Source organism: Streptomyces sp. NPDC048337 (assembly GCF_043201175.1).
Classification (GTDB): domain Bacteria; phylum Actinomycetota; class Actinomycetes; order Streptomycetales; family Streptomycetaceae; genus Streptomyces.
In genome coordinates, this window is record NZ_JBICYR010000002.1 from 54714 (window position 1) to 166616 (window position 111903).

Consider the following 111903-nt stretch of genomic DNA (forward strand, 5'->3'; position numbering starts at 1 on the left):
GTCACCCGCTACTACGGCGGTGTGAAGCTCGGCGCCGGTGGCCTGATCAGGGCCTACGGCGGGGTCGTCGGCGAGGCCCTCGACGCGCTCGGCACCGTCACCCGGCGCCGCTACCGGCTGGCCACCGTCACCGTCGACCACCAGCGGGCCGGCAAGATCCAGAACGACCTGCGCTCCACCGGCCGGACCGTGGTCGACCTGCGCTACGGGGCGCAGGTCGAGATCGAGGTCGCCCTCCCGGAGGCGGATCTGCCCGCTTTCGAGGCCTGGCTCGCCGACAGCACCGCCGGCAGCGCCGGCCTCAGCCTCGGCGGAGAGACCTACGCGCCCTGAGGGACGCGTTAGCGTAGAGGGGTTCAGGATCCATCGAGCGGGGCGACCAGGGGGAGACGGCATGTGCGGCGGGGCCGGCGAGTGAAGTTCCTGCACACCTCCGACTGGCACCTCGGCCGGGCCTTCCACCGCGTGAACCTGCTCGGCGCCCAGGCCGCCTTCGTCGACCACCTCGTCGAGACCGTCCGCGAACACGAGGTCGACGCCGTGCTCGTCGCCGGTGACATCTACGACCGGGCCGTGCCCCCGCTGCCCGCCGTCGAGCTGTACGACCGGGCCCTGCACCGGCTCGCCGAGCTCGGCGTGCCCACCGTGATGATCTCCGGCAACCACGACTCCGCCCGCCGGCTCGGGGTCGGGGCCGGGCTCATCGACCGGGCCGGCATCCACCTCAGGACCGACCCGGACGGCTGCGCCGACCCCGTGGTGCTGGCCGACGTACACGGCGACGTGGCGCTGTACGGGCTGCCGTACCTGGAACCGGCGCTGGTGAAGGACCGGTTCGGTGCCGAGAAGGTGAGCCACGAGGCGGTTCTGGGCGCGGCCATGGACCGGATCCGGGCCGATTTGGCCACCCGACCGGTCGGGACCCGGTCCGTCGTCCTCGCGCACGCCTTCGTCACCGGCGGACAGGCCAGCGACAGCGAGCGCGACATCACCGTCGGCGGGGTCGAGGCCGTGCCCGCCTCCGTCTTCGACGGGGTCGACTACGCCGCCCTCGGCCACCTCCACGGCTGCCAGACGATCAACGAACGGGTCCGCTACTCCGGTTCCCCGATCGCCTACTCCTTCTCCGAGGTCGATCAGCGCAAGAGCATGTGGCTGATCGACATGGGAGGGGAAGGAGAGATCGTCCGCGCCGAGCGGATCGACACCCCCGTGCCGCGGGCCCTCGCGCGGCTGCGCGGGAAGCTGGAGGACCTGCTGGAGGACCCGGCGCACGCGGCGCACGAGGACGCCTGGGTCGAGGCCACCCTCACCGACCCCGTCCGCCCCGAGGACCCCATGGCCCGGCTCGCCGCCCGCTTCCCGCACACCCTCAGCCTCGCCTTCGACCCCGAAGGCCGCGAGGAGGACACCGGCGCCTCCTACGCCCAGCGGCTCAAGGGCCGCACCGACCAGGAGATCGCCGAGGACTTCGTCGCCCACGTACGGGGCGGCGGCCAGCCGGACGAGGCCGAACGGGCCGTGCTCCAGGGCGCCTTCGACCACGTACGGGCCGAGGACGGCCGGCGGGAGACCGGGGAGGCCCACCGATGAGACTCCACCGGCTCGAGCTCACCGCCTTCGGTCCCTTCGCCGAACCCCAGCGGATCGACTTCGACGCCCTGTCCGGCGCCGGGATCTTCCTCCTGCACGGGCCCACCGGCGCGGGCAAGACCTCCGTCCTCGACGCCGTCTGCTACGCCCTCTACGGCTCGGTGCCCGGCGCCCGCCAGGCCCCCGGAACCAGCCTGCGCAGCGATCACGCGGCCGCCGACACCCCCACCGAGGTCACCCTCGAACTCACCGCGGGCGGCCGCCGCCTGGAGATCACCCGGCGCCCCGAACAGGACCGCCCGAAGAAGCGCGGCACGGGTACGACGAAGGACAAGGCGCAGAGTTGGCTGCGCGAGCACACCTCCGACGGCTGGCAGGCGCTCAGCCGCTCCCACCAGGAGATCGGCGAGGAGATCGAGCAGCTGCTCGGCATGAGCCGCGAGCAGTTCTGCCAGGTCGTGCTGTTGCCGCAGGGGGAGTTCGCGCGCTTCCTGCGCGCCGACGAGGCGGCCCGCGGCCGGCTGCTCGGCCGGCTCTTCGACACCCGCCGCTTCGCCGCCGTCGAGGCCCTGCTCGGCGAACGCCGCCGGGCCGCAGAGGCCAAGGTGCGCGCCGGTGACGAGAAGGTGCTCCACACCGCGCAGCGGCTCGCCCAGGCCGCCGGGGACAGCGCCGACCTGCGGGCATGGCCGCTGCCAGGGCACCAGCCCGGAGACCCCGGGCTCGCCGAGGCCGTCCGGGCCTGGGCGGCCGTCGCCCGGTGCGCCGCCCGCGAGCGGCTCACCGTCGCCGAGTACGCGCTGGCCGCCGTCGAGGGCCGCCACGCCGCCGCCCGGCGCGCCGCCGAGGACGCGCGGGAACTCGACCGCCTCCAGCGCCGCCACGCGGAGACCGCCCGCCGGGCCGACGTGCTCGCCGCGGCGGCGCCCGAGCGGGAACGCGTGCGGGAGCTGCTGGACCGGGCCCGGCGGGGCGCCCTCGTGGCCCCCGCCCTGGAGCTGCGCGGCGCGGCCTCCGCCGCACACCTGGCCGCCGCGCACGCTGAGGCCGCCGCCCGGGCCGAGCTGCCGCCCACGCTGAGGGAGGCGGGCACCGAGCAGTTGGCCGCCGTCGAGCAGCGGCTGCGCGAGGAGCTCGGAGCCCTGGGCGCCGCCCACCGCTCCGAGCAGCGAAGCGCCGAGATCGGCCGTGAGCGGGCCGACCTGGAGCGCGAGGCCCGGGCCGCCGAGGAGCAGCACCAGGAATCCGCCGACTGGCTGGAGCGCTGGGACGCCACCCGGGCCGCCCTGACCGAGCGCGTCGACGCCGCCCAGCAGGCCGCGACCCTGGCCGAGCAGCTCGCCGGCAGGCTGGAACCGGCCCGGATGCACCTGAACGCCGCCCGCCGGCGGGACGAGCTGGCCGCCACCGCGGAGCGCACCGCCGGTGAACTGCTCTCCGTCCGCGAGGAGTCGGCCGCCGCCCGCGAGCGGTGGCTGGAGCTCAAGGAGGCCCGGCTGCGCGGCATCGCCGCCGAGCTGGCCGAGGCGCTGGTGCCGGGGGAGGCCTGCACCGTCTGCGGCTCGGCGGAGCACCCCGCTCCGGCCCGGCCCGCGCCCGGCCACGTGGACCGCGCCGCCGAGGACGCCGCCCACGACGCCTTCGAGCGGGCCGAGGCGGCCCGGGCCGCCGTCGAACGCCGGCTCGCCGCCGTCGAGCAGGCCCGCACCGAGGCCGCGGCCGCCGCCGGGGACGCCACCACCGCCGAACTGCTGGAACTGACCTCGGACCTGAGCTCCCGGCACGCCGCCGCCCACGCCGCGGCCGCCGGACTCCACGCCGCCCGCGAGCACCTCGCCCGCGCCGAGCGTGAGCACGCAGCGCGCAGCGCCGACCGGCTCGCCGCCGCCGAGCGCGCCGCGGCCCGGGTCTCCCGCCGCGAGGCACTGGACCGGGAACAGGCCTCGCTGGAGGCCGAGCTCGCGGTGGTGCGGGACGGCGCGCCCACCGTCGCCGCCCGCGCCCGGACCCTGGAGGACCGGGTCCGGATGGTCTCCGGGGCCGCGAACTCGCTGCGCCGGGCCGAGTCCACCGCCGCCCGGCTCAAGGAGGCCGACGACCAGCTCGCCGACGCCGCCTTCAGGGCCGGCTTCGACACCATCGGGGCCGCCGCCGACGCGGTCCTCCCCGAGTACGAGCGCACCGCGCTCCAACACCGGTCGGACGCCTGGCAGGCGGAGGAGGCCATGCTGGGGGACCGCCTCGGCGAGACCGACACCGTCGCGGCGGCAGCCCTGCCTCCGGCCGCGCCGGAGGAGGCCGAGGCGTACGCAGCCCAGGCCGCGGCGAAGCTTCGTACGGCAGGATCGGCAGTCGACGCGGCCCGGGTCCGGTGCAAGGACCTCGACGGGCTCTCCCGGCAGGCCGAGCAGGAACTGCGCGCCCTGGGCCCGCTGCGCGAGGCCTACGAGCGGGTGGCCCGGCTGGCCGGACTCACCGCGGGCACCTCCGCCGACAACGAGCGCAAGATGCGGCTGGAGGCGTACGTGCTGGCCGCGCGCCTGGAGCAGGTCGCCGCCGCCGCGACGGTACGGCTGCTGCGCATGTCCGGCGGCCGCTACACGCTGGTCCACTCCGACGCGCGGGGGAGCGGACGGGGCCGCTCCGGCCTCGGGCTGCACGTGGTCGACGCCTGGACGGGCAGCGAGCGGGACACCGCCACGCTGTCCGGCGGCGAGACCTTCTTCGCCTCGCTCGCCCTCGCGCTGGGCCTGGCCGACGTGGTCACCGACGAGGCGGGCGGCATGCGGCTGGACACCCTCTTCATCGACGAGGGCTTCGGCAGTCTCGACGACCAGGCGCTGGACGAGGTGCTCGACGTACTGGACTCGCTGCGCGAGCGGGACCGCAGCGTCGGCATCGTCAGCCACGTCGCCGACCTGCGGACCCGGGTGCAGGCCCAGCTGGAGATCGTCAAGCAGCGCGGGGGCTCGGTGGTGCGCCACCGCACGGCCGCGCTCACGGACTGAGCGGGCGCCGCGAGAGCGGGGAGGAGTAGACGATGCTGGTGGTCACCGGACCCAGTCCCGCGATCCGGCCCGTGACCTCCTCCAGGTGGCCCATCGACCGGGCGGCCACCTTGAGGACGAAGCAGTCGTCGCCCGTGACGTGATGGGCCTCCAGGATCTCGGAGGTGGCGTCCAGGAAGTCGTGGAACGGCTTGTAGTTGCCGTGCGGATAGCGCAGCCGCACCAGCGCCAGGATGGACTTGCCCAGCTTCTCGTGGTCGACCACGGCCGTGTAGCCGGTGATGATCCCGGCCTCCTCCAGCCGGCGGACCCGCTCGGTGACGGCGCTCGCGGACATCGAAACGGTGCGGGCGAGCTCGGTGAAGCTGGCGCGGCCGTCCTGCTGGAGGGCCGCCAGGATCCGCCAATCGGTGGCGTCGGGGGAATAACCGGTCATGGCGTAGGTCTAGCAGGGGATTCCCCGGGAGAACAAGACAAAGGCCGGGGAAAACCACTTCACGGGGTGATCAACAGTTCGTAGATTTTGAGCCATGACGACGACGAACAACACGACCGCCCCCGCCACCACCGCCAACCCCGTGCTCCGCGTCCCGCCGGCCAGCCCGGCCGCGGCCGCCGCCTACTTCGGAGCCAGCCTCGCCTTCCACGCGGACGTGTCGGATGTCGCCGCCGCCTTCAAGGCCCACCGTGAGCAGGGCGCCGAGCTCGGCTTCCAGCTGATCGACTCCCGCTCCACGCCCTCCTGGGACCAGGCCCACGTGCCCGGCGCCATCCACCTGCCCACGGCCCTTATCCCCGAGCAGGCCGAGCGGCTCCTCGACAAGAACGTCCCCGTGGTGACGTACTGCTGGGGCCCCGGCTGCAACGGCGGCACCCGCTCCGCCCTCGCCCTGGCCGAACTCGGCTTCCAGGTCAAGGAGATGCTCGGCGGCATCGAGTACTGGATCCGCGAGGGCTTCGAGGTCGAGACCTGGCAGGGCAACCAGCAGCGTGCCGAGGCCGACCCGCTGACCGCCCCGACCGACTCGGACGACTGCGGCTGCTGACGCAGAGACGTCACACGGACGGGGGGGGGGGGGGCGGGGGGCGCCGGGGGCCGCGCCCGCCCGGGGGGCGGCCCCCGCCCCCCGCCGCGGGGGGCGCGCGGGCGGGGCGGCCGGAGGGCGCCCCCCCCCGCCGGGTGGCCGGGGGGGGGGGGGTGCCGCGTCCCGGCCCCCGCGGGGCGGGCGCGGGCGCCCGGGCGGCCGCCCGCGCCCCGTCCGCCGTGTGGCCGCCACCGGGCGGTCAGAGCTTCGACAGCTCGTCCACCAGGTCGTCCAGCCCCAGCGAACCCTGCGACAGGGCCGCCATGTGCCAGGCCTTCAGGTCGAAGGAGTCGCCGTGCGCGGCCCGCGCGTTGTCCCGGCCCAGCAGCCAGGCGCGCTCGCCCAGCTTGTACCCGATCGCCTGCCCCGGCATCGACAGGTAGCGGGTCAGCTCGCTGACCACGAAGTCCGCGGGACGACCGCTGTGCAGGCCGAAGAACTCCTGCGCGAGGTCCGGGGTCCAGGTCTCGCCCGGGTGGAACGGCGAGTCCGCCGGGATCTCCAGGCCCAGGTGCATGCCGATGTCCACGATGACCCGCGCCGCGCGCATCATCTGGCAGTCCAGGTAACCCAGACGCTGCTCGGCGTCCTTGAGGTAGCCCAGCTCGTCCATCAGCCGCTCCGCGTACAGCGCCCAGCCCTCGGCGTTGGCGCTGACGATGCCGACGGTGGCCTGGTAGCGCGAGAGCCGGTCCGCCACGTGCGTCCACTGCGCGAGCTGCAGGTGGTGGCCGGGAACGCCCTCGTGGTACCAGGTGGACACCAGGTCGTACACGGGGAAGCGGGTCTGGCCCATCGTGGGCAGCCAGGTGCGGCCCGGGCGGGAGAAGTCCTCCGAGGGGGAGGTGTAGTACGGCGCTGCGGCGCCGCCCGGCGGGGCGATCCGGGACTCCACCTTCCGGACCCGCTCGGCGAGTTCGAAGTGGGTGCCGTCGAGGTTCTCGATGGCCTCGTCCATCAGGCCCTGGAGCCAGGCCTGGACCTCGTCCACGCCCTCGATGTGGGTGCCGTGGTCGTCCAGGTGCCTCAGCGCCTCCCACGGACCGGCGCCCGGGAGGATCTTCTCCGCCTCGGTCTTCATCTCGGCGAGCAGCCGGTGGTATTCGGACCAGCCGTAGGCGTACGCCTCGTCCAGGTCCAGGTCCGTGCCGTTGAAGTAGCGCGACCAGCGGGCGTACCGCTCGCGGCCCACCGTGTCCGGCTTGCCCTCGACGGCCGGGGCGTAGACCGCGCTCATCCAGTCGCGCAGCGCGATGACGGCGGCGGTGGCGCCGGCGGCCGCCTCGTCCAGTTCGGCGCGCAGGGTGTCGGGGCCGGCGGAGGCGAAGTCCTGGAAGAAGGCGGGCTCGTCGTCCTCGCCGGCCCAGGTGGTGAGCTGGTCGATCATGGTGGTGGTGGCGCGCGGACCGCCGTACAGACCGCGCTCCAGGCCGAGGCCGAGGCTCTCGCGGTAGCCGTCGAACGCGGCCGGTACGGCGCGCAGCCGCTCGACGATCGCGGCCCAGTCCTCGTCGGTGTCGGCGGGGGTCAGGGTGAAGACCTCGCGGACGGAGTGCGCGGGGCTGTGGATGTTGCTGACCGCACACAGGTCCTCGTCGGCCTCGTGGACCGCGAGTTCGGCGGTGAGGCGTTCGCGGAGCAGGCGGGCGCAGCGGCGCTCGGTGTCGCTGTCGGCGCCCGGCAGCCGCTCGGCGGCGTCGAGGCGGGCGAGGGTGGTGCGGGAGAGTTCGGCGATGGCCGCGCGGCCGGCCGGTGAGAAGTCGGGGAGTTGGCCGGAGCTCGCGGCTACACCGAGGTAGGTGCCGGTGATCGGGTCGAGGGCGATGAGGTCGTCGACGTATGCGTCGGCCACCTGGCGGGGCAGCCGGGAAGCGCTGCCGGCGTGGAGGATCTCTGACATACGGCCATCTTCTTATGTGAGACGGGCTCGCGTCATTACTGTTTGGCGTCAGCCTGCTGACGTGGCAGGGATCGGCCCCTCCAAGGCCGGGCGGGCTACGGGAGCTCGTACCGGTGCTCGTACGGAACCTCGTCGGGCAGTTCGTAGGGCAGCCGGGACCTGACCGGGGTGGCGTCGAGCCGGGCCGTGATCACCAGGGTGCCCTCCTCGATCTGGTAGTCGAGGGGGAGGCCCAGGCCGCGCATGGCGGCGACCATGCCGGTGTTGGAGGCCTGCGTGACGGCGTACACGCTGTCGCAGCCGGCCTCGACGGCCATGGAGACCAGCCGGCGCAGCAGTTCGGAGCCGATGCCGCGGCGCTGCCAGTCGTCCTCGATGAGGAGCGCGACCTCGGTTTCGTCGCCGTCCCACAGCAGGTGGCCGAGGGCGACGAGCTTGCCGGAGGCGGTGGTGGCGGCGAGGGTGCGGCCGAAGCGGGGGCTCAGGAGGTGGCCGAGGTAGCGGTCGGCGTCGGCGACGGGGCCGTGGTAGCGCAGCGACAGGGTGCGCTCGGAGCAGCGGTCGTGCATCGCGCGGGCCGCGGCCTGATCGGAGCCGTCGGCCCGGCGGACGGTGATCTCGTTGCCCTCGGGCAGCGTCAGGACGTCCTGGCTGCGCGGGACGCGGGGGCCGAGCCGTGCGTCGAGCTCCACCAGCGCGCGGGCGCGGGCGAACTCGGTCGGGGTGAAGGGGAGGTAGGGCCGCTCCACGGTGATCGCGCCGCCCGAGGGGTCGCGCAGCCGCATGACGGTGGCCTCCAGGACCCCTTCGACGGGGGCGTCGGCACCGGCGTTGGGGCGGCCCGAGAGGGTGGTCGCCGGGATGGAGTGGATGGTGCAGCGGCCGAGCAGCTGGCGCAGGGCGAGGGGGAGTTCGGCGGCGTCCAGCGCGGTGCGGGTGGCCAGGCCCAGCACGCGGGTCGGGGTGTCGACGAGGTCGTGGGCGTCGGCGCGCTCGATCCAGGTGCTGCGGCCGCCGGCCCCGGCGATGGCGCGGGTGAGGTCGGCGGAGGGCAGCTCCTGCGGGGCGCGGAGCAGGAACTCGTCGACGGTGCCGCCCTCCGGGAGCGGGTGGGTCTGGAGGGTGAGGATGTCGACGCCGCTCCGGGCGAGGGCGGTGCAGAGCGCGGCCAGGGAGCCGGGCTCGTCACGCACGGTGGTGCGCATCCGCCACAGGCTGGTGGTGGCAGCGGTCGCGGTGGTGGTGGTTGGTGGCGGTGTGCCCTCCGGGGGCGGCGCATGGCTGTGGCGGCGCGCCCACCAGGTGTGGAAGGCGGCCGTGACCAGGAGTGCCACGGCCGAGGCGACCAGCAGGATCGGACCCCTCGGGCCGTGCACGACGAGATTGGCGATGCTGTCGGCGACCGCGACGGCGCAGAAGAGCGCGGCGAGTTCGACGACGTCGCGGCGCCAGTGGTGGCGGTGGGGACGCTGGGCTGAGGCATGAATACGGTCAGTCATGCACACCACTGTGGCGTAGGGGTGTTGCGTGATCACGAACGATCTGTGTCCGACTGGTTAAGTATCCATCTGGCCGATTTCACCCAGTTTTCCGTCCCATTTCCGGTGTCACTGACCCACGCGGCCGGGCTGCAGGGTCCGGGTGAAGAGGACGCCGCCGCCCTGGCGCCGCAGCCGGACCGTGAGCTCCCCGCCGTCGCCGTCGATGTCGACCTCTCCGTAGTACGGGGGGTTCTCCGAGGGTGACATGTTGGCGACCGGGGCCGACTGGACGTACGCGGTCTCCGGGCCGAAGGTGGCGTCGAGCCGCCCGGCCGGGAAGCCGCCGGCGCCGATCGGGCCGGAGACGAACTCCCAGAACGGCGCGAAATCGGTGAAGGCCGCCCGCTCGGGCGCGTAGTGGTTCGCGGCGGTGTAGTGGACGTCGGCGGTGAGCCAGAGGGTGCCGGTGATGCGCTGCCGCTTGATGTGGCGCAGGAGTTCGGCGATCTGGAGCTCGCGGCCCAGCGGGGCGCCGGGGTCGCCCTGCGCGACGGCCTCGAAGTTCGTCGCCCCGTCGGGGACGACGATGCCCAGCGGCATGTCGGAGGCGATCACCTTCCAGGTCGCGCGGGAGCGGGAGAGCTCGCGCATGAGCCAGGCCAGCTGCTCGGGGCCGAGGATGCCGATGGGGTCCTCGGTCTGCGCGTCCGGGGAGTTGGCGTTGCGGTAGGTGCGCATGTCGAGCACGAACACGTCGAGCAGCGGGCCGTAGCGCATCACGCGGTACATCCGGCCCTCGGCGCGTCCGCCGCGCAGGTCGGTGACCGGGAAGTACTCGCCGAAGGCCTGGCGGGCGCGGCGGGCGAGCGTGTCGGCGTCCCTGACGGTGTAGCGGGGGTCGTCGATCAGCTGGCCCGGGTACCAGTTGTTGCGCACTTCGTGGTCGTCCCACTGGGCCAGGACCGGGACCTGGGCGTTGAAGTCGCGCAGGTTGCGATCGAGCAGGTTGTAGCGGAAGTTCCCGCGGAACTCGGCGAGGGTCTCCGCCACCTTCGACTTCTCCTCGGTGGTGACGTTGCGCCACAGGCTGCCGTCGCGCAGGGGCACGGAGGCCCTTATCGGCCCGTCGGCGTAGATCGTGTCCCCGCTGAAGAGGAAGAAGTCGGGGTCGCGCAGCCGCATTTCGTCGAAGACGCGGTAGCCGCCGAGGTCGGGGTTGATGCCCCAGCCCTGGCCCGCCAGGTCGCCGGACCACAGGAAGCGCACGTCGCGGCGGCGGGAGACGGGCGTGGTGCGGAAGGTGCCGTGGACCGGCTCGCCCGTGCGGCGCGGGTCGTCGGGGTCGGCCAGCAGGACCCGGTAGTGAATCTGCTGTCCGGGCGGGTGGTCGCGCAGGACGGTGGTGCCGGTGAAGTCGGTGGCCGGGCCGAGCAGCGGGCCGTGGTGGCGGCGTACGGCGTAACGGAACGCCTCGCTCGGGGAGGTCTCGACGTACATCCGCGCGGGGCGGTCGGAGCGGGTCCAGACCGTGGCCGCATGGGCGGTGATCTCGCCGGTCTGGACGCCCCAGAGCGCGCACGGCTGGCCGGAGCGGGCGAAGGAGGGGGCCGCGAACGCCGGAGCGGCGAGCAGTACGGACGACAGGGCGAGGGAACCGCCGATGAGGGTCCGTCGGGTGTGCGGGTTCGATGCCATCGGTGTGTCTCCAGGGGCCGGCGAGGACGGGCCGAACAAGCGTGCCGCCGCACACCGGCCCGGCCGCGTCTCCCACGCGAACCCCGGATGAACAGCCGTCAGCAGCTCATCCCGTCGTACGGGTTGCGCTCCGGGCCGTGTCCAGGATCACCCGGGCGACGAGCGCCGGATCGTCGTTCATCGGCACGTGTCCGCAGCCTGGGAGCCGGATCAACCGGGCGCCGGGGAGGGTGTGCTTGGCGCGTACGCCCTGGCGGCGCAGCAGCAGCCGGTCGCGGGTCCCCCAGGCGATGGTGACCGGCAGGCCGGGCACGTCGTCGGTGAACCGTACGGAGCCGCCCGCCGCCAGGGTCTCCTCGAAGCCGGTGGCGTCGCGCAGCGCAAGCGTCTCGGCGACCACGGCCGCGGGCGAACGGCGCGCCGGGCGGGCGTAGATGGTGCCGGTCAGCGCCGTGCGGCCGACGGCGCTGCGGGAGAGGCGGTCCACCGCGCGGCGGGGCAGCGCCTTGGCGCCGGCGCGCATCGCGAGGAGGGTGGCGAAGGCGTAGCGGCGCTCTCCCTCCGTCCAGAACCCGGCGGGGGAGAGGGCGGTGACCGAGCGGACCAGGCCGCCGCGGCCCATTTCGAGCGCGAGCAGGCCGCCGAGGGAGTTGCCCGCGACGTGGGGGCGCCCGACGCCGAGCGCCGTGCAGAGCGCACCGAGCGCGGGGGCGACGGTGCCCAGGCCATACGGAACCCCTTCGGGCAGCGGCTCCGAGGCTCCGAAGCCGGGGAGGTCGACGGCGATCACGTCGTACTCGGCGGCCAGGATGTCGGTCACCGGGTGCCAGGCCTGGAGGTGGTGGCCGATGCCGTGCAGCAGGAGAAGCGGTTCGCCCGCGCCCTTGCGCTCGTAGGCGACGGTGGCGGTGCGCGGGCCCAGCGGCGAATCGATCGTGAAGGAGACCGTGGCGGTCATGCTGCTCCTCGTCGGGTGGACGCGTGTGAGACAGGCTGTCAGTAATGCCTACCGCCATGACTACCGCCCGGTAGCCCTTGACTACAAGGCCTCGGGGCACACGAGGTGCGCGAGAACATCCTGTGAACGGCTTGATACGTATGCCCGATCTGCCCGACAAAGGCCTGAGCATTGGTCTTGACCAAGGGGGTGCACCGTCCTATCGTCGCAGGGATAGTGCAGGAACCTTTAATAAACAAAGGCGCGGAACTGCCGCTGGGACACACGGCGAGTGCGGCGATGGCAGGAGGAGTCAGGGTGGGGACCACGCAGCTCGAAACGGTGCCGGAGCCGAAGTACTGGCACCTCAAGACCGTCCTCAGCGAAGCGCTCGACCAGGACTTCGCCGTCGGCGAGGTCCTGCCCAACGAGCGTGAGCTCGCCGCCCGTTTCGGGGTCGCCCGCGCGACCCTGCGCCAGGCACTTGAGCAGCTGGAGCTCGAAGGCCGGCTCCAGCGCCGCCGCGGAGTCGGCACCACCGTCGCCCCGCCGCGCGTGGGTGTCGCCGTCGGCAGTACGCAGCACGGCTGGCCCGGCGAAGGTGTCGACGGCTGGGAGCCGGTGGACGCGGCCGAGACCCTGCCGCCGGCCGCCGTGCGCGCGCTCCTCGGTACGGGCGGTGCCGGTGCCTTCGCCGCCGACCAGCCCGTCCACACCGTGCGCCGGACCAGGGTCACCCAGGGCCAGGCCGTCGCCGCCGAACTGCTCTACGTGCCCGCCGCCTCCGTGCCCGGGCTCACCGCCATCGAGGCCCCGGCCGGACCCGCCCGCGCCCGGGCCGTCCTGCGCGAGCTCCAGCGGCTGGTCCTCGAGGGCCAGGACCGCTCGGTCGAGCTCGGCTCCGCCCGCGCCGACGACGCCAAGGAACTGGACCGGCTGCCCGGCGCGCCGGTACTCCTGGTCACGACCCGCTACTTCACCGCCGCGGGCACGGCCGCCGTGTCGGTGGCCACGTACCGCGCCGACACCTGCCGCCTGACCTTCGGCGACTCGGGCGACGTCGAGATCACCCACGAACCGCGCGTGGCTTCCTGACCTACCCTGCCCCTGATGCCCGCCGGCGCCTGTCGGCGGGCATCGCCATGCCGGACGCCTGGCCGGGGTCGTGTCGCCTGGCCGGGGCGCGGTGGCGGTGTGTGCTCGTGCGGGGCCACGTGCCCCGGGCCGTCGGTCGGCCGGGGCGCGGTGGCGGCGCGTGGTCGTGCCGGGGTGAGTGCCCGGGCCGTCGGTCAGCGGGGCGGTCATCGCCGTGCCTGGCTCCTGCCGGGGCCGTCGCCTGGCGGCGGTGGTGAGCCGAGTCCCGGCTCCTGCCCAGGGGCGGCGATACGGTCAGCGGCGGCGGGTCGTGACCGTCTTCTCCACCGCGAAGAGCTCTTCCTCCACGTGGTCCAGCGCGAGCCGGAGCGCCCCGGTGGCCACCGCGGCCTCGCCGAGCAGGGACTGGGCCACCCGGGGCGGCCGCAGGCAGTAGCGCGCCAGCTCCTGGCGGAGGGGGTCCAGCACCCCGTCGAGCCCGGCCGCCCAGCCGCCGACGACGACCAGCTCCGGATCCATCGCCAGCACCAGCGCCGCCACGTCGTGCACCAGCCGCTGGATGAACCGCTCCACGGCGGCCACCGCCCGCTCGTCGCCCCGCTTGGCCATCGCGAAGACCTCGGCGACGGCGGCTTCGTCCAGCGGATGCAGAGGTTCACCGGTGGTCGACAGCAACCTCTCGGGAGTGGCCTCCCGGCCCAGCAGGTGCAGCGCGCCGATCTCGCCGGCCGCCCCGCCGAAGCCCCGGTGCAGCCGGCCGCCGATCAGCGAGCCCGCGCCGGGGCTGAGCCCCGCCATCACGAACACCATGTCGTCGGAGTCCTGCGCGGCGCCCTTCCAGTGCTCGGCGACCGCCGCCGCGTTCGCATCGTTCTCCACCCGCACCGGGCAGCGGAACGAGCGCCGCAGCCGCTCCCCGAGCGGCAGACCGGTCCAGCCGGGCAGCGCCGTGCCGAGGCGGACCGTGCCGTCGGCCTCCACGATCCCGGGGCTGCCGACGCCGACCGCGCGCAGCGAGTCCCGGGGCACCCCGGCCCGGCGCAGCAGATCCGCGACCGCCGCCCGTACCCGCTCGAGCCGCTCGTCGGCCGTGGCCGACTCGGCGACGTCCTTGGTACCGGCGCCGATGACCCGTCCGTCCAGCCCGGACAGCAGCACGGCGATCCGGTGCGCGCCGATCTCTATGCCCAGCAGGTGCCCCGCCTCGGCCCGGAACCGGAACCTGCGTGCGGGCCGGCCCTGCCTGCGCGCGCCCTCCTCCGCATCGGCCTCGACGACGAGCCCGGTCCCGATCAGCCCCTCCACGACACCTTCGACGGTGGGTCGGGAGAGCCCGGTCACCCGGGTCAGGTCGGTGAGGGTCGGCGATTCGGCCGCGCGCAGCGCCCGCAGCACCACGGCGGAATTGATCCGCCGGAGCAGAGAGGGGTCCCCGCCGGTCAGCTGCCCCAACGTGTGTCCTCCCAGCTAGCGAGCCTGTCAGCCGGATCGTACTGTGCCCCCGTCGAGACGGCGAGAACCAGCCCCCCATCGGCCGGAACCCGACCCTCCCCTCACGCCGGGGAGACGAACCCCGACTCCCTCACGCGGGGGAGACGAACCCCGACTCGTACGCCGTGATCACCGCCTGGGTCCGGTCCCGCGCCCCCAGCTTCGCCAGGACCGCACTGACATGGGACTTCACGGTCTCGGTGCCGATGATCAGCTCGCGGGCGATCTCGACATTGGTCAGCCCCCGTGCCATGAGCCGCAGGACGGCCTCCTCGCGGTCGGTCAGGGCCGCCCGCTCCAGCACGGCCCGGGCCTGCCGGTTGCCGTACTCCGCGGCCAGCGCCCGCACCGCGGCGGGGAAGAGCAGCGTCTCGCCCTCCGCCACCAGCCGTACCGCGTGCACGATCTCCGAAGGCCGCGCCCGCTTGAGCAGGAACCCGTCCGCGCCGGCCCGCAGTGCCTGGTAGACGTACTCGTCGTTCTCGAAGGTGGTCACCACCAGGATTTTCGGCGGGGAGTCCACACCGCGCAGGACCGCCCGGGTCGCCTCGATGCCGTCGAGCAGGGGCATCCGTACGTCCATCGCCACGACATCGGGTCGCAGTTGCCGGACGAGCGGGACGACCGAGGCCCCGTCGGCAGCCTCACCCACCACTTCGATGTCGGGCTGGGCTTCGAGGACGGCACGCAGACCCGCGCGCACCAGGGGTTCGTCGTCGACGAGCAGTACGGTGACCGGCATCCGGTCAGCGTATTCGCTCCAGCGGAAGCCGGGCGCGCACTCTCCAGCCGCCTTCGTACGGACCGGTCGTGGCCTCCCCGCCGAGCAGCGCGGCCCGTTCCCGTATGCCGCGCAGCCCGCTGCCGCCGCCGACCGTGACGGCCGGCCGCTCCGGCATCGGGTTCGTCACCTCCAGATCGAGCCCGTCACCGGTCGCCTCCACCCGCACCCGGACCGGCACGGGGCCGCAGTGCCGCAGCACGTTGGTCAGGGCCTCCTGAAGGATCCGGTACCCCTCCCGGGTGACCGGCCCCGGCAGCTTCTCCAGCGCTCCGGTGAGCCGGGCGTCCACGGCGGACCCGGAGGCCCGCGCCGACTCCAGCAGCCGGTTCGCCTCCGCCAGGGTGGGCCGTTGCGAGGGCGGCTGCGTCGATTCCCGCAGCACCAGAAGCACCCGTTCCAGATCCTCCAGCGCGGCCCTGCCCGTCTCCTCGATCGCCTTCAACGCGCGGTCGGTGAAGGCGGGATCACCCGCTGCCCGCGCCGCCCCCGCCTGTACCACCGCCACGGTGAGGGCGTGCCCGATGGAGTCGTGCAGCTCCCGCGCGATCCGGGTCCGCTCCAGCAGCTGCTCGGTGCGCGCCTCCAGCGCGGTCAGCCGCTCGGCCGCCGAAGGCCCGAGCAGCCGCTGGGCGATCTTGGTGATCACCTCGCCGAGGAACACGACGACGGCGAAGAGCAGGATCACCGGCACCGGCGCCAGCAGCGCCGCGGCCCAGCGGGGCGGGGTGAACGGCAGCATCGGATTCTCTGTCAGCGAATGTCCCAGCGTGGTCGCGATGAGCTCGACGGTCATCACCGGAAGCGCGACCGTCGCGAACCAGGCCGCGCCCGCGATGACCAGCCGTATCTCCAGCCACAGCAGCGTCCGCCACCGGTCGCTCCAACGTGCCGACGGCGCCGCGCCGATGCTGCTGTCGGCGGATCCGCGGTCGGAGGGGGTCAGCAGGAACTGGGCCTGCAGCCCCTCGGCCAGCCGCACCCAGGGCACGAAGCCGAACGGTATGACGATCAGCAAGGGAGCCCACGGCCACCGGGGGTTGATGAACATCCAGATGGCGAGCAGCAGCAGGGGAACGCACAGGTGCAGCCAGCGCGAGTACGTCACCGGCCGGAACGGAGCACGGAGCAGTCGGTACATGCGTCCATCGTGGCAGTGGCCGGGCCACGGCCGTCTCCCCCACGTGGGGGAGACGGCACCCTCGCATGGGGGAGGGAAGAGGGTGGGGCGGCGGGCGAATCTGAATCCATGAACCGCGTCGAGATCCGAGAACTGACCAAGGACTACGGCACCAACCGTGTCGTGGACCACCTCACCTTCGATGTCCTGCCCGGTCGGGTGACCGGGTTCCTGGGCCCCAACGGCGCCGGCAAGTCCACGACGATGCGGTTGCTGCTGGGTCTCGACCGTGCCACCTCGGGCACGTCCACCATCGGCGGCCGCCGCTTCACCGACCTCCAGGCCCCCTTGCGCGAGGTGGGGGCTCTGCTCGATCCGCAGGCGCCCCACGGCGGGCGGACCGCCCACGACCACCTCCTCATGCTGGCCGCGAGCAACGGCATCGCGAGGGCGCGCGTGGGGGCGGTGCTGGAGCAGACCGGCCTGACGTCGGTGGCCCGACGGCGGGTCAAGACCTTCTCGCTGGGCATGCGCCAGCGGCTCGGGATAGCCGCCGCGCTGCTGGGTGACCCGGGGGTGCTCCTGCTGGACGAGCCGACGAACGGACTCGATCCCGAGGGCATCATCTGGATCCGTGAGCTGATGCGCGCTCTCGCCGCCGAGGGGCACACGGTCCTTGTCTCCAGTCACCTGATGGCGGAGACCGCTTCCTTCGTCGACCACTTGGTGGTGCTCGGGCAGGGCCGGCTGCTCGCCGACACCTCGATGGCGGAGTTCATCGACTCCCGCAGCACCCCCAGGGTCCGGCTGCGTACGTCCGACCCGGACGTCTTGCGGGCGGCCCTGGAGCGGGAGGGGCTGCGACTGGACGCCTCAGAGGACGGGCGGTGGACCGTGGACGGCATACAGGCCGGGGCGGTCGGGGCGCTCGCCGCCCGCGAGGGAGTCCCTCTGCTGGAGCTCGCCGACGAGCGGGCTTCGCTGGAGGAGGCCTACCTGGACCTCACGGCCGACCGCGCACCGTTCTCCTCCGCAGCAGCCTGACCACCCACCCGTCCCAGACCACCCGTGACCATCCATTCGTCCCTGACCGCATTTTCCGACCGACACTGAACGGAGGCCTGCCATGAGCGCGGCCGCCCTGCCCACACTTCCCGTCCTGCACTCGGAATGGATCAAGATACGGTCCGCCCGGTCGGTCCTCGGGTCCCTCATAGCCGTCTTCGTCGCCACGGCCGGCATCACGGCCCTCACCGCGGCCGCGATCGGAACGGCCGAGGCGGGTTCCATGGGGGAGGACCGGCTGCTCGGTGCGTTCTTCGGCATCAACTTCGGCCAGGTAGCGGCCATCGCCTTCGGCGCCACCGCCCTCGCCGGTGAGTTCCGGGGCGGAGCACTGCGGGTCTCGCTGACCGCCGTGCCGAACCGGACCCGGCTGTACCTCTCGAAGGTCGCCGTGATCGCCGCACTGGCCCTCCTCGTCGGGCAGGTCACCGGGCTGGTCACCTTCGTGGCGGGGCAGGCATTCATGGGCGAGTTCGCGCTCGGCCTCGGTGATCCGGGCACGCTGCGCGCGGTCTTCGGCAGCGGTGTCTACCTCATGCTGATGGCGCTGCTCTCCGCCGGTCTGACCGCGCTGGTGCGCAGCGGCACGCTCGTGATGAGCCTGGTCATACCCTTCATCCTGATCGTGCCCTTCGTCGTCGGCCAGGTCGTGGGCGGTGCCGGGCAGTTCATGCCCGACCGGGCGGGACAGCTCGTGATGCGGATGGACCCGCAGGGATCCCTGGGGCCGTGGAGCGGGCTCGGGGTGGCGGCCCTGTGGTCGCTGGCGGCGCTGGTGGCCGGCTGGATCGCGGTGCGGCGCCGGGACGCGTGACGGCACGCCAGTTGTCAGTGGGGGTCGGGATACTGACACCATGACCACGGCAGCGCATCTCGACACGATCGAACGGCTCCGGGCACGGGAGTTCCCGGCCGAGCCGGTCTGGTCCGGCGGGCGGAGCAGCGGCCCGGGATACCACTTGGTCCAGGTCGCCCGGACCGAGGGCTTCTGGGAGGACGACGGTTCTCGGCGGATCGAGGCGATCGACCAGATCAACGCCGAATACGGGGCGCTCACCCAGGCCCTGACCGACCGGTGGGGGGAGGCGCAGGTCTTCAGCCTCGTATCGCTGCTGGAGCGGGGGCTTGATGGTGAGGAGATACCCGAGCCGTGGGACGAGATGAGCAACACCACCGACCACGTGCACCTGTGGCGGGCCGGGGAACGGTGGCTGGTGGCCTACGTGGCGCAGAGGGACTCCGAGGACCCCTACCTGCTGATGGCGGGGGTCACCGTGATCGACCCGGCCTAGGGTCCCTCGGGGGATTCGGCGGCGGCGCGGAGGCGGCCGTATTCCTGGGCCATGGATTCGGCGGTCCAATGGGCGTTGAGGCCGCTGGGGTTGGGGAGGGCCCAGATGCGGGTGGAGCCGATGGTCCGCTCCTGGGGGCCGATCCGTGCCTTTCGCTCGTCGAAGGCGGTGCGGTAGGCGGTGACGCCCACGACCGCCAGCCATTGGGGGCGCAGGAGCTCCACCTTGGCCGTCAGGATGCGGCCGCCCTCGCGGAATTCCTCGGCGTTCAGCTCGTCGGCACGGGCCGTGGCCCGGGCCACGACGTTGGTGATGCCGAGGCGGTAGGTCAGCAGCTCCTCCTGTTCGGAGGGGGCCAGCCGGCGCGGGGTGAAGCCGGAGAGGTGCAGGACGGGCCAGAAGCGGTTGCCGGGGCGGGCGAAGTGGTGGCCCGTCGCGGCGGAGAGGAGACCGGGGTTGATGCCGCAGAAGAGCACACGCAGACCGCCCGTGACCACGTCCGGGAGGACGCGGTCACGGGCGGCGTTCAGCTCGTCGGGGGTCAGAGGATCGACCCCGGCGCGTACCCGGCGGCCTCCGGGTGCTGCTTGGCGATCGCCTCGATGCGCGAGACCACGGCCGCGACCTGGTCGCCCGCCGCGCCGGTGAAGGAGAGCTTGTCGGCCATCAGGGCGTCGAGCTGGGCACGGTCCAGCGGCATCCGCTCGTCGGCGGCCAGCTTGTCGAGGAGCTCGTTGCGCTCCGCGCCCTGTTCGCGCATGGCGAGGGCCGAGGCCACCGCGTGCTCCTTGATGACCTCGTGGGCGGCCTCGCGGCCGACCCCGGCACGCACCGCGCCCATCAGGACCTTGGTGGTCGCCAGGAAGGGGAGGTAGCGGTCCAGTTCGCGGGCGACGACGGCGGGGAAGGCGCCGAACTCGTCCAGGACCGTCAGGAAGGTCTCCAGCAGGCCGTCGAAGGCGAAGAACGCGTCCGGCAGGGCCACGCGGCGGACCACGGAGCAGGAGACGTCGCCCTCGTTCCACTGGTCGCCGGCCAGCTCGCCCGTCATCGAGGCGTAGCCGCGCAGGATGACCATCAGGCCGTTCACGCGCTCGCAGGAGCGGGTGTTCATCTTGTGCGGCATCGCGGACGAGCCGACCTGACCGGGCTTGAAGCCCTCGGTCACCAGCTCGTGGCCGGCCATCAGACGGATCGTCTTGGCGATGGAGGAGGGTGCCGCGGCCAGCTGGACCAGGGCGGTGACCACGTCGTAGTCGAGCGAGCGCGGGTAGACCTGGCCGACCGAGGTGAAGGCCTGGGCGAAGCCGAGGTGGGTGGCGATCCGCTGCTCCAGGTCGGCCAGCTTGGCGGCGTCGCCACCGAGCAGGTCGAGCATGTCCTGGGCGGTGCCGACGGGGCCCTTGATGCCGCGCAGCGGGTAGCGGTCGAGGAGGTTCTCCAGGCGGTCGTAGGCGACCAGCAGCTCGTCGGCGGCGGTCGCGAAGCGCTTGCCCAGCGTGGTGGCCTGCGCGGCCACGTTGTGGGAGCGGCCTGCCATGACCAGCTCGGCGTGCTCGCCGGCCAGCTTGCCGAGGCGGGCGAGGACGGCGACCGTGCGGTCGCGGGCCAGTTCCAGGGAGAGCCGGATCTGCAGCTGCTCGACGTTCTCGGTGAGGTCGCGGGAAGTCATGCCCTTGTGGACGTGCTCGTGACCGGCGAGGGCGTTGAACTCCTCGATACGGGCCTTCACGTCGTGCCGGGTGACCTTCTCGCGCTCGGCGATGGAGGCGAGGTCGACCGTCTCCAGGACACGCTCGTAATCGGCGAGGGCCGCGTCGGGGACCTCGATGCCGAGGTCCTTCTGGGCGCGCAGCACGGCGAGCCACAGCCGCCGCTCCAGCGTCACCTTGTACTCGGGGGACCACAGGACGGCGAGCTCCGCGGAGGCGTAGCGGCCGGCCAGGACATTGGGGATGCGGGGCTTGGCAGTCACGTGGAGGGATTCTACTTGGGCATCCGCTGTGCGTTTACGCAGGTAGGGCGGCCACCGCCGATTGTGCCTTGCTACGAGAGCGGCGAGCCTTCGTACGGCAGCAGCTCCGGGCGCTTGGCGGGCCGGCCGTCCCCGGAGGAGCGGCCCGTCAGGCGGCGGCCGACCCAGGGGAGCAGGTGCTGTCGGGCGAAGCTCAGGTCCTGGGCCCGGCGGACCGGCCACCCCGGGGGCGCCGCGGGGGCCAGTTCCGCGCGCCAGTCCTGCTCGGCGGGCAGGCCCAGCGTCTGCCAGACGGCCTCCGCCACCCTCCGGTGGCCCTCGGCCGTCAGGTGCAGCCGGTCGACGTCCCACATCCGCTGGTCCCCGAGGACGGGAGCCCCGTAGAGGTCCACGACCAGGGCGCCGTGCCGTGCGGCGAGCTCCTCGATGAGGGCGAACAGCTCTTCCATCCGGGGCCGGAAGCGCTCCATCACCGGCCCGTTGCGCCCCGGGGAGCGCATCAGGACCAGGCGCTTGCAGGAGGGGGCGAGGAGTTCCACGGCCGACTCCAGGTGGGCCCGGACCCGGCCCATGTCCACCTTGGGGCGCAGGGTGTCGTTCAGCCCGCCGACCAGGGTCACCACATCGGCGCCCATGGCCGCGGCCACCGGCGCCTGGTCCTCGGCGATCTGCCCGATGAGCTTGCCGCGGACCGCGAGGTTCGCGTAGCGGAAGCCCGGCTCGCGCGCCGCGAGGCGGGCGGCCAGCAGATCGGCCCAGCCCCGGTAGGAGCCGTCCGGGAGCAGGTCGGACATTCCCTCGGTGAAGGAGTCTCCGACCGCGACGAAACTGGTGTAGGACGCATTCATCTCCATGGCGGAGTGATGCTACCGCGCGGTAGCCCGGCCCCGCAGGGCCGGGGACCGCACCGTCAGGCGGAGGCGGGCCGTCCGAACAGCTCCCGCAGCACGTCCTCCATCGTCACCAGGCCCGTCATGGCACCGTCCGCCCCGAGGACCGCCGCCAGGTGCGTACGGCTGCGCCGCATCGCGGTCAGCACGTCGTCCAGCGGGGTCTCGGCGCGCACCTGCGCGATCGCCCGCAGGGCCGACACCGGGAAGGGCTCGTCCCGTGCCTCGACGTCCGCGTCCAGGGCGTCCTTGACGTGCAGGTAGCCCAGGATCCTGCGCTGCGCGTCGATCACCGGGAAGCGGGAGTACCCGGACTCGGCCGATAGCCGCTCCAGCCCGGCCGGCGTGATGCCCTCGCGGGCCGGCACCACCCGGTCCGCCGACAGCACCACATCGGTGACCGGCCTGCGCCCCAGCTCCAGGGCGTCGTGCAGGCGCTCGCTCGCCCGGTCGTCCAGGAGCCCCGCGTTGCTGGAGTCCTTGACCATCCGGGCCAGCTCGTCGTCGGAGAAGGTCGCCGCGACCTCGTCCTTCGCGTCCACCCGCAGCAGGCGCAGCAGGGTGTTGGCGAAGGCGTTGATCGCGAAGATCACCGGCCGCAGCGCCCGCGTCAGGGTCACCAGCGGCGGCCCCAGCAGCAGCGCGGTGCGCACCGGCTCGGACAGCGCCACGTTCTTCGGCACCATCTCGCCGAACAGCATGTGCAGGTACGTCGCCAGGGCCAGCGCCACCACGAAGGAGATCGCGTGCGTCACCCCGGACGGCACCCCGACGGCGTCCAACAGCGGGGTCAGCAGGTGCGCGATGGCCGGTTCGGCGACCACGCCCAGCACCAGGGTGCACAGCGTGATGCCGAGCTGGGCCGCCGCCATCAGCGCCGACACGTGCTCCAGGCCCCACAGGACGGCGCGGGCCCGCCGGTCGCCCTGCTCCGCGTACGGCTCGATCTGGCTGCGCCGGACCGAGATCAGCGCGAACTCCGCGCCGACGAAGAAGGCGTTGACGACCAGGGTCGCCAGGCCGATCAGCAACTGGATCGCCGTCATCGGCCCTCCTCCCCGTCCTTGTCGCCGGCCGACTCGGCCGGCATGTGCAGCAGTACCCGGGCGGCGCGCCGCCCGCTCGCGTCGACGACGTCGAGCTGCCAGCCGTCCAGTTCGAGGCTGTCGCCGACGGCAGGGATGCGGCCCAGCTCGGTGGCCAGGAGACCGGCCAGGGTCTCGTACGGGCCGTCCGGCACGCGCAGTCCGATCCGCTCGAGCTGGTCGGTGCGGGCGGCGCCGTCGGCGGAGTAGAGCAGGCGCCCGGAGGCGTCCGTACCGGCCGGGGCCAGGTCCGGGGTCTCGTGCGGGTCGTGCTCGTCGCGGACCTCGCCGACGACCTCCTCCACGATGTCCTCCAGCGTGGCCACCCCGGCCGTGCCGCCGTACTCGTCGATGACCACGGCCATGGTCTGCTTGCCGGACAGCCGGTCCAGCAGCCGGTCCACGGTCAGCGACTCCGGTACGAGGAGGGGCTCGCGCAGCAGCTGCGACACCGGGTAGTAGCGGCGCGTCTTCGCGGGCAGCGCCAGCACGTCCTTGATGTGGACGGTGCCGACGACGGTGTCCAGGCTGCCGCGGTAGACGGGGAACCGGGACAGGCCGGTGGCCAGCGTCGCGTTCGCCACGTCCTCGGCGGTGGTCTGCACGTCGAGGGCGGTGACCTGGACGCGCGGGGTCATCACGTTCTCCGCGGTCAGGTCGGCCAGGTTCAGGGTCCGCACGAACAGCTCGGCGGTGTCCTTCTCCAGGGCGCCCGCCTTCGCGGAGTGCCGCGCCAGGGCGACCAGCTCCTGCGGGGTCCGCGCGGAGGCCAGCTCCTCGGCCGGCTCCATGCCGAAGCGGCGCACCATGTGGTTCGCGGTGGTGTTGAGATGGCTGATCAGGGGCTTGAAGGCCCGGCTGAACACCCGCTGGAAGGTGGCCACGCGCTTGGCGATGGCCAGCGGGGAGGAGATCGCCCAGTTCTTGGGGACCAGCTCGCCGACGACCATCAGGACGACGGTCGACAGGACGGTGCCCAGGATCAGGGCGGTGGAGGAGGCGGCGCCGGCGGACAGCCCCATGGACCGGAACGGGCCCTCGAGCAGGGCGGCGATCGACGGCTTGGAGATCATGCCGATGACCAGGCCGGTCACGGTGATGCCGAGCTGGGCGCCGGACAGCTGGAACGTCAGGGTGCGGACGGCGGCCAGTGCGCTGTCGGCCCCGCGCTCGCCGCGCTCGGCGGCTTCTTCGAGCTCGCTGCGCTCGATGGTGGTCAGCGAGAACTCGGCCGCGACGAAGACTCCGCAGGCCAGACAGAGCAGCAGCGCCACGACGAGCAGGAGGACTTCGGTCATCGGTCGATCACCTCCGTCCCAGGATCTGCCAGGAGGAGGGGTATCGCGCGGTGTCGGGCACGGAGATGTCGTGGACTGGGAGGCTCGCCCATGGGCGGACGCTCACACCTTTCGTCGGAGAGGAGAGGGACTGGTGCCTACAGGGTAAAGGACGGGCAAAGAGATCGGATCATCCTTTTGTCCAGTCTCGCAGGGTGGAAGTCGGTGGCGGGCCGTCGGCCGGGCGTGCTTGGCTCCCGATCATGAACTCGCCTGAGCCTCAGCCCCTGTTCCGGCCCCTGCTCCGGCTTCGGACCGCCGTGCCTGCCGATGCCGAGGACGTGCTCGCTTTCTGGAAGGAAGCCGCGGAGGGCACGTCGATCACGGACGACGTGGCCGGCGTGACCCGGCTCGTCACGCGCGACCCCGACGCGCTGATCCTCGCGGAGGCGGACGGGATCCTGGTCGGATCGGTGATCGCGGGCTACGACGGCTGGCGGTGCTCGCTGTACCGGCTGGCCGTACTGCCCTCCCGGCGCAGGCAGGGGATCGCCACCGCGCTGCTGGAAGCGGCCGAGCGCCGCTTCCTGGCGGCGGGCGGCCGGCGCGGCGACGCGATGGTCCTGGAGGAGAACGAGCGGGCGCACCGGGCGTGGGCCGCTGCCGGGTACCGGCGGGAGGACCACTGGCGGCGGTGGGTGAAGCCGTTCGCCTAGGCGTGGGGCAGGAGGCTCAGTCCATGCGGCGGGCCGCGCCGATGACGCAGTACGAGGTCGGGAAGGCGGGGCCGCGCTCGGGCAGCCGGAAGCTGCGCTGCGAGACGATCCGGAATCCGGCGGCCTCGATCGAGGCGAGCGGGTCGCGGGCGGTGTGGCAGCCGCCGAAGAGGCGGGGCCAGACGGTCCGGTCCAGGGCACGCTGGACGGCGGCCATACCGGGGCCGGGGGCGCGGCCGTGCTCGAAGAAGCGCAGCTCGGCGCCGGGGCGGAGCACGCGGTGCAGTTCGGCGAGGGAGCGGGGCAGGTCCCGTACGGTGCACAGCACCAGCGAGGCGACGGCGGCGTCGAAGGCCTCGCTCTTGACCGGGAGGGCTTCGGCGGCGCCGGGTACGACGTCCACGGGGACCTCGGCGCGGAGCGCGGCGGAGGCCGCGAGACGGCGGAGGGTGCGTTCCGGTTCTACGGCGACGACCTCGGAGACGGCGCGGGGGTAGTGGGCGAAGTTGAGGCCGTTGCCGGCGCCGATCTCTATGACGCGGCCGGACACGCCGTGGAGGAGCTCGGTGCGGAGGGCGGCTACGCCAGCGCGGGCGTCGGCCGCGACGCTGAAGCGGGCGTAGAAGCGGGCGAAGAGGGGGTGGTGGACGGGGTCACGGGGGTGGCGCGGCATGACGGACCTCCGGGGGCGGCGGTGGGGGCCGGTACCTCCAGCGTGCCCGGTCGGCTGCGCCTCACGCTTGGCGGGGGCCCCGGGCTGCGCCCGGGCTTGCTGGGGCTCTGCCCCAGACCCCGCGCCTCAAGCGCCGGCGGGGCTGGGTTTGGCCCCGGCCGGGTGCGCGTGTGCGGGTCAAGGATCGGGGCTCCGCCCCGGGCCCCGCGCCTCAAACGCCGGCGAGGCTGAGAGATCGCCTCAAGCGCCGGCGGGGCTGGAGATGCCACCGGAGCTGGAAGGTCCCTCAAGCGCCGGCGAAGGTGGACTGGAAGGTTTCCGGGGACCAGGTGCCCCTCAGGGTGGGGGAGAGCCACGTGGGGGACTGGGTGCGGAACTGTGGTGGGGGGAGGGTGGAGGCGGATTCCGGGATGGCGCCCAGGAGGGGGGTGTCCGAGACCTTGGGGAGGTCCGCCAGGTTGCAGCGGGAGGCCAGGTCCGGGGAGGACGGCCAGCTGCCGACCACCACGCCCAGGGGGGTCAGGGACCGCGCGCGGAGGGCTTCCGCCGTCAGGGCGGTGGAGTTGAGGGTGCCGAGGCCGGCCGGGGCGACGATCAGGACCGGGGCCCCGAGGAGGCGGGCCGCGTCCGCCAGGGTGTGGCCCGCCTCGTCGAAGCGGACCAGGAGGCCGCCCGCGCCCTCCACCAGGACCAGGTCGTGGGAGAGGGCCAGCCGGGTCGCCGCCTCGGCGATGGCGGCCGGGGAGACCGTGGGCAGGCCCGCGCGGCGGGCCGCCGTGTCCGGGGCCAACGGCTCCGGGTAGCGGGCCAGTTCCGCCGCCGTGACGGAGGGGCCCGCCAGGCGGACCACCTCCGCGGCGTCCCCCGGCTCGTCCGGGCCGACACCCGTCTGGGCGGGCTTCAGCACCGCCACCGAGCGGCCGGCCGCCACCGCGGCGGCCGCGATCGCCGAGGTGACCACCGTCTTGCCGATCTCCGTGCCCGTTCCGGACACCATCAGTACCGACATACCGACTTTTCTCAGCCTTCCTGGGCCGCCGCGACCACCGCGCGGCAGATGCGGGCCACATCGTCGTCACCGGTGACGAACGGGGGCATCGTGTAGATCAGATCGCGGAACGGGCGCAGCCAGACGCCCTCCCGGACCGCGGCCCGGGTCGCCGCCGCCATGTCGACCTCGTGGTCGAGCTGGACCACGCCGATGGCGCCCAGGACGCGGACCTCCCGTACGCCGGGCAATCCCGCGGCGGCCGCCAGGCCTTCGCGCAGGCCCGCCTCGATGCGCTTGACCTCGGTCGGCCAGTCCTGGCCCAGGAGGAGGTCGATCGAGGCCAGCGCCACCGCCGTGGCCAGCGGGTTGCCCATGAAGGTCGGGCCGTGCGCGAGCACCGGGACCGAGCCCTGCGAGATGCCGTCGGCCACCCGCTCCGTGCAGAGGGTCGCGGCGAGGGTGAGGTAACCGCCCGTCAGCGATTTGCCGAGGCACATCACGTCCGGGGTGATCCCCGCGTGGTCGGCCGCGAAGAGCGCGCCCGTACGCCCGAAGCCCGTGGCGATCTCGTCGAGGACGAGCAGGACGCCGTACTCGTCGCACAGCTCGCGCAGCACCCGCAGGTGGTCCGGGTGGTGGAAGCGCATGCCGCCCGCCCCCTGCACCACCGGTTCCACGATGACCGCGGCCAGCTCGTCCGCGTGCGCGGCGATCAGGGAGCGCAGGTGGTCGCGGTACGCCGGGTCCACGGGGGTGTCGAAGCCGCCGGGCGGCGCGTCCGCGAAGACCTGCCGCGGCAGGTGGCCCTGCCACAGCTCGTGCATGCCGCCCTCGGGGTCGCAGACGCCCATCGGCTGCCAGGTGTCCCCGTGGTAGCCGCCGCGCCAGGTCAGCAGCCGGGTCTTGCCCGTCCGGCCGAGCGAACGCCAGTACTGGAGGCACATCTTGACCGCGACCTCGACCGAGACCGAGCCCGAGTCGGAGAGGAAGACGTGCTCCAGCCCCTGAGGGGTGATCTCCACCAGCCGGGCCGCGAGCCGGACGGCGGGCTCATGGGTGAGCCCGCCGAACATCACGTGCGACATACGGCTCAGCTGCGCGGTCGCGGCCTCGTTCAGCACCGGGTGGTTGTAGCCGTGGATCGCCGACCACCAGGAGGACATGCCGTCGACGAGCTCGTCGTGGCCCTGCCCCTGCCCGGACGGATCGGCGAGCCGCAGCCGCACCCCCGACGCGGAGGCGATGACCAGCGGCTCCTGCCGCCCGGGCATCGGACCGTACGGGTGCCAGACGTGCTGCCGGTCCAGCGCGAGCAGTTCCGCGCCGGCCGACACCGGCCGAAGCTGATCAGGCATTGGGGGCGAGATCCGTCCCCGCGCCACGGCGGCGGACCGCCACCAGATCGGAGCGCACCTCACCGGCCTCCGCCTGCGCCGGTACGGGCGCCGTCTCCGCGTGCCCGGAGCACCCGCCGCAGGCCGAACCGCACCCGGCTTCCGCCGCACCGTCGCCGGAGCCGGCCGAGCCGCAGAGGGAGGCGCCGCCGCCGTGCGAACCGCAGCCGCCCGCCGTGGCCGCCTCCGCCACGTCGGCCCGGTGGGCCGGGAGCGTGGTCGTACCGGCACCCTCCACCTCGAAACCGGCGTCCGCGATCATGTCGAGGTCGGCCTGTCCGGCCTGGCCCTCACTGGTGAGGTAGTCGCCGAGGAAGATGGAGTTGGCGATGTTCAGCGCGAGCGGCTGCATCGAGCGCAGGTGCACCTCGCGGCCGCCCGCGATCCGGACCTCCACGTCGGGGCAGACGAAGCGGACCATCGCGAGGATCCGCAGGCAGCGCTGCGGGGTGAGGTTCCACTCCTTGGCGAGCGGGGTGCCCTCGAAGGGGATCAGGAAGTTGACCGGCACCGAGTCCGAGTCCAGGTCCCGCAGCGCGTAGACGACGTCGACCAGGTCCTCGTCGCTCTCGCCCATGCCGGCGATCAGGCCCGAGCAGGCCGACAGGCCGGCGGCGTGCGCCTTCTGCACGGTGTCGACCCGGTCCTCGTACGTGTGGGTCTTGGTGATCTGCCCGTACGTCGCCTCGGAGGTGTTGAGGTTGTGGTTGTACGCGTCGGCGCCCGCTTCGCGCAGCCGCTCCGCCTGGCCGTCCGAGAGCAGGCCGAGGCACGCGCACACCTCGACGCCCTCGTTCTGTTCCTTGATCGCCGCGATCGTCTTGCCGACGCGCTCCACGTCCCGGTCCGTCGGCCCGCGGCCGCTCGCGACCAGGCAGACCCGCTTCGCGCCGCCCGCGACACCGGCCGCGGCGGCCTGGGAGGCCTCGTCCGGCTTCAGCCAGGTGTACTTGAGGATCTCGGCCTTCGAACCGAGCCGCTGGGAGCAGTACGAGCAGTCCTCCGGGCACAGGCCCGACTTCAGGTTGACCAGGTAGTTCAGCTTGACCCGACGCCCGAACCACTGGCGGCGCACCTTGCCGGCCGCGGCCACCACGTCGAGCAGTTCGTCGTCGGACGTCGCCAGTACGGCGAGCGCCTCTTCACGGGTCGGCAGCTCGCGCCGCAGCCCCTTGTCCACCAGGGTGTTCAGCAGGTCCATGCTGCCGATCCTGGACCACACCACCCATCCCGGCCAAGGAGAGATCGCACAACATGGCCGGTTGGGAGTGTGTGTATCGCCACACCTGACACTCAAGTCCCGGCGGCTAGGGTCGAGCAAAGTCCCGGCGCTTAGGGTCGGGCAGGTCTGTGGACTGCCGACAAAACAAGAGGACGCGCCGATGCCCCAGCCCACTCCCGATCCGGTGGACGTCTTCTCCTGGATCGACGCCGCGGAGAGCGCCCGCGAACGGGCCGGGCTCGTCCGCACGCTGCGCCCGAGACCGGCCGAGTCACCGCTCCTGGACCTCGCGAGCAACGACTACCTCGGTCTGTCCCGGCATCCGGAGACCGTCCGCGGCGCGCGGGAGGCGGCGCGGCGGTGGGGGGCCGGAGCCACCGGATCCCGTCTCGTGACGGGCACGACCGAGCTGCACGCGGAGCTCGAACACGAGCTCGCGGACTTCTGCGGATTCGAGGCCGCACTGGTCCTGTCCTCCGGATACGCGGCCAACCTGGCCGCCGTCACCGCGCTCAGCGACCGGGGCACGCTGGTCGTCTCGGACGCCGGGAACCACGCCTCGATCGTCGACGGCTGCCGCCTCTCGCGCGCCGAGACCGCCATCGTCCCGCACTCCGATCCGGACGCCGCGCGCAAGACGCTCGCCTCGCACGAGGGCCGGGCCCTGCTGGTCAGCGACTCCGTGTTCTCCGTCGACGGGGACGCCGCCCCGCTCGCCGGGTACGCCGCCGCCTGCCGGGACGAGGGAGCGGCCCTGGTCGTGGACGACGCGCACGGGCTGGGTGTGCTGGGAGAAGGCGGCCGCGGCGCGCTGCACGCCGCCGGGCTCGCGGGCGCGCCGGGGGTGGTGGCCACGCTGACCCTCTCGAAGTCCCTGGGCAGCCAGGGCGGGGCGGTGCTCGGTCCGGCCAAGGTCATCCGCCACCTGGTCAACACCGCGCGCACGTTCATCTTCGACACCGGGCTGGCCCCGGCCGCCGCGGGCGCGGCGCTGGCGAGCCTGCGCCTGCTCCGGCGGGAACCGGAGCGCGCCGGCCGCGCCCGCGAGGTGGCCGCCCAGCTGTACGGGCGGCTCACCGCGTCCGGCCTGACCGCGGCCCGGCCGGACGCGGCCGTGGTGTCGGTACGGGCCCCGTCGGCCTCGGCGGCACTGCAGTGGGCCGCCGACTGCCGCGAGGCAGGTCTGTCCGTGGGGTGCTTCCGGCCGCCGTCGGTGCCGGACGGCATTTCCCGGCTGCGGCTGACCGCCCGGGGGGATCTCACGGGGGAGGAGATCACCCGGGCCGTGGCGACGATCCTGCGGACCGCTCCGGCCGGAGCCACGGACCGGTAGGCGGAGCTACGGGAGCACGTCCGCCCGTACGGACGTCACGTCCGCCCGTACGGAAGTGAGGAAGCCGTCCCAGGCCGGCCCGGTGAAGAGCACGGCCGGGCCGTCCGTCCGCTTGGAATCGCGGACGGCCAGCAGGCCGCCGCCGAGGACGGCCGCTTCCACACAATTGTTCATTCCGGTGCTGCGGCTGCTCCGCCGCCACTGCGCGCTGATCAGAAGTCCGCTGATCGATAAGGGGGTTGCGGACACGGGGGTGCCTCCTTACGCGTCGTCAGCAAGTGAGCTGATGAGATCCGACGAGTCCTGGGGCGGGAGGGCGTGTTCCTGAATGGTGCGGAACGCGGCGCTGTACGCCTCTAGGTCTTCCTTCCGCTCCAGATAGAGGCTACTCGTCAAATGGTCGAGTACCACCACATCCAGATCGGCGATGTTCGGAAATGAGAAAATGACGAACGGACCGGTGAGGCCGAGATGACCCCCCACGCTGAACGGCAGCACCTGTAGCCGCACTTGGGGCAGCCGCCCCACCTCCACCAGGTGCCGCAGCTGCTCCGCCATCACCCCGGGCCCGCCGATCTGCCGGCGCAGCACCGCCTCGTCCAGTACGGCGCTCAGCTCCAGCGGAGGATCGGCCCGCAGCACCGACTGCCGGGCCAGCCGTACGTCGACCAGCGCGTCCACCTTCGGCTCGGGTAGCCCGCCCAGCGCGGCCCGGGTCACGGCCCGCGCGTACCCGGCGGTCTGCAGCAGTCCCGGCACCACGGACAGTTCCACGGTGCGTGCCGCCCGTGCCCCCGCCTCCAGGCTGATGAAGTCCCGGTACTCCTGGGGCAGCAGCCCCCGGTAGTCGTGCCACCACTGGCGGCCCCGCCCGGTGTCGCCGCCCGGGCCGGGACCGGCGGCCGAGGCGGACAGGGCCTCCAGCAGGGCGCGCTGCTCGGGGCTCACGATCTCCCCGTAGACGTCGAGGAGCAGGCGGATGTCCTCGGGCTTGACACCGCTGCGCCCCGTCTCGATGCGGCTGATTTTCGACTGGTGCCATCCGGCGATCCGGGCGGCCTCACCACTGGTGAGTCCGGACCGGTCGCGCAGGGCGCGCAGTTCCTCGCCGAGCTTGCGCCGACGCACCGCGGGACCGTGCTGCACACCCGCCTCCTTCCACCGGCACAGATCGCACCAGTCTGCCGTCCAAATACGCTCTTCCGTAGCAGAGTTCACCGCATTGAGCGACAGATATATGCATATCTTGGGGGAACGGCAGATGCGGCGGCACGAAGGGTGGCACTCTGGCGTCCAGCACAGATCCGGGGCCGCTCGGCCCCGGTGGGAAAGGGACCGTCGCCATGGCAGATCACCAGGAAGCATCCGTCACTCTGCCGAGCGATCCCGCCTCGGTCGCCGCCGCCCGACGCTACGTCGCGGAGGTGCTGGGCGAATGGGGACTTCCCGATGACGCCGAGACCGCCGACAGTGTCCGGCTGATCGTCTCGGAGCTCGCCACCAATGCCGTACAGCACACTTTCGGCCAGTCGCCGACCTTCACCGTGGACGTCAGGCTGGAGCGCGAGGAGTGGCTGCGCGTCGGCGTGACGGACAGCCACCCGCGCTGGCCCAAGCGGCTCCCCGCCGCCGTCCAGCAGGACAACGGCCGGGGCATGGTCATCATCCGCTGGCTCACCGCGGAGGCGGGCGGCCGCCTCTCGGTCAGCCCCACCGAGGACGGTGGCAAGACGGTCTGGATCGCCCTGCCCTGGACGGTCGCGGCGACGCCGGCGAAGACCGCCACCGGCTGCTGAGAACGGGCTCAGACGAGGCCGCGCTCCACCGCGCCGCGTTCGATGCACAGCTCGTTGCCCTCGGGGTCGGCGAGCACGACCCAGCCCATGACGCCGTCCTCCGCCCGCTGGTCGTCCACGACCTTCGCGCCGAGTGCCACGAGGCGCTCGACGGTCTCGTCCCGGGTGCCGGTGGCGGGCTGGATGTCCAGGTGCACCCGGTTCTTGACGGCCTTGGCGTCCGGTACCCGGATGAACAGCAGGCCCGGCACGTTCGGCTGCGCGGGGTCGAGCAGGACCTGGTCGTCCCCCTCGACGTCGTCGGGGTGGATCGGGAAGCCGGTCACGGCGGACCAGAACTCGGCGATCTTGTAGGGCTCGTGAGCGTCGAAGGTGATGTGCCGGACGGGGTTGACGAACATGCGTCTCCTTGGTCGGTGTTCCGTGTGGTCCTCCGTATACGGAACGGGGCCCGGGCGGCAACCGGATTTGAACCGGGTACCTCCCCGAAACGTGGGTTAACGCGGCGGAAAAGCGCGGCGCATACCGTGGCGCCACGCCCTTCCGCCAATGATCACCCATGATCCGGTAAAGCGGCGGTGGTCGGGACGGAAAGCCTTTCTCTGCGTTGGGCAAGACACGCTTGGCTCGGATATGCGCAGGTCAACAAAGTGTTGACGGCCGATAGGGTCGCCCCGGCGCGATGTTGATCTTGTCCCGGAAACTTGGTGATACGTGTGCAACTGACACCGCACGAGCAGGAAAGACTGCTCATCCACGTGGCCGCGGACGTGGCCGAGAGGAGACGGGCACGAGGGGTGCTGCTCAACCACCCCGAGGCCATCGCGCTCATCACCTGTCACATCCTCGAAGGCGCCCGTGACGGACGGACCGTGGCCGAGCTCATGGCCTCCGGCCGCACCGTGATCGGCCGCGAGGAGGTCATGGAGGGGATCCCCGAGATGATCCACGACGTCCAGGTCGAGGCGACCTTCCCGGACGGCACCAAGCTCGTCACCGTCCACGACCCGATCGTCTGAAGAGGAGCAATCCGCATGATCCCCGGCGAAATCGCCTTCGGGGACGGTCCGGTGCTCCTCAACGAGGGCCGCCCCGTCACCCGCCTCACCGTGCTCAACGCCGCCGACCGGCCCGTCCAGGTCGGCTCCCACTACCACTTCGCCGAGGCCAACCCCGGCCTCGACTTCGACCGTTCCGCCGCGCGCGGGCAGCGGCTCAACATCGCGGCCGGCACCGCCGTCCGCTTCGAGCCGGGCATCCCGGTCGCCGTGGAACTCGTACCGCTGACCGGGCTGCGCACCGTACCGGGACTGCGCGGGGAGACCGGAGGTCCGCTCGATGGCTGAGATCTCCCGCCAGGTGTACGCCGACCTCTTCGGGCCGACCCGGGGCGACCGGATCCGGCTCGCCGACACCGACCTCTTCGTCGAGATCGAACAGGACCTCAGCGGCGGGCCCGGACGGGCCGGCGACGAGGCCGTCTTCGGCGGCGGCAAGGTGATCCGCGAGTCCATGGGGCAGGCCCGCACCACCCGCGCCGAGGGTGCTCCCGACACAGTGATCACCGGCGTCGTGATCCTCGACCACTGGGGCATCGTCAAGGCCGACCTCGGCATCCGCGACGGCCGTATCTGCGGCATCGGAAAGGCCGGCAACCCCGACACCATGGACGGCGTGGACCCGGCGCTCGTCATCGGCCCCGAGACCGAGATCATCGCGGGCAACGGGAAGATCGTCACGGCCGGCGCCATCGATGCCCACGTCCACTTCATCTCCCCGACCGTCGTCGAGGCGGCCCTCGCGTCCGGGATCACCACCCTCGTCGGCGGCGGCACGGGACCCGCCGAGGGCTCCAAGGCCACCACGGTCACCCCCGGACCCTGGCACCTGGCCCGGATGTTCGCGGCGCTGGAGGCCTACCCCGTCAACATCGGCCTGCTCGGCAAGGGCAACACCATGTCCCGCGAGGCCATGCACTCCCAGCTGCGCGGCGGCGCCCTCGGGTTCAAGATCCACGAGGACTGGGGGTCCACCCCCGCCGTCATCGACGCCTGCCTGAGCGTCTGCGACGAGACCGGCGCCCAGGTCGCCATCCACACCGACACCCTCAACGAGGCCGGATTCGTCGGCGACACCCTCGCGGCGATCGCCGGGCGGACCATCCACTCGTACCACACCGAGGGCGCGGGCGGCGGGCACGCACCCGACATCATCACCGTGGTCTCCGAGCCCAACATCCTGCCCAGCTCCACCAACCCCACCCGGCCGCACACCGTCAACACCGTCGAGGAGCACCTCGACATGCTGATGGTCTGCCACCACCTCAACCCGGCCGTCCCCGAGGACCTCGCCTTCGCCGAATCCCGGATCCGGCCCTCGACCATCGCCGCCGAGGACGTCCTGCACGACCTCGGGGCCATCTCGATCATCTCCTCCGACTCCCAGGCCATGGGACGCGTCGGTGAGGTCGTCCTGCGCACCTGGCAGACCGCCCACGTGATGAAGAAGCGGCGCGGCTTCCTCCCCGGCGACGGACCGGCCGACAACCAGCGGGCCCGCCGCTACGTCGCCAAGTACACGATCAACCCCGCCGTCGCCCAGGGACTCGCCCGCGAGATCGGCTCCGTCGAGACCGGCAAACTCGCCGACCTCGTGCTGTGGAACCCGGCGTTCTTCGGGGTCAAGCCCGAGGTGGTCATCAAGGGCGGCCAGATCGCCTACGCGCAGATGGGCGACGCCAACGCCTCCATCCCCACCCCGCAGCCGGTCCTGCCCCGCCCGATGTTCGGCAGCCACGGGCGCGCGCCCGCCCTGGGCTCCCTCAACTTCACCGCGCAGGCCGCCCTCGACGACGGACTGCCCGAACGCCTCGGGCTCGGCAAGCAGTTCACGGCCATCGAGAGCACCCGGAAGGTGGGCAAGGCGGACATGCGCAACAACGACGCGATGCCGAGGGTCGAGGTCGACGCCGACACCTTCACCGTCACCATCGACGGGGAGGCCGTGGAGCCCGCGCCCGCCGCCGAACTGCCCATGGCACAGAGATACTTCCTCTTCTGATGAGCCTCGCCGCACTGCTCGTCCTCGCGGACGGCCGATTCCCCGCCGGGGGCCACGCGCACTCCGGCGGGGCCGAGGCCGCCTGCAAGGCGGGCCGGATCCACGACGCCGCCACCCTGGAGGACTTCTGCCGGGGCCGGCTGCACACCGCCGGACTCACCGCCGCCGCGCTCGCCGCGGCCGGCGCCCTCGGGCTCGACCCGGCGGAGCTCGAAGCCGCCGCCGATGCCCGCACCCCCTCGCCCGCGCTGCGCACGGCGGCCCGGCGGCTCGGCCGGCAGCTGCTGCGCGCCGCCCGGGCCACCTGGCCCCACCCCGAGCTGGAGGCACTGGCCGCCGCGTTCCCGCGGGGCGCCCACCAGCCCGTGGTGCTCGGCCTCACCGCCCGGGCGGCGGGGCTCGGGCCGCTCGACGCCGCGCACGTGGCGGCGTACGAGAGCATCGGCGGCCCGGCGACCGCGACCGTGCGGCTGCTGGGCCTGGACCCCTTCGAGGCGAGCGGGGTCCTGGCCCGGCTCGCCCCCGAACTCGACGCCGTGGCGGCCCGGGCGGCCGAGGCCGCGCACCGGGCGCGCTCCGACGGCACGGACTGCCTGCCCGCGGCCTCCTCGCCCCTGCTGGAGATCGCGGCCGAGGTCCATGCCGACTGGCCGGTACGCCTCTTCGCCTCCTGAGCGCCCCGACCGGCCACCCAGACCACTCCCGAGGAGAACCCCCAGCATGCATCTCGACCACGGCGTGACCTACCCCCACCGGCACACCCACAGCGCCGAACCGGTCCGCGCCGACGGCACCCGGCGCGCCCTGCGCATCGGACTCGGCGGCCCCGTCGGCTCCGGCAAGACCGCCACCGTCGCCGCCCTGTGCCGCGCCCTGCGCGCCGAACTGTCCATGGCGGTCGTCACCAACGACATCTACACACGGGAGGACGCCGAGTTCCTGCTCCGCGAGGCGGTGCTGCCGCCCGAGCGGATCGCGGCCGTCGAGACCGGTGCCTGCCCGCACACCGCCATCCGCGACGACATCTCCGCCAACCTGGAGGCGGTGGAGGAGCTGGAGGACAGCGTCGGACCGCTCGACCTGATCCTCGTCGAGTCCGGCGGCGACAACCTCACCGCCACCTTCTCCCGGGGACTGGTCGACGCGCAGATCTTCGTCATCGACGTGGCCGGCGGGGACGACATCCCGCGCAAGGGCGGCCCCGGCGTCACCACCGCCGACCTGCTCGTCGTCAACAAGACCGACCTCGCCCCCCACGTCGGCTCCGACCTGGACCGGATGGCCCGCGACGCCGCGGACCAGCGCGGTGAACTGCCCGTCGCCTTCCAGTCGCTGCGCGGCCCCGAAGGGGTGGCCCCGGTGGCCGCCTGGGTGCGCGAGCGGATCGCCGCCTGGATCGTACGGTGACCAGCGCGCCCCCCGTCGAGGTCACGGCCCCGCCGGCCACGGGCCTGCGCGCCACCGCCCGCATCCACGCGGCCGCCGACGGGCGGGGCGGCACCGCCCTCCCGCTGCTGGCCGGGGAGGGCCCGCTCGCGCTGCGCCGCACCCGGGGCGCGGGGCCCGAGGCCGGGGTCATGCTGGTCGGCGCGATGACCGCCCCGCTGGGCGGTGACCACCTGACCGTGGAGGCCACCGCCGGGCCCGGGGCGCACCTCGCCCTCGCCTCGGCGGCGGCCACCCTGGCCCTGCCCGGCCGGCGCGGCGAACCCGCGCGGTACGACGTACGCCTCACCGTGGAGGAGGGGGCTTCGGTGCGGTGGCTGCCGGAGCCGCTGGTCTCCGTGCGCGGCAGCGACCTGCGTGTGCACACCCGGGTCCAACTGGCACCCTCCGCACGGCTGCTGCTGCGCGAGGAGCAGGTGCTGGGCCGCTGCGGGGAGGCCCCGGGCCTGCTGCGCAGCCGGCTCACCGCCACCCGCGGCGGCCGCCCCCTGCTGGACCAGGAGCTGACCTGCGGGCCCGGCGCGCCCGGCGGCTGGGACGGCCCGGCCGGACTCGCGGGCCACCGGGCACTGGGCCAACTCCTGGTCGTGGACCCTGCCTTCGAGCAGGCCCCGCCCGCCGCCGGCGTGCTGGGGGAGTTCGCCGCGGTCACCCCGCTGGCCGGCCCCGCGGTGCTCGTCACGGCCCTCGCCCCGGACGCCCTGCGGCTGCGCGAACTGCTCGACGGGGCCGCCCGCACCTACGGCCCGCCGCGGCAGGCGTAGTTACGGACGAATCAGACACCGCTCAGCGGTACACGTCTCTCCGGTTATCGGGTTGGCAAAGAACTGGAGCCTGCTCTGTTGCCGGGTCCAGGTCAGGCGCAAGGATCCCCCTGCACGCGGACGACCAGAACGACCGCATCCGGCCGCCCACGGCGGCACCTGACGCAGGGGGAACAACCACGTGATACGCACCGCGGCGCTGGGGAGCGCCGCCACACTGATCACAGGCACGCTGGCGGCGGGCCTGATGCTCGCGCCGTCCGCCTCGGCGGCCTCGGCCGGCCGTGACAACGGGGCCGCGGAGGCGGTCGGCGTCCAGATCGCCGCCGCCCGCGCCGCCCGCACCGGGATCGAGTGGAAGGACTGTCCCGCGGACTGGGGCTTCGACAAGCCCATCCAGTGCGGCTGGGTGAAGGTTCCGCTCGACTACACCAAGCCCTTCGGCAAGACCATCGACCTCGCCGTCGACCGGATCGGCAGCACGGGCACCCCGGAGGAGCGCCAGGGCGCGCTCATCTACAACCCGGGCGGCCCCGGCGGTTCCGGCATGCGCTTCCCGCGCCGGGTCACCACCAAGAGCCCGCTGTGGGTCAACACCTCCAAGGCGTACGACTTCGTGGGCTTCGACCCGCGCGGCGTCGGCCACTCCGCGCCCATCTCCTGCATCGACCCGCAGGAGTTCGTCAAGGCGCCGAAGGCCGACCCGGTTCCGGACAGCGAGGCCGACAAGCGCGCCCAGCGCAAGCTCGCCGCGGAGTACGCGGACGGCTGCAAGGAGCGCAGCGGCGAGATGCTGCCGCACATGACCACGCCGAACACCGCGCGCGACCTCGACGTGATCCGTGCCGCCCTCGGCGAGAAGAAGCTGAACTTCCTCGGCGTCTCCTACGGCACCTACATCGGGGGGGTCTACGCGACCCTCTTCCCGACCCACGTGCGCCGCATGATCGTCGACAGCGTGGTCAACCCGGACCAGGACAACATCTGGTACGAGGCCAACCTCGGCCAGGACGTCGCCTTCCAGATGCGCTGGAACGACTGGCAGGACTGGGTCGCGAAGAACGACGCCGTCTTCCACATCGGCGACACCCGCGCCAAGGTCGAGGCCAAGTACCAGGAGCTGCGCGCCAAGGCCAAGGCCAACCCGCTCGGCGGAGTCGTCGGCCCCGCGGAGCTCATCGGCTTCTTCCAGGGCGCCCCGTACTACGACTCCTCCTGGGTCCCGGTCGCGCAGGCGTTCAGCGCCTACGTCGCCGGTGACGAGAAGCCGCTGATCGAGGCGATCGCCCCGGACATGTCCGACACCAAGGGCAACGCGGCGTCGGAGAACGGCAACGCCGTCTACACCGCCGTCGAGTGCGCCGACACCAAGTGGCCGACCAGCTGGGCCAAGTGGGACCGGGACAACAGCAAGCTGCACGAGAAGTACCCGTTCCTGACCTGGTCCAACGCGTGGATGAACCTGCCCTGCGCGACCTGGAAGTCCAAGCAGAGCACCCCGATCGAGGTCGGCGCCAAGCGCGGTCTGCCGCCGGTCCTGATCGTCCAGTCGGAGCGCGACGCGGCCACCCCGTACGACGGCGCGGTCTCGCTGCACAAGCGGCTGGCCGGCTCGCGTCTGATCACCGAGCAGAACGCCGGCTCGCACGGTGTCACCAGCCTGGTGAACCCCTGCATCAACACCCGGGTCGACGCCTACCTGCTCACCGGCAAGGTCGACGCCCAGGACGTGAAGTGCGGTCCGCACGCCACTCCGGTCCCGCCGGCCCCGGCCGCCGCGAAGGCCCTGACGGCCGAGGCCCCGGCCTCGGACCTGCCGGCCCGTGAGGAGCTCCCGGCCGTCCGCTAGGACCCCGGAAGAGCGACGGGAGAAGGCTCAGCGCGATCGGCGCCGGGCCTTCTTCCGTTCCTCCTCTTCCTCGGCCTTGACCTCGGCCGCGTACCGGTCGACGTACTCCTGGCCGGACAGGCGGAGGATCGCGTACATGATCTCGTCGGTGACGGCGCGCAGGACGGCCCGCTCGCCCTCCATGCCCGCGTACCGGGAGAAGTCCAGCGGCTCGCCGAAGCGGATCGTCACCCGCCGGATCTTCGGGATCTTCTGCCCGGGCGGCTGGATCTCGAAGGTGCCGAGCATCGCGCACGGGATGACCGGCACACCGGCGCCCAGGGCCATCGCGGCCACGCCCACCTTGCCCTTGTACAGCCGCCCGTCGTGCGAGCGCGTGCCCTCCGGATAGATGCCCAGCAGCTCGTCCTTGGCCAGCACCCCCAGCCCCTCGCGCAGCGCCGCCTGTCCGGCGTCCTTGCCGGAGCGGTCCACGGGGATCTGCCCGGCGCTGCGGAAGAAGGCGGCGGTGAGCCGCCCCTTGACCCCCGGGCCGGTGAAGTACTCGGCCTTGGCGAGGAAGGTGATCCGCCGCTTGAGGATCGCGGGCATCAGGAAGTGGTCGGAGAACGACAGGTGATTGCCCGCGACGATCGCGGCGCCCTCCTCCGGGATGTTCTCCAGGCCCTCGATCCGAGGCCTGAACAGCAGCCGCAGCAGCGGGCCGAGCAACACGTGCTTGAGCAAGTGGTAGAACACCAAGCCGCTCCCATCGATATCCCGTTGTCACGTCCAGCTTACGGACGGTGAGTCACGGGCCCGAGGGGTCTGCGCGATGTTCGTCATGCCTTGCGGGAAGCGGCCATCCCGGCGGTCAGCAGGCCCAGCACCACCCAGCCGAACCACAGCCAGCCGTTGCTGCCGAGGACCACGGAATACGTGGCGACGGCCACCAGAGCGGCGAAGGTCATGACAGCCATCGCCTTAACGGATCCGGTCATGCCTCATGGTCGCGCGCGAAGGCGGTCCTCCGCTACTGGCCACGCGCTTGGAGCGAGGCGAGATACGAGTTGTACGCCTCCAGCTCCTGGTCGCCGTCGCGGTCCGCGGCCCGGTCGGAGCGCTTCGCCGCCCGCTGCTCGGAGTGGTACCACTGGTAGACCAGCGCGATCAGCACCAGCACCGAGGGGATCTCGCTGAAGGCCCAGGCGATGCCGCCGCCCCACTGCTGGTCCAGCAGGGCGTCGATGCGCAGGGAGGCCGGCGGGTTCTCGTACGTCTTGATCATCGGCTGGCTCGCCATCATCAGGGCGATGCCGAAGAAGGCGTGGAAGGGCATGCCCGCGAAGAGCTCCAGCATGCGCATCACGTAGCCGGGGCGGTGCGGGCCCGGGTCGATGCCCATGATCGGCCAGAAGAAGATCAGGCCGACGGCGAGGAAGTGCACCATCATCGCGATGTGCCCGGTCCGGCTCTCCATCAGCAAGTCGAAGAGCGGCGTGAAGTACAGCGCGTACAGGCTCGCGATGAACATCGGGATCGTGAAGGCCGGATGGGTCACCACGCGCATGTAGCGGCTGTGCAGCAGCATCAGCAGCAGTTCGCGCGGCCCCTTGTGGCCGCGCGCGGCGGGCGGCAGCGCGCGCAGCGCCAGCGTCACCGGGGCGCCGAGGAGCAGCAGGATCGGGGTGACCATGCTGATCACCATGTGCTGGACCATGTGCACGCTGAACATGACCATGCCGTAGTCGTTCAGCTTGGTGCACATCACCAGGATCACCGTCAGTACGCCGATGGTGAAGGCCGTGGTCCGCCCCGCCGACCAGGAGTCCCCGCGCCGGCGCAGCCGCAGTACGCCCCATCCGTACAGGGCGAGCCCGATCAGGGACCCGAAGAGGAAGAAGGCGTCGAAGGAGAACTCCAGCCCGCGCCCGAGAGTGAAGGGCGGCAGGTCCATGTCCATACCCATGCCGTGCCCGTTGTGGTCCATCACTTCACTCCCTTGACTGTGGCGCCCCACCACAGTAGTGCCGCCCCCGTACGCTCGTGCGCGCGGGGGCGGCCGTAAGGGGCATACGGTCACAGAACCGTCTGGGCCTCGTCGTACCGCGCGGCCGGAACCGTCTTGAGGGTCGAGGTCGCCTCGGCGAGCGGCACCATCTCGATGTCCGTGCCGCGCAGCGCGGTCAGCATGCCGAACTCGCCGCGGTGCGCGGCCTCCACGGCGTGCCAGCCGAAGCGGGTGGCGAGCACCCGGTCGTACGCGGTCGGCGTGCCGCCGCGCTGGACGTGGCCCAGGATCACCGGCCGGGCCTCCTTGCCCAGGCGGTGCTCCAGTTCCACGGCGAGCCGGTTGCCGATGCCGGCGAACCGCTCGTGGCCGTACATGTCGACGCCGCCCTCCTCCAGGGCCATCGTCCCGGGGCGCGGCTTGGCGCCCTCGGCGACCACGACGATCGCGAACCGCTTGCCCGCGGAGAACCGCTCGCCGACGATCGCCGTCAGCTCCTCGATGTCGAAGGGGCGCTCCGGTACGACGATGGCGTGCGCGCCGGCCGCCATGCCCGAGTGCAGGGCGATCCACCCGGTGTGGCGGCCCATGACCTCCACGACCATCACGCGCTGGTGGGACTCGGCGGTGGTCTTCAGCCGGTCCAGCGCCTCGGTGGCGACCCCGACGGCGGTGTCGAAGCCGAAGGTGACGTCGGTGGACGCGATGTCGTTGTCGATGGTCTTCGGGACGCCGACGATCGGCAGACCGGCCTGCGAGAGCAGGTTCGCGGCCTTCAGGGTGCCCTCGCCGCCGATCGGGATGATGGCGTCCAGGCCGAGGTCGGCGACGTGGCCGCGGGCGCGCTCCACGCCGTCGCGCAGGTGCGCGGGCTGGACCCGGGAAGAGCCGAGGATGGTGCCGCCGCGGGCGAGGATGCCGCCGACGGCGTCGAGGTCGAGCTTGCGGTAGTCCGCCTCCAGGAGGCCCTTCCAGCCGTCGTGGAAGCCGATCACCTCGTCGCCGTGGTCGACGACGGCGCGGTGCACGACGGAGCGGATGACGGCATTGAGGCCGGGGCAGTCGCCACCGGAAGTGAGCACACCTATGCGCATGGCAGAAGAGACCTTTGCAACGTGGGCCGACGACCGGACCACGTCGTCCGGTTGGAACTACGGCCACCCTACAAGCGGTTTGGCGGTGGACTGAACCATCCTCCACACGCTGGTCGCGCTCCTCGTGCAAAACGACGTCGGCCCGGTTCCCCCAAGGGAAAACCGGGCCGAACACATGATGCGGGGGCCGCCCTGATGAGCGGTCCGCGCGGGTGCTACGCGGGCTGCGTCGCCGCCGCGATGCGCTCGGCGCGCAGCGCCTCGTACCACCGGTCGTCTATGGCCGGCAGCGCGTTCACGTCGAGGGCCAGCTTCAGCAGCAGGTCCGCGATCTGCGGGTTGCGGGCCATCACGGGTCCGTGCATGTACGTGCCGAACACCGTGTCGTTGTACGCGCCTTCGGTGCCGTCTCCGGTGCCGTTGCCGCGGCCCATGCTCACCCGGGCGAACGGGCGGGCCGTCGGGCCGAGGTGGGTCACGCCCTGGTGGTTCTCGAAGCCCGTCAGCTGGGGCAGGCCGAGCCGCGGGTCGATGTCGGCGAGGACGTCGCCGACGCACCGCTCGCCCTCACCGCGCACGGTGACCACGTCCAGGAGGCCGAGGCCCTCCTGGCGCTCGCCCATGTCGTTGACGAACTCCTTGCCGAGGATCTGGTACCCGGCGCAGACGGAGAAGACGATCGCCCCGTTCGAGACGGCGCGCTGCAGACCGCCGTCGCGCAGCAGGCGCTCCGCGGCCAGGCGCTGCGGCCGGTCCTCGCCGCCGCCGATCAGGTAGATGTCGCCCGAGGTGGGGACCGGCTGGTCGCTGCGCACGTCCACGCGCTGCACGTCCAGGCCGCGCTGGCGCGCCCGGCGCTCCACGACGAGGGCGTTGCCCTGGTCTCCGTACGTGCTCAGCAGGTCGGGGTAGACCCACACCAGACGCAGGCTGTTGTCGCTCATGCTCGTGTGTCCTCTGGAGGTATGAGTACTAGTTGCCGACGCGGCGGCGCACGTCCTGGAAGGCGGTGTAGTTGGCGATCAGCTCGATCTGCCCGGGCGGCGCCAGCTGCACGGCCTCGTCGAGGGTCTCGCACACCCGGAAGTCCAGGCCCGCGACCTCGAGGCGGACCGCGAGGTCCAGCTTGCGGTCGCCGATCACGAAGATCGGGTGGCCGGCCAGGCGCGGGTAGTCCACGTCCCACAGCCAGGAGGTGTCGGTGCCGTCGGCTCCGCGGGCGTTCACCGAGAGGATCACCGGCGCGGGCGCCGGGTCGATCAGCGAAAACGTTTCGAGCCAGCCCGCCGGGTTCTTCGCGAGCAGCAGCCGCAGCTCACGGCCCTGGAAGTTCACCACGTCGTAGCGGCCGGCGACGGCCTGCACCTGGTACATGCGCTCGAGCGCGACCTGCGGCGGGACGCCGAAGACCGCGGCCACGGCGGCCGAGGTGGCGGCGTTGGCCTTGTTGGCGCGGCCCGGCAGCTGGAGGTGGATCGGCCAGGCCGAGCCGTGCGGGTCCAGGACGTGGTCGCCGGAGAGCACCCAGGTCGGCGTCGGGCGGCGGAAGCCGCACTCGCCGCAGAACCAGTCGTCGCCGGGGCGCTGCATGACACCGCCGCAGGAGGGGCACGACCAGGCGTCGTCCTTCCACTCCTGGCCGGCCGCCACCCACACCACGTTCTGCGAGGAGGAGGCGGACCAGACGATCAGCGGGTCGTCGCAGTTCGCGACGATGACCGCCTTGGAGCCGGCGAGGCCCTCGCGCCACTTCTCCGCGAGCATGCGGGTCTCGGCGGCGCGGTCCAGCTGGTCGCGGGAGAGGTTCAGCAGGGCGATCACCTTGGGGGTGACGTCCCGGGCCACCCCGGCCAGGTACTTCTCGTCGACCTCGATGACGCCGTACTTGGCGTCCGAGCCGCCGGCGAGGGCGGAGGTGATGCCGGCCGGCATGTTCGCGCCCAGCGCGTTGGAGACGACGGGGCCGCTGGCGCGCAGGGCCTCGGCGATCAGCCGGGTCGTCGTGGTCTTGCCGTTCGTCGCGGAGACGAGGACGACGTCGAGGTGCTGCGCCAGCGCTCCGAGAAGATCGGGGTCGAGTTTGAGTGCGACCTTGCCACCGATCACCGATCCGCTTCCGCGTCCCGCGGCCCGCGACACCGCCGCCGCGGCCTTGCCCGCCGTCACGGCCAGCTTGGCCCGCGGCGAAAGCGGCTCTGTGTTGCCTGCCATCGTCCCTTGTCCTCCTTGCGTCGGTCGGCCCCAGCCTATCCAGTACCGGCCGGAGCCTTGACCGCGGCGCCCCCACGCCACGGCGGATCTCCTCATATAGTCGCCCGTCGTACCCTTACGGCCATGCGACAGCGCCCCATTCCCGGTACCACCGGCCTCGTCCGCACCATGAGCCTGCTGGGCGATCCGGTGCTCCACTCGGCCTGCGCGGAGGTCACCGAATTCGGCCCGGCCCTCGACCGGCTCATCGAGGACATGTTCGCGACGATGTACGCGGCCGAGGGGGTCGGGCTCGCGGCGAATCAGATCGGCGTCGGGCAGCGGGTGTTCGTGTACGACTGTCCCGATGACGAGGATGTCCGTCATGTGGGGCATGTAGTCAACCCGCGGTTGGTTTCCGCCGACGGGGACGAGTTCGTCGGGCCCGAGGGGTGTCTGTCCCTGCCGGGGCTTGAGGCGGGGACGGCCCGCTTCGACCACGCGGTGGTGGAGGGGGTCACGTCGGACGGTGCGGCCGTGCGGATTTCCGGGACCGGGTTCTTCGCGCGGTGTCTGCAGCACGAGTGCGATCACCTGGACGGTGTGGTCTACGCGGACCGGGTGACGGGCCTCCGGGCCCGTAGGCTCCGCCGGGCGATCCGGAAGGCGCCGTGGGGTGGTGCCCGCCAGGTCTGAGGCGTGGGCCGGTGGGTGGTGAGCCCGGCTGCGCCGGGACCTGGGGCTCTGCCCCAGACCCCGCGCCTCAAACGCCGGCGAGGCTGGGTTCGGCTCCGGCCCGGCCCCGCGTCCTGAACACCCCTGGCGAAGCCGGGAACGCTGCGGCCGGGCCCCGTCAGAAGCCCGGGCCGTCCTCGCGGTTGCCGGCGGTGGCCAGGCGGCCCCAGAGGAGGTCGGTGAGGCCGGCCACCAGCTCCGCGCGTTCGCAGGGGCGTTCGCCGAGCCACCAGTCCCCGGCGGCGTGCATCATGCCGACGATGCCGTGGCCCCAGACGCGGGCCAGCCGTTCGCCGCCCGGGCCCAGGTCCACCCGTTCGCCGATGACCTTGGCCAGCTCCTCGCCGAGCCGGCGCAGCAGCGGGGCCGAGTGCAGGCCGACGTCGAAGCCGCGCTCGGTGCTCTGGGAGTCCTCCGCCGGATGCATCAGGAAGCGGTAGACCTGGGGGCGGGCCTCGATGGCGGCGAGGTAGGTGTCGAGGGTGGACTCCACCCGGCTGCGCCGCTCGGCCGGGGCGTCGAGCGCCGCCCGGAGGGAGTCGAGCAGGGCGTCGGTGTGCCGGACGGCGAGGGCCTGGTACAGGCCCGCCTTGTCGCCGAAGTGGCGGTAGAGGATGGGCTTGGTGATGCCGGCCTCGGCCGCGATGGCGTTCATGGAGGCCTTGGGGCCGTCCCTGAGCACCACCCGGTCGGCCGCTTCGAGCAGCTCCCGGCGCCGGCGCTCGGCCGCTCCCGGCTCGCCTGCCTGCTGCGTGGTCTCCATGATGTGTTTCTCTCCCCGCCCGTGCGATGTGCGTGACGCCCACGCAACGTAACACCCCGCCCACCTTGACGATCGAAACCGGCAGTGCTTGACAGTACTTACTGACCGGTAACAGACTGTGGTCATCGTGCGGGTTACCGCTAGTAACCCGCACCGCACATGGACGAGCACAGACAGGTGGAGGGGACATGGCGGAGTTCACCATGGAGCTCAACGACGACCAGAAGCAGGTACGGGACTGGATCCACGGCTTCGCCGCCGATGTGATCCGGCCCGCGGCCGCGGAATGGGACGAGCGCGAAGAGACTCCCTGGCCCGTCATCCAGGAGGCGGCGAAGGTCGGCATCTACTCGCTGGACTTCTACGCCCAGCAGTTCTTCGACCCGACCGGCCTCGGCATCCCGATGGCGATGGAGGAGCTCTTCTGGGGCGACGCCGGCATCGCCCTGTCGATCGTCGGCACCGGGCTCGCGGCCATCGGCGTCGTGGCGAACGGCACCGAGGAGCAGATCGGCACCTGGATCCCGCAGATGTACGGGACCCCGGACGACGTGAAGGTCGCCGCCTTCTGCTCCTCCGAGCCGGACGCGGGCTCCGATGTGGGCTCGATGCGTACGCGGGCCGTCTACGACCAGGCCAAGGACGAGTGGGTGCTGAACGGCACCAAGACCTGGGCGACCAACGGCGGCATCGCCAACGTCCACATCGTCGTGGCGGTCGTCGACCCGGAGCTGGGGACCAAGGGGCACGCCTCCTTCATCGTGCCGCCCAACACGCCGGGCCTGTCGCAGGGGCAGAAGTTCAAGAAGCACGGGATCCGCGCCTCGCACACCGCCGAGGTGGTGCTGGAGGACGTACGGGTCCCCGGCTCCTGCCTGCTGGGCGGCAAGGAGAAGCTGGACGAGCGGCTGGCGCGGGCCCGTGAGCGGGCGCGCGGCGGCGGTGCGGGCGAGCGCGTGAAGAACGCGGCGATGGCCACCTTCGAGGCCTCCCGGCCGGCGGTCGGCGCGATGGCGGTGGGCACCGCGCGCGCCGCGTACGAGGTCGCCCTGGAGTACGCGAAGACGCGGACGCAGTTCGGCCGGCCGATCATCGACAACCAGGGCGTGGCCTTCCAGCTCGCCGACATGCGGACGCAGATCGACGCGGCGCGGCTGCTGGTGTGGCGGGCCTCCTGGATGGCCGTCGCGGGCCGGCCGTTCACCTCGGCGGAGGGCTCGATGTCGAAGCTCTTCGCGAGCGAGGTCGCGAAGAAGGTGACGGCGCAGGCCGTCCAGATCCTCGGGGGGAACGGGTTCACCCGGGAGTACCCGGTGGAGCGGATGCACCGGGACAGCGCGATCTACACGATCTTCGAGGGGACGAGCGAGATCCAGCGGCTGGTGATCGCGCGCACGCTCGCCGACATGCCGATTCGCTAGGCGCTGTGCCTTGGCGGGCTGGGTGGGGTTCCGCCGTCCCGCCGGTGCGGCGCCGTTGCCGGGGGCTCTGCCCCCGGACCCCCGCGCCTCAAACGCCGGCGGGGCTGGATGTCCCGGGTGGGGCCGGGTGTGATCCTGGCCACGCGCGTGCGGGGCCGGAAGATCGTCCCCGCGTGCGTCGGCGGTGGCGTCGCCTGCTGTGCCCGGCGGGGGGTCGGTGAACGATCCGGATACCGGGCATGAGCGCATGGTAATCGGGCATACACACCCTGAACTGGACCGCGAATATGGGTTCCGTCCGGGGGTGGCGATCAGTAATACTCACCGCCACCGTGGATCGCGGATTCGACCGGGTGACCACCGGCCCTCCCGCCCCACTTTGCGAGGAGGTGCGCCATGTGCTCCCACCAGCCCCCCTGCCCTGCCGCCGACAGACCGGACCACGATGCCGCCCGCACCGTGGCCTCCCACCCCGAACAGGGTTGGAGCCTGCTCTGCAACGGCGTGGTGATCTTCGACGACACCGGTGAACTGCTCCCCGAAGGCCGAACGGTGGAACCCCGCCGACCGGCCCTGGTCTGAGCGAGGAGGCAGCATGCGCCAGCAGCTGATCCGCAAGCCCGTCCCCAAGCCCGCCCCCCGAGACCTGGACCTGCGCACACCGTCGGGCAGACCCCTCCCGTACTGACGGGAGGCCAGGTGTCGGACCAGGTGTTACGACGTCCACCGGCCGGAGTTCAGCCGGTGGACGAAGCCGCCCCGCCCCGGAACGCGATCTCGTACGCCGCGTCGCCGATCGCCGCCCGTGCCTGTCGCTCGCCCTGGTCCCGCAGGGCCGTCAGCGAGGGCGAGCCCATCTGCGGCCTGCCCACCGTGCGCCACCAGGCGTGTCCGGTGCCCAGCAGGCGCGCCGCCAGTTCCCCGTCGCCCAGCGCGGCAACCGCCGCCGCCAGCAGGTCCAGGCCGAGGGCGATCCCGAAGCGGTCCCCGAGCAGCCGCTTCCCCGACAGCATGGCCCGCACGTGCCGAGCCGCCTCCCCGTGCTCGCCCAGGCCCAGCGCGGCCACCGCCAGGACGTAGTCCGCGTACGCCCGCAGCCAGCGCTCGCCCAGCTCCGCGCAGGCCTCCCGCAGGGACCTGGCCTCCTCCGTCGCCTCCTCGAAGCGCCGCAGGTCGCACAGGGCGTAGGAGGTGGCCAGCTTGCACAGCAGCCAGCCGGGGGCGCTCGTCCGCCCGCCGTGGGCCGCCCGCGCCCGCGGACCGGCCAGCGCGAGGGCCCGTACGGGATCGCCCGGCATGAGCACCGACACGGCCTGCAGGTAGGCCGCGCGCAGCTCCCGCTCGGGATCCGCGAGCCGCGCCGCGCCGAGCGTGCACTCCTCGCCGATCCGCCGGGCGGCGTCCATGTCGCCCTGGAGCAGGGCGACGAGGCCGAGCGCCCACAGGGCCTGGTTGTACGCGGCTCCCGTGGGCGGTGAGGTCTCCAGGGCCCGCTCCAGGAAGCCCCGGCCCTCGTGGACGTGCCCGCAGGAGAACCAGTAGAACCACAGCGCCCCGGCCATCTCCAGCGCCGCCGTCGGATCGGAGCCCAGCAGGTGCTCCAGGGCCGTACGCAGCTGCGCGTGCTCGGCGGTCATCCTGCGGTACCAGTCCACCTGGCCCGGCCCCAGCCAGCCCCGGTCGGCGGCCTGGGCGAGCGCCGCGTACCAGTGGGCGTGCCGGTCGGCGACGATCCGGGTCTCGGCGAGCTCGTCCAGCCAGTCGTGCCCGTACTCGCGGATCGTGTCCAGCATCCGGTAGCGGGCCCCGCTGCCCCGCTCCTCGGTGCGGCGGACCACGGACTTGGAGACCAGGCCCGCCAGTACCCGTTCCACCCGGGAGGCGGGCAGCGGGCCGCCCGAGCATACGGCGCGGGCCGCCGCGACGTCGAAGTCGCCGGTGAAGACCGACAGCCGGGCCCACAGCAGCCGCTCCAGCGGCTCGCACAGCTCGTGGCTCCAGCCGATCGTGGTGCGCATCGTCCGGTGCCGGGGCAGCAGGGCGGAGCGGGTGTCGGTCAGTACGTCGAAGCGCGCGCCGATCCGCTCGGCCATCTGCTCCAGCGACCAGATCCGCATCCGGGCGCCGGCGAGCTCCAGGGCGAGCGGGATCCCGTCGAGGCGGCGACACAACTCGGCGGCGAGCGAGGCCCGTTCCGGGTCCTCGAAGCAGTCCGCCGCCTGCGGGGTCGCGGCGAGGGCACGCGCGCGGAAGAGGGCGAGGGCGTCGCTGTCGGGCCCCTCGCAGGGCAGCGGGCGGATCTCCACCACCTGCTCGCAGGGGGAGCCGAGCGGCTCCCGGGAGGTGACCAGGACCGTCAACCCCGGGGCGGACTGGAGGAGTTCACCGACGAAGTGGCGGCATTCGGCCACCATGTGCTCGCAGGTGTCCAGGACGAGGAGGAGTTCCTTGTCGGCCATCCACGCGCACAGCTCCTCGTCGAGGGGGCGCGGGGAGTGGTCGGCGAGGCCGACGGTGTGGGAGACGGTCGTGGTGAGCAGCCCGGGGTCGCGCAGCGGCGACAGCTCCACCCACCACACGCCGTCGGGCCGCGCCTGACCGGCGGCGGCGACGGCCCGCAGGGCGATCCGGGACTTGCCGACGCCGCCCACGCCGGTGAGGGTGATCAGCCTTCGGCGCCGCAACAGGTCGTCGAGCAGGTCGAGTTCGTGCTGTCGGCCGATGAACCCGGCCGCTTCGGGGGGCAGGTTCCCGGGCGCGGCGCCGACGGCCGGCGCGAGATCGCCGTCCGGGGAATCTGCCTGATTGTTGTTGACCGAGTACTCACCGAACACGGATGTATTGTGCGTGATCCCCTTTGCCGGCAGGGCCGTTCAGGCCGGATCGCCGTACGGCTTCACGCCACGAGGGTGATCCGGCGCTCCGCCGAGAAGGCGCCCCAGTTGCCGTCGGGCAGCCGTGCGCGCAGCTTGACGGCCCAGACGGTGCCGGCCGGCTCGGTCACGGTGAGCCGGTGCTCGGCCCGGCCGCTGGGTACGGCGCCGATGCCGAACTGGATGACGGTGGTGGGCTTTCCGTTGACGTACAGCTCGTACTCGCGGGTCTCGTGGCCGGTGTCCGGGGCGGTCCAGGTGAGGGTGACAGTGCCGGGGGAGGCGGCCGCCGTGAAGTCGGCGGGCGCGGTGCCCGGGCCGTCGCCGGAGGCGGGCGGGGTCGTCACGTCCACCGGCGGGCCGTCGGGGGAGGAGTTGTCCGCGCCGTCGCGGGCCCGCACGGTGAAGGTGTACACCGTGTCCGGCTGGAGGCCGGTCAGCACGCTGCCGCTCTCGCCCGGGCCGGCGGTGTGGATCCGGACGCCGCCCTGGTAGACGTCGTACGCCGTCACGCCGGTGTCGTCCGTCGCCGCCGACCAGGACACCTGGGCGGACCGGGGCCCGGTCGCCCGTGCGGTGGTGGTGGCGGGCGCGGCGGGCGCGCTGCGGTCCTCGGCCTTGGCGGCGGGGGTGGTGGCCCGTGCGGTGGGGGCGGCCGGGGAGAGGTTCCCGGCGGCGTCCTCGGCCTTGACGGTGAAGGCGTAGCCGGTCTGCGGGGTGAGCCCGGTGATGTCCACCATGGTCTTGTCGGCCGGGAGTTCCCGGACCAGGCGGTCGCCCTCGAAGACCCGGTAGCGGGTCACCCCGTCGTGTTCCGCGGCGGCGTTCCACATGACGTGCACGGTGGTGGCGCTGCCGGCCTGGGCGGTGAGCCCGGCGGGGGCGGGCGGGGGCTCGGAGTCGGGCGCGGTGCATGCGGATGCGCCGGCGAGGAGCAGGCAGAGCGCGAGCGTCGGGGCGGTGCGTCGGACGTGGTGCACGGCGGTGCCTTCCTCCGCTTCCGCGTAAAGGTCTAGACATATATGGCACGCGGGGGCCGTGCCGGGCAACCCCCGCGCCATGGGTTCCGGCCGGTTCGTGTTCCCATCGGCCTGTCTGGCATTATTGCGAGCTCTTTGCAATAGCGGTTGATCATAAACAAGGATGTGCACAGCATGACGGCCCGGACAGCACGGGGAGTGGCCGCGACGACGCTGGCCTCCGCACTCATCGCGGGCGTGGCGGCCTGCTCGAACCCCGGAGGCCCTGCGGGAGGCGGCCCGGCGGACTCCGTCGTCGTCGGCATCGCCACCGAGCCGGAGAGCCTGAGCCCCCTGCTCGGCTACGGCAAGGACGGCAACTCCAAGATCTTCGACGGACTGCTCGCGCACGACGCCGGCATGAAGCTGAAGCCCGCGCTGGCCGAGGCCCTGCCGGAGGTCTCCCCGGACGGGCTCACCTACACCTACCGGCTGCGCCGGGGCGTGAAGTTCAGCGACGGGGTGCCCTTCTCCGCCAAGGACGTCGTCTTCACCTACCGGACCATCCTCGACGCGAAGACGAACAACGCCTCCAAGACCGAGCTGGACGCCGTCGCCGGCGTCGAGGCGCGCGGCGAGGGCACGGTCGTCTTCACCCTGAAGTACCCCTACGCCCCGTTCGCCGAGCGCACCGTGCTGCCCATCGCCCCCGAGCACATCGCCGGCCGGCAGGACGTGAACAGCGGCGACTTCACCACCCACCCCGTCGGCACCGGCCCGTACGTGCTCACCGGCTGGTCCAAGGGCGAGAAGATCGGCTTCAAGGCCAACCCCGGCTACTGGGGAGGCGAGCCCGCGGTGAAGAAGTTCACCATGGCCGTCATCAAGGACGACGACGTCCGCGCCACCCGGCTGCGCTCCGGCGAGCTGGACGGCGCCATCCTGCCGCCCAACCTCGCCCAGGGCTTCAGGAAGGACGCGGCGCGCCGGGTGCTCGCCGCCAAGACCTTCGACTACCGCAACGTCACGCTGCCCACGCACAACACCGTCACCGGTGACGTGGCGGTCAGGCAGGCGCTCGACATCGCCGTGGACCGCAAGGCCATGGCCGACAGGCTCCTGGAGGGCGCGGGCAAGGCCGCCTACGGCCCGGTCCCGACCGACAGCCCGTGGTTCACCGCCGGCACGGAGCGCCCGTACGACCTCGACCGGGCGAAGAAGATCCTCGACGACGCGGGCTGGAGGACCGGCGGGGACGGCATCCGCGTCAAGGACGGGGTCCGGGCCTCCTTCCCCCTCTGGTACACCTCCGGCGACAAGCTCCGCCAGGACCACGCGCTCGCCTTCGCCTCCGACGCGCGGAAGGCCGGCATCGAGGTCAAGGCCGAGGCCGGGACCTGGGAGGTCATCGAGCCGCGGATGAAGACCGACGCCGTCCTCGCGGGCGGCGGCTCGCCCGCCGACCCCGACTTCGACCAGTACCAGCTGCTGACCTCCTCGCTCGGCGGCGACGGCTTCAACAACATGGCCCGGTACGACAATCCGGCCGTCGACGCCGCCCTCCTGGACGGGCGCCGGAGCGGTGACCCGGCCGCGCGCAAGGCCGCGTACGACACCGTGCAGCGCGAGCTCGTGAAGGACCCCGGCTACGTCTTCCTCACCCACATCGACCACCTGTACGTGGTGAACGACCGGTGGGAGGGCATCAGCACCCAGGTCGAGCCGCACGACCACGGCCTCGGCTCCGGCCCGTGGTGGAACGTCGAGAGCTGGAAGCCGAAGCAGAAGTGAGCCGCGTCCAGCCGATGGCGCGCATGGCCGGCCGGCGGGCGCTGCTCGCCGCCCCCGTCCTGCTCGCCGTCACCTTCGGGGTCTTCGCCATCGCCGCGCTGTCCCCCTTCGACCCCGTGAAGGCCTACGCCGGCACCGCCGGGCTCACCGCCTCCCAGGCCGAGCTCGACCAACTGCGCGCCAACCTCGGCGTGGACCAGCCGCTGGTCGGCCGGTGGTGGGACTGGCTCACCTCGGCGCTCACCGGGGACCTCGGGACCTCCTCCGTCATGCGCCAGCCCGTCGCCGACGTCATCGCCGAGCGGGTGGGCTGGTCGGCGCTGCTCGCCGCCTGCGCCTTCGCGGTCGCCGTGCTGACCGGCACGGTGCTCGGGGTACTGGCCGCGCGCCGGCCGGGCGGGTGGCTGGACCGGGGCGCGTCCTCGCTCGCCTACACCCTGGAGGCCGCCCCGGCCTTCTGGCTCGGGCTGCTCGCCATCTGGTTCTTCTCGGTGCGCCTGGGCGTGCTGCCCGCCGGCGGCCTGACCGACGCGGGCAGCGACGCGGTCACCCCCGGACAGGTCGCCTCGCACCTGGTGCTCCCGGCGCTGGTGCTGGGCGTCTCCCAACTCCCCTGGTTCTTCCTGTACGTGCGCCAGGGCGTGGCCGAGGCGCTGGAGGAGGACCCCGTACGCGGAGCCCGCGCGCGGGGCCTCGCGGAGCGGACCGTCCTGCTCGGCCACGGGCTGCGCTCCGGCATGCTGCCGATGCTGACGCTGATCGGCTCCCGGGTGCCGGAGCTGATCACCGGCGCGCTGCTGGTGGAGACCGTCTTCAGCTGGCCGGGCATCGCGGCCGCGACCGTACAGGCCGCCACCTCCGTCGACTTCCCGCTGCTCGCGGCGCTGACCGTGCTGGCCACGGCCGCGGTGCTCGCCGGGAACCTGCTGTCCGACCTGCTGTACGGGTTGGCGGACCCGAGGGTGGGCTTCGATGGCTGACCCGGTGTGGAGGCCCGCCGGGCGGGCCCGGCGGTCGACGCGGACCCTGCGCGTGCGGACCTCCGCGGTCATCGTCGCGCTGATCGTGTCGGCGGTGCTGCTGGTCCCGCCGCTGGTCCAACTCGACCAACAGGCGGTCGACTTGTCGGCAAAGCTCCTGCCACCCTCGTGGGCCCACCCCTTCGGCACCGACGACGTCGGCCGCGACCTGCTGCTGCGCTGCGTGTACGGACTGCGGGTCTCGCTGCTCGTCGGCCTCGTGGCCGCGCTGGTCGCCACCGTCATCGGCACGGCGGTGGGCGCCGCCGCGGGCGCGCTCGGCGGCTGGACGGACCGGGTGGTGATGCGGGCCGTGGACACGCTGTCCTCGATCCCGCACCTGCTGCTGGGCGTCTTCATCGTTGCGATGTTCCGGCCGGGCGTCTGGCCGGTGGTGGCCTCCGTGGCCGTCACCCACTGGCTGTCGACGGCCCGGATCGTCCGCGCCGAGGTGCTGTCGCTGCGCGGCCGCCCCTACGTGGACGCGGCCGTCTCCGGCGGCGCCTCGCGGTGGCGGGTCGCCGTACGGCACCTGGTACCCGGGGTCCTCCCGCAGGCGGGCCTGGCCGCCGTGCTGATGGTCCCGCACGCGATGTGGCACGAATCCGCCCTGTCCTTCCTGGGGCTGGGCCTGCCCGCGCACCAGGCCAGCCTGGGCAACCTCGTGCAGACCGCGCGCGGTTCGCTGCTCGCCGGCGACTGGTGGCCCACGCTCTTCCCCGGGCTGCTGCTGATCGTCCCGACGCTGGCCGTCGCCGGCCTCGCGGGCGCCTGGCGCGACCGTATCGATCCCCGCCGCCGCTCGGAGCTGACGCTGTGACCCACCGCCTTTCCGGTGCCGCCGGTCCGACCGGCCCTGCCGGTGCCGCCGCCGATCCGGCAGGTCCTGCCGGTTTCGCCGGTCCTGCCGGTCCGAGCCGTTCCGCCCGTCCTGCCGATCGGACCGGTTCCGCCGGTTCCGCCGGTTCCCCGGCGGTTCTCGCCGTCGACGGGCTCTGCGTCCGCTTCCGGATGCCGGCGGGCCGGTACGTCGACGCCGTCACCGGTGCCACCTTCTCCCTCGCCCCCGGCGAGTGCCTCGCCCTCGTCGGCGAGAGCGGCTGCGGCAAGTCCGTGCTCGCCTCCGCCCTGCTCGGGCTGCTCCCGGGCAACGCCGAGACCGCCGGCTCGGCACGGCTCGCCGACGGCCTGGACCTGCTCGCCGCCGATGAGCGCACCCTCGCCCGGGCCGTACGGGGCCGCCGTGTCGGCCTGGTGCCGCAGAGCCCGGCCGCGCACCTGACACCGGTCCGCACCGTCCGGGCCCACTTGGAGGAGACCGTCCGCGAGCTGACGGGCGGAGCCGGTCGGCCGGGTCCGGCTCCGGCGGCCGGACCGCGGCCGCCAGGCGCGGCCGGCCGGGATCCCCGCCGGAAGCGGCTCGGCAAGGCCGCCGTGCGCGCGGCGGCGGAGGCGGCCGCCGAGCGGGCCGCCTTTCCCGCCTCCCATCTCGACCGCTACCCCCACCAGCTCTCCGGCGGCCTCGCCCAGCGCGCCGCTACCGCCCTCGCCCTCGTCGGGGACGCGCCGCTGCTCCTCGCCGACGAGCCGACCACCGGCCTGGACCGGGACCTCGTCCACCGCACCGTCGACGAACTACGCGCCCACACCCAGGACGCCGGCCGGGCACTGCTGCTGATCACCCACGACCTCGCGGCGGCCGAGCGGATCGCCGACACCGTCGCCGTCATGTACGCCGGCCGGATCGTCGAACTCGCCCCGGCCGAAGCCTTCTTCGCCGCGCCGGGCCCCCGTCACCCCTACGCCCGGGGCCTGCTCGACGCACTCCCCGAGCGGGCCTTCACCCCCGTCCCCGGCGCCCCGCCCGAGCTCGGCGCGCTCCCGGCGGGCTGCGCGTTCGCCGCCCGCTGCGCCGCCGCCGACCGGGTCTGCCGCGCCGCGCGGCCCGCCCTCACCGAAGGGGTGGCCTGCCACCATGCTTGAGCTCAAGGACATCACCGCGGGCTACGCCCCCCACGCCCCCGTCGTCCGCGGCGCCCACCTCACCCTGCGCCCCGGCGAGTCCCTCGGCCTGCTGGGTCCCAGCGGCTGCGGCAAATCCACCCTGGCCCGGGTCGCCGCGCTGCTGCACCGTCCCGAGCGGGGGACCGTGGCCCTCGACGGCCGCGCCGTGACCGGCTTCGCCCATCGGGCCCCGCGCTCCCTGCGCATCAGCGTCGGCGTCGTGTTCCAACAGCCCCGTCTCTCGGCGGACCCCCGCCTCAGGCTGCGCGACCTCGTCGCCGAACCCCTCCTCGCGACGGGCCGGCGTACGGAAGTGGATTCCAGGGTCGCCGAGTTGACCGAACGCGTCGGCCTCGGCCGTGATCTGCTCGCCCGCCGCCCCCACGAGGTCAGCGACGGCCAGCTGCAACGCGCCTGCCTGGCCCGGGCCCTGGTGCTGCGGCCGCGCTGGCTCGTCTGCGACGAGATGACCGCGATGCTCGACGCCTCCACCACGGCCGCGCTGGTCGCGCTGGTCGAGGAGTACCGCGCCGAGACCGGCGCCGGGCTCCTCGCCGTCGGCCACGATCCGGTGCTGCTCGGTCGCTGGTGCGACCGCACGACCCACTGGGGCGAGATCGTCAAGGACTGACCGCCCGTCACGGACGGTCAACACCCGTACGGCGGACACGTCTTTCGCCCGGAGGTCCCCCTTCCTGCGCCACCATGGGCGCCGAGTAAGGAGGTTTCGATGGTGATTTCGCTCTCCGTGGTCGTCCTGCTCCTCATCCTCGCGTGGATCTTCGTGCGCAGCGGCGGCCTCAAGTTCTCGCACGCCCTCGTCTGCGTGCTGCTCGGCTTCTACCTGGCGAGCAGCAGCATGGCCGCGACCATCCACGACGGCCTGACGGCGACCGCCCAAGTGGTCTCGGGCCTGAGGCCGTAGGGGGTCTCTCCGACCGTGAACCCTTGATCATCTGTTGCGCCTTCGTGAATCAATCGGCTTTTCCATGGACTCCTCGGGCAGTGCGATCTAGCGTCTGGCGGCGGCGCGATGTCATACGCACTGTCAATAAAACTGAAGAGAAAGGGAGGAAGTCCGGATGTTCCGAAGAGCGCTGAACTGCGCTGTGGTCCCGGTCATCGCCGCCTTCACGGTGATGTACGGAGTCTCGCCGGCCCAGGCCGAGGAGATACCCAAGGCCCCCGGCCACCGCCTGGTCAGCCACTACGACGGCAGCCCCGCGGCGGCCGTCCCGCTTCCCGGCGAAGCGCCCCCGCAGCACCCCTTCCTCGCACCCAACGGCCGCAGCGGCATGCACTCGGACGCGGCGGGCAGCGCCACCTCGCCCTGGTCCGGGCCGCTCGGCAAGGACCTACGGGTGACCAGCGAGAAGATCGCCGCGCTCGGCGGCGAATGCGCCACCGCCACCTTCGACGGGGGCGGCCGCCTGGTCACCGTGTGCGGCACCTTCTCGGGATTCAAGGTCAAGCTCCTGGAGCCCCGTACGCTCGCGACGCTCGCGGAATACCAGCTCCCGCAGCGCTCTTCCACGGTCGAGGCGATCACCTCGCTCGACTTCTCGAAGATCTTCAAGGACACCTCGGGCGGCGCCTACTTCTACCTGGACAACCAGGACCGCGCGGTGCTGGCCGACTCCCGCCAGCACATCCTGCGCCTCGCCCACTCCCAGAACCCCGACGGGAGCTGGAAGTTCACGGTAGACAACGACTGGGACCTCACCGGACAGGTGCCGCACGACTGCGTCGGCTGGACCAACCTGTGGCCCAGCGGCACCTGCGATCCCGTCACCTCCGTCATGCCCGACTGGAACGGCCGCATCTGGTGGGTCACCCGCCAGGGCCGCGTCGGCACCGTGGACCCGGCGACCTCGCGGATCCGCTCGATCCAGCTCCCGGGCGAGGAGATCCAGAACTCCTTCTCGGTCGCCGAGGACGGTGTCTCCATCGTCAGCGACCACGCGCTCTACAGCTTCCGCGCCGCCGCCGACGGCACCCCCGAGGTGCGGTGGCGCCAGACCTACGACCGCGGCACCGGCACCAAGCCCGGTTCCGTGAACCAGGGTTCGGGAACCACCCCGGACCTCTTCGGCAACGGCTACGTCGCCATCACCGACAACGCCGACGACCGGATGAACGTCCTGGTCTACAAGCGGGGCGTGAACGTCCCGGCGGACCAGCGGCTCGTGTGCAAGGTCCCCGTCTTCGGAGCGGGCGCCTCGACCACCGACAACTCCCTGATCACCTGGGGCAACAGCATCGTCGTCGAGAACAACTACGGCTACGAGAACCCCACCACCCTGCTCCTCGGCAAGTCCGTCGTCGGCGGCGTGTCCCGCATCGACGTCCGCGCCGACGGCAGCGGCTGCGACACGGTGTGGGAGAACGCGATCCGCGCTCCCTCCGTCGTCCCGAAGCTCTCCACCGCGAACGGGCTGCTCTACTTCTACGAGAAGGAGCCCAACTTCTGGGGCGTCGACGCCTGGTACCTCACCGCCGTGGACTTCCGCACCGGCGAGCGCCGGTGGCGGCAGCTGACCGGAACCGGCCCGCTGTACGACAACAACTGGGCGCCGATCACCCTCGGCCCCGACGGCACGGCGTACGTCGGCGTCTTCAACGGCATCGTCGCGGTCCGCGACGGCGGCTGATCCCGCCGGCCGCCTCCCTCCGGAGCCGAGCCCCCGCCGAGCGGCGGGGGCTCAGTCCTCGTGCCGCCACAGCGGGTGCTCCCGCTCGGCCCACTCCCGCCGGACCGAGCCCGTGCGCATGCCGCGCCGGGCCTCCGGATCGGCCAGGGCCCTGCCGATGTGCCCGGCGAGTACGATGCCGAGCGCCAGGGCCAGCCAGTCGTGGACGAAGGTGGCGCCGGTCCGCCAGACGAGCGGAGCGAGGCCGGTGAACCACATCAGCAGCCCCGTGCCGAGCATCACCAGGACCGCTCCGGCCAGCCAGCCCGCGTACACCTTCTGCCCGGCGTTGAACTTTCCGGCGGGCCTTCGCCCCGTACGGTCCCGGCGCAGCGCGGCCCGCAGCCACAGCCGGTCGTGCGGACCGAAGCGGTTCAGCCGCCGCAGGTCGGCGCGGAAGGCGGGGGAGGCGAGGCCCAGCAGGAAGGGGAGCGGGAGCAGCAGCCCCGACCACTCGTGCACGGTGACCACCAGGTGCCGGCGGCCGACCAGTTCCGCGAGCGGCGGCAGGTAGAGGCAGGCCGCGCCGGCCACGCACACCAGGGCGAGCGCCGCCGTGCTCCGGTGGACCAGGCGCTCGGCGCGGCTGAAGCGGCGTACGCGCGCGGGCCGTTCAGACAGTAGGGGCATCATCGCGTCCGTTCGAACGGCCCACCCAGGCGTCGACGTCGTAGCCGAGGCGCTCCCAGTAGCCCGGCTCGACCTTCTCGGTGAGGGTGATCCCGGACAGCCACTTGGCCGACTTGTAGAAGTACATCGGGGCGACGTACAGCCGCACCGGCCCGCCGTGGCTGTGCCCCAGCGGCCGGTCCTGCATGCGCAGCGCCACCAGGACGTCGTCGCGGCGGGCCTGCGGGAGGGTGAGGCTCTCGGTGTACGTGCCGTCGAAACAGTCGAAGCGGATGGCCCCGGCCTCGGGTCGCACCCCGGCGGCGTCCAGCAGCCGCGACAGCGGCACCCCCTCGAAGGGGGTGCCCGGGACCCGCCAGCCGGTCACGCACTGGACGTCCCGGACCACCCGGGTCTGCGGGAGCCGCCGCAACGCGTCCAGCGTGTACTCGGCCGGGCGCTCGACGAGCCCGCCGACGGTCAGCCGGTAGTCCTCCGGGCCGCGCTCGGGGACCGACGAGGCCACCGAGTAGTAGCGGAAGCCGCCGCCGTTCGGCAGCAGCCCAGTGACCCCGGTCGGGTCCTTGTCGGCGACGGCCTCGAAGCCGTGCTGCAGGTAGGGGGCGGTGACCAGCCCGGCCGCGCCGAGGCCGAGCATCCCCAGGACCAGCCGGCGCCCGACCGGGGTGCCCCGGCCGTCGGGGTCCGCGCTCTGTTCTGTACTCACCCGCCGATTCGACCACCGCCGGTCCCCGGGCACCAGGGGCCGCCGCGGTACGTCAGACTTCCGTCACACCCGGCGGTCAGCGGCGCCGCCGCCACTCCTCGGCCAGGAGACGGTAGGAGTGCACCCGGTCCGCGTGGTCGTGCGTGATCGTCGTGATCAGCAGCTCGTCCGCACCGGTGGCCTCCTGGAGGCGGTCCAGGTGGTCGGCCACGGTCCGCGCCGAGCCCACGAACTGCGTGTCCACCCGGTCGGCGACGAGCGCCCGGTCCGCCTCCGACCAGGGCAGGGCGCGGGCCTCCGCCGGCGTGGGGTAGGGGATGGCGCCCTCGGCGGTGCGGATGCTGCGCACCCAGGGCGCGTACCCGGTGGCCAGCTCGCGGGCCGTCCCGTCGTCCTCGGCGACGACCACGTCGGCGGACACCGTCAGGTACGGCCGGTCCAGCTGCGCGGACGGCTTGAAGGCGGCCCGGTACCCTTCCGCCGCCTCCAGCACCGAAGCCGGGCTGACGTGGTAATTGGCCGCGAACCGGAGCCCGCCCCGGCCCGCCGTCTCCGCGCTGACCCCGCCGCAGCTGCCCAGGATCCACACCTGTACGTCGGCCCCCTCGCCCGGGACGGCGTGCGCCTCCACCCCCTCCGGGGTGCGGTACTCGCCGCGCAGCAGCGCGAGGACGTCGTCGACCTGCTCGGCGTAGTCCTGCGGCTGGGCGCCGGGCAGGTTCAGCAGCTTCTGCTGGAGGGCCACCCGCGGATGGCCCAGCAGGTGCGCGAAGGAGAACCGGTCCGGGATGCGCAGCCCGTTCGGCGTGTACCCGCCCACGACCGGGGTCGCCGGCGCCGCGGGCTCCCCGGAGGGCGGCGCCGACCGCCCCGCCGAGCGGCCCAGACCCAGGTCGATGCGGCCGGGGTGCAGGGCGTCGATGAGGCCGAACTCCTCGACCGTCGACAGCGCCGTACGGTGCCCGAGCTGGACGGCGCCGGAGCCGAGCCGGATGGTGCGGGTCGCGGAGGCCGTCAGGGCCAGGACGACCGCCGGGGAGGTCCCGGCGACCCCCGGATTGAGGTGGTGCTCGGCGAACCAGTAGCGCGCGTAGCCGAACTCCTCGGTCCGCCGGGCGAGGTCGATGCTGTTCCGGAGGGCCTGGGCAGCGGTGGAACCGGAGGGGATCGGGACGAGGTCGAGGACCCCCAGGGGGATGCCGGACATGGCCGGGCTCCTTAAAGGTCGGGGAAGTCGGGGAAGTCGGAGAAGTCGGGGTCGGGGATCGCCCGGCGCAGCACCGGGGCGATGTCCGACTGGAACGGTTCGAGCGAGGCGCGGTGCTCCGCGTACGTGAGCCCGCCCGGCTCGGCCTGCAGGTGCAGGGCGGTGTGGCCGAACTCCTCGTGGTAGCGGTGCACCTTCTCGATCACCTGCTGGGGGCTGCCGATCAGCGCCGAACTCCGCTCGACGAAGTCCTCCAGGGTCGGGAAGACGGGTTCGATGCCCTGGAGCCGGTGCGCGGCCAGGTACCGGGCGAAGGCCGGCCGGTACGCCGCCACCGCCTGCTGCGAGGTGGGCGCCGCGTGGTACCCGGCCGTGCCCGCGCCGACGACCGCGTGCGCCGGATCGTGCCCGTAGTGCTCCCAGCGCTCCCGGTAGTGGCGGATCAGTTCGGCGTACGGGCCGATGGGGTGGGTGACGTTCGCCGAGAAGAGCGGGTCCCCGTAGCGGGCGGCGAGGTCCACGGACTCCCGGCTGGTGGCGCTGCCGTGCCAGACGCGGAGCGCCGGCTGGAACGGCCGCGGCAGGACTTCGGCCGCGGCCGGCGCGGGGCGGAAGCGCGGCTCGGCGCTCACCTTGTCCTCCCGCCAGATCCGCCGGAACAACTCGTAGCCCTCGGCGTTGCGCTCCCACTGGTCCTCGGGGGCCAGGAACTTCACGAGGCCTCGGCCCGTCGGGCCGGCGCCGCGCCGGGCACGGCGAGACCGAGGTGGTCGCGCAGGGTGGTGCCCTCGTACTCGGTGCGGAAGACGCCCCGTTCCTGGAGCAGCGGGACGACGGTGTCGGCGAAGACGTCCAGGCCGCCCGGCGTGATGTGGGGGACCAGGATGAAGCCGTCGGCCGCGTCCGCCTGCACCAGCGCGTTGATCGACTCGGCGACCGTGCCGGCGGAGCCGACGAAGGTCTGGGCGGCGGTGGTGGCGATGACGAGCTCGCGGATCGACAGGTTCTTGGCATCGGCGAGCGCGCGCCACTGCCGGGCGGTCTCCAGCGGGTCGCGGAACTGGCGGACGCTCGCCCGGCCGAGGGCGACGGTGTTCTCGCCGACCAGGGGATCGATGTCGGGCAGCGGGCCGTCCGGGTCGTAGCCGGACAGGTCCCGGTTCCAGACGTGCTCCAGGTACTTGATCGCGGTCTGCCCGCTGACCTGGAGGCGGCGCACCTCGTGGGCGGTCTCGTGCGCCTCGGCGTCGGTGTCGCCGAGGACGAAGGTGGCCGCGGGCAGGATCTTCAACTGGTCGTGCGTACGGCCGTACGCGGCGAGCCGGCCCTTGACGTCGGCGTAGAACGCCCGGCCCTCGTCGAGGGTCGCGTACCGGCCGAAGATCGCGTCGGCGGAGGAGGCGGCGAACTCGCGGCCCTCGTCGGAGTCGCCCGCCTGGAAGATCACCGGCCTGCCCTGCGGGCTGCGCGGCACGTTGAACCGGCCCTCGATGTCGAAGTGCTGCCCCCAGTGGGAGAAGGACCCGGCCCGGCCGTCGCGCAGGAAGGCGCCCGAGGCGGCGTCGGCGAGGATCTCGCCGCCGTCCCAGGAGTCGAACAGCTCGGTGGCGGTCGCCAGGAACTCCTGGGCGCGGGTGTAGCGGTCCTCGCGCGGCAGGAATCCGCCGCGCCGGAAGTTCTCGCCGGTGAAGGCGTCCCAGGAGGTGACGACGTTCCAGGCGGCACGGCCCTCGGAGAGGTGGTCGAGGGAGGCGAACTGACGGGCCACCTCGTACGGTTCGTTGAAGGTGGAGTTGATGGTGCCGGTGAGGCCGAGGCGGTCGGTGACGGCCGCCAGGGCGGCGAGCACCGTGAAGGTGTCGGGCCGGCCCACCACGTCCAAGTCGTATATGCGTCCGCCCTGTTCGCGCAGGCGCAGACCCTCGGCGAGGAAGAGGAAGTCGAACTTGGCGCGCTCCGCGGTCTGCGCGAAGTGGCGGAACGAATCGAAGTCGATGTGGCTGCCGGCCGCCGGGTCGCTCCACACGGTGGTGTTGTTGACGCCCGGGAAGTGGGCCGCGAGATGGATCCGCTTGAGCGGCTTGGTGCTCATGTTCGTCCTTCCGGAAGGTCCGGGGTTCGGGGCCGGTCAGGCGGCGCGGTGCGCGGCGTAACGGCTCGCCGGCCGGGCCAGTCCCAGCAGGCCGCGCAGGGTGTCCGCCTCGTACGCCCGGCGGAAGGCGCCGCGCCGCTGGAGCTCCGGCACCAGCCCCCGGGTGAGGGCGGGCAGGTCGTGGGCGAGCACGCCCGGCCGGAGCCGGAAGCCCGACATGCCCGCTTCCCGGCGCTCCTGGAGCAGGTCCGCCAGCTGCGCCGGGGTCCCGGCGAAGACCGCGCCGTCCTCGGCGTACGCCTCGCCCGCGAGGGCGTCGAGCCGGCCCAGCCGGTCGCGGGCCGCCGCGTGGTCGTCGTCCAGGAACACGGTCAGCTCCCCGAACAGGTGCAGGGGCTCGGCCGCGAGCCCGGCGGACTCACGGGCCTCGCGGATCGCCGTGACGGCGGCGCGCGCCCCGTCGGTGTCGCGGGCGGCCACGTATCCGACATCGGCGGAGCGGGCGATGAGTCCGTACGCCGGGCCGCTGTCGCCCAGCGCGCTCACGACCGGCCGGCCCTGCGGCGGGCGCGGAGTGATCGACGGTCCCCGGACCTTGAAGTGCCGTCCCTCGAAGTCGATGTAGTGGAGCTTGTCGCGGTCCACGAACCGGCCGGTGGCGGCGTCGCGGATCTCGGCGTCGTCCTCCCAGCTGTCCCACAGCCGCCGGATCACCTCGACGTGGTCGGCGGCCTCCGCGTACAGCTCGCCCTCGGGGAGCGGGACGGCGCGCCGGCCGAAGTGCCGGCCCTCGTACGGGAGTCCGGACACCTGGATTCGCAGGCCGGCCCGGCCGCGGCTCACGTGGTCGAGGGTGGCGACGGCCTTGGAGATGTGGAAGGGCTCGGTGTGCGTGGCGGTCACGCTCGGGACCAGCCCGATGTGCCGGGTCAGCGGCGCCACCCGGGCTGCCGTGAGGACCGCGTCCAGCCGCCCGCGGACCCGGTCCGTCCGCTCGTCGGGACGGTCGGGGGAGGAGGACTGGAGGGCGAGCCCGTCCTCGAAGGTGACGAAGTCGAGCAGTCCGGCCTCGGCCTCGGCGACGAGCCCGGCCCAGTAGCGGGCGGTGAACAACTCGGCGGGCCGGGCCCCCGGCTCGCGCCAGGCCGCCGGGTGCCGGCCCGCGCCGTCGAGGGCGACGGCGAGATGGAGTTCGGACACGGCGGATATCGCCTTCCTGATCGTCCGTACGGAAAAGGGGAAAGGACGCGGGATCACGAAAAGGAGTTCAAGGAGTTCCTCGCGACGACGCTACGCCCGATGGCTGAGCCATACAATGACCGGGATATTAAGGGAATTTGGCGACTGTGTTGCCCGGTGCCGGACCGCCGCGCTCATGAGTTGGTCAGCGGGAGGCCGGGCGGGTTCACCTCGGAGGTGGTGACGGCCTCGTTGGACAGGTTCCAGGCGGCCAGGAGCTTCCCGTACTGTCCCTCCTTGATCAGGTGGTTGATGGCCTCGGCCACCGGCTTGGCCAGCCCGCTGTCCTTCTTCGAGGTCGCCGCGATCAGGCCCTGGAGGGTTTCGCCCGCGCCCGAGGAGGAACCGGCGTTGCGGGTGGGTGCGTTGCCGTTCGCGGTCTGCGTGATGTGGTAGGCGATCGTCGGGTTGGGGCCGAAGTCGAGGTCGATCTTCTTCCCGCTCAGGGCCAGGTAGGCGCTGTTGGAGTCCGGGAAGTACTTGACGGTGATGTCCTTGCCCTCCGCCCGGAGCTTCTGCTGCCACTCCAGCAGGATCTTCTCCTGGTTGGTGCCCTTGCTGACGGCGACCGTCTTGCCCGCGAGGTTGCGGTAGTCGCCCCCGAAGGTCCAGGGGTCGTCCTTCAGCGCCTCGAAGGCCAGGTTGTCCTGCCGGTAGGAGGCGAACTCGTACTTCTTCTTGCGTTCCTCGGTGACCGTGACGTTGCTGAACGCCACGTCCACCTTGCCGCTGTCGATGCCGACGAAGAGGTTCTCCCAGGTGGAGTTCTTCACCACCGGCTTGAGGCCGAGGGTGGCGGCCACCAGGCGGCCGAGGTCGGGCTCCGTCCCGGTGAGCGTCTTCTGGTCGGTGCCCACGTACGTCAGCGGGGGGAACCCGCCGGGCAGCGCGCCGGCCCCGATGACGAGCTCGCCGCGCTCGCGGACATCCGCGGGCAGCTGGGCGCGCAGGGACTCGACGACCGGGGCGGACAACTCCGTCTGCTGGGCGGCGCCGTTGGACACCGCGCCGACGGTGACCTTGCCGGAGCCGGTTCCGGTGGCCTCGGCGTCGCCGCCGCACGCGGTGAGGGCCGAGGCGAGGGCCACGGTGGCGGTCGCGGCGCCGAGGCCGCGGACGAGTCTGGTGCGCAGGGAGCGTCGGCGTTGCATGGTGTTCCCTTTCGGGTCGGGAATGGCGGTTGGGGCGGGGCGCGGGCGAGTCAGAGCACCTTGCTCAGGAACTCCCGCGTACGGGCATGGGCGGGTCGGTCCAGCACCTGCTCGGGAGGGCCCTGTTCGACGACACGGCCCTCGTGGAGGAAGACGACCTCGTCGGCCACCTCTCGGGCGAAGCCGATCTCGTGTGTGACGATGACCAGCGTGGTGCCGCCGGTGGCCAGGTCCTTGATCACCGAGAGCACCTCGCCGACGAGTTCGGGGTCAAGGGCGGAGGTCGGTTCGTCGAAGAGGATGACCCCGGGCCGCAGTGCCAGGGCACGGGCGATGGCCACCCGCTGCTGCTGGCCCCCGGACAGTTGCCGGGGGTAGGCGCCGGTGCGGTCCCCGAGCCCGACCCGCTCCAGCAGCTCGCGCGCCAGCGCCTGGGCCTCGGGGCGGCTCAGTCTGCCGGTGGCGACGGGGGCCGCGGCGACGTTGTCCAGCACGGTCAGGTGCGGGAAGAGGTTGAAGTTCTGGAAGACGAAGCCGATGCGGCCGCGCTGGGCGAGGATCGCCCGCTCGCTCAGCTCCTTGAGCCGGTCCCCGTGCCGCCGTACGCCGATCAACTCGCCGCCGACGCTCACATACCCGGCTTCGGGCCTCTCCAGGTGGTTGATCACCCGCAGCAGGGTGGACTTCCCGGAGCCCGAGCGCCCCAGGACCGCGGTGACCGTGCCCGGCCGCACCGTCAGGTTCACCCCGTCCAGGACCCGGCGGCCCCCGAACCACTTGTGCACGTCGTGGACTTCGATCGCGGTAGCGGTCATCGCGCCGTCTCCGTACGGAAGCGGGCCCGCAGGTCGCCCAGCGCCGCCCGGGCCCGCTGTACGGGGGTGGGCGGCAGGGTGCGCAGGGCGCCGCGCGCGTAATGCCGCTCCACGTAGAACTGGACGACGGAGAGGAGGCTGGTCAGGATCACGTACCAGACGGTGGCCACCAGCAGCAGCGGCACCACGTCGCCGGGGTAGGTGGCTGCCAGGCCCTGGACCGAGCCGAACAGGTCGAGCAGGGACACGTAGAAGACCAGCGAGGTGGCCTTCACCAGCCCGATCAGCAGGTTGACGTACGCGGGAACGATCGCCCGCAGCGCCTGCGGGAAGACGATCCGGGCGAACTGGTACCGCTTGGGCAGGCCCAGCGCGGCGGCCGCCTCGTGCTGGCCCTGGTCGACGGAGAGCACGCCCGCCCGAACCACCTCGGCCGCGTACGCCGCCTCGGCCAGGCCGAGTCCCACGACCGCCACGACCATGTCGGTGGCGAGCCGGGACTCGTCGAAGGTGAGGAAGGAGGGGCCGAAGGGGACCCCGACGCTCAGGGTGGGGTAGAGCGCGCCGAGGTTGTAGAGGAAGAGGAGGACGACGATCAGCGGCACGGAGCGCAGCAGCCAGATGTACGTCCAGCACACCCATCGCAGCACCGGGCTGGCGGACAGTCGCCCGAGGGCGAGCAGCACCCCGCCGGCCAGGCCGATGACCGCGCTGTACGCCGTCACCTGGAGGGTGATCCACAGCCCGTCCAGGATGACCGGCCGGAAGAACCAGTAGGCGAAGCGGTCCCACTGGTAGAAGGGGTTGGTGAACAGCCCGTGGGCGGCCTGGGCCACCAGGACCAGCACGACGGCGCCGGCGATCCACCGCCCGGGCCGGCGGAGCGGGAGGACCCGCTCGGCCGGCCCGGGCGGCCCGGAGGGGCCGGCGGGCACGGCGAGGGGAAGTGATTCTTTCAGGGACACGGCAGCAGCTTCGATTCGGCGAAGAATCGCTGTCAACGGTCCGGATATCGATATCCACGCAAGCGTGCGGCCTTTTCATCCGCCGTACACAAAACGCCTCCCGGTGAAATGAAACCGCGGTTTTGCCTTTACAGCCAGGGGAACTGGTCGGCCGCGTGACGGTAGGCGCGGAAGACGGAGTTCTGGGCGCCGGCCGAGGACTCCAGCCCCACGCCGTCGCCGAAGGAACGGAACTGCGGGACCACGAACTCCCACACCACGTCCCCGCCGGGGGTCACCTCGAAGAGCCGGCCGAAGGAGCCCTCGGCGATGAAGGTGTTCCCGTTGGGCAGGCGCTGCGCGCTCGACATGTAGGGGCTGTAGAAGTTCTGCGGCGGGTTGTCCGTGTACGACCACACCTCCTTGCCCGTGCCCGGGTCGATCTCCAGCACCCGCGAGTACGGCACGGAGGTGGTGTCGCGGTAGGTGCCGTTGTCGAAGACGAGGATGGTGCCGCCGGCCAGCTCGTGCGGGTGGTGCTGCTGCGCCAGTACGTCGGGGCCGATCCGCCACCGGACATCCCCGGTGGAGCGGTCGACGGCGATGGTGGTGGACGCGCTGCGGAAGCCCACCACGACGGAGCCGTCGGCGAGCTCGTTGACGGTGTTGGCCATCGGCCAGTGCTCGCGGGCGAAGTGCGGGTTGAGGGGGACCTCTTCGGGGTCGAGGTGCTCGATGGCGGCCCAGCGCCACACCACCTCGCCGTCCCAGGTCAGTTCGTGGACGACGTCCCCGTAGATGACCCCGCCCTCGGCCTCGGAGCCGGGGATGCCGCCCTTGATGCGGGCCGCGTCGGCGGGGTCCAGGGGTTCGACGACGGTGATGAGGAGGTTGCCGTTGCGCAGGACGGTGGCGTCGTGGTGGTGGAAGGGGTGCCGGGCCTCGCGGAGCACGGTGGAGTCGGGGGCCAGCTCCTGGAAGATGCCGCCGTGGTAGACGTCCCAGATGGGGAAGAGGGTCGGGCTGCTCGTGTCCTTGGCCGCGTAGAAGAGATTGCCGTTGGGAAGGAGCTGCGCCTGACGGCCGGGCGGGTGCGGGGAGTTCCAGGTGTGGGCGGTGCGGCCCTCGATGTCGACGAGGTGGATCTCGCCGGCACTGGTGATCGGCGTGTAGAGGGTGTAGCCGCCGTAGCTGCGCTCGGGGTCGTGGGCGATCAGGCCGACGCCGCGGCGGCGCAGGGTGTTCTGGTCGACGGTCATGCGCATCTCCTCGGACGGGGCGTGGTGGTGGGGTTCAGCGGACGGTGACGGCGGCCGGGTCGACGGAGGTCAGGGGCGCGGTGTTCAGGTACCGCAGCAGCGCGGCGCGGTCGGCGGCGCCGGGCAGGCTCTGGGCGGCCTTCGCCCAGGCGGCTTCCTCCTCCAACTGCGCGAGCAGCTCGGGGGAGAGGGAGGCGCCGTAGGCGTAGCGGGGCTGGAAGGCGTCGACGTGGCCGGGCTGGAGGGCGCCCTTGGACTGGGCGAGGACGGCCTTGCGCGCGGCCGCCGGGTCGGCGGCGATCTCCCGCTGGGCGCGCAGCAGCGTACGGAGCACGGCGGTGGTGGTCTCCTCGTTCGCGGAGGGTCCGGCGACGAGGAGGGTCCTGGCCGTGTAGCCGGTGAAGGGGAGTTCGGCGTACCGCTCGCCGAGTGCGGTGCGCGCGGCGTCGTAGGAGCTGGGGAAGGTGACCCCGGCGTCGATGTCGCCCCGGCCCAGGGCCGGAGTGACCTGGTTCGGCGCGAGGTTGACCACGGTGACGTCGGCCGCCGACAACTGCGCCGAGGCCAGCATCCGCGACAGGGCGTACTCGACGTTGGTGCCCTGCGGGACGCCGACCTTGCGGCCCTTCAGCGCGGCGAAGCCGGTGATCTGCCGGTCGGTGCGGGTGAGCAGGCGCCAGTCGGTGAACCGGGACAGGTCCGCGACGATCCGCAGCTCGCGGCCGCCGAGCGCGGCCGTCACCGCGGGCAGGTCGCCGACGACGCCGAGCTGCGCCTGGCCGCCGAGTACGGCGTTGAGGGCGTCGCGTCCGGTGGGCTGGGTGGTGACGGTGGCCTCGATGCCCTCGGCGGACCACAGGGCGTGCTCCTGCGCCACGTGGACGGGCGCGCCGCCGAGGTGGTCGCTGCCGACGAGGGCGACGGCCGGCCGGCCGCCGCCGCCCGCCGGGCCGGCGGATCCGGCGCAGGCGGTGGCGAGGGCGGAGAGCATGGCGGCCAGCAGTACGGCGGCCACCGCGCGGGGTCTGGGCATGGGGGAGGGGTCCTTCCGTGGACGGGGGAGAAGACGGGGTCAGGCGGAGCCGAGGTGGGTGGCGGTCAGGGTGCGTGGACGGGGGTCGGGCGGCCGGTTGGGCATGGTGGGGTCGGCCGGCGGACGGGGGAAGGGGCGGGGGTCAGGCGGAGCCGAGGTGGGTGGCGATCAGCGTGCGCAGACCGGGGTCGGGCGGGCCGGCGGGTACGGCGTGGTCGGCCAGCACCCGCCCGGGAGCGCCACCGAGCACGATCACCCGCTCGGCGAGGGCCAGCGCCTCGTCGATGTCGTGCGTGACGAACAGCACGGTGGTGCCGCGGCGCTGCCACAGCTCCCGCAGCAGGGTCTGCATCCGGGTGCGGGTCAGCGCGTCCAAGGCCCCGAACGGCTCGTCCATCAGCAGCACTTCGGGCTCGGCGGCCAGGGCCCGGGCCAGCGCCACGCGTTGCTGCATCCCGCCGGACAGCTGCGCCGGGTACTTGTCCGCGCCGTCCGCGAGCCCCACCTCGGCCAGCGCGGCGAGGGCGCGCCGGCGGCGTTCGGCCCGCGGCAGGCCGAGCCGCTTGAGGGCGAACTCCACATTGCCGCACGCCGTGCGCCACGGGAACAGCGCGTAGTGCTGGAAGACCACGCCCCGCTCCGGGCCCGGCCCGCGCACCGGTTCGGACCCGGCCGTCACCCGCCCGGCGGTGGGCCGTACGAACCCGGCCACCGCGCCCAGGACCGTGGACTTCCCGCACCCGCTGGGCCCCAGCAGCGCCGTGAACGACCCGGCGGGCAGATCCAGGTCGGTCGGCTCCAGCACCGGCGCGCCCCCGTAGCCGGCGGACAACCCCTCCAGCCGCACCCGTTGGCTCATGACGCACCCCAGTGCACGAACCGGCGGCCGACGGCGGCCAGCACGAGGTCGACGGCCACGCCCAGCAGCCCGAGCACGAGCAGCCCCGCGAACATCCGGTCCACGCGCAGGAACTGGCCGTCCACCTGGAGCCGGTACGCCAACCCGCTGTCCGCACCGCCCAGTTCCGCCGCCACCAGGGCCAGCAGCGCCACCGAGGCGCCGTAGCGCAGCGCCGCGAGCAGGGCCGGCGCGGCGGCGGGCAGCAGCACCTCGGTGAACCGCCGGTGCAGCGGAGCGCCCAGGGTCCGGGCCGCCCGCAGGTGGGTGACGGGCACCCGGGAGACCCCGTCGTGCACGTACAGCCAGACCGCGAGGAGGACGGCGTACGCGATCAGCAGCCGCTTGGCGGTCTCGCCGATGCCGAACCAGGCGGTCGCCAGCGGCACGAGGGCGATGGCGGGGATCGGACGGAGGAAGGAGATGACGGGCGTGACGGCGGCGGACAGCTTCGGCAGGTAGCCGGTGGTGAAGCCGAGGGCGCCGCCGACGACCGCACCGAGGGCGAAGCCCTGTCCCGCCCGGGCCAGGCTGGCGCCGAGGTCGGCGGCCAGGACGCCGCTGCGGGCGCTGTCCGCCAGCGCGGCCGCGGTCTGCGCCGGGGTCGGGAGCAGCCCCGGGGCCACCCCGCCGGAGCGGGCGAGCAGGTACCACAGCGCGAGTACGGCACCGGCCGCGCCCAGGGCCGGACCGAGCCGGGCCAGGGCGCCGCCGGGCGGTGAGGGGGTGGCGTGCACGGGGCGGCTCCTCGGTCGTGTCCCCGGTCGTCGGAGGACGTCATTCATAAGCGAGGTCAATAATTGACCATGCTTATGAAGGGAGTGTTGCGGCAGTGCGAAACCTCCCGGGACCACCCGGCGCTGGATCGGCCATGAGGTACGTTCGCCAGCGTGTCTCGCCCCGAACCCACGCCCGAAGCGATCGAGGTCGGACGGGTGATCCGCGGCTGCCGCAAGCAGCGCGGCGTCTCCATGGCCGCACTCGCCACCCGCTCCGGCCTCTCCCAGCCCTTCCTCAGCCAGCTCGAACGCGGACTCGCCACGCCCAGCCTCAGCTCCATCTACCGGATCGCCGAGGCCCTGGACGTCACCCCCGGTACGTTCCTGCGGCCGCCGGGCCGCCCGGGCACGGTCAGCCACGAGAGCGACCCGCAGGTGATCCGCGTCAGCGAGGCCGCGGGGCAGGTCGCCCAGGTCCTCATCCCGGGCGGGCGCAGCGGGCTGATGGAGGCTTACGAGCACCACTTCGAGCCCGGCCGAGGAGAGCGCGGCTGGTTCGAACACCCCGGCGAGGACTTCCTCTACGTCCTGGAGGGCGAGATCGTCCTGGAGCTCGAGGGCGAGGAACCGCTGACCCTGCGCGCCGGCCAGAGCGCCCACCACCGCGGCGAGGTCCCGCACCGCTGCCGCCTCACGGGCCCCACCGCGGCCCGCACCCTGCTGGTCATCGCGAACGGCTAGGTGCCGTCCCGCAGTCGGTCCACCGCCGCCAGCCGGGCCCCGATGTCCAGGCTCCACAGCCGTACGGTGCCGTCGGTGCTGCTGCTCGCCACCGTCCGGCCGTCGGGGGCGAAGGCCACGCTCCACACCGCGTTCGCGTGGCCCGCCAGCGCCGCCACCGGGCGCCGGGCCGGCACGTCCCACAGCCGCACCGTACGGTCGTTGCCGCTGCTGGCCAGTGTGCGGCCGTCGGGGGAGAAAGCGATGCCCCGCGCCGAGCCGGTGTGTCCGGTCAGCGACGCCTCCAGGCGGTGCAGCCGGGCGTCCCACAGGCGTACGGTGCCGTCGTTTCCGCTGCTCGCGAGCGTCCGGCCGTCCGGGCTGTAGGCCACGCCCCGAACCGCGCCCGTGTGACCGGTGAGCACGGCCAGCGGCCGGCGACCCGCCACGTCCCACAGACGGACCGTCAGATCGTCGCCGCCGCTGGCCAGGGTGCGCCCGTCGGGGCTGAACACCACGTCGTTGGCGAAGTCCGTGTGGCCGCTCAGCACGGCGAGCTGCCGCCGCGCCGCAACGTCCCACAGCCGGACCGTGCCGTCCGAACCGGCCGAGGCCAGGGTCCGCCCGTCCGGTGAGAAGGCCACCGAGAACACCGTCCCGCCCTGGCCGGTGAGGATGCCCGCCGGGCCGCGCGCCGCCACGTCCCACAGCCGGACCGTGCCGTCGGAGCCCGCCGACGCCAGGAGCCGCCCGTCGGGGGCGAAGGCCACCGCGAAGACGGTCTCGTCGTGCCCGGCGAACGCGGCCACGGCCCGGCGGCCCGCGACGTCCCACAGCCGGACCGCGTGGTCCGCTTCGGCGGTGGCCAGCAGTCCGCCGTCCGGGCTGTAGGCGGCGTGCCAGACCTCCGTGAACGGACGCGACGTCAGCACCGCGCCGCGCAGGTCCCACAGGACCACCGACTGGTCGAAGCCGGCCGTGGCCAGCACCGCTCCGGCGGGGTCCACCGCCACCCCGAGCAGGTAGTCGGTGTGCCCGGCGAGCGTCGCCGTCAGCCGGCCGCCGCGCACGTCCCACAGCCGGGTCGTACCGTCGCCGCCCGCGCTGACGACCGTCGTCCCGTCCGGGGTGTAGGCGACGCCGTTGACGTCGTCGCTGTGGCCCGTCAGCGTGGCGGCCGCCCGCCTCCCGGCCACGTCCCACAGCCGTACGGTCCGGTCCACGCCCCCGGTGGCGACCGTCCGGCCGTCCGGCGCGAACGCGGCCCCCAGCACCTCGTCCGTGTGCCCTTCGAGCACGGCCGGCTGCCGGGCCCCCACCGGGTCCCACAGGCGTACGGTGCGGTCGGCTCCGGCCGAGACCAGGGTGCGGCCGTCCGGGGCGTACGCCAGCGCGTTGACCCTCCCGGAGTGGCCCGCGAGCACCCCCACGGGCCGGTGGTCGCCCCCGGCCTCCCACAGCCGGATGGTCCCGTCGGGCGCCGCGACGGCCAGCACCCGCCCGTCGGGGGCGAAGGCCACGGCCCGGGCGCCGGCGGTGCTCGCCGGGAGGACCCCCACCGCCCGGTGGGCGGCGGTGTCCCACAGCCGTGCCGGGCCGTCCGTGGACGTGGCCGCGAGGGTGCGGCCGTCGGGGCTGAAGGCGACCGCCCGCACCCGCCCGGCCAGGGCGAAGGTGGCGAGCGTCCGCCGGTCGGCCACCCGCCGCAGGGTCACCTTCCCGTCCGAACCGGCGGTCGCGAGCGTGCCGTTGCCCGGCGCGAAGGCCACCGCGTTCACCGGCCCGCCGTGGCCGCCGAGCCGGGCGATGAACGGCTGCGCCTGTGTGCTCAGCAGCGCGCCCCGCGCCTCGGTCGTCGCGGCCGTCCGGTACGCCTCCCCGGCCAGCAGCATCGACGCCTCCGGCCGGCCCGCGGCCAGCGCCGCGGACTGCAGGGCCAGCGCCCGCGAGCGGGCGACGCGTTCCTGGCCCAGCGCGCCCGCCCGCTGCTGGTACGCCAGCCCGCCCGCGCCCACGGCGAGGACCAGCAGGACGACGAGCGTGGCCAGCATCCGCTGCCGCAGCCGCACCTGGCGGCGGGCCTGCCGCGCACGGGCGTCCTCCCCGGCCAGGCTCGCCCGCAGGAAGGCCTCCTCCAGCGGGCCGAGCCGGCTCCGGCCGCCCCGCCGATCGGCCGCTCCGCCCTCCTCGGCCCAGGCGCGGGCCGTGTCCAGCCGGGTCCCGCGGTAGAGGGCGGAGGGATCGCGGCCCTCGCGCTCCCATTCGGCGGCGGCGTGCGACAGCTGCTGGTGGATCAGGAGGCCCGCCCGGTCCTCGTGGATCCAGCCGCGCAGCCGCGGCCAGGCGTGCAGCAGGGCCTCGTGGGTGATCTCGACGGTGTCGCTGTCCATGGTGACCAGCCGGGCCCGCACGAAGGCGTCGAGGGCGGCCCCGGCCCGCTCCGCGTCCGCCGACTGCTCCATCAGCGCGGTCCGGCCCATCCGGCGGCGCGTGGCGCCCGTACCCTCGGAGACGTGCACCAGCCGCACCAGGGTCCGGCGGATCGTCCGCTGCCCGTCCGGGTACAGGCGGGCGAAGACCGCCTCGGCGGTGTGCGCGATCGCGCCCTGGATGCCGCCGGTGAGCTCGTACCCGGCGACGGTCAGCGTCGCCCCGGAGCGCCGCCGCCACGTGGCCATCAGCGCGTGGGAGACCAGCGGCAGCGCGCCGGAGGGCGTCCCGGCATCGCGCAGGAGCAGGGGGACCAGGCCCGGTTCGAGGGTCAGCCCGGCGAGCTCCGCCGGGCGCGTGATCGACTCCCGCAGCTCCGCCACGGACATCGGGGGCAGGACGAACAGCCCCTCGGTGAAGACGGAGGCCAGCTCCGGCAGCTCCAGGCAGCTCCCGGAGAAGTCGGCCCGTAGGCCGAGCACCACCACGGCGGGGTGGTCGGGCCCGGTACCCGCCGGGCAGGCGGTGGCCAGGGCCGTGAGCACCCGTACGAAGGCGCTCCGCTCGTCCTCGTCGGGGCAGAGGGTGAACAGCTCCTCGAACTGATCGACGATCAGCACCGGCCGGGCGGGTGGGGATTCCCGGTCGCGCTCCCCGTCCCACAGCCGGCGGACGGCTTCGAGCAGCACCCGCGGCCGCTCCCGCACCTCCCGCACGCCGATCCCGGGATCGCTGCCCAGCACCTTCGCCGTGCGGTCCAGCAGCTCCTCCAGCGGATGCGCCGTGGGGGTGAACCGCACCACCGGCCAGGTGTCGGCGCCCGCCATCGGGAAGCCGCCGGGGCGCCGCAGGGCCGGTACGAGGCCCGCGTTCAGCAGGGAGGACTTGCCGGCGCCCGAGGGGGCCACCAGCATCAGCGGCCCGCGCCCGATCCGCTCGAAGACCCGCTCCACCAGCTCGGCGGTCGCCCGCTCGCGGCCGAAGAACCAGCGCGCGTCCTGCGCCGTGAAGGCCGACAGCCCGCGGTACGGACACGCGCCCTCCGGCGGCGGGACCTCCGTCTCGTACGCCATCCGCAGCAGTTCGCCCCCCGCCCCCAGCACCTCGTCGCAGCGCCGTGCGACATCCACCGTGACGCGCTTGGCCCCGGTCTCGATCTTGCTCAGGTAGCCCTTGCTGTAGTGCGTCCGCCGGGCCAGGTCGGCCAGTGACATTCCCCGTTGCACCCGCAGACGCCGCAACCGCGCGGGGAAGGACGGGACGGCCGTGTCCGGTGATTCGCGCTGGCGCTCGGTCTTCCGTCGACGGTCCGGATCCCCCACAGCATCCCCCATGGCACGGCGCCGCCCTGGGGGCACCTCCCAGCGGTAGCTGGGGGAGCAGCGGTACGGCAGGGCCCAGGCTACAGCGGGGGTCGGACGTACGGCCCGGTCTTGGGGGTGGTATGACGAAAACAAGAACGCCCGGGGCCGCCGGACGGCGGCCCCGGAAGCGGTCCTGACGGGGTGTGTCCTACGGGTTCAGGCGGATCGAGTTGATGGGCGTGAGGTCGGCGTAGACCCCGGTCTTGGCAGCGATGGGGTTGCCGCAGCCGGCCCCGTTGGAGCCGGTGCACAGGTTTGCGGTCGCACCGCCGTACTGGTTGTTGAGGACCCAGTGGTTCCCGTACTGATCGGTCAGGTTGTGGGCCCCGTAGCTGTAGAAGACGTGGGTCGGCTTCACGGCGGGGTTCTGGTTCTGGGGGTAGATGCAGACCGCCCCGTCCGGGCAGCCGGCCCACGCGTCGGCCGGCTGGCCCAGGGCCGTACCGCTGAGTGCGATCAGGGCGGCGGCTGCGGTGGCGAGCGCGGCGGCGCCGCGGAACATCTTGCGCATGATTTCCCCTCGTGGTCTTGCCCGGTGCGGACGGCTCCAGACTGCGGCCGGGCGGGCGGCCCGGTCGACGGGTTGCCCGTTGCCTCTCCGGGGGCCGCCCGGGAAACCCCCCGCGACCAGCCCGGCCGCGCGAGCACGGGCAACCCGGCCGGCGGCGGGCCGTACACTCCGACGGCCCTCAAAATGAGGCCGTTTGCCCACCGGAGGTATCCATCCGCTCACCCGGTGTGGCGAGAGGCGGTGATCGCCCATAACTTCGGTTTCGTGACGAACCGACAGTTCACGGTCCTCGCATGCATCTCCGTCGTCATGGCCGCAGGCCTCGGCGTGGCGACGCCGCCCGCCGCCGCGGCGGCCAGGCACACGGTGCATCCGGGAGAATCGATCCAGGAAGCGGTGGACGCCGCACAGCCGGGTGACAGCATCACCGTGCTCGCCGGCACCTACCACGAGAGCGTGCACATCACGAAGCCCCTGACCCTGAGCGGGTCCGGCGCCAAGACCGTGATCACGCCGCCGGCCGCCGCTCCCGCGCGGCGCGCCGACAACGCCTGCGTACAGTCGGGCAACGGTATCTGCGTCATAGGGACGGCCGAGAAGCCCGTCGACCGGGTGACGATCCGGCAGCTGAAAATCACGGGCTTCAAGAAGAGCGGCATCTGGGCCTCCCGCACCGACCGGATGAAGGTCGAGCGGGTGACCTCGGAGGACAACGGAACCTGGGGCATCGCACAGGAGCGATCCACGCGCGGGGTGTTCCGCCGCAACCTCGCCCGCGACAACGCCGAGTCCGGCATCTTCCTCGCCAACACCATCGAGCGCGAGGGCGGCGCCACCGACACCCTGGGCGCGCTGGTCGACGACAACATGCTGACCGGCAACCGGATCGGGGTCACGGTCCGGCGCGTCAGGAACCTCGACGTCACCGACAACATCGTCACCGGCAACTGCGGCGGCGTGTTCGTCGTCGGCGACGAGGGCGATCCGGGCGCCGGGGACATGACCATCAGAGGCAACGAGATCCACGAGAACAACAGGTTCTGCAAGGGCAACACCCGCCTCCCCGACATCCAGGGCGTCGGCATCGTCCTCACCGGAGCCGAGGACACGGTCGTCCGTTCGAACTCCATCCGGGGCAACAGGGGCTCCTCGCCACTCTCGGGCGGAATCCTGCTCTTCAAGAGCTTCGTGGGCGCCAAGAACACCGACAACGTCATCCAGGACAACGACGTACGGGACAACCTGCCGGCGGACCTCGCCAACACGGGAACCGGAACCGGCAACAGGTTCCTGGACAACCAGTGCGTGACCTCCCAGCCCGCAGGGATGTGCTGACCAGTGTCGCCCCTCCGCAGAGGAATCGAGGCCACATGACCACGGTAAGTCCGACCCCCACACCGACCCCCACCCCCACCCCCACCACCCTCGCCACCGACACCCCCGCCGCCCAGCCCGCCATGCGGCTGCGCGAGCTCGTCTTCGGGGCGGCCTGCGCCGCCGCCGTACGGGCGGCCGCGCGCCTCGGCGTGGCCGACGCGCTCGGGGAGTCGCCCGCCACCGCCGCCGAGCTCGCGGCGGCGCTGGACTGCGAACCGAAGCCGCTGCACCGGCTGCTCCGCGCCCTGTCCTGCTACGGGATCTTCGCGGAGAGGGCGGACGGGACCTTCGTCCACACGGAGATGTCACGGCTGCTGCGCGAGGACGATCCGCACAGCCTGCGCTACATCTCCCTGTGGTGCACCGAGCCCTGGACCTGGCAGGCCTGGCCCCGGCTGGAGGACGCGGTCCGCTCCGGCGGAAGCGTGTTCCACGAGCTGTTCGGCAAGGGCTTCTTCGACTACCTGCACCAGGACGCGCACGAATCGGCCCACGTGTTCAACCGGGCCATGACCACCTCCAGCATGCAGTCGGCCCTGGACGTCGCGGAACTCCTCGACCTCACCGGAGTCTCGGTGGTCGCGGACATCGGCGGCGGCCAGGGGCACGTCCTGGCGAGCCTGCTGGAGAAGCACCCGGACGTACGAGGGGTCCTGCTCGACCTGCCGGGAGTGGCGGCCAAGGCGGACCCCCGGCTGCGGGAGGGCGGGCCGCTCGCCGACCGGGCCGCCATCGTTCCCGGGGACTGCCGCGAGGCCATCCCGGTCCAGGCCGATCTGTACATCATCAAGAACATCCTGGAGTGGGACGACGACAGCACCCGCAGGACCCTGCGCAACGTCATCGGGGCGGCCCGCCCCGGGGCCAGGGTCGTCATCATCGAGAACCTCGTGGACGACACCCCGTCGATGAGGTTCACCACCGCCATGGACCTGCTGCTGCTCCTCAACGTGGGCGGCGCGAAGCACACCAAGGGCAGCCTGGTCACCCGTATGACGGAGGCCGGACTGGTGCTCGGCGAGATCCGCCCGGTCAACGCCTACCTGCACGCCTTCGAGTGCGCGGTGCCCGGCTGACCCCGGCCGCCCTCACATCGGAGGCGAACGCCGAACGCCCCCGAGACCGGCACGGAGCCGGTCCCGGGGGCGTGGTGCGGGCGCCGCCGTCAGGCCGTTCCCGTCATGAGGCTGTTGTTGACGAGGTCGAGGAACTCCCGCGGCGACTTGCAGCGGTCGGCGTCGGCGGGCAGCGGACGGCTGTGGCGGGTCTCCAGCTCCCCGACGATGCCGAGGAGCCCGAGGGAGTCGAGACCCCACTCGTCGAAGCCCGAGTCGGGGCGGCTCGCCATGGCGGCGGGGTCGACGGTCACGCCGGCGCCCTTCTTCATCAGGGCGGCCAGTTCTTCCATCGTCAGTCGAGCGGTCATGACGGCCATCTCCTCAGGCTTGCACCGGCGTACGCCGGTCGGTGATCAGACGCATTTCGGAGCGCGCGAGGAACTGCGAGATCTCCACGTCGGTGGTGGGGACGCCGTCCTTGGCGCTGTCGAGCAGCCGGGCGAGCACGGCCGCCTTGTTGCCGCCCTCGACGCCGAGCGCCAGCGCGGGACGGGCGGCGAGCGGACCGCGCATGTCGAGCAGCCGGACGACGAAGTCGTCGCGCTGGAAGACGGTGCTGGCCTCGATCGGATTCTCCGGGTCGTCGACCGCGGCCTCGTCCTGGCCCGCCAGCAGCCGGGCGAGCGCCATGCCGCACCCGTCCTTGGCCGGGTAGAAGAGCGCGTGCCGCCGGATGGCGTCGGACTCGGGCCCGCGGGTTGCGACGTGGTGGACCGCGGGGACCGCCGCACGGGTGAAGAACAGGCGGGCCGACGCCGGATCGGTCAGGTCCCGGTCCTGCTCCAGGTACGGGTTGATTGCCTCTTCCAGAGCCCTGACCTGGGGTTGGCCGGCCACGTGGCGCAGGGCCACGAGGAGGTCGCCCTCGACCTCGACCGCCCGTACGACGCGGTTGCCGTGCATGAAGACGGAGGTGCGGTGCAGCCGGGTCTTCTCGTCGACCTGGGCCTGCGGGGAGGTGTAGCCGGCCAGCAGTTCCGCGACGACGGCTTCGCTGCCCGGCTTGACGGTGAAGGTGAGGGCGTGGCGCACGATGCCGTCGCCCCGCCGGGGGACCGTGGCCGGGGCGAGGGAGGCCAGGCGTTCGGGCGCCGGGGTGGTCCCGGTCACCCGCATCACGCTGAACCGAAGCGAGCGGGTGTCGCGTACGCAGCCGTGCAGCGGCTGGACCGAGGCGACGTGGTCCTCGCTGTTCACCCACGCGAGGAAGCGCGGGGCGCTCTCCCATTCGCTGGTGATGAGCCACTGCGAGGGATTCTCGATCGACTGGCACAACTCGTCGCTGATGTGCCCGGGTACGGAGGCCACCTGATTGCGCAGGCGCTCGTACACCTCCAGGAACTGGTTCTGGGCTCCGTCGTACAGGTCCAGCAGCAGCACGACCCGAAGCCTCGAGCCGTCGAAGGCGGACTGGGATATCCGTTCAGACAAGGTTGTCATCGTTCACACTCCTTCGAGACTTCGCGGTCGCCACGGGGTCGGCACCACCCGAACCCGATCGTTGTCCGCTGGCGCCATGCGCGCGAGAGGGGAGCACCAAGCGGGTGAACGGGCGAGGGAACGGCCCTCGTACAGGGCATGGAAGAGCCATGAAGGAAAACGTCGACCACCGCGTCCCCGTCCTCATCGTGGGCGGCTCGCTGGTGGGCCTGTGCACCTCGCTCTTCCTGGGCCGGCACGGCATCGGGCACATGCTGGTCGAGAAGCATGCGGGTACCTCCCTGCACCCACGCGGACGCGGTATCAACGTACGGACCATGGAGCTGTTCCGGGTCGCCGGTGTGGAGGCCCGGATCCGCGAGGCCGCCTCGGTCCTGGCCGACAACCACGGCATCCTCCAGGGCGGCTCCCTGACCGGTGACGACCAGGAGTGGCTGTTCGAGGAGATCGATCCCGGTGGCAGGCTCGCCCGCTTCAGCCCGTCGGCATGGTGCCTGTGCAGCCAGAACGACATCGAGCCGGTCCTGATGTCCGTGACCCCCACCCTCGGGGCGGAGCTGCGGTTCTCCACCGAACTCCTCTCCTTCAACCTCGACGACACCGGTGTGACCGCGATCGTGAAGAACCGGGACACCGGGGAACACAGCACCGTGCGCGCGGACTACCTCGTCGCCGCCGACGGGCCGCGCAGCCCCGTCCGGGAACAGCTCCGCATCGGCCAGAGCGGCCACGGGGACCTGTTCCACAACGTGAGCATCACCTTCCGGTCCCGCGGCCTCGCGGAGGTGGTCGGCGACCGCCGCTTCATCGTCTGCTACCTGACCAAGCCCGACGCGGACGGGGCCCTGCTGCCCGTGGACAACCGCGAGCGGTGGGTCTTCCACGCGCCCTGGCACCCCGACCGGGGCGAGACGATGGAGGACTTCACCGACGAGCGCTGCATCGCGCACATCCGGCGGGCGGTCGGAGCGCCGGACCTGGACGTCCGGATCGACGGGAAGGCTCCGTGGCACGCCGCGGAGCGGGTCGCCGAACGGTACGCGGCCGGGCGGGTCTTCCTCGCCGGCGACTCCGCCCACGAGATGTCGCCCACCGGGGCGTTCGGTTCGAACACCGGCATCCAGGACGCGCACAACCTGGCGTGGAAGCTGGCCGCGGTGCTGGGCGGCACGGCGGGCCCTGGGCTGCTGGAGACGTACGAGGCCGAGCGGCTGCCGGTCGCGCGGGCCACGAGCGAGCGCGCCTCGGCCCGCTCGGCCGAGCACAGCCATCCCGGCTACGAGCCCGACCCCGCCCCGGCCGCCGACACGGCACCCGGCCCGCGCGGCGGGCGCCAGAGCGGGGTGCTTTCCGTGGCCATGGGCTACCGCTACCGGGAGGGCGCTGTGCTGGGCACCGACCCGGAGGCGCCCGTCGTCCCCGAGCGGATGAGGCTCGTCGGCGATCCGGGTACGCGCGCCCCGCACATGTGGCTCACCGAGTCCGGGGAGCGCAAGTCCACGGTGGACCTCTACGAGCGGTCCTTCGTGGTGCTCTGCTCCGAGGGCAGTCCGTGGCGGGCGGCGGCGCGTTCCGTGGCCAAGAGGCTGGAGGTGGCCATGGACGCGTACGAGATCGGCACCGGCCCGGAGGCCGACCTGGTGCCGCAGGACGGTGCCGACTGGGCCGAGGTCCACGGCACGACGCAGGCCGGTGCACTCGTCGTCCGCCCGGACGGCTTCGTGGCCTGGCGCTCGGAGGGGGCGGTCGACGATCCGGAAACCGTCCTCCACAAGGTCATGAGCACGCTGCTCTTCCGGTCCTGACCTCCCCTCCGATCCCCCTGCACCGCCGGAGCGCGGGCGGCGCAGGGGGATCGGTCGTGTCCGGCACCGGGGCGGCCACGTAATGAACTAATCGGTTTAGTCTTGACAGTGAACTGAATCGTATAGTTCATTTCACCCATGGACATCACCGCCGCCACCGTGCGCTCCACCGCCCGCGTCATCCGCCCCTTCCACACCTTCGAAGGCGAGGGATTCCCGGTCCGCAGGCCCTTCCCGCAGCCCGAACTCCCTTACCTGGACCCCTTCCTGATGGTCGACCAGGTGGGACCCCACCAGCTCGCCCCATACGAGGCGAAGGGCGCCCCCGCCCACCCCCACCGCGGGTTCGAGACCATCCAGTACGTCATCGACGGGGCCATGGAGGACATCGACTCCGAGGGCAACAAGCGGGTCATGAACCCCGGCGAGGTCCAGTGGCTCACCGCCGGCTCCGGCGTCGTCCACCTCGCCCGCCCCACCCCCGGCCTGCTCGCCGAGGGGGGACCGCAGCACCTGCTCCAGATATGGGTCAACCTCCCGGCCCGCCTGAAGTCGACGCCGCCGCGCGTCCAGTACGCCTCCCCGGCCGACATCCCCGCCGTCCCGACCGACGGCGGCGCCGAGCTCAAGGTGATCGCCGGTACCACCCACGGGGTGACCGGCCCCTTCGGGACCCACACCCCCGTGCTGGTGGTGCACGCCCGGCTCGCGGCGGGCGGCCGCGCCGAGTTCGACGTCCCGCGCGGGCACAACGCCGTGCTGTACGTGCTGTCCGGCAGCGCGGCCACCCCCGACAGCACGCTCCCGGACGGCCACCTCGCGATCCTCGGCCGGGACGGCGAGCGGTTCACGGTCGAAGCCCCGGAGGCGGCGGCCGAGGTGCTGGTCCTGGCGGGCGAGCCCATCGGCGAGCCCGTGGCCCGCAGCGGCCCCTTCGTCATGAACACCGTGGCCGAGCTCCGGCAGGCGGAGAGCGACTACCGTCGCGGCCTGATGGGGCGCGTCGCGGTGTGACCGCCCGGTGGAAGACCGAACGGTTCAGTTCATATACTGGACCTCCGCCCCCTCACCTGCGACGCGGCAGACGCGAAGGACCCCCATGGACGCCGAGACGACGAACGCCACCGACGAGTTCGGGATTCCGATCATCCCCGGCCCCTCCGACGCCGCCCAGCGCAAGCGGCAGGCGATCATCGACGCGGCGGTCACCGAGTTCCTGGCCGAGGGCTACTCCGCGGCCTCCATGGACGCCATCACCAGCCGCTCGGGCGTGTCCAAGGCGACGATCTACAAGCACTTCGGCAACAAGGAACGGCTGTTCCTCGCGGTCATCGCGGGCATCCTGCCCCAGACGTACGCCGGCCTGGAGCCCTGCAACTCCGCCCTCGCCGAGGCCCCCGACCTGCGGGAGGCGCTGATCCGGCTGCACACCGACTGGGCCCGGGTGCTGCTGCGCCGCGACATCGTGTCGCTGCGCCGTCTGGTCATCGGGGAGACGGAGCGCTTCCCGCAGCTGGGCCGGCTCTGGTACCGGGTCACCTACGACATGAACAACGGGCCGATGACCGAGGCCGTCGTCGAACTCAACAAGCGCGGACGGCTCGACACCCCCGATCCCGCGCTCGCCGTCCAGCAGCTGGTCGCGTCCACGGTCGGAGTCCTCCAGCTGGTCCACACCTTCGCGCCCGACTCGGAGATCGACGACGCCGAGCTCGCCCACGTCATCTCCGCCGGGGTCGACCTCTTCCTGGCGCGCTACGCCGTCCCGGGCGGGAAGTAGGCGTCAGGGGACCGGTTCCCCGCGGATCCCGTCGCCGACGAGGTTCGCGACGTGGTCGGTGATCGTGTCGAGGATGTCCGCCGAGACGGGGGCGGCGTCCTTGCCGAGGACGAGCAGACTCAGGGTCAGCCCGTCGGTCATGGCCGCCAGATAGCGGGCCAGGGTGGGGGCCGGGACCCGGAGCTCGAAGTCCATGCTGCGGCCCAGCTCTTCGATGAGTTCGGTGTAGGTGTCGGCGTACAGCTCGTACTGGCGCCGCGCGAGGTGCTCGAAGCCCGGCTGGCGCAGCGCGTACTGCGTGAGCTCGTAGGTGAGCATGTGCTCGCCGGGGTGGGCGCACACGTGCTCCCAGTACGCCCGGAAGCCGGCCCGGATGGTCTCCCGTAGGGTGGCCCGCGGCCGGATCGCCTCCTTCACCACCGTGATGTAGTGCTCGGTGATCGCCTCGATCACCGATTCCAGCAGCACCTGCTTGGAGTCGAAGCAGTAGTGGAAGACGCTCAGCGACACGCCCGCCTCGGCCGCGATGGACCGGGTCGTCGTCTTCGCGACGCCGTCGCGGGTCATCGCGCGGAGAGCGGCCTCGGTGAGCTGCCTGCGCCGCTCGGCCAAGGACTGCCGTGCCATGGGGTTCCCTTCGCGTTCGGGGAAGGCGGCCGGGGGGGGGGGGCCCGCCCCCCCCCCCCGGCCGCCCCGGGTCAGCTGCTGTACACGCCGACCTCGTGCAGGGAGTAGCCCCACTGAGTGGCGCGCTGGACCCCCTGGACGCGGACGTAGCGGGCCGTCACCCCGGAGAACCGGGCGGTGTCCAGGCCGCCGTCACTCGTGGTCGTGGACCACACGTTCTGCCAGGTGCTGCCGTCCGTGGAGACCTCGATGCGGTACGCCTTCCCGTACGCGCGCTCCCAGTCGAGGGTGACGCGCCCCACGAGGCTCGCGGAACCGAGGTCGATCCGCAGCCACTGGTCGTCGTTCCACTCGCTCGCCCAGCGGCTGCCCGAGTCGCCGTCCACGGCCCGGCCGGGGGAGAAGTCGACGAACGGGTTCCACCACTGGCTGGTGGAGGCCGACGCGGACGAGCCCGTGGCGAGGTTGACCCCGGCCTTGTGCTTCTCGGAGTTGCCCCAGGTGGTCAGGTAGGACTCCGCGCCCTTGAACAGGTCGTCCACCACGCCTTGCCCGCCGACGTTGCGGATGTCCTCGATCCAGTCCGGGACCAGGCCGTAGTGGGCGGCGCCGTCGGTGTTGAGGTCCCAGGTGCGCGAGCCGGTGGTCTGCCTGTCGATGACGGAGCCGCCGTCGGTGCTGCGGAAGGGGTAGCGGACCGGGTTCGGGGCGTCCGCGCCGCGCGGTCCGGGCCAGCCGCCGACGCCGTTCATGTCGGTGCCGTAGCCGTAGCCCACGTTGTACTTGTCGCGCAGCGCGTCCGTGCGCTTGGCCTCGGCGCTGAATCCCTCGGCGCCGCTCATGTAGCTGGCGACGAAGCCGCCGAGCTTGTAGACCCGCTCGGTCCAGTCCAGGTCCATCCAGCTGTGCGAGGAGATCACGCCCGGGTACGACTCGGACTCCAGGATGTCGAAGGCCCGGCCCGCGGCCTTGACGCCCATGTGGTCGATCTCCAGCATCATCTTGCGTTTCATCAGCCCGCGCACCGCGTACTCGCCGAGTTCGGTGAGACCGCGGGAGTTGCACCGCGCGTCCGCCGCGTACGAGGGCACCGACACGCCTGCCGGGAGCTCCTTCTGCGCGGCGGGCGCCGCCGCGAGCCCGATGGGGTTGTCGTGCTGCGGGCCGGTGCACTGCTCCGTCTGCCAGAAGGTGCCGGTCGACAGGAACTGGCCCACGTTGATCGCGGTGCCGAGCGCACCCTCGTCGAAGCGGACCCCGCACAGGGCGTTGTCGAACTTGTGGCACAGGAACATGCTGCGCACGCCGAGGCGGTGCAGTTCGTCCAGGCCGCGGTCGATGTCCGCCTTGCTGCACTGCCCGACGTCCAGGATCTGCTTGCAGCCGAAGGGCTCGGAGGTCTCCACGCCCAGGATGACGGCCAGCTTGCCCTGCTTGATGACGTCGCGGGCCTGGGCGGAGTCGGTGACGATGCGGAACCAGCCCTTTCCGGGGCCGCCGTACATCTTGTCGATGAACGCCTGCATGTCGTAGGTCTTCTGCGCCTCCAGGCGGATGGCGGTCATCTCGTCGCAGCCGCGGTCCTTGAAGAAGTAGACCGAGCAGATCACCCCGTTGGTGACGAGGTCGTTGACGAGGACGCGCTGGCCGCCGCGCCAGGCCCGCTCCACCCAGGCGTAGTAGTTCTGCTGGTGGGTGAGCGAGTCGTGGGCGGGCCAGTCCTTGAAGGTCGGCCAGCCGTTCGGGTCGTGCTTGCCGTCACCGCCCTTGGTGATGAAGTCGAAGACGGCGAGCGTGCCGTCGGGGTAGTGCTCGGGGCAGTCCTTGAGCGCGTCGGCGACGCCCAGGTCGGAGAACGGCTTGCCGCAGATGAGCCGGCCGCCGAAGCCCTCGTTGGACATGAGGTGGTCGTGCGCGTCGACGAAGCCCCGGACCCGCCCCTGGGCGTCGGTCCCCTTGAAGGGCTCGCCGGTGACGTTGATCTGGGAGTCGGGCGCGGGCCGCGCGACCGGGTTCCACCAGTCGGCGTCGGAGGCGGCGGAGCTGGGCACGGGGCCGAGCACCATGGCCACCACGGCGAGGAGCAACGACAGAACCGCGAGCGGCCTTCGCCTGCGGTGTGGGGGTCGGGTCATGGTCATCACTCACGTCTTCGGCTGGATTGTCATGGACCACACAAGGTTGGGAACGAGGATGGCTACCGGCGGTAACACAGTCAAGAGTCCGGGACGGTTGACCTGATGTGCCGTCAGGCCGCGTTCTCAGGTAGTCTCGATATGTGAAACAAGTTGTCTCACATTCCGGCATGCTGGTTAGGGTGAGGCATGAACGAGGAGCGGATACCGCGCAGTTGGCTGATGCTGGCCCTGGGTACCGGCGGCCAGACCGCCAGTACCGTCGTGCTCTACGGACTGCCCTACCTGCTCCCCGCCTTCCAGCGGGAACTCGGGCTCTCGCTGGGCGCCGCCGGCCTGCTCGTCACCTGCCCGGTCATCGGGATCCTGCTCGGCCTGATCGGCTGGGGCGTGGTCGCCGACCGGTACGGGGAGCAGAAGGCCCTGGCCACCGGACTGCTGGCCGCCGCCGGGGTGCTGGCCGCGGCGGCATCCGTACGCGGCGTGTGGGCGGTCGGCGCGCTGCTGGTCCTCACCGGGGCCACCGGATGCTCCGTCCACTCGGCCTCCGGGCGCCTGGTCATCGGTTGGTTCCCGCCCGACCGGCGCGGGATCGCGATGGGCGTCCGACAGGCCTCACAGCCGCTCGGCACCGGGCTGGCCGCCGCCGCCCTGCCGCCGATCGCCCACCACGGCGGCCTGTCCGCGGCCTTCGGCTTCTGCGCCGCGCTGTGCGGGGTCACGGGGCTGGCCATCGCCCTGTTCGCCGTCGACCCGCCGCGACCCGGCCGGCCGGCCGGCGTACGGACCTCCGTGCCCTACGGCGGCGGCTACCTGTGGCGGCTGCACGGCGCGGCCGCGGTGCTGTGCGTGCCGCAGTTCGTGGTGACCGGGTTCTCCCTGCTCTTCCTGACCGAGGCGCGCGGCTGGTCCCCGGCCGCCGCCGGCGGGGTACTGGCCGTGGCCAACCTGGCCGGGGCCGGGGTGCGGCTGTTCGCGGGCTGGTGGTCCGACCGGGTGGGCGGCCGGATCCGCCCGATGCGGCTGCTCGCGGCGGCCACGGCGGCGAACCTGGTCCTGCTCACGGCCGGAGCCGCCTGGGACTCGCCGTTCGCCACGGCGGCCCTGCTGCTCGCCTCGGGTCTGACGGTCAGCACCAACGGGCTGCACAACACGGCCGTCGCCGAGTACGCCGGCCCCGAGTGGGCGGGCCGGGCCCTGGGAGTGCACGGGATGGGGCAGCACGCCGCGGTGGTCCTCGTCCCGCCGCTGGTCGGCGCGCTCATCGCCGACCGGGGCTACACCCCGGCCTTCGCGCTGACCGCGCTGTTCCCCGTACTGGCGGTGGCGCTCCTGCCGACCGCCGACCGGGCGGCGTTCTGGCCGGGGCCGGTCGCCCGGGGCGGTGCGCCGCGTACGGCGGAGGTCTCCCGCTGACCGGGCGCGTCTCCCCGCCGCGGCCTACCGTCGAGGTATGAGCGGGATTCTCGTGGTGTACGAGCTGGCGGGCGACGACGCACGGTCGGTCCTGCGCGTGCATGCGGTCCCTGCCGCCCCCGGAACGACCTCGGTGCCCGGCCCGCGGACCTTCTGCGGCCGGGACACCTTCGCCATGGAAGCGGCCCCGGCCGAGCCGCACGCGGATCCCGGGGCCCCGTGGTACGCCCCGGAGCACGCCGGCCGGATCTGCCCCGCCTGCGACGACGCGGTGGGCAACGGCTGACGTCCCCCACGCACAGGAAGGCCGAACCATGCCCATCGCCACCGTGAACCCGGCCACCGGCCAGACACTGCAGACCTTCGACGCCCTCGGCGCGGCCGGCGTCGAGCGGTGCCTGGCGGACGCCGCGGAGACGGCCGCCACCTACCGGCGCACCTCCTTCGCCGAGCGGCGCGGGCTCCTGATCCGCGCGGCCGAGCTCCTGGAGGAGGAGCTGGAGGACATCGCGCGGACCATGACCACCGAGATGGGCAAACCGCTCGCGGCGGCCCGCGCCGAGGCCGCCAAGTGCGCGAAGTCCATGCGCTGGTACGCCGACCGCGCGGAATCCCTCCTCTCCGACGAGATGCCCGCCGACGTCGACGTGAGCGACGCCGGGGCCTCCGCGGTCCGCGTCTCCTACCGGCCGCTCGGGGTGATCCTCGCCGTCATGCCGTGGAACTTCCCGCTCTGGCAGGTCGTCCGGTTCGCCGCGCCCGCCCTGATGGCCGGCAACGTGGGCCTGCTCAAGCACGCCTCGAACGTGCCCCGGACCGCCCTCTACCTCGGCGACCTCTTCCACCGGGCCGGCTTCCCCCGCGGCTGCTTCCAGACCCTGCTCATCGGTTCGGCGGCCGTGGAGGGCGTGCTGCGCGACCCCAGGGTGGCCGCGGCCACCCTGACGGGCAGCGAGCCCGCCGGCCGCGCGGTCGCCGCCGTGGCCGGGGACGTGGTCAAGAAGACCGTCCTGGAGCTGGGCGGCAGCGACCCGTTCGTCGTGATGCCGTCCGCCGACATCGCCCAGGCCGCGCGGACCGCGGTCACCGCCCGGGTACAGAACAACGGACAGTCCTGCATCGCCGCCAAGCGCTTCATCGTCCACACCGACGTCCACGACGAGTTCGCCGAACGCTTCACGGCGGGCATGGCGGCCCTCACGGTGGGCGACCCGATGGAGGAGACCACCGATGTGGGCCCGCTGGCCACCGAGGCGGGCCGGAGTGACCTGGAGGAGCTGGTCGACGACGCCGTGGAGCACGGCGCGACGGTCCTGTGCGGCGGCCGGCGCCCGCCCGGGTTCGAGAACGGCTGGTTCTACGAGCCGACGATCCTCGCGGACGTCACCCACGCCATGCGCATCGACCAGGAGGAGGCCTTCGGCCCCGTCGCCACGCTCTACCGAGTGGACAGCCTGGACGAGGCCGTCGAGCGGGCCAACGACACGCCCTTCGGCCTCAGTTCCAACGTATGGACCCGCGACGACGCGGACATCGCCCGCTTCGCGGACGACCTCCAGGCGGGCGGCGTCTTCGTCAACGGTATGACCGCCTCGCACCCGGCTCTCCCCTTCGGCGGCGTCAAGCGGTCCGGCTACGGGCGCGAGCTGTCCGGCCACGGCATCCGAGAGTTCTGCAACATCACCACGGTCTGGCAGCGCTAGGCGGTTGCTCCGGCCGCGCCGAGCTGCGCGGGGGCGAGTGCGATCGTATCGATCGTATCGAGCTATATGAGCGGGAGAATCTTGACGATCGAATTCTGGCTCCATAGAGTCGGCGCGGCCTCACCCAGCCGCAAGGAGCACCCCACATGCCTGTGCGCCGCCCGCGAACCCTGCTCGCCATGGCCCCCGAGCTTCTGCCCCGCCTGCTGGACGACGCCACGGCGCGCCGCCTCCACGAGGTGGCCGCGCTCGATCCGGAGTGCGTCGCCGACGACTTCGGCAGACCCGGGGTGGCGGCCGCGCTGGCGGAGGCCGAGGTCCTGCTCACCTTCTGGGGGGCGCCGCCCGTCGACGCGCGGGCGCTCGCGGCCGCGCCCCGGCTCAAGGCCGTCGTGCACGCCGCCGGTTCGGTGAAACACCTGGTCACCGATGCCTGTTGGGACCGCGGCATCACGGTCTCCTCCGCCGCCCTGGCCAACTCCCTGCCGGTGGCCGAGTACACCGTCGCCATGGTGCTGCTCTCCAACAAGCGCGTGCTGGACCTGCGCGAGGAGTACCGCCGCGTCCGGGGCCTGCGCCACGACTGGCACCAGCGGTACGGCCACGTCGGCAACTACCGCCGGACCGTGGGCATCATCGGCGCCTCCCGGATCGGCCGCCGCGTCATCGCACTCCTGCGCCCGTACGATCTCGAACTCCTCGTGTACGACCCGTACCTGAGCGAGCGCCAGGCGCAGCGGCTCGGTGCACGGGTCGTGGGGCTCGACGAGCTCTGTCGCGCCTCCGACGTGATCAGCCTGCACGCGCCGGCGCTGCCCGAGACGCGGGCGATGATCGACCGCCGGCGGCTGGCCCTGATGCGTGACGACGCCACTCTGATCAATACGGCCCGCGGCTCGCTGGTGGACGGGGCCGCGCTGACCGAGGAGTTGGCCTCGGGCCGCCTGCGAGCGGTCATCGACGTCACCGAGCCGGAGGTCCTGCCGGCCGACTCCCCCCTCTACGACCTGCCGAACGTGCTGCTCACCCCGCACATCGCGGGTTCCCTGGGCAACGAGCTCCACCGGATGGCGGATTCCGCCATCGCCGAGATCGCCCGCTATGCCGCGGGCCTGCCGTTCGCGCACGGAGTCCGCCGCGAGGACCTCGACCGGACCGCCTGAAAGGCTGCTCCGCGCCCCGGACTGATCGTATTGAGCAATAGTTCATATGCTCTTGACGTTCAAGATGCGGCGGGCGAATGATTCAACCCGTTCAGCCCACTCGCCACAGGAGCAGCTCATGAAGGCTCAGTCCTCGCGTGCGTACGGCGCGGTGGCCGCAGCGGTGTCCCTCGCCCTGCTGACCTCCGCCTGCGCCGGTTCCGACTCCACCGCCTCGGCCGCCTCCGAGGAAGGCGGCAAGCCCGTCACCCTCACGTACTGGACCTGGACCGGTGGCGCCGAGGCCGCGGCAGCCGAGTTCAACAGGACGCACCCCGACATCCAGGTGCGGTTCTCCCAGATTCCGGGCGGCGCCGACGGCTACAGCAAGATCAGCAACGCGATCAAGGCGGGCGACGCACCGGACGTGGCGACCATCGAGTACAACGTGGTCCCGGAGTTCGCGAGCCAGGGCTTCCTGGAGGACCTCACCGCGTCCTCCGCCGAGCTGGTCAGGAAGAGCTTCCCCGCCGGCGTCCAGAACCTGGTGACCTTCGGCGGCAAGACCTGGTCGGTCCCCTTCGACGCCACCCCGCAGGTGTACTTCTACCGCAAGGACCTCTTCGAGAAGTACGGCGTGAGCGTCCCCACGACCTGGGACGAGTACCGCGCGGCCGCCGAGAAGATCAAGGTCGCCGACCCCGAGGCGCGGATCGGCTCCTTCCCGACGGACGCCCCGCTGGAGGCGGCCCTGTCCTGGCAGGCGGGCGCCAAGTGGTTCGAGGTCAAGGGAGACGGCTGGAAGCCCGCGATCAACGACGCCGCCTCCCGGAAGGTCGCCGACTTCTGGCAGGGCATGCTCAAGGACGACCTGGTCTTCAACTACGGCGCCGGCACCCCGCAGGAGAGCAAGTCCAAGGCCGACGGCACCAGCGTCAGCGTCCTGGGCGCCTCCTGGAGCGCGGGCGGCATGATCTCCGCCATGCCCGACCTCAAGGGCAAGTGGGGCATCGCCCCCGTCCCCCACTGGGGCACCCCGGCCACCGGCATGTACGGCGGCACGAGCTTCGCCGTACCCAAGGGCAGCAAGCACGCCAGGGCCGCCGCCGAGTTCATCAAGTGGGTGACCACCGACCCGGCCGCGATGACGGCCCGCATCGGAGCCCTGAAGAACCCGAGCAGCGCCCTGCCCGCGAACCCGGCCATGGCCGACGTGGCCGCCAAGGCCTTCGACACCTCCTACTTCGGCGGCCAGGACCTCTACAAGCTCACCGGCGACCAGATCGCCACGATCGTCCCCGGATGGACCTGGGGCCCGGTCTGGGGCAAGGTCAACGCCGACTTCAAGGACGAGGCCGCCAGGAACGGCCTGGCGAGCGGACTGGACAAGGCCCAGGAATCGGCCCGCACGGCGATCGAGAGCCGCGGTCTCAAGCTCGCCAAGTGACCCAGCCGGGGGCCGCCGCACACCGCGCCGGCTCCTCCTCGGAACCCCACGCGCCGCCAAGGAGCACCCCCGTGCACGCACCGCCCACCGCCCCGGCAGCCGCCGGCACCACGCCGCGCCGCACACGACGCGGCGCCGTGGTCCTCTTCCTCTCCCCGTTCTTCGCGCTGTTCGCCGTCGTGACGGTGGCGCCGGTGGCGTACGCGGGCTGGATGAGCCTGTACCGCGAGCAGTCCTCGGGGCTCGGGTTCGGGGGAGTGGAGCGCACCTTCGCGGGCCTGGCCAACTACGCCGCGGTGCTGGCCGATCCGGCGTTCCGCGCGTCGTTCCTGCACGTGGCCTCGTACTGCCTGGTGTACATACCCGTGATGATCGGCGGGGCGCTCGCCGCGGCCCTGCTGGTCGACTCGGCCCACGCCCGGGCCAAGCGCTTCTTCCAACTCGCCCTCTTCCTGCCGCACGCGGTACCCGGACTGATCGCCGCGATCATCTGGATCTACCTCTACACCCCCGGCCTCAGCCCGGTGATCGAGTGGATCGACGCCACGGGCGGCAGCTGGAACTTCTTCTCACCCGCCCACTCCCTGTCCTCGATGGTCAACATCGCCGTCTGGCAGTGGATCGGCTACAACATGGTGATCTTCTTCGCCGCCCTCCAGGCCGTGCCCCGCGAGATCGTCGAGGCCGCCACGGTGGACGGCGCCGGTGCCTGGCGCATCGCCCTCGGCATCAAGGTGCCGGTCATCCGCTCCTCCGTGGTCATGACCGTCCTCTTCACCTGCGTCGGGGCCGTCCAGCTCTTCACCGAGCCCACACTGCTCTCCGACCGGGCACAGGCCCTCGGCAAGGACTGGTCGCCCACCATGTACATCGTCGGCAAGGCCTTCGTCGACCACGACTACGCGGCCGCGGCCGCCGCCTCGCTCCTGCTGGCCCTCGTCGCCGGAGCGCTGTCCTTCGTGGTGACCCGGATCGGGAAGCGGTGGCAGGAAGCATGAGCACGCGATCGGTCTCCCGCAGCGGCTGGTCCTCCAAAGCCGCCGTCAACACGGTGCTGTTCGTCCTCGCCGCCTACACGCTGATGCCGGTCAGCTGGCTGCTGATCGCCGCCACCAAGAACCGCCGCGACCTCTTCGGTACCAACGGCTTCAGCCTGGGAGACTTCAACCTCTTCTCCAACATCCAGGAGGTCTTCAGCCACAGCGACGGCATCTACGGCCGCTGGCTCCTCAACACCCTCCTCTACGCCGTCGTCGGCTCGGCCCTCTCCTCCCTGATCTCCGTCGCGGCGGGCTACGCCTTCGACAAGTACGGCTTCGCGGGCAAGGAGAAGCTCTTCGGCGTCGTCCTCGCGGGCGTGCTCGTCCCCGGCGCGGTCCTGACCCTGCCGATGTACCTGCTGGCCTCCGAGGCCGGGATCACCGACACCTACTGGGCGCTGCTGATCCCCTCGCTGGTCAATCCGTTCGGCGTCTACCTCGCCCGGGTCTTCTCCGAGGGCTACGTCCCGTACGAGGTGATCGAGGCGGCCCGGGTGGACGGCGCGGGCGAGGTGCGCACCTTCCGCTCGATCGTCCTGCCGATGCTCGCCCCGGGCTTCACGACGCTGTTCCTCTTCTCCTTCACCGCGAGCTGGAACAACTTCTACGGCGCGCTCGTCATGCTGAACGACCGGAAGCTGTACCCCGTCAACCTCGGCCTCCACATGTGGAACGTGTCGACCACCGAGAGCCCCGAGATGTACGCCCTGGCCATCACCGGCTCCCTCATCGCCGTGGTCCCGCTGGTGATCGCCTTTCTCGGCCTCCAGCGCTTCTGGCGCTCGGGCCTGACGGCCGGGGCGGTGAAGTAGTCAGCCCAGCGCGACCTCGATCCGCTGGGTGGCCCCGGCCCGTCCGGTCAGGTCCCCGAAGGTGAGGGTGAGGGCGGAGCCCGTGGAGGTCGAGGTCACGGTGGCCGGCTTGGAGAGGACGGAGGCCACCGGCCGGTTCCACGTGACGGTGAGCCCGGTCTGCATCCGCATCGGGTCGGACACGCACACGGTGGCCGTGCCGTCGCCGTGCTCCCGTACGAGGACGCAGGCGGGCTTGTCGGCGGTCAGACCGCCGAGCGTCCCCGCGAACCAGAAGTTGACGGCGGTGACGCCGAGCGAGGGCACCGCGATGCCCTGCCGGTCGTTGTCGTTGGCGAGGACGGTCAGCCAGCCGGTGTCGGCGGCCCGCGCGGCGGTGGCCGCAGGGCCGGCGCCCGGCATCAGGATGTAGGAGCAGGAGGCGTTGACGGGGTCGACCCCGTGGTCGAACCAGAGGGTCAGATAGCGGCGGGTGATCGGGTCCGTGGTGCCGCCGGTGTTGATGTCGTGCCAGGAGCCGGTCCGGGCCTCGCGCAGCGCCCTCACGGTGGCCCCGCCGGGGAACACGTACCCGCCGTGACCGGCGATCTGCGCCCACTTGGCCCCGGTGAGGGTGGCCGACCAGCCGAGGGCGGTGGACTGGACGGCGCCGTTCACGGTGAGGGCCTGGCCGCCGCTCGCGCCGAGGTTGCGGTTCTCGACCACCGTCTCGACCGGGGTGCCGTCGGTGCTCCGGACGGAGCCCGCCAGGCCGACGATCGAGTCGGCCAGGCAGAACCAGGACTTCTTGGCGTACAGCGTGCTCGACAGCCCCCGCAGGAACTGGCCCAGCGCGGCGTACTCCCCGTCCGTGGCGCCGCCGACCCAGTTCACGTCCGGCCTCGGCAGCCCCCAGGCGCCGCCCTCGGCGTCGGCGAGCGGCTTGCGGGAGACGGTGGTCCCGGGCAGCCGGTACGGATCGACGGTGGGCCAGAAGGCGTCCGTGTACTGGCCGTTGGCGTACGTGTTCCCCCACCACTGGAGCATGCCGGCCCCGGCGTGCCAGCCGCGGAGGTTCTCCCCGTTGCCCGTCTCGTAGAGGCCCATCCGCTTGGAGGCCATGCTGATCGAAGCCGCCCAGCCGGGCCGGCGGTGGACGGCACGGTCCATGCTCGGGAAGAGCCGGTGGGCGGTCGGTTCGGCGAGGGCGGTCACGGAGTTGTCGTCCCGCACCGCCTTGAGCCGGGCCAGCGCGGGGACGCTCAGGTCGGTGTCGGTGAGGACGGGGCTGTAGTAGTCCCGCTGCATCCAGCCCTTGACCAGGCCCCGCCAGCGCTGGTTCTCCGTACCGCTCGCGGCCGTGCCGAGCAGGGCGATGGAGGCCATGGTGCCGTGGCCGCGGCCGTGGTCGCCGCCCTGGAAACCGTAGGAGTTGGTGCGCGGGTTGCCCCGACTCGTGGCGCGGCCGGAGACCGCGTCCATCATCAGGCCGTTGAAGAGGAACGGCGCGAAGGAGGCCTCCACCGAGTCGAGGACGAGCTGCCGATGGGGATCGGTGACCGCCCAGGCCGATCCGCTCAACAGGGAGAAGAGGCCGGCCAGTCCGCCGAGCAGCACCGCGCCGTACGAGCCCGTGTAGGAGAGGTAGGTGTGCTGGACGAAGGACCCGTCGGCGTAGAAGCCGTCCCCGCTGGTGACGAACGGGAAGACGGGGGAGAGGGCGTCGCGGGCCAGCGCGATCTTGGCGGGGTTCTTGCCGAGGATGCCGCGCAGGGCCAGCGACCGGCAGAGGTCCACCCGGTTGGCGCCCGTGCTGGTTCCGGTGTAGGCGGCGACCGAGGAGTCCGGGACGAACGCGTCGACGGCGGCGAGGTGGTTGGCGATCCGGTCGGCGGACAGCTGGTCGTAGAGGACCGTGGTGATGTCCAACAGGAGCTGGGGCGAGCCGATCTGGAAGTCCCACCAGTTGCCGAACCGGCTCTTGGCCGGGTTGTAGGCCTGGTGGTAGACGTGGTCGAGACCCGTCACGACCTCGGTGAGGAGCGCGGTGTCGCCGGTCAGACCCGTGCCGGGCTGGGCGTACGCCTGGGCCATGGTGGCGAGCCGGGAGTAGCTGAGCGTGATCGAAGCGGACACCGTCAGGGGCAGGTCCGGCCAGAGCGATCCGCTCACCGGCGCCATGGTCGCGCGGTGTTCGGCCGCCTGACCGCCCATCAGGGCCAGCTTGGCGTCGAAGGGCGCGGCCGCGGGGTCGAACCCGCTGCCCAGGACCATCTCGCGCCACTTGAGGCGCAGGGTGTCGTACGCGTCGCCTGCGGCGAAGGCGGGAGCCGCCGAGGAGACGGCGGCCACGGGCGAGGCTCCGGCGAGGAGTGCGGCGCTGCCGGAAAGGCGCAGGAACGAACGGCGGGACCATGGGGTGGACATGGAGCCTCCAGGGCTGCGGCACGACCGGCCCGCCGGGCGGCGGGCCGCCCCGCCGACCGTTTCTAGCACGCGCTCGAAATGGCGCTCAAGAGGCGCGTAAAGATCGATACGCTCGAACGATCACCGGAAGCGGCCGTTCGGGTGGCACCCGCACCCGGTGCCGAGCTGCGGCGGCCGTCGCTCCGCGGAGCGCCGTAGGTTCGCTGCGGAACTCTTGGAGGCCCCATGGTGTCCGTCGACAAGACCGACGAAGCATCGAACGCGGTGGTCCAGGACGCCGTCACCGACCGGCGCGTGGCGTCCGGCTCCACCGTGCTGCGGATCCTGTCGACCACCGATCACAAGCTGATCGGCAACATGTACCTCGCCACCGCCTTCGCGTTCTTCCTCTTCGCGGGCGTCCTGGCCCTGCTCATGCGCGCGGAGCTCGCCCGGCCCGGCCTGCAGATCTTCTCCAACGAGCAGTACAACCAACTGTTCACGGTGCACGGCACCGTCATGATGCTGCTCTTCGCCACACCGACGTTCACGGGCTTCGCCAACGCGGTGATGCCCTTGCAGATCGGCGCACCCGACGTGGCCTTCCCCCGCCTGAACGCCTTCACCTACTGGGTCTACCTGTTCGGCGGCCTGACGGTGGTCAGCGGCTTCCTGACGGCGAGCGGGTCCGCGGCCTTCGGCTGGTTCGCCTACGCCCCGCTCAACGGCGCCGTCTACACACCCGGGGTGGGTGCGGACCTGTGGGTGATGGGCCTGGCCGTGTCGGGGCTCAGCACCATCCTGGGATCGGTCAACTTCATCACCACGATCGTCTGCCTGCGCGCGCCCGGCATGACCCTCTTCAGGATGCCGATCTTCACCTGGAACGTGCTGTTCACCTCGATCCTGGCGCTGCTGGCCTTCCCCGTTCTGACCGCGGCCCTCCTCGCGCTGGAGGCGGACCGCAAGTTCGGGGCCCACGTCTTCGACGCGGCGAACGGCGGGGCGCTGCTGTGGCAGCACCTGTTCTGGTTCTTCGGCCATCCGGAGGTGTACATCGTGGCGCTGCCGTTCTTCGGGATCGTCAGCGAGATCCTGCCGGTCTTCAGCCGCAAACCGATCTTCGGGTACGTGGCCCTCGTCGGCGCGACGATGGCCATCACCGGCCTGTCCGCCACCGTATGGGCCCATCACATGTTCGCGACCGGCGCCGTCCTGCTGCCGTTCTTCTCCCTCCTGTCCTTCCTCATCGCCGTCCCGACCGGGGTGAAGTTCTTCAACTGGATCGGGACGGCGTGGAACGGCTCCCTGTCCTTCGAGACGCCGATGCTGTGGTGCGTCGGCTTCCTGGTGACCTTCCTGCTCGGCGGGCTCACGGGTGTCCTGATCGCCTCGCCCCCCATGGACTTCCACCTCACCGACAGCTACTTCATCGTGGCGCACCTGCACTACGTGCTCTTCGGCACCATCGTCTTCGCCACCTTCGCGGGCTTCTACTTCTGGTGGCCGAAGCTGACGGGCAAGCTCCTCGACGAACGCCTCGGAAAGATCCACTTTTGGACCCTGTTCACCGGCTTCCAGCTCACCTTCCTCGTCCACCACTGGCTCGGCGAGCAGGGCATGCCCCGCCGGTACGCCGACTACCTGGCCGCCGACGGCTTCACCCTCCTCAACACCCTGTCCAGCATCGGCGCCTTCCTCCTCGGCCTGTCCACCCTGCCCTTCCTGTACAACGTGGCGCGGACCCACCGGTACGGCACGGCCGTGGGCGTCGACGACCCCTGGGGCTGGAGCCGCTCGCTCGAATGGGCCACGAGCTGCCCGCCCCCTCGGCACAACTTCGACGCCCTGCCGCGCATCCGCTCGGACTCACCGGCCTTCGACCTGCACCACCCGGAGGTGAAGTCGCCGTGAGGGCAGAGGCATGGATGTTCAGCGGTGTCGCCGTCTTCTTCGTCGTCACCGGCGCTGTCTACGCGCGGTATTCGACCGATCCGGCCGGCATCGCGGCCCTCGCGGTGTCGTTCCTGATGTCGGCGCTCATCGCCGCCTTCCTGTGGCGGCAGTACCACCGGGGCGGCGACCGGCCCGAGGACCGCAAGGGCGCGCAGGTGTCGGAGGGCGCGGACCGGCGGTTCTCCTTCCCCGCCCGGAGCTACGCCCCCGTGATCACGGCCGTCGGGGCGGCCCTGATCGGGCTGGGCGTGGTGCAGGGGCTGTGGCTGGCGCTCATCGGCTTCGGCGTCCTCGCACCGGGCGTCTTCGGATTCGTGTTCGGGACCGGGGACCGGGCCTCCTGACGGAGCGGCGGCCGGAGCGGTCAGCTCCCGGGTCCGGTCTCCCCGTCCCGGCCCGTCCGCCGCGGCGCCGCCAGGACTTCGGCGACCCGCCTGCGGTGGGTCTCCGTCATCGGGGGCACGAGCCGGTCCCGGTAGTACCACCGGCTGAGGGCCACGCGTAGCCGCTCCGCAGCGCGCCGGACCCCGCGCGGCCGTGCCGCGGGATCCGGACGGTCGGGCTCCGGGCGGACGGGCTCCGGGACCGCGTGCACGAGCAGCACGTGCCGCCGCGCGCCGTTCAGCGGCCGGTGCGACGGTCGGTATCCGCCCTCGACCGTCTGGCGCACCTCGTCGGTCTCCACCCCGTGCTCCAGCAGCTCGATGTCCCCGCGCTGGAGGGCGAGACAGACGCGCCGCGTGAGCCAGAAGGCGACGGGAGGTGCGAGGACCAGGGCGCACCTCAGGGTCCAGGTGATGGCCTGGACGCTGATGTCGGAGATGAAGGCGAGCAGGTCCTGCGCGCCCGCCAGCAGCAGCACCGTGTAGGCCGCGAGCACCGCCACGCCCAGGGCCGTGCGGACCGGCCGGTGCCGCGGCCGGTCGCACAGGTGCTGCTCCTCCTTGTCCGGGCTGATCCACCGCTCGAAGAAGGGGTACGCGTACAGGCCCGTGAAGAGCACCCCGGGCAGTACGACGCCGGGCACGAGCGGGTTCCACATCAGGGTGTGGCCCCACAGCCGGGTCTCGAAGCCGGGCATCAGCCGCAGCGCCCCCTCCAGGAAGCCGACGTACCAGTCGGGCTGCGCCCCCGTGGAGACCACGTCCGTCCGGTAGGGGCCGTACGCCCAGACCGGGTTGATCTGCGCCAGCGCCCCCAGCACGCCGAGCACGCCCGCGACCATGAAGAACAGGCCGGCCGACTTGGCCGTGTACTGCGCGAAGAACGGCTTGCCGACGACGTTGCGGGCGGTGTTCCCCGGGCCGGGCCACTGGGTGTGCTTCAGGTGGACGACCAGCAGCAGGTGGAGCGTCACCAGCCCGAGGAGCAGGCCCGGGACGAGGAGGATGTGCACAGGGTAGAGCCTCGACACGATGTCCTCGCCCGGGTACTCGCCGCCGAAGACGAAGAAGCTCAGATAGGTGCCGACCACGGGCAGCGACAGCATGATCCCCTGCGCCGTGCGCAGCCCGGTCCCCGACAGCAGGTCGTCGGGGAGCGAGTAGCCGGCGAAGCCCTCGATCAGGGCGAGGAGGAACATGGTCAGTCCGACCGTCCAGTTGACCTCGCGCGGGCGGCGGAAGGCCCCGGTGAAGAAGATCCGCAGCAGGTGCACCCCGATGGCCGCCACGAACACGAGCGCCGCCCAGTGGTGCATCTGGCGCAGCAGCAGACCGCCCCGGACGTCGAAGCTGATCCGCAGCGTGCTGGCGTAGGCCTCCGAGACCCGCAGGCCGCGCAGCGGGCCGTACGAGCCCTCGTAGGGCACGTCACCCATCGACGGCTGGAAGAAGAAGGCCAGCCAGGTGCCCGTCAGCAGGAGCACGATCAGGCTGTAGAGGGCGATCTCGCCGAGCAGGAAGGACCAGTGGTCCGGGAACGCCTTCCGGACGCCCCCCTTCGCGATCTCCGCGAGCGGCAGCCGGGCATCGAGCGCGGCCGCCGCGCGGCGCACCCGGTCCGCCGTGCGCGCTGTCTCCTCCGCCGGTGGCATGCGACCGAGCATGCCGCGCGCGGCGCCCGCTCCCGGGGAGGCGCGCAGCGGAGGTCACTCGGGGACGGTGTAGCGCAGGAGCACGGCGACGCCGTCCTCCAGGGGCAGCTCGTCCTCGGGTACGGCGATCAGCTCGGCCTGGGTGCCGGCCGCAGCCCGGATCAGGGCGGCCCCGGGGGCCGGCTCCTCCCAGTAGTAGTTCAGGCCGAAGGCGTTCAGGTCCTCGCCCGACAGGGCCAGCTGGGTGGGCGCCGTGCCGACCCACAGGTGCCGGGAGATCCGCACCGGGAGGTTGAGGATCAGGGCCCGGGCCTGCCCGCGCTGGAAGGCGGCCACCGCGGCGTCGAGCCCGTCGACGTACTCCGGGTGCCGGGCGTGCTGGCCCAGGTAGGCGTCCAGCTGGTGCCGGTCGTGGTCCGAGAGCCTGCCCTCGAACAGGAGGCCGAGCTCCTCCTCCATGAGAGCCCGCCCGGGCTCCGGCCGCCGGTAGTGGCCGTCCTTGAGCTTGACGAAGTTGCCGAGCAGCTTCTTCGGGGCCGACCGCAGCAGACTGTTCACGGACCACGGATCACCGGCCAGCACCACCAGCTCGACGGCCTCGGCGCTCACGGCGGCCACCAGCTCGGCGAGGAGCTGCTCGGCCTCCTTGGGCCAGCCCTCGACCGGGATCCGGTGGCGCACGCGTGCACCGGGCGCGACCCGGCTCATCGGCCATCTGCCGGTCTCGAAGTCCAGCTGGAGCTCCTCCTCGCCGCCCGCGGCCTCGGCCAGGTGCACCCGGCGGATGGCTACCGTCGCGTACGGGATGTCCGGGCCGTGCTGGAGGGCGAGCGCCAGGGCGTCGGGCAGCATCCCGAAGCGGGCGGTGTCGCGGTCGGGCGGTTCGGGGAGCCCCTCCGCCAGGACGAGGCTCCCGTGGGCGGCGAAGATCGCCTGGCCGTGCCTTCCGGCCACCTCGCGGTCGCTGCCGACCGCGGCCTCCAGCGCCCCGACGGTGGCCTCGTCGGCGTCGTGGGCCAGCAGGCTCCGGCGCAGCTTGCGCCAGCGCAGGTCGAGGGCCCGCTCGGGATCGTCGAGGTCCCGGGAGGTGTCGAGGCAGACGGACGCGACGGGGCCGGGATGGGCGTACAGGGGGCCCAGGAACTGCAGTTTCACGGCGACCTCCCGGGGTGCGGACCGGGACCTCTACCTGATCGCCTGCCCGCTCCGGGACCCCCCGAACCACGGCCTCCGACGTGCGGGGCGTGCGGCGGGCGGGAAGACTGGTGGCATGGCGAACAAGGTCGCGAACAAGGCAGCGCTGGTGGGCGGCCCGGACGATCTGACCGAGCGGATCGTGCCGCTCGCCGATCCCGGAGAAGACCTGAAGATCCCCCACCGCGGCGGATACGAGCACTTCAAGGCCACTCCACGCCACCAGGACGGCCCCGAGGGACCGCTTCCGGTCTACGAGTGGTGGGAACGTACGGAGATCGCCGAGTAGCCCCCGAGTGACAGTCGGGCCCCCCGCTTGGTGGGCCAAAAGAGGGGCGGGTTAGCATATGAGCACCGCCTAGCTCGAAAGATAGAACCTGTGACTGTCAACGAGGACTCGTTCACCAGCTGGAAAAACCGCGAGGAGATCGCGGAGTCGATGATTCCCATCATCGGGAAGCTGCACCGGGAGCGGGACGTCACGGTCCTTCTCCACAGCCGCTCCCTGGTGAACAAGTCGGTGGTCAGCCTCCTCAAGACCCACCGATTCGCCCGGCAGATCGACGGCGAGGAGCTCTCGGTCACCGAGACCCTGCCGTTCCTGCAGGCGCTCACCACGCTCGATCTCGGCCCGTCCCAGATCGACATCGGCATGCTCGCCGCGACGTACAAGGCCGACGACCGCGGTCTCTCGGTGGAGGAGTTCACCGCCGAGGCCGTCTCCGGCGCCACCGGTGCCAACAAGATCGAGTGCCGCGAGGGCCGCGACGTCGTCCTGTACGGCTTCGGCCGCATCGGCCGCCTCGTCGCCCGCCTCCTCATCGAGAAGGCCGGCTCCGGCAACGGCCTGCGCCTGCGCGCCATCGTCGTCCGCGGGGGAGGCGACCGGGCCGCCGAGGACATCGTCAAGCGCGCCTCGCTGCTGCGCCGCGACTCGATCCACGGCCAGTTCCAGGGCACCATCACCGTCGACGAGGCGAACAGCACGATCGTCGCCAACGGCAACGAGATCCGGGTGATCTACGCCAACGACCCCTCCGAGGTCGACTACACGGCGTACGGCATCAAGGACGCCATCCTCATCGACAACACGGGCAAGTGGCGCGACCGCGAGGGGCTCTCGAAGCACCTGCGTCCCGGCATCGACAAGGTCGTCCTGACCGCCCCGGGCAAGGGCGACGTCCCGAACATCGTGCACGGCGTCAACCACGACACGGTGAAGCCGGACGAGCGCATCCTGTCCTGCGCCTCCTGCACCACCAACGCGATCGTCCCGCCGCTGAAGGCCATGGACGACGAGTACGGCGTGCTGCGCGGCCACGTGGAGACCGTCCACTCGTTCACCAACGACCAGAACCTGCTGGACAACTACCACAAGGCCGACCGCCGCGGCCGCTCCGCGCCGCTCAACATGGTCATCACCGAGACCGGTGCGGCCTCGGCCGTCGCCAAGGCGCTGCCCGACCTGAAGGCGCCGATCACCGGCAGCTCGATCCGCGTCCCCGTCCCGGACGTCTCGATCGCGATCCTCAGCCTGCGCCTCGGCCGCGAGACCACGCGCGAGGAGGTCCTCGACTACCTCCGCAACGTCTCGCTGCACTCGCCGCTGAAGCGCCAGATCGACTTCACCACGGCCCCCGACGCGGTCTCCATGGACTTCGTCGGCTCCCGCCACTCCTCGATCGTCGACGCCGGCGCCACCAAGGTCGACGGCGACAACGCGATCCTGTACCTCTGGTACGACAACGAGTTCGGCTACTCCTGCCAGGTCATCCGCGTCGTCCAGCACGTCTCCGGGGTGGAGTACCCGACCTACCCCGTTCCGGCGGTCTGACCTCCCCGCACGGACGACACGCACAGCGCGCCGCGCCCCGCCCCGGATCACCGGGGCGGGGCGCGGCGCGTCGTCGCACTCCGGGCCGCTACCTCCTCGGCTTGGCCGCGGCCGGGGTCTTCACCGGGGCCTTGGCCTTGGGGTGATCGCCCTTGCCGCCCTTGCCGTGGCCGTGGCCCTCTTCTCCGTTGTCGAGCGTGGTGCCCTCGATGTCGGTGAAGTCGATGCGCGTCTTGGCGTGGCTGGTCTTCGGGTACTTGACGAAGACCGAGCCCTTGCCCGACTTCTCGCCGTACTCCTCGAACAGCACCGCCCACGGCGAGCCGCCGCGCACGATCAGCTCGTCGCCCTTGGCCGGATGGACCGTGGACGGGGGACCCCCGTCCACCCACAGCTGGGCGCTGACCGTGTCCAGGACGGTCAGGTCCACCGTGTCCTGGCCGCCGCGCGAGAGGACGCCGATCCGCTCGGTCTCACCGGTCGCGATCCGCAGGCCGAGCAGCGGCGACAGGGCCGGGGCCGGGAACCGCAGCATCGGCAGCGCCTCGACCCGGAGCGTGGTGAACTCGTCCACGACACCGACGATCCTGTCCTGGCGCGTGGTGCCCACGATGGTGACCTCGTCGTCGCCGCCGTCGGGGCTGACCAGCACATCGCCCACCACGTGGGAGAAGTTCAGCACCTGGGCGGAGTTCGACCGGGTCAGCCGTCCGCTGTCGGCGCTCGTCGGGGTGAAGGTCAGCTGCTCGTCGGCCGCCCCGCCCCGCACGCTCACACCGTGACCGTTCGCGTCGAGGTTCACCACGGGGATCCCGCGGATGCCGACGAAGCCGCCCGGGATCCCCGGGTAGCCCGTGACGGTCTCCTGGCCCACGTGGACCAGGAGGTCCGCGGTCGCGCCCGTGAGGGTGAGCGAGTGCTGGGCGATGGTCACCGCGAGGGACGGCGACGCCGGGCTCACATTCCCGGCGAGGTCCTCCAGCAGTACGGCGAAGTCGTACGTGCCGTCGTCGAGCGCCGAGCTGGTGACCTCGTACTCACCGCCCGAGGTGACGGTGTCCTTGCCGACCACGGCCGGGCCGGCGGCTCCCGCCGGATCGGCGGTCAGCCGCACCAGGGCGTTGGGCTCGACCGGTGAACCCTGGAAGGCGGGCTTGGGGATGGTCGTGATGTTGTCGATGTCGTTGCCGCCGGTGTCGCTCGACGACAGCAGGTCCGGAGCGGCCGGGCGGGCCGGCGCCGTGGTGTCGAGCGTGATCAGCAGCCGGTGTGCGCTCTCCGCACCCGCACCGACGACGTGGGACACGCCGGCCAGCCGCGGGTCGTCGGACGGGTCGAGGATCACCACCTCGGCGGTGATGTGGTTCTCCCCCTCCACCAGTACGGGGTCCAGGACGATCCGGTACAGCCCCGGCTTGGTGACCGGGTTCACCGGCTGCGCGAATCCGACGCGCTCTCCGTCCCGCTTCACCGCCACCTTGAAGCCGGGGGCGTCGTCCGCGAGCGTGGCCGTGGCGTTCTGCGGCGACAGCGGGATGCCGGCGGCCCGCAGCTCCGCGTCGTCGACCCGGAGGAAGAGCTCCGGTCCGGCGATCCTGGTGACGTCGTCGTTGTCGAAGCGGCCCGAGTCGGACTCGCGCTTGAGGTCGAGGCCGAAGGGTTCGGGCGCCGCCCGGTTGACGACGGTGAGGTCGTACGTGGCCTGCGGCGGGTCGGTCGGCGAGGCGTCGCCCGGGCTGGTCGGGTCGGTGATCCCGGCGTCGCTGATCACGACGAAGTACGGCTCGTCCTTGACGACCGGGATCGCGAGCCGGCTCGTCGAACTGCCCGGCCTGGTCGTGGCGACGGTTCCGGTGGCGACCCTGTTGCCGAACTTGTCGTACGCGCGGACCTGGAGCCCGGAGATCACCTCGTTGAAGGCGATCTCGGCCTGCAGGTGCCCGGTGTGGCGCGGCTCGATCCGGAAGAAGTCGACGTCGGTCGCGCTGTGCAGGGTCAGTCGCGGCTTGGTGACCCTGTTGTTCGCGCCGATCGCGGCGGCGACGGCGGTGTCGATCGACTCGTTCGGCTCGGAGGCGTCGGGGAAGGCCCCGAGCAGCGAGAACGTGTCGTAGTAGGTGCTCTGCGGGCTCGTGGAGGTCAGGGGGGTGCCGTTGCCGGTCCAGCTCGCGTAGCCGATCCCGTCGACCGCCCACACGCCGTTGTACTCGCCGATGCGCAGGGTCTGCTGCAGGGACCCGGTCACGGTGCGGCAGTTCGGGTTGTTCCCGAAACGGCAGGGGGCGTTGAGATCGGGGTCGAAGGGGGCGTCGCTGATCCTGAAGTCCTGCGACCAGGTCGCGCCGCCGTCCCGGCTCGCCGTCCCGTAGAGGTCGAGCAGGAAGTTGTTGCCCGCGTTCCGCCGGCCGCCGCGGGTGTCGTACCAGTGGGCGACGATGGTGCCGTCCTGGTCGATGTGGGCGGTGGGCATCACGGCGAGGGTCTGACCCGGCCCGTGGTCGACGCGGGTGGGCGCGGCGAAGGTGGCGCCGTTGTCCGTGGAGCGGGCGATGCGGACGTCACCGTCGTCGCCGTTGCCGAAGGTGTCGTTGGGGTCGTCGTTGGCGACCACGTAGACGTTCCCGGGCCGGCCCGGGTCGGGCAGCACCCACGGCTGCATCGAGCCCTGGAGCCAGAAGTCGGTCCCCGGGATGTCACCCGCGCCGTTCTGCACGTTGCAGGTGACGGTCGCCTGTCCCGCCGCGAACGCCGTGGTCCGCTGCTGGACGGTGCCGGCGGCGAAATCGGCCCCGCCCGAGCCGTCGCGGAGCACCTGCACGGTGCCCGCGTCGGCCGCTCCGTCGGTGCCCTCGTTGCAGATGTTGGCGTGGTAGGCCACGTAGAGGTCGCCGTTCGCGCCGACGGCGGCGTGGGAGGGCCAGGGGTTTCCGTCCGCCGCCACGGAAAGGACGCTCGGGGTCGACCAGTTCGCGCCCGCGTTCACGGAGCGGGAGTACTGGATCTGCCACGTTGGGCCCGCGAGGTGCGTCCAGACGACGTAGAGGTTGTCCCGGTAGGGGCTGGTGGGATTGGAGTCGGCCACCAGCCATGGCTTGTCGTGGTTGTTCGGGCTGTTGCCGCTTACCTGGACGGGGGTGTAGGTCTGGTTCCCCGTCGTCGTCAGGTCGTTGATCCGGGCGACGCCCACCCCGAAGCTGTTGGCGGTGGTGTTGAAGCTCGACGAGAGATGGGTGACGAACAGGCGGCCCTGCGAGTCGAAGGCGAGGGTCGGGTCGCCGAAGCACGGGACCGTCGTCGTCCGCGTGATCGGGAAGGCGTCCTTGCCGAAGTTGTTGTCGATACGGACCGTGCATCCCCGCATGACGGCGACCTGTGACGGTCTGCGGGGATTGGCCACGGCGTTGTGCGGTTCAAAACCGGTGTTGTCGACGACCCGGTCATCGCCCGCCCAGGCGGGCGTCGCCGCCTGGACGAACACAAGCGACTGCAGTACGAGGAGAATACTGCCGACGATGGTGAGGGCGCGCTGTCGAATTCGGTGGTTCAGCATGCACCCCCCTCTCGGATTCTGCTCATCCCTCTCCTTCTGGCCCGGCCGCCCGCGGGTGCACCCCGACGGCCTGCTCATCTCGCGAGAGGACTGTGGCAGCGCGCCGCCGCCTCACCCGGGGAACCCATGACCGAATCGCGGGAATTCACCGAGATCCCCGCCAGAACCACCCGTCCGGAGGACCGTTGCCGCACGGACGGGGGACCGCGTCGCGTTTTCGTGATCTTCGGGATCGCGGGGCCGCCAGGATGTGCGGCATGTCATCCCCCCACGCATCCCCCCGCCTCGCCCGCCCGCCCTCCCTCGTCCGCCATCTCCTGCCCGTCGTGCTCGCCGTGCAGGCGCTGCTGCTCGCGGCGCCGGCGGCCGTCCCGGCCGCCCACGCCCTCACCCTCGCGCCGAGGTCCGCGCCGGCCGTCGCCTGCGTACGCGCCGCCGACTGCGGCGGCTCCGTCGTCGTCGGCCCGCTGTCCGAGGACCCGCCCAGCGAGGGCCCGTGCACCAGCCATGAGCCGGTGGTCTGTCAGATCCGCGCCGAGACACCGGAGGAGCGCGTCGAGGCCCAGGAGGTCCGGATGCGCTACCACGCACTGCTCGGCGACATGGACCGCACCGCCTGCGAGATGCGCGCCCAAGGGGCGTCCGAGGAGGAGATCGCCCGGACGCTGGTGCAGATGCGCAACGACGCCAAGGACGTCACCCGCGCCGGCATGAGCCCGGAGCAGGTGCGGCTGCTGGAGGAGCGCAACATGAAGAAGTACGGCAACCCGCTCGGCCCGACCGCGGACCAGCTGTACGCCAAGTACGGCTCCTGGTCGGCGGTTTCCGCCGCCGCCACCCGCACGAACGCCGAAGTGGACCGCGAACTCGGTCTGGAGTACCGCCCCTGCCCCTGCGAGGTGGAACCGCCCTACGCGGCCTGACCCCGGTCAGCCGGCGCTCGGGTGCGGGGTCAGCCACTCCTTGTCCGCCCACGTCACTCCGGGCGGGATCCGCTCCCCGTACCCGGCGTCGTCCTCGATGCGCAGCCGTACGGTCTCGTGCACCCGGGCGCCGTCGGGGACGCGGCGGCGCCGGTAGGTGAGCAGGGCCCAGACCGCGCCCATGCGGTGGACCGTGCCGAGCGCGTGAGCGGGGTCGAGCGTGAGGTGCTTCGCGTACGCCCCGTTCTTGAGCAGCAGGCCGGAGTCGAGGGCGCCGTCCACGATCCACTTGAGAGCGACGGTGGGCAGCTTCGGGTCGTCCTCGAAGGTGCCGCCCACGTCGGAGTGGACCCCGGCGAACCAGACCTCCTCGATCACCGGCCCCCGTGCCCCCGCCTCCTCGGGGGGCTGCACGAGGTACTCCTCGTACGGCCGGCGCTTCTCGTCGATGGAGACGGCGTGGCGGACCCGGGCGACGTTGGGGATCCGCCGGGTGTACAGCCAGCGCAGGTTCCAGCGCAGCAGTCCGGCGGCCTTCACCGAGTCCCACACCCCCATGAAATGGACGGGGATGCCGGTCCGTTCGTCGACCTTCCTGCTGAACGTGCCGGCGAAATGGTGCAGTTGCTTCCAGTCGTCGTCGCTGAAGGTCCGGTTCTTGGCGTAGACGGCGATGGCGTACGGAACCAGGTTCTCCGAGCCCGGGCGGAGCAGGCCGACCGCCTTGAGCAGCCCCGCGAGAGCGCGGGCGGTGTACGCGCCCCGGCTGAAACCGAAGAGGAGGATCCGGTCGCCCGGTTCGTAATGGTGCATCAGATACGTGTACGCCTCGGCGAGGTTCGCCTTGAGCCCCGAGCCGAACGCGAGCCCGAACAGCTTGGAGAGCTTGCGGGCCGGCAGCGACCATGCTCCGGCGGCGGAGAAGGTGCCGACGCCGGGGTCGTAGTAGGCGATCTGCGCGGTGGGGTCGCCGAGGTCGAGCATCTCGTAGAGCTTGACGACGTTGGTGTTGCCGCGGGCCTTGAGCTGATTGCCCGTCCCGTCCAGGCACACCACGATGTTCTTGCCCATCACGGTCTCCGAGGGACATACGTCATATTCATTCCTATACTAGGAGCAAAGCCTCCCACCGGCCTGCCGGTGCGTCACGCGGAGGTCTCATGGCCGGTTTCACGGTGCACCTGGACGAGAACGCGGGGCCAGCCTCCACGCACGCGCTCGTCATCGGGGTCGGGGCCTACACGCATCTGGACGGCGGCCCGTCGCCGACGGACCACCCGGGCGCCGTGGGCATGCGGCAGCTGTCCTCACCCCCTCTCTCGGCGCGTGCGTTCGCGACGTGGATGATCGGCGAATACAACGACAAGGGCAGACCGCTGGGAAGTCTGGCACTGCTGCTGAGCGAGGCCGCTCCCGCCCCCTTCCCCAACCCGAAGACGCAGGTCGGGCATGTGGTGGAAGCGGCAACCATCGACAACATCGTGGCCGCCGTCACGGAGTGGAAGGACCGGGGTGACCACGACGAGGCCCGGCTCGTCTTCTACTTCTGCGGTCACGGGGTCTCACTGGGCACCGACTCCTCCCTCCTGGCGGCGGACATCTTCGCCGACAGAAACAGCCCGCTGAACGGCGCACTGCACTTCGAGGCACTGGTACGGGGACTCAACAACTGCAGGGCCGCCCAGCAGGTCTTCTTCGTCGACGCCTGCCGGGAAGGCTCCGACGCACTCGTCAACACGGCGGGCAGGGACACTCTCGGGCGGGTCGTCGTCGGGGGGAACCTGCGCCCCACCGCTTTCGTGCCACGAAAACACGCCGTCCTCTACGCGACCCTGCTCGGCACGGAGGCCGTCGCACGTGCCGGTGGCCTCAGCCTCTTCACGGACGCGCTGCTGCGGAGTCTCGACGGCTCGGGGAGCGAGAACACCGCAGACAGCGTATGGCGGGTGACCACCCTCAACCTGCTGCGCTCGATCGTCCGCTTCATTCAAGAGCCTCCGTTCGCCGGTGCTCTCGTGAACGCCTCGACACCGGTCAGCAACGAGTCGTTCGACTTCGACTTCCACGAACTGAGAGGCGACCCGGTGGTCCCGGTGTACATCGGCTGCGCGGACCCCGAGGACAACGCGCGTGCCGAATTCATCTGCCGGCGCCGCGGCCGGGAGCCGCTGCGCCGGCCGCTGCCCGACCCCGGCGAGGAACCCGACCTCCGCGAGTGGGCCCCGTTCCTGCCGTTCGGCCGATACCAGGTCGAGGCCGTCCTGGGCCCCGGAGACCAGCGCAGCAAGAAACTCGACGCCCGCCCGCCGTTCTTCCGCGTCACATTGGCCCGGCCATGAGCACCGCACTCGCCGTACGGCTCCTCCTCTCGTCCTCGCCCACGGGGGAGTCCAACGAAGCGGTGATCGTCGGCGACATCCTCTCGGCCGACCTCAAGGGCGAGAGCCGGCGCAACATCCTGATCCCCTGCGGGATCGAGCCCCGCCCGACGGCGTACCCCGTGACGCCCGGCCGCTATCTCGTGTCGGCGACCCTGCCGTCCGGGCTGGTGCTGACGGAGGATGCCGTGGCGGTGGAGGGCAAGGAGACCGCGGTGGACTTCGTCATGATGGATTCGCCGTACGAGACACACTCCTGGCAGTACCTCATGGGCAACATCGAGTCGGGCAGGGTCTACCACGGCCCCGCCGAGGTCCCGCTCGCCGAGTCCGTCGCCTCGCGGTCCATGGTCGCCCCCGCTCCCGCCCGCGGCCCCGCCCCCGCGACGGACGTCGACCTGACCGCGCTCGCCACCTGGATCGGCGACGCCGCGCCCGCGAGCTGCAGCTTCGCGTCGATGCTGGCGCTGGGAGAGAACCCGCCGGGCGATCCGGTCTCCGGGCGGATCGCCCGGGGCGAGCCCCTCGTCCTTCCGCAGCCCGATGTACTGGGGGAGGAGGTCAGTCCGCTCTACCGCTTCGGCCCCAGCGGACCGGTCGGAGTCCCCGGCGGTCAGCCCGGAGAGCGGCAGTTCCTGCTCGTGGAGGCCGCCGGATCCGTACGGCTGGTCACCCTCCCCCTGCCCTGGGGCAGCAGCCAGGTCGAAGTCCTGGTCAACCTGCGGCAGAGCCCGACGGGCAGCGCCGTGGCCATCGCCGTCCGCGACCCGGCGGTCGGCGCGGGGCTCGCGTACATGTCCCAGGGAGCCCTCGACATGGCGGCCAAGCTCTTCACCGATGTCGAGGAGATGCTCTACTCCAAGTTCGAGAACCCGCTCGCGGCGGCGGCCGGGGCCTACGTCCTCATCGGCACCGACCACACGAGGGCCGAGACCTACTGGGACCCGTGGCTGGAGCGGCTGGCCGACTCCTTCCCCTGGATCAGCGACGGGGCGATCCTGCGGGCGGTGCGGCTGCTGCGGCGCGACCCGCCGGACCTGCGGAGGGCACGCGACGGGCTGATCGAGGCCTTCGAGCGCGGCATCCCCTTCTACACGCTCGGGCTCGTCTGGCTCGTCGACGGGCTCTCCGCCTTCCCCGACGACCCCGCATGCGCACGTCGCCTCGACGAGGTGCGCCGCCTGTCCTGGATGACCGACATGCGCCAGCCGTTCCTGATCCTCGACCTGCGGCAAAGGAGCACGTGATGATCCGGCTCAGGATGATGCCCGCGGAGGACGGCGACTGCCTGCTCCTCGAATACGGCAACGGCGACTTCACCCGGCGGGTCCTCTTCGACGGCGGACGGCACGGCACCTACGAGCGGATCAAGCCGGTACTCGCCGAGCTGGACGGCCTGATCGACGTACTCGTGGTGACCCATGTCGACCAGGACCACATCCTCGGCGTGGTCGCGCTCCTCGAAGACCCCGACCGGACGGTGGACTTCGGGGACGTGTGGTTCAACGGCTTCGACCACCTCCACGACCGGGAGATCTTCGGCGC

Annotated in this window: 101 protein-coding genes and 1 pseudogene (2 of these 102 running past the window's edge); 49 read left to right on the plus strand and 53 right to left on the minus strand. The window is 72.4% G+C overall.

Annotation, left to right across the window (positions count from 1 at the left end):
• The 3 genes from ACGFYU_RS03360 to ACGFYU_RS03370 form a co-directional block, all read left to right on the plus strand.
• A protein-coding gene (locus tag ACGFYU_RS03360; protein WP_393825526.1) for a YigZ family protein crosses the window boundary here: on the plus strand, window positions 1-333 show its 3' portion. 294 nt of this gene lie to the left of the window's left edge; 333 of the gene's 627 nt are visible here — the last part of the coding sequence; its start codon lies beyond the left edge, outside the window; it ends in the stop codon at window positions 331-333.
• A gap of 81 nt (window positions 334-414) precedes the next feature.
• On the plus strand, window positions 415-1593 hold the full coding sequence (locus tag ACGFYU_RS03365) for an exonuclease SbcCD subunit D (RefSeq protein WP_393825527.1): 1179 nt from the start codon (window positions 415-417) through the stop codon (window positions 1591-1593).
• On the plus strand, window positions 1590-4601 hold the full coding sequence (locus tag ACGFYU_RS03370) for an AAA family ATPase (RefSeq protein ID WP_393825528.1): 3012 nt from the start codon (window positions 1590-1592) through the stop codon (window positions 4599-4601). The genes ACGFYU_RS03365 and ACGFYU_RS03370 overlap by 4 nt, the downstream gene beginning before the upstream one ends.
• Here the strand turns inward: ACGFYU_RS03370 and ACGFYU_RS03375 are convergent.
• Window positions 4591-5037 (minus strand): Lrp/AsnC family transcriptional regulator, encoded by a 447-nt coding sequence (locus tag ACGFYU_RS03375; RefSeq protein WP_393825529.1) that lies wholly within the window; start codon window positions 5035-5037, stop codon window positions 4591-4593. The two genes, ACGFYU_RS03370 and ACGFYU_RS03375, sit on opposite strands and share 11 nt — an antisense overlap.
• Before the next feature lie 94 nt (window positions 5038-5131).
• Here ACGFYU_RS03375 and ACGFYU_RS03380 point away from each other — a divergent pair, with 94 nt between their 5' ends.
• Window positions 5132-5647, plus strand: coding sequence for a rhodanese-like domain-containing protein (locus ACGFYU_RS03380; RefSeq protein WP_393825530.1), 516 nt, complete (start codon window positions 5132-5134; stop codon window positions 5645-5647).
• Between the two features lie 238 nt (window positions 5648-5885).
• Here the strand turns inward: ACGFYU_RS03380 and ACGFYU_RS03385 are convergent, their stop codons facing one another.
• From ACGFYU_RS03385 to ACGFYU_RS03400, 4 genes are all read right to left on the minus strand, one after another.
• Entirely contained in the window at window positions 5886-7586 is a 1701-nt protein-coding gene (locus tag ACGFYU_RS03385) for a DUF885 domain-containing protein (RefSeq protein ID WP_393825531.1), read from the minus strand.
• Window positions 7587-7681: 95 nt separating this feature from the next.
• The gene (locus tag ACGFYU_RS03390) at window positions 7682-9085 is read right to left on the minus strand and encodes a GNAT family N-acetyltransferase (RefSeq protein WP_393825532.1); all 1404 of its coding nucleotides are present in this window, start codon (window positions 9083-9085) and stop codon (window positions 7682-7684) included.
• Window positions 9086-9193: 108 nt separating this feature from the next.
• On the minus strand, window positions 9194-10762 hold the full coding sequence (locus ACGFYU_RS03395; RefSeq protein WP_393825533.1) for an alkaline phosphatase D family protein: 1569 nt from the start codon (window positions 10760-10762) through the stop codon (window positions 9194-9196).
• Window positions 10763-10868: 106 nt separating this feature from the next.
• Window positions 10869-11720, minus strand: a complete 852-nt coding sequence (locus ACGFYU_RS03400) for an alpha/beta fold hydrolase (RefSeq protein ID WP_393825534.1) — start codon at window positions 11718-11720, stop codon at window positions 10869-10871.
• Between the two features lie 297 nt (window positions 11721-12017).
• Here ACGFYU_RS03400 and ACGFYU_RS03405 point away from each other — a divergent pair, with 297 nt between their 5' ends.
• Window positions 12018-12794: a GntR family transcriptional regulator gene (locus tag ACGFYU_RS03405; protein WP_393825535.1), complete on the plus strand. Its 777-nt coding sequence runs from the start codon at window positions 12018-12020 to the stop codon at window positions 12792-12794.
• A gap of 294 nt (window positions 12795-13088) precedes the next feature.
• Here the strand turns inward: ACGFYU_RS03405 and ACGFYU_RS03410 are convergent, their stop codons facing one another.
• The 3 genes from ACGFYU_RS03410 to ACGFYU_RS03420 form a co-directional block, all read right to left on the minus strand.
• Window positions 13089-14246 (minus strand): ROK family transcriptional regulator, encoded by a 1158-nt coding sequence (locus ACGFYU_RS03410; RefSeq protein ID WP_393825536.1) that lies wholly within the window; start codon window positions 14244-14246, stop codon window positions 13089-13091.
• Between the two features lie 130 nt (window positions 14247-14376).
• Window positions 14377-15027, minus strand: a complete 651-nt coding sequence (locus ACGFYU_RS03415) for a response regulator (protein WP_393825537.1) — start codon at window positions 15025-15027, stop codon at window positions 14377-14379.
• Window positions 15028-15031: 4 nt separating this feature from the next.
• The gene (locus tag ACGFYU_RS03420; protein WP_393825538.1) at window positions 15032-16207 is read right to left on the minus strand and encodes a sensor histidine kinase; all 1176 of its coding nucleotides are present in this window, start codon (window positions 16205-16207) and stop codon (window positions 15032-15034) included.
• 108 nt (window positions 16208-16315) lie between these two features.
• Here ACGFYU_RS03420 and ACGFYU_RS03425 point away from each other — a divergent pair, with 108 nt between their 5' ends.
• From ACGFYU_RS03425 to ACGFYU_RS03435, 3 genes are all read left to right on the plus strand, one after another.
• Window positions 16316-17230, plus strand: coding sequence for an ATP-binding cassette domain-containing protein (locus ACGFYU_RS03425; protein ID WP_393825539.1), 915 nt, complete (start codon window positions 16316-16318; stop codon window positions 17228-17230).
• 82 nt (window positions 17231-17312) lie between these two features.
• Window positions 17313-18065: an ABC transporter permease subunit gene (locus ACGFYU_RS03430; RefSeq protein ID WP_393825540.1), complete on the plus strand. Its 753-nt coding sequence runs from the start codon at window positions 17313-17315 to the stop codon at window positions 18063-18065.
• Window positions 18066-18105: 40 nt separating this feature from the next.
• On the plus strand, window positions 18106-18543 hold the full coding sequence (locus ACGFYU_RS03435; RefSeq protein ID WP_393825541.1) for a hypothetical protein: 438 nt from the start codon (window positions 18106-18108) through the stop codon (window positions 18541-18543).
• Here the strand turns inward: ACGFYU_RS03435 and mug are convergent.
• The 5 genes from mug to ACGFYU_RS03460 form a co-directional block, all read right to left on the minus strand.
• Window positions 18540-19088, minus strand: coding sequence for a G/U mismatch-specific DNA glycosylase (mug, locus tag ACGFYU_RS03440; protein WP_393825970.1), 549 nt, complete (start codon window positions 19086-19088; stop codon window positions 18540-18542). The genes ACGFYU_RS03435 and mug overlap by 4 nt on opposite strands.
• Window positions 19085-20518, minus strand: a complete 1434-nt coding sequence (gene purB / locus ACGFYU_RS03445) for an adenylosuccinate lyase (RefSeq protein ID WP_393825542.1) — start codon at window positions 20516-20518, stop codon at window positions 19085-19087. Before purB ends, mug begins: the two co-directional genes overlap by 4 nt.
• A 71-nt stretch (window positions 20519-20589) precedes the next feature.
• Window positions 20590-21372, minus strand: a complete 783-nt coding sequence (locus tag ACGFYU_RS03450; protein WP_393825543.1) for an SGNH/GDSL hydrolase family protein — start codon at window positions 21370-21372, stop codon at window positions 20590-20592.
• Window positions 21373-21428: 56 nt separating this feature from the next.
• Window positions 21429-22454 (minus strand): hemolysin family protein, encoded by a 1026-nt coding sequence (locus ACGFYU_RS03455; protein ID WP_393825544.1) that lies wholly within the window; start codon window positions 22452-22454, stop codon window positions 21429-21431.
• On the minus strand, window positions 22451-23791 hold the full coding sequence (locus tag ACGFYU_RS03460) for a hemolysin family protein (RefSeq protein ID WP_393825545.1): 1341 nt from the start codon (window positions 23789-23791) through the stop codon (window positions 22451-22453). Before ACGFYU_RS03460 ends, ACGFYU_RS03455 begins: the two co-directional genes overlap by 4 nt.
• Before the next feature lie 242 nt (window positions 23792-24033).
• On the opposite strand from ACGFYU_RS03460, the gene ACGFYU_RS03465 reads away from it, so the two are divergent.
• Window positions 24034-24486 carry a GNAT family N-acetyltransferase gene (locus ACGFYU_RS03465; protein WP_393825546.1) on the plus strand — a complete coding sequence of 151 codons (453 nt, stop codon included), beginning with the start codon at window positions 24034-24036 and terminating at the stop codon, window positions 24484-24486.
• A 16-nt stretch (window positions 24487-24502) separates the two neighbouring features.
• Here ACGFYU_RS03465 and ACGFYU_RS03470 read toward each other — a convergent pair whose 3' ends face one another.
• From ACGFYU_RS03470 to bioB, 4 genes are all read right to left on the minus strand, one after another.
• Window positions 24503-25159 carry a class I SAM-dependent methyltransferase gene (locus ACGFYU_RS03470; RefSeq protein WP_393825547.1) on the minus strand — a complete coding sequence of 219 codons (657 nt, stop codon included), beginning with the start codon at window positions 25157-25159 and terminating at the stop codon, window positions 24503-24505.
• Window positions 25160-25445: 286 nt separating this feature from the next.
• Window positions 25446-26168, minus strand: a complete 723-nt coding sequence (gene bioD / locus ACGFYU_RS03475) for a dethiobiotin synthase (RefSeq protein WP_393825548.1) — start codon at window positions 26166-26168, stop codon at window positions 25446-25448.
• 11 nt (window positions 26169-26179) lie between these two features.
• Entirely contained in the window at window positions 26180-27505 is a 1326-nt protein-coding gene (locus ACGFYU_RS03480; RefSeq protein WP_393825549.1) for an adenosylmethionine--8-amino-7-oxononanoate transaminase, read from the minus strand.
• A complete protein-coding gene (gene bioB, locus ACGFYU_RS03485; RefSeq protein WP_393825550.1) occupies window positions 27498-28745 on the minus strand; it encodes a biotin synthase BioB in 1248 nt (415 codons plus the stop codon). Before bioB ends, ACGFYU_RS03480 begins: the two co-directional genes overlap by 8 nt.
• 181 nt (window positions 28746-28926) lie before the next feature.
• Here bioB and ACGFYU_RS03490 point away from each other — a divergent pair, with 181 nt between their 5' ends.
• The gene (locus ACGFYU_RS03490; RefSeq protein WP_393825551.1) at window positions 28927-30099 is read left to right on the plus strand and encodes an 8-amino-7-oxononanoate synthase; all 1173 of its coding nucleotides are present in this window, start codon (window positions 28927-28929) and stop codon (window positions 30097-30099) included.
• Between the two features lie 6 nt (window positions 30100-30105).
• Here ACGFYU_RS03490 and ACGFYU_RS03495 read toward each other — a convergent pair whose 3' ends face one another.
• Window positions 30106-30348: a DUF397 domain-containing protein gene (locus ACGFYU_RS03495; RefSeq protein ID WP_393825552.1), complete on the minus strand. Its 243-nt coding sequence runs from the start codon at window positions 30346-30348 to the stop codon at window positions 30106-30108.
• A 12-nt stretch (window positions 30349-30360) separates the two neighbouring features.
• Window positions 30361-31245, minus strand: coding sequence for a helix-turn-helix domain-containing protein (locus ACGFYU_RS03500; RefSeq protein ID WP_393825553.1), 885 nt, complete (start codon window positions 31243-31245; stop codon window positions 30361-30363).
• A 197-nt stretch (window positions 31246-31442) separates the two neighbouring features.
• On the opposite strand from ACGFYU_RS03500, the gene ACGFYU_RS03505 reads away from it, so the two are divergent.
• Complete coding sequence (locus ACGFYU_RS03505) at window positions 31443-31895, plus strand: ATP-binding protein (protein ID WP_393825554.1); 453 nt, start codon at window positions 31443-31445, stop codon at window positions 31893-31895.
• A gap of 8 nt (window positions 31896-31903) precedes the next feature.
• Here ACGFYU_RS03505 and ACGFYU_RS03510 read toward each other — a convergent pair whose 3' ends face one another.
• Window positions 31904-32296, minus strand: coding sequence for a VOC family protein (locus ACGFYU_RS03510; protein ID WP_393825555.1), 393 nt, complete (start codon window positions 32294-32296; stop codon window positions 31904-31906).
• A gap of 315 nt (window positions 32297-32611) precedes the next feature.
• Between ACGFYU_RS03510 and ACGFYU_RS03515 the strand changes: the two genes are divergently transcribed.
• From ACGFYU_RS03515 to ACGFYU_RS03545, 7 genes are all read left to right on the plus strand, one after another.
• The gene (locus ACGFYU_RS03515; protein ID WP_393825556.1) at window positions 32612-32914 is read left to right on the plus strand and encodes an urease subunit gamma; all 303 of its coding nucleotides are present in this window, start codon (window positions 32612-32614) and stop codon (window positions 32912-32914) included.
• Between the two features lie 15 nt (window positions 32915-32929).
• Window positions 32930-33241: an urease subunit beta gene (locus ACGFYU_RS03520; RefSeq protein ID WP_393825557.1), complete on the plus strand. Its 312-nt coding sequence runs from the start codon at window positions 32930-32932 to the stop codon at window positions 33239-33241.
• Window positions 33234-34955 (plus strand): urease subunit alpha, encoded by a 1722-nt coding sequence (locus tag ACGFYU_RS03525; protein WP_393825558.1) that lies wholly within the window; start codon window positions 33234-33236, stop codon window positions 34953-34955. The genes ACGFYU_RS03520 and ACGFYU_RS03525 overlap by 8 nt, the downstream gene beginning before the upstream one ends.
• Window positions 34955-35629 carry an urease accessory protein UreF gene (locus ACGFYU_RS03530; protein WP_393825559.1) on the plus strand — a complete coding sequence of 225 codons (675 nt, stop codon included), beginning with the start codon at window positions 34955-34957 and terminating at the stop codon, window positions 35627-35629. Before ACGFYU_RS03525 ends, ACGFYU_RS03530 begins: the two co-directional genes overlap by 1 nt.
• Before the next feature lie 46 nt (window positions 35630-35675).
• Window positions 35676-36362, plus strand: a complete 687-nt coding sequence (ureG, locus tag ACGFYU_RS03535) for an urease accessory protein UreG (protein WP_393825560.1) — start codon at window positions 35676-35678, stop codon at window positions 36360-36362.
• Window positions 36359-37165 carry an urease accessory protein UreD gene (locus tag ACGFYU_RS03540; protein ID WP_393825561.1) on the plus strand — a complete coding sequence of 269 codons (807 nt, stop codon included), beginning with the start codon at window positions 36359-36361 and terminating at the stop codon, window positions 37163-37165. The genes ureG and ACGFYU_RS03540 overlap by 4 nt, the downstream gene beginning before the upstream one ends.
• Window positions 37166-37412: 247 nt before the next feature.
• The gene (locus tag ACGFYU_RS03545; protein ID WP_393825971.1) at window positions 37413-39014 is read left to right on the plus strand and encodes an alpha/beta hydrolase; all 1602 of its coding nucleotides are present in this window, start codon (window positions 37413-37415) and stop codon (window positions 39012-39014) included.
• Window positions 39015-39041: 27 nt separating this feature from the next.
• Here ACGFYU_RS03545 and ACGFYU_RS03550 read toward each other — a convergent pair whose 3' ends face one another.
• From ACGFYU_RS03550 to ACGFYU_RS03575, 6 genes are all read right to left on the minus strand, one after another.
• Window positions 39042-39752: a lysophospholipid acyltransferase family protein gene (locus ACGFYU_RS03550; RefSeq protein WP_393825562.1), complete on the minus strand. Its 711-nt coding sequence runs from the start codon at window positions 39750-39752 to the stop codon at window positions 39042-39044.
• An 83-nt stretch (window positions 39753-39835) separates the two neighbouring features.
• Window positions 39836-39994 carry a hypothetical protein gene (locus tag ACGFYU_RS03555; RefSeq protein ID WP_393825563.1) on the minus strand — a complete coding sequence of 53 codons (159 nt, stop codon included), beginning with the start codon at window positions 39992-39994 and terminating at the stop codon, window positions 39836-39838.
• Between the two features lie 32 nt (window positions 39995-40026).
• Window positions 40027-40983, minus strand: coding sequence for a cytochrome c oxidase assembly protein (locus tag ACGFYU_RS03560; RefSeq protein WP_393825564.1), 957 nt, complete (start codon window positions 40981-40983; stop codon window positions 40027-40029).
• Between the two features lie 89 nt (window positions 40984-41072).
• Complete coding sequence (locus ACGFYU_RS03565) at window positions 41073-42098, minus strand: 6-phosphofructokinase (RefSeq protein WP_393825565.1); 1026 nt, start codon at window positions 42096-42098, stop codon at window positions 41073-41075.
• Between the two features lie 215 nt (window positions 42099-42313).
• The gene (locus tag ACGFYU_RS03570; protein WP_393825566.1) at window positions 42314-43042 is read right to left on the minus strand and encodes a type 1 glutamine amidotransferase; all 729 of its coding nucleotides are present in this window, start codon (window positions 43040-43042) and stop codon (window positions 42314-42316) included.
• Window positions 43043-43070: 28 nt separating this feature from the next.
• Window positions 43071-44309 (minus strand): MurT ligase domain-containing protein, encoded by a 1239-nt coding sequence (locus tag ACGFYU_RS03575; RefSeq protein ID WP_393825567.1) that lies wholly within the window; start codon window positions 44307-44309, stop codon window positions 43071-43073.
• A gap of 123 nt (window positions 44310-44432) precedes the next feature.
• On the opposite strand from ACGFYU_RS03575, the gene def reads away from it, so the two are divergent.
• On the plus strand, window positions 44433-44984 hold the full coding sequence (gene def / locus ACGFYU_RS03580) for a peptide deformylase (RefSeq protein ID WP_393825568.1): 552 nt from the start codon (window positions 44433-44435) through the stop codon (window positions 44982-44984).
• A 157-nt stretch (window positions 44985-45141) separates the two neighbouring features.
• Here the strand turns inward: def and ACGFYU_RS03585 are convergent, their stop codons facing one another.
• Window positions 45142-45786, minus strand: a complete 645-nt coding sequence (locus tag ACGFYU_RS03585) for a TetR family transcriptional regulator (RefSeq protein ID WP_393825569.1) — start codon at window positions 45784-45786, stop codon at window positions 45142-45144.
• A gap of 188 nt (window positions 45787-45974) precedes the next feature.
• Here ACGFYU_RS03585 and ACGFYU_RS03590 point away from each other — a divergent pair, with 188 nt between their 5' ends.
• Window positions 45975-47207 carry an acyl-CoA dehydrogenase family protein gene (locus ACGFYU_RS03590; protein WP_393825570.1) on the plus strand — a complete coding sequence of 411 codons (1233 nt, stop codon included), beginning with the start codon at window positions 45975-45977 and terminating at the stop codon, window positions 47205-47207.
• A 396-nt stretch (window positions 47208-47603) separates the two neighbouring features.
• Window positions 47604-47789, plus strand: coding sequence for a DUF5999 family protein (locus ACGFYU_RS03595; RefSeq protein WP_393825571.1), 186 nt, complete (start codon window positions 47604-47606; stop codon window positions 47787-47789).
• Window positions 47790-47944: 155 nt separating this feature from the next.
• Here the strand turns inward: ACGFYU_RS03595 and ACGFYU_RS03600 are convergent, their stop codons facing one another.
• Window positions 47945-50041 carry an ATP-binding protein gene (locus tag ACGFYU_RS03600; RefSeq protein WP_393825572.1) on the minus strand — a complete coding sequence of 699 codons (2097 nt, stop codon included), beginning with the start codon at window positions 50039-50041 and terminating at the stop codon, window positions 47945-47947.
• A gap of 62 nt (window positions 50042-50103) precedes the next feature.
• The gene (locus ACGFYU_RS03605; protein WP_393825573.1) at window positions 50104-51060 is read right to left on the minus strand and encodes a fibronectin type III domain-containing protein; all 957 of its coding nucleotides are present in this window, start codon (window positions 51058-51060) and stop codon (window positions 50104-50106) included.
• 174 nt (window positions 51061-51234) lie between these two features.
• Here ACGFYU_RS03605 and ACGFYU_RS03610 point away from each other — a divergent pair, with 174 nt between their 5' ends.
• The 7 genes from ACGFYU_RS03610 to ACGFYU_RS03640 all read left to right on the plus strand — a co-directional run bounded on the left by ACGFYU_RS03610 (window position 51235) and on the right by ACGFYU_RS03640 (window position 58504).
• Complete coding sequence (locus ACGFYU_RS03610) at window positions 51235-52830, plus strand: ABC transporter substrate-binding protein (RefSeq protein ID WP_393825574.1); 1596 nt, start codon at window positions 51235-51237, stop codon at window positions 52828-52830.
• Between the two features lie 14 nt (window positions 52831-52844).
• Window positions 52845-53810, plus strand: coding sequence for an ABC transporter permease (locus ACGFYU_RS03615; protein WP_393825972.1), 966 nt, complete (start codon window positions 52845-52847; stop codon window positions 53808-53810).
• Window positions 53803-54669 (plus strand): ABC transporter permease, encoded by an 867-nt coding sequence (locus ACGFYU_RS03620; RefSeq protein ID WP_393825575.1) that lies wholly within the window; start codon window positions 53803-53805, stop codon window positions 54667-54669. The genes ACGFYU_RS03615 and ACGFYU_RS03620 overlap by 8 nt, the downstream gene beginning before the upstream one ends.
• A 191-nt stretch (window positions 54670-54860) precedes the next feature.
• Entirely contained in the window at window positions 54861-55832 is a 972-nt protein-coding gene (locus ACGFYU_RS03625; protein ID WP_393825973.1) for an oligopeptide/dipeptide ABC transporter ATP-binding protein, read from the plus strand.
• Window positions 55825-56484: an ABC transporter ATP-binding protein gene (locus tag ACGFYU_RS03630; protein ID WP_393825576.1), complete on the plus strand. Its 660-nt coding sequence runs from the start codon at window positions 55825-55827 to the stop codon at window positions 56482-56484. Before ACGFYU_RS03625 ends, ACGFYU_RS03630 begins: the two co-directional genes overlap by 8 nt.
• A 99-nt stretch (window positions 56485-56583) precedes the next feature.
• On the plus strand, window positions 56584-56778 hold the full coding sequence (locus tag ACGFYU_RS03635) for a hypothetical protein (RefSeq protein ID WP_393825577.1): 195 nt from the start codon (window positions 56584-56586) through the stop codon (window positions 56776-56778).
• A 157-nt stretch (window positions 56779-56935) separates the two neighbouring features.
• Entirely contained in the window at window positions 56936-58504 is a 1569-nt protein-coding gene (locus ACGFYU_RS03640) for a hypothetical protein (protein WP_393825578.1), read from the plus strand.
• Window positions 58505-58555: 51 nt separating this feature from the next.
• Here ACGFYU_RS03640 and ACGFYU_RS03645 read toward each other — a convergent pair whose 3' ends face one another.
• From ACGFYU_RS03645 to ACGFYU_RS03705, 13 genes and pseudogenes are all read right to left on the minus strand, one after another.
• On the minus strand, window positions 58556-59173 hold the full coding sequence (locus ACGFYU_RS03645) for a cytochrome b/b6 domain-containing protein (RefSeq protein WP_393825579.1): 618 nt from the start codon (window positions 59171-59173) through the stop codon (window positions 58556-58558).
• Entirely contained in the window at window positions 59157-59810 is a 654-nt protein-coding gene (locus tag ACGFYU_RS03650; protein ID WP_393825974.1) for a molybdopterin-dependent oxidoreductase, read from the minus strand. The genes ACGFYU_RS03645 and ACGFYU_RS03650 overlap by 17 nt, the downstream gene beginning before the upstream one ends.
• A 145-nt stretch (window positions 59811-59955) precedes the next feature.
• The gene (locus ACGFYU_RS03655) at window positions 59956-61086 is read right to left on the minus strand and encodes an LLM class flavin-dependent oxidoreductase (protein ID WP_393825580.1); all 1131 of its coding nucleotides are present in this window, start codon (window positions 61084-61086) and stop codon (window positions 59956-59958) included.
• An 11-nt stretch (window positions 61087-61097) separates the two neighbouring features.
• Window positions 61098-61793: pseudogene (locus tag ACGFYU_RS03660) on the minus strand (LLM class flavin-dependent oxidoreductase); the annotation flags it as partial.
• 5 nt (window positions 61794-61798) lie between these two features.
• Entirely contained in the window at window positions 61799-63178 is a 1380-nt protein-coding gene (locus ACGFYU_RS03665; RefSeq protein WP_393825581.1) for an NtaA/DmoA family FMN-dependent monooxygenase, read from the minus strand.
• Between the two features lie 36 nt (window positions 63179-63214).
• On the minus strand, window positions 63215-64387 hold the full coding sequence (locus tag ACGFYU_RS03670) for an LLM class flavin-dependent oxidoreductase (protein ID WP_393825975.1): 1173 nt from the start codon (window positions 64385-64387) through the stop codon (window positions 63215-63217).
• A 164-nt stretch (window positions 64388-64551) separates the two neighbouring features.
• Entirely contained in the window at window positions 64552-65568 is a 1017-nt protein-coding gene (locus tag ACGFYU_RS03675) for a transporter substrate-binding domain-containing protein (protein ID WP_393825582.1), read from the minus strand.
• 50 nt (window positions 65569-65618) lie between these two features.
• On the minus strand, window positions 65619-66383 hold the full coding sequence (locus tag ACGFYU_RS03680; protein ID WP_393825583.1) for an amino acid ABC transporter ATP-binding protein: 765 nt from the start codon (window positions 66381-66383) through the stop codon (window positions 65619-65621).
• Entirely contained in the window at window positions 66380-67342 is a 963-nt protein-coding gene (locus ACGFYU_RS03685; protein ID WP_393825976.1) for an amino acid ABC transporter permease, read from the minus strand. The genes ACGFYU_RS03680 and ACGFYU_RS03685 overlap by 4 nt, the downstream gene beginning before the upstream one ends.
• Window positions 67343-67476: 134 nt before the next feature.
• Window positions 67477-68586: an aryl-sulfate sulfotransferase gene (locus tag ACGFYU_RS03690; protein WP_393825584.1), complete on the minus strand. Its 1110-nt coding sequence runs from the start codon at window positions 68584-68586 to the stop codon at window positions 67477-67479.
• A 34-nt stretch (window positions 68587-68620) separates the two neighbouring features.
• The gene (locus ACGFYU_RS03695) at window positions 68621-69619 is read right to left on the minus strand and encodes an ABC transporter substrate-binding protein (RefSeq protein WP_393825585.1); all 999 of its coding nucleotides are present in this window, start codon (window positions 69617-69619) and stop codon (window positions 68621-68623) included.
• Between the two features lie 142 nt (window positions 69620-69761).
• Window positions 69762-70478, minus strand: coding sequence for an ABC transporter ATP-binding protein (locus ACGFYU_RS03700; protein WP_393825586.1), 717 nt, complete (start codon window positions 70476-70478; stop codon window positions 69762-69764).
• A complete protein-coding gene (locus ACGFYU_RS03705; RefSeq protein ID WP_393825587.1) occupies window positions 70475-71254 on the minus strand; it encodes an ABC transporter permease in 780 nt (259 codons plus the stop codon). The genes ACGFYU_RS03700 and ACGFYU_RS03705 overlap by 4 nt, the downstream gene beginning before the upstream one ends.
• A gap of 153 nt (window positions 71255-71407) precedes the next feature.
• Between ACGFYU_RS03705 and ACGFYU_RS03710 the strand changes: the two genes are divergently transcribed.
• Window positions 71408-71977 carry a helix-turn-helix domain-containing protein gene (locus tag ACGFYU_RS03710; RefSeq protein WP_393825588.1) on the plus strand — a complete coding sequence of 190 codons (570 nt, stop codon included), beginning with the start codon at window positions 71408-71410 and terminating at the stop codon, window positions 71975-71977.
• Here the strand turns inward: ACGFYU_RS03710 and ACGFYU_RS03715 are convergent.
• Window positions 71974-75720 (minus strand): helix-turn-helix domain-containing protein, encoded by a 3747-nt coding sequence (locus ACGFYU_RS03715; RefSeq protein ID WP_393825589.1) that lies wholly within the window; start codon window positions 75718-75720, stop codon window positions 71974-71976. The two genes, ACGFYU_RS03710 and ACGFYU_RS03715, sit on opposite strands and share 4 nt — an antisense overlap.
• Window positions 75721-75898: 178 nt before the next feature.
• Window positions 75899-76261, minus strand: a complete 363-nt coding sequence (locus tag ACGFYU_RS03720) for a hypothetical protein (protein WP_393825590.1) — start codon at window positions 76259-76261, stop codon at window positions 75899-75901.
• A 264-nt stretch (window positions 76262-76525) separates the two neighbouring features.
• On the opposite strand from ACGFYU_RS03720, the gene ACGFYU_RS03725 reads away from it, so the two are divergent.
• Both ACGFYU_RS03725 and ACGFYU_RS03730 read left to right on the plus strand, forming a co-directional pair.
• Window positions 76526-77596 carry a nitrous oxide reductase family maturation protein NosD gene (locus ACGFYU_RS03725; RefSeq protein ID WP_393825591.1) on the plus strand — a complete coding sequence of 357 codons (1071 nt, stop codon included), beginning with the start codon at window positions 76526-76528 and terminating at the stop codon, window positions 77594-77596.
• 35 nt (window positions 77597-77631) lie between these two features.
• A complete protein-coding gene (locus ACGFYU_RS03730) occupies window positions 77632-78714 on the plus strand; it encodes a methyltransferase (protein WP_393825592.1) in 1083 nt (360 codons plus the stop codon).
• Window positions 78715-78803: 89 nt separating this feature from the next.
• Here the strand turns inward: ACGFYU_RS03730 and ACGFYU_RS03735 are convergent, their stop codons facing one another.
• Both ACGFYU_RS03735 and ACGFYU_RS03740 read right to left on the minus strand, forming a co-directional pair.
• Window positions 78804-79064, minus strand: a complete 261-nt coding sequence (locus tag ACGFYU_RS03735) for an acyl carrier protein (protein ID WP_393825593.1) — start codon at window positions 79062-79064, stop codon at window positions 78804-78806.
• 13 nt (window positions 79065-79077) lie between these two features.
• Complete coding sequence (locus tag ACGFYU_RS03740) at window positions 79078-80196, minus strand: SchA/CurD-like domain-containing protein (RefSeq protein ID WP_393825594.1); 1119 nt, start codon at window positions 80194-80196, stop codon at window positions 79078-79080.
• Window positions 80197-80345: 149 nt separating this feature from the next.
• Here ACGFYU_RS03740 and ACGFYU_RS03745 point away from each other — a divergent pair, with 149 nt between their 5' ends.
• The 3 genes from ACGFYU_RS03745 to ACGFYU_RS03755 all read left to right on the plus strand — a co-directional run bounded on the left by ACGFYU_RS03745 (window position 80346) and on the right by ACGFYU_RS03755 (window position 83781).
• Window positions 80346-82001, plus strand: coding sequence for an FAD-dependent oxidoreductase (locus ACGFYU_RS03745; protein ID WP_393825595.1), 1656 nt, complete (start codon window positions 80346-80348; stop codon window positions 81999-82001).
• Between the two features lie 138 nt (window positions 82002-82139).
• Window positions 82140-83015: a pirin family protein gene (locus tag ACGFYU_RS03750; RefSeq protein ID WP_393825596.1), complete on the plus strand. Its 876-nt coding sequence runs from the start codon at window positions 82140-82142 to the stop codon at window positions 83013-83015.
• A gap of 85 nt (window positions 83016-83100) precedes the next feature.
• On the plus strand, window positions 83101-83781 hold the full coding sequence (locus ACGFYU_RS03755; protein WP_393825597.1) for a TetR/AcrR family transcriptional regulator: 681 nt from the start codon (window positions 83101-83103) through the stop codon (window positions 83779-83781).
• A gap of 3 nt (window positions 83782-83784) precedes the next feature.
• Here the strand turns inward: ACGFYU_RS03755 and ACGFYU_RS03760 are convergent, their stop codons facing one another.
• Entirely contained in the window at window positions 83785-84408 is a 624-nt protein-coding gene (locus ACGFYU_RS03760; RefSeq protein ID WP_393825598.1) for a TetR/AcrR family transcriptional regulator, read from the minus strand.
• A gap of 71 nt (window positions 84409-84479) precedes the next feature.
• Entirely contained in the window at window positions 84480-86543 is a 2064-nt protein-coding gene (locus ACGFYU_RS03765; protein WP_393825599.1) for a discoidin domain-containing protein, read from the minus strand.
• Window positions 86544-86732: 189 nt separating this feature from the next.
• Between ACGFYU_RS03765 and ACGFYU_RS03770 the strand changes: the two genes are divergently transcribed.
• From ACGFYU_RS03770 to ACGFYU_RS03800, 7 genes are all read left to right on the plus strand, one after another.
• Window positions 86733-87959: an MFS transporter gene (locus ACGFYU_RS03770; protein WP_393825600.1), complete on the plus strand. Its 1227-nt coding sequence runs from the start codon at window positions 86733-86735 to the stop codon at window positions 87957-87959.
• 37 nt (window positions 87960-87996) lie between these two features.
• On the plus strand, window positions 87997-88245 hold the full coding sequence (locus ACGFYU_RS03775) for a hypothetical protein (RefSeq protein ID WP_393825601.1): 249 nt from the start codon (window positions 87997-87999) through the stop codon (window positions 88243-88245).
• A 28-nt stretch (window positions 88246-88273) separates the two neighbouring features.
• Window positions 88274-89662 carry an NADP-dependent succinic semialdehyde dehydrogenase gene (locus ACGFYU_RS03780; protein WP_393825602.1) on the plus strand — a complete coding sequence of 463 codons (1389 nt, stop codon included), beginning with the start codon at window positions 88274-88276 and terminating at the stop codon, window positions 89660-89662.
• Between the two features lie 146 nt (window positions 89663-89808).
• Window positions 89809-90825: a hydroxyacid dehydrogenase gene (locus ACGFYU_RS03785; protein WP_393825603.1), complete on the plus strand. Its 1017-nt coding sequence runs from the start codon at window positions 89809-89811 to the stop codon at window positions 90823-90825.
• Between the two features lie 118 nt (window positions 90826-90943).
• On the plus strand, window positions 90944-92251 hold the full coding sequence (locus ACGFYU_RS03790) for an ABC transporter substrate-binding protein (RefSeq protein ID WP_393825604.1): 1308 nt from the start codon (window positions 90944-90946) through the stop codon (window positions 92249-92251).
• A gap of 71 nt (window positions 92252-92322) precedes the next feature.
• A complete protein-coding gene (locus ACGFYU_RS03795; RefSeq protein WP_393825605.1) occupies window positions 92323-93249 on the plus strand; it encodes a carbohydrate ABC transporter permease in 927 nt (308 codons plus the stop codon).
• Window positions 93246-94103, plus strand: coding sequence for a carbohydrate ABC transporter permease (locus ACGFYU_RS03800; protein WP_393825606.1), 858 nt, complete (start codon window positions 93246-93248; stop codon window positions 94101-94103). The genes ACGFYU_RS03795 and ACGFYU_RS03800 overlap by 4 nt, the downstream gene beginning before the upstream one ends.
• On the opposite strand, the gene ACGFYU_RS03805 is transcribed toward ACGFYU_RS03800, so the two are convergent.
• Window positions 94104-96509, minus strand: a complete 2406-nt coding sequence (locus ACGFYU_RS03805; RefSeq protein WP_393825607.1) for a polysaccharide lyase 8 family protein — start codon at window positions 96507-96509, stop codon at window positions 94104-94106.
• Between the two features lie 225 nt (window positions 96510-96734).
• On the opposite strand from ACGFYU_RS03805, the gene ctaD reads away from it, so the two are divergent.
• Entirely contained in the window at window positions 96735-98402 is a 1668-nt protein-coding gene (ctaD, locus tag ACGFYU_RS03810; RefSeq protein ID WP_393825608.1) for a cytochrome c oxidase subunit I, read from the plus strand.
• Window positions 98399-98788, plus strand: a complete 390-nt coding sequence (locus ACGFYU_RS03815) for a cytochrome c oxidase subunit 4 (protein WP_393825609.1) — start codon at window positions 98399-98401, stop codon at window positions 98786-98788. The genes ctaD and ACGFYU_RS03815 overlap by 4 nt, the downstream gene beginning before the upstream one ends.
• Before the next feature lie 20 nt (window positions 98789-98808).
• Here the strand turns inward: ACGFYU_RS03815 and ACGFYU_RS03820 are convergent, their stop codons facing one another.
• Window positions 98809-100479, minus strand: coding sequence for a cytochrome bc complex cytochrome b subunit (locus ACGFYU_RS03820; protein WP_393825610.1), 1671 nt, complete (start codon window positions 100477-100479; stop codon window positions 98809-98811).
• Between the two features lie 54 nt (window positions 100480-100533).
• Window positions 100534-101634: a hypothetical protein gene (locus ACGFYU_RS03825; RefSeq protein ID WP_393825611.1), complete on the minus strand. Its 1101-nt coding sequence runs from the start codon at window positions 101632-101634 to the stop codon at window positions 100534-100536.
• 115 nt (window positions 101635-101749) lie between these two features.
• On the opposite strand from ACGFYU_RS03825, the gene ACGFYU_RS03830 reads away from it, so the two are divergent.
• Both ACGFYU_RS03830 and ACGFYU_RS03835 read left to right on the plus strand, forming a co-directional pair.
• Entirely contained in the window at window positions 101750-101962 is a 213-nt protein-coding gene (locus ACGFYU_RS03830; RefSeq protein ID WP_393825612.1) for a DUF5988 family protein, read from the plus strand.
• A gap of 90 nt (window positions 101963-102052) precedes the next feature.
• Entirely contained in the window at window positions 102053-103507 is a 1455-nt protein-coding gene (locus ACGFYU_RS03835; RefSeq protein WP_393825613.1) for a glyceraldehyde-3-phosphate dehydrogenase, read from the plus strand.
• Window positions 103508-103595: 88 nt separating this feature from the next.
• On the opposite strand, the gene ACGFYU_RS03840 is transcribed toward ACGFYU_RS03835, so the two are convergent.
• On the minus strand, window positions 103596-107057 hold the full coding sequence (locus tag ACGFYU_RS03840) for an Ig-like domain-containing protein (protein WP_393825614.1): 3462 nt from the start codon (window positions 107055-107057) through the stop codon (window positions 103596-103598).
• Between the two features lie 257 nt (window positions 107058-107314).
• Between ACGFYU_RS03840 and ACGFYU_RS03845 the strand changes: the two genes are divergently transcribed.
• Window positions 107315-107980, plus strand: coding sequence for a hypothetical protein (locus ACGFYU_RS03845; protein WP_393825615.1), 666 nt, complete (start codon window positions 107315-107317; stop codon window positions 107978-107980).
• 6 nt (window positions 107981-107986) lie between these two features.
• Here the strand turns inward: ACGFYU_RS03845 and ACGFYU_RS03850 are convergent, their stop codons facing one another.
• Complete coding sequence (locus tag ACGFYU_RS03850) at window positions 107987-109051, minus strand: DUF2235 domain-containing protein (protein WP_393825616.1); 1065 nt, start codon at window positions 109049-109051, stop codon at window positions 107987-107989.
• Window positions 109052-109140: 89 nt separating this feature from the next.
• On the opposite strand from ACGFYU_RS03850, the gene ACGFYU_RS03855 reads away from it, so the two are divergent.
• The 3 genes in view from ACGFYU_RS03855 to ACGFYU_RS03865 are tightly spaced (each overlapping or abutting the next) and all read left to right on the plus strand, a layout consistent with a single transcriptional unit that may run on beyond the window.
• Window positions 109141-110319, plus strand: a complete 1179-nt coding sequence (locus tag ACGFYU_RS03855) for a caspase family protein (RefSeq protein ID WP_393825617.1) — start codon at window positions 109141-109143, stop codon at window positions 110317-110319.
• The gene (locus ACGFYU_RS03860) at window positions 110316-111605 is read left to right on the plus strand and encodes a hypothetical protein (protein WP_393825618.1); all 1290 of its coding nucleotides are present in this window, start codon (window positions 110316-110318) and stop codon (window positions 111603-111605) included. Before ACGFYU_RS03855 ends, ACGFYU_RS03860 begins: the two co-directional genes overlap by 4 nt.
• On the plus strand, window positions 111605-111903 hold the start of the coding sequence (locus ACGFYU_RS03865; protein ID WP_393825619.1) for a ComEC/Rec2 family competence protein. It continues 742 nt past the right edge of the window; the window shows 299 of its 1041 coding nt (coding positions 1-299); its start codon is at window positions 111605-111607; its stop codon lies off the right edge, out of view. Before ACGFYU_RS03860 ends, ACGFYU_RS03865 begins: the two co-directional genes overlap by 1 nt.

Excerpts from the sequence above, each read along its gene's own strand:
- ACGFYU_RS03370 (WP_393825528.1), top strand. The coding sequence starts at position 1,590 with ATGAGACTCCACCGGCTCGAGCTCACCGCCTTCGGTCCCTTCGCCGAA.
- ACGFYU_RS03375 (WP_393825529.1), bottom strand. The coding sequence starts at position 5,037 with ATGACCGGTTATTCCCCCGACGCCACCGATTGGCGGATCCTGGCGGCC.
- ACGFYU_RS03380 (WP_393825530.1), top strand. The coding sequence starts at position 5,132 with ATGACGACGACGAACAACACGACCGCCCCCGCCACCACCGCCAACCCC.
- ACGFYU_RS03385 (WP_393825531.1), bottom strand. The coding sequence starts at position 7,586 with ATGTCAGAGATCCTCCACGCCGGCAGCGCTTCCCGGCTGCCCCGCCAG.
- ACGFYU_RS03390 (WP_393825532.1), bottom strand. The coding sequence starts at position 9,085 with ATGACTGACCGTATTCATGCCTCAGCCCAGCGTCCCCACCGCCACCAC.
- ACGFYU_RS03395 (WP_393825533.1), bottom strand. The coding sequence starts at position 10,762 with ATGGCATCGAACCCGCACACCCGACGGACCCTCATCGGCGGTTCCCTC.
- ACGFYU_RS03400 (WP_393825534.1), bottom strand. The coding sequence starts at position 11,720 with ATGACCGCCACGGTCTCCTTCACGATCGATTCGCCGCTGGGCCCGCGC.
- ACGFYU_RS03415 (WP_393825537.1), bottom strand. The coding sequence starts at position 15,027 with ATGCCGGTCACCGTACTGCTCGTCGACGACGAACCCCTGGTGCGCGCG.
- ACGFYU_RS03420 (WP_393825538.1), bottom strand. The coding sequence starts at position 16,207 with ATGTACCGACTGCTCCGTGCTCCGTTCCGGCCGGTGACGTACTCGCGC.
- ACGFYU_RS03425 (WP_393825539.1), top strand. The coding sequence starts at position 16,316 with ATGAACCGCGTCGAGATCCGAGAACTGACCAAGGACTACGGCACCAAC.
- ACGFYU_RS03430 (WP_393825540.1), top strand. The coding sequence starts at position 17,313 with ATGAGCGCGGCCGCCCTGCCCACACTTCCCGTCCTGCACTCGGAATGG.
- ACGFYU_RS03435 (WP_393825541.1), top strand. The coding sequence starts at position 18,106 with ATGACCACGGCAGCGCATCTCGACACGATCGAACGGCTCCGGGCACGG.
- ACGFYU_RS03450 (WP_393825543.1), bottom strand. The coding sequence starts at position 21,372 with ATGGAGATGAATGCGTCCTACACCAGTTTCGTCGCGGTCGGAGACTCC.
- ACGFYU_RS03455 (WP_393825544.1), bottom strand. The coding sequence starts at position 22,454 with ATGACGGCGATCCAGTTGCTGATCGGCCTGGCGACCCTGGTCGTCAAC.
- ACGFYU_RS03460 (WP_393825545.1), bottom strand. The coding sequence starts at position 23,791 with ATGACCGAAGTCCTCCTGCTCGTCGTGGCGCTGCTGCTCTGTCTGGCC.
- ACGFYU_RS03465 (WP_393825546.1), top strand. The coding sequence starts at position 24,034 with ATGAACTCGCCTGAGCCTCAGCCCCTGTTCCGGCCCCTGCTCCGGCTT.
- ACGFYU_RS03470 (WP_393825547.1), bottom strand. The coding sequence starts at position 25,159 with ATGCCGCGCCACCCCCGTGACCCCGTCCACCACCCCCTCTTCGCCCGC.
- bioD (WP_393825548.1), bottom strand. The coding sequence starts at position 26,168 with ATGTCGGTACTGATGGTGTCCGGAACGGGCACGGAGATCGGCAAGACG.
- ACGFYU_RS03480 (WP_393825549.1), bottom strand. The coding sequence starts at position 27,505 with ATGCCTGATCAGCTTCGGCCGGTGTCGGCCGGCGCGGAACTGCTCGCG.
- bioB (WP_393825550.1), bottom strand. The coding sequence starts at position 28,745 with ATGGACCTGCTGAACACCCTGGTGGACAAGGGGCTGCGGCGCGAGCTG.
- ACGFYU_RS03490 (WP_393825551.1), top strand. The coding sequence starts at position 28,927 with ATGCCCCAGCCCACTCCCGATCCGGTGGACGTCTTCTCCTGGATCGAC.
- ACGFYU_RS03505 (WP_393825554.1), top strand. The coding sequence starts at position 31,443 with ATGGCAGATCACCAGGAAGCATCCGTCACTCTGCCGAGCGATCCCGCC.
- ACGFYU_RS03510 (WP_393825555.1), bottom strand. The coding sequence starts at position 32,296 with ATGTTCGTCAACCCCGTCCGGCACATCACCTTCGACGCTCACGAGCCC.
- ACGFYU_RS03520 (WP_393825557.1), top strand. The coding sequence starts at position 32,930 with ATGATCCCCGGCGAAATCGCCTTCGGGGACGGTCCGGTGCTCCTCAAC.
- ACGFYU_RS03525 (WP_393825558.1), top strand. The coding sequence starts at position 33,234 with ATGGCTGAGATCTCCCGCCAGGTGTACGCCGACCTCTTCGGGCCGACC.
- ACGFYU_RS03530 (WP_393825559.1), top strand. The coding sequence starts at position 34,955 with ATGAGCCTCGCCGCACTGCTCGTCCTCGCGGACGGCCGATTCCCCGCC.
- ureG (WP_393825560.1), top strand. The coding sequence starts at position 35,676 with ATGCATCTCGACCACGGCGTGACCTACCCCCACCGGCACACCCACAGC.
- ACGFYU_RS03545 (WP_393825971.1), top strand. The coding sequence starts at position 37,413 with ATGCTCGCGCCGTCCGCCTCGGCGGCCTCGGCCGGCCGTGACAACGGG.
- ACGFYU_RS03555 (WP_393825563.1), bottom strand. The coding sequence starts at position 39,994 with ATGACCGGATCCGTTAAGGCGATGGCTGTCATGACCTTCGCCGCTCTG.
- ACGFYU_RS03560 (WP_393825564.1), bottom strand. The coding sequence starts at position 40,983 with ATGGACCACAACGGGCACGGCATGGGTATGGACATGGACCTGCCGCCC.
- ACGFYU_RS03565 (WP_393825565.1), bottom strand. The coding sequence starts at position 42,098 with ATGCGCATAGGTGTGCTCACTTCCGGTGGCGACTGCCCCGGCCTCAAT.
- ACGFYU_RS03570 (WP_393825566.1), bottom strand. The coding sequence starts at position 43,042 with ATGAGCGACAACAGCCTGCGTCTGGTGTGGGTCTACCCCGACCTGCTG.
- ACGFYU_RS03575 (WP_393825567.1), bottom strand. The coding sequence starts at position 44,309 with ATGGCAGGCAACACAGAGCCGCTTTCGCCGCGGGCCAAGCTGGCCGTG.
- def (WP_393825568.1), top strand. The coding sequence starts at position 44,433 with ATGCGACAGCGCCCCATTCCCGGTACCACCGGCCTCGTCCGCACCATG.
- ACGFYU_RS03585 (WP_393825569.1), bottom strand. The coding sequence starts at position 45,786 with ATGGAGACCACGCAGCAGGCAGGCGAGCCGGGAGCGGCCGAGCGCCGG.
- ACGFYU_RS03590 (WP_393825570.1), top strand. The coding sequence starts at position 45,975 with ATGGCGGAGTTCACCATGGAGCTCAACGACGACCAGAAGCAGGTACGG.
- ACGFYU_RS03595 (WP_393825571.1), top strand. The coding sequence starts at position 47,604 with ATGTGCTCCCACCAGCCCCCCTGCCCTGCCGCCGACAGACCGGACCAC.
- ACGFYU_RS03610 (WP_393825574.1), top strand. The coding sequence starts at position 51,235 with ATGACGGCCCGGACAGCACGGGGAGTGGCCGCGACGACGCTGGCCTCC.
- ACGFYU_RS03615 (WP_393825972.1), top strand. The coding sequence starts at position 52,845 with ATGGCGCGCATGGCCGGCCGGCGGGCGCTGCTCGCCGCCCCCGTCCTG.
- ACGFYU_RS03620 (WP_393825575.1), top strand. The coding sequence starts at position 53,803 with ATGGCTGACCCGGTGTGGAGGCCCGCCGGGCGGGCCCGGCGGTCGACG.
- ACGFYU_RS03625 (WP_393825973.1), top strand. The coding sequence starts at position 54,861 with ATGCCGGCGGGCCGGTACGTCGACGCCGTCACCGGTGCCACCTTCTCC.
- ACGFYU_RS03630 (WP_393825576.1), top strand. The coding sequence starts at position 55,825 with ATGCTTGAGCTCAAGGACATCACCGCGGGCTACGCCCCCCACGCCCCC.
- ACGFYU_RS03635 (WP_393825577.1), top strand. The coding sequence starts at position 56,584 with ATGGTGATTTCGCTCTCCGTGGTCGTCCTGCTCCTCATCCTCGCGTGG.
- ACGFYU_RS03640 (WP_393825578.1), top strand. The coding sequence starts at position 56,936 with ATGTTCCGAAGAGCGCTGAACTGCGCTGTGGTCCCGGTCATCGCCGCC.
- ACGFYU_RS03645 (WP_393825579.1), bottom strand. The coding sequence starts at position 59,173 with ATGCCCCTACTGTCTGAACGGCCCGCGCGCGTACGCCGCTTCAGCCGC.
- ACGFYU_RS03650 (WP_393825974.1), bottom strand. The coding sequence starts at position 59,810 with ATGCTCGGCCTCGGCGCGGCCGGGCTGGTCACCGCCCCCTACCTGCAG.
- ACGFYU_RS03655 (WP_393825580.1), bottom strand. The coding sequence starts at position 61,086 with ATGTCCGGCATCCCCCTGGGGGTCCTCGACCTCGTCCCGATCCCCTCC.
- ACGFYU_RS03665 (WP_393825581.1), bottom strand. The coding sequence starts at position 63,178 with ATGAGCACCAAGCCGCTCAAGCGGATCCATCTCGCGGCCCACTTCCCG.
- ACGFYU_RS03675 (WP_393825582.1), bottom strand. The coding sequence starts at position 65,568 with ATGCAACGCCGACGCTCCCTGCGCACCAGACTCGTCCGCGGCCTCGGC.
- ACGFYU_RS03680 (WP_393825583.1), bottom strand. The coding sequence starts at position 66,383 with ATGACCGCTACCGCGATCGAAGTCCACGACGTGCACAAGTGGTTCGGG.
- ACGFYU_RS03690 (WP_393825584.1), bottom strand. The coding sequence starts at position 68,586 with ATGACCGTCGACCAGAACACCCTGCGCCGCCGCGGCGTCGGCCTGATC.
- ACGFYU_RS03695 (WP_393825585.1), bottom strand. The coding sequence starts at position 69,619 with ATGCCCAGACCCCGCGCGGTGGCCGCCGTACTGCTGGCCGCCATGCTC.
- ACGFYU_RS03700 (WP_393825586.1), bottom strand. The coding sequence starts at position 70,478 with ATGAGCCAACGGGTGCGGCTGGAGGGGTTGTCCGCCGGCTACGGGGGC.
- ACGFYU_RS03715 (WP_393825589.1), bottom strand. The coding sequence starts at position 75,720 with ATGGGGGATGCTGTGGGGGATCCGGACCGTCGACGGAAGACCGAGCGC.
- ACGFYU_RS03720 (WP_393825590.1), bottom strand. The coding sequence starts at position 76,261 with ATGCGCAAGATGTTCCGCGGCGCCGCCGCGCTCGCCACCGCAGCCGCC.
- ACGFYU_RS03730 (WP_393825592.1), top strand. The coding sequence starts at position 77,632 with ATGACCACGGTAAGTCCGACCCCCACACCGACCCCCACCCCCACCCCC.
- ACGFYU_RS03735 (WP_393825593.1), bottom strand. The coding sequence starts at position 79,064 with ATGACCGCTCGACTGACGATGGAAGAACTGGCCGCCCTGATGAAGAAG.
- ACGFYU_RS03740 (WP_393825594.1), bottom strand. The coding sequence starts at position 80,196 with ATGACAACCTTGTCTGAACGGATATCCCAGTCCGCCTTCGACGGCTCG.
- ACGFYU_RS03745 (WP_393825595.1), top strand. The coding sequence starts at position 80,346 with ATGAAGGAAAACGTCGACCACCGCGTCCCCGTCCTCATCGTGGGCGGC.
- ACGFYU_RS03750 (WP_393825596.1), top strand. The coding sequence starts at position 82,140 with ATGGACATCACCGCCGCCACCGTGCGCTCCACCGCCCGCGTCATCCGC.
- ACGFYU_RS03755 (WP_393825597.1), top strand. The coding sequence starts at position 83,101 with ATGGACGCCGAGACGACGAACGCCACCGACGAGTTCGGGATTCCGATC.
- ACGFYU_RS03760 (WP_393825598.1), bottom strand. The coding sequence starts at position 84,408 with ATGGCACGGCAGTCCTTGGCCGAGCGGCGCAGGCAGCTCACCGAGGCC.
- ACGFYU_RS03765 (WP_393825599.1), bottom strand. The coding sequence starts at position 86,543 with ATGACCCGACCCCCACACCGCAGGCGAAGGCCGCTCGCGGTTCTGTCG.
- ACGFYU_RS03770 (WP_393825600.1), top strand. The coding sequence starts at position 86,733 with ATGAACGAGGAGCGGATACCGCGCAGTTGGCTGATGCTGGCCCTGGGT.
- ACGFYU_RS03775 (WP_393825601.1), top strand. The coding sequence starts at position 87,997 with ATGAGCGGGATTCTCGTGGTGTACGAGCTGGCGGGCGACGACGCACGG.
- ACGFYU_RS03780 (WP_393825602.1), top strand. The coding sequence starts at position 88,274 with ATGCCCATCGCCACCGTGAACCCGGCCACCGGCCAGACACTGCAGACC.
- ACGFYU_RS03785 (WP_393825603.1), top strand. The coding sequence starts at position 89,809 with ATGCCTGTGCGCCGCCCGCGAACCCTGCTCGCCATGGCCCCCGAGCTT.
- ACGFYU_RS03790 (WP_393825604.1), top strand. The coding sequence starts at position 90,944 with ATGAAGGCTCAGTCCTCGCGTGCGTACGGCGCGGTGGCCGCAGCGGTG.
- ACGFYU_RS03800 (WP_393825606.1), top strand. The coding sequence starts at position 93,246 with ATGAGCACGCGATCGGTCTCCCGCAGCGGCTGGTCCTCCAAAGCCGCC.
- ACGFYU_RS03805 (WP_393825607.1), bottom strand. The coding sequence starts at position 96,509 with ATGTCCACCCCATGGTCCCGCCGTTCGTTCCTGCGCCTTTCCGGCAGC.
- ctaD (WP_393825608.1), top strand. The coding sequence starts at position 96,735 with ATGGTGTCCGTCGACAAGACCGACGAAGCATCGAACGCGGTGGTCCAG.
- ACGFYU_RS03820 (WP_393825610.1), bottom strand. The coding sequence starts at position 100,479 with ATGCCACCGGCGGAGGAGACAGCGCGCACGGCGGACCGGGTGCGCCGC.
- ACGFYU_RS03830 (WP_393825612.1), top strand. The coding sequence starts at position 101,750 with ATGGCGAACAAGGTCGCGAACAAGGCAGCGCTGGTGGGCGGCCCGGAC.
- ACGFYU_RS03840 (WP_393825614.1), bottom strand. The coding sequence starts at position 107,057 with ATGCTGAACCACCGAATTCGACAGCGCGCCCTCACCATCGTCGGCAGT.
- ACGFYU_RS03845 (WP_393825615.1), top strand. The coding sequence starts at position 107,315 with ATGTCATCCCCCCACGCATCCCCCCGCCTCGCCCGCCCGCCCTCCCTC.
- ACGFYU_RS03850 (WP_393825616.1), bottom strand. The coding sequence starts at position 109,051 with ATGGGCAAGAACATCGTGGTGTGCCTGGACGGGACGGGCAATCAGCTC.
- ACGFYU_RS03855 (WP_393825617.1), top strand. The coding sequence starts at position 109,141 with ATGGCCGGTTTCACGGTGCACCTGGACGAGAACGCGGGGCCAGCCTCC.
- ACGFYU_RS03860 (WP_393825618.1), top strand. The coding sequence starts at position 110,316 with ATGAGCACCGCACTCGCCGTACGGCTCCTCCTCTCGTCCTCGCCCACG.